At 61.2% G+C, this 113,602-nt stretch carries 103 protein-coding genes and 1 pseudogene (2 of these 104 only partly in view); 78 read left to right on the plus strand and 26 right to left on the minus strand.

The features are described from left to right. The 19 genes from tssL to ACS5Q8_RS12560 form a co-directional block, all read left to right on the plus strand. A protein-coding gene (gene tssL, locus ACS5Q8_RS12470; protein ID WP_276197748.1) for a type VI secretion system protein TssL, short form crosses the window boundary here: on the plus strand, window positions 1-332 show its end. It extends 352 nt beyond the left edge of the window; the window shows 332 of its 684 coding nt (coding positions 353-684); its start codon lies off the left edge, out of view; it ends in the stop codon at window positions 330-332. A gap of 7 nt (window positions 333-339) precedes the next feature. Next, window positions 340-2,058, plus strand: coding sequence for an OmpA family protein (locus tag ACS5Q8_RS12475; RefSeq protein ID WP_465160249.1), 1,719 nt, complete (start codon window positions 340-342; stop codon window positions 2,056-2,058). 24 nt (window positions 2,059-2,082) lie between these two features. Next, window positions 2,083-2,574 (plus strand): Hcp family type VI secretion system effector, encoded by a 492-nt coding sequence (locus ACS5Q8_RS12480; RefSeq protein ID WP_276197750.1) that lies wholly within the window; start codon window positions 2,083-2,085, stop codon window positions 2,572-2,574. Between the two features lie 155 nt (window positions 2,575-2,729). Continuing rightward, a complete protein-coding gene (gene tssH, locus ACS5Q8_RS12485; RefSeq protein WP_465160250.1) occupies window positions 2,730-5,378 on the plus strand; it encodes a type VI secretion system ATPase TssH in 2,649 nt (882 codons plus the stop codon). Between the two features lie 2 nt (window positions 5,379-5,380). Beyond that, window positions 5,381-7,777 (plus strand): type VI secretion system Vgr family protein, encoded by a 2,397-nt coding sequence (locus ACS5Q8_RS12490; protein WP_465160251.1) that lies wholly within the window; start codon window positions 5,381-5,383, stop codon window positions 7,775-7,777. Further along, window positions 7,774-8,574 (plus strand): toxin Tle1 chaperone Tla1, encoded by an 801-nt coding sequence (tla1, locus tag ACS5Q8_RS12495; protein ID WP_465160252.1) that lies wholly within the window; start codon window positions 7,774-7,776, stop codon window positions 8,572-8,574. The genes ACS5Q8_RS12490 and tla1 overlap by 4 nt, the downstream gene beginning before the upstream one ends. Then, window positions 8,571-9,101, plus strand: coding sequence for a Tli1a family immunity protein (gene tli1a, locus ACS5Q8_RS12500; RefSeq protein ID WP_426103222.1), 531 nt, complete (start codon window positions 8,571-8,573; stop codon window positions 9,099-9,101). Before tla1 ends, tli1a (ACS5Q8_RS12500) begins: the two co-directional genes overlap by 4 nt. A gap of 170 nt (window positions 9,102-9,271) precedes the next feature. Beyond that, window positions 9,272-11,395 carry a T6SS phospholipase effector Tle1-like catalytic domain-containing protein gene (locus ACS5Q8_RS12505; RefSeq protein ID WP_465160253.1) on the plus strand — a complete coding sequence of 708 codons (2,124 nt, stop codon included), beginning with the start codon at window positions 9,272-9,274 and terminating at the stop codon, window positions 11,393-11,395. A gap of 37 nt (window positions 11,396-11,432) precedes the next feature. Continuing rightward, window positions 11,433-11,954, plus strand: coding sequence for a Tli1a family immunity protein (tli1a, locus tag ACS5Q8_RS12510; protein ID WP_465160254.1), 522 nt, complete (start codon window positions 11,433-11,435; stop codon window positions 11,952-11,954). A 28-nt stretch (window positions 11,955-11,982) separates the two neighbouring features. Continuing rightward, window positions 11,983-12,240: a PAAR domain-containing protein gene (locus tag ACS5Q8_RS12515; RefSeq protein ID WP_465160255.1), complete on the plus strand. Its 258-nt coding sequence runs from the start codon at window positions 11,983-11,985 to the stop codon at window positions 12,238-12,240. Next, on the plus strand, window positions 12,237-13,127 hold the full coding sequence (locus ACS5Q8_RS12520; protein WP_465160256.1) for a hypothetical protein: 891 nt from the start codon (window positions 12,237-12,239) through the stop codon (window positions 13,125-13,127). Before ACS5Q8_RS12515 ends, ACS5Q8_RS12520 begins: the two co-directional genes overlap by 4 nt. A 20-nt stretch (window positions 13,128-13,147) precedes the next feature. Continuing rightward, window positions 13,148-13,378 (plus strand): hypothetical protein, encoded by a 231-nt coding sequence (locus ACS5Q8_RS12525; protein WP_465160257.1) that lies wholly within the window; start codon window positions 13,148-13,150, stop codon window positions 13,376-13,378. A gap of 34 nt (window positions 13,379-13,412) precedes the next feature. Next, window positions 13,413-16,727, plus strand: coding sequence for an ImcF-related family protein (locus ACS5Q8_RS12530; protein ID WP_465160258.1), 3,315 nt, complete (start codon window positions 13,413-13,415; stop codon window positions 16,725-16,727). Beyond that, window positions 16,724-18,310 (plus strand): type VI secretion system protein TssA, encoded by a 1,587-nt coding sequence (gene tssA / locus ACS5Q8_RS12535; RefSeq protein ID WP_465160259.1) that lies wholly within the window; start codon window positions 16,724-16,726, stop codon window positions 18,308-18,310. Before ACS5Q8_RS12530 ends, tssA begins: the two co-directional genes overlap by 4 nt. 24 nt (window positions 18,311-18,334) lie before the next feature. Continuing rightward, entirely contained in the window at window positions 18,335-20,104 is a 1,770-nt protein-coding gene (gene tssF / locus ACS5Q8_RS12540) for a type VI secretion system baseplate subunit TssF (RefSeq protein WP_465160260.1), read from the plus strand. Then, on the plus strand, window positions 20,068-21,165 hold the full coding sequence (gene tssG, locus ACS5Q8_RS12545) for a type VI secretion system baseplate subunit TssG (RefSeq protein ID WP_465160261.1): 1,098 nt from the start codon (window positions 20,068-20,070) through the stop codon (window positions 21,163-21,165). The genes tssF and tssG overlap by 37 nt, the downstream gene beginning before the upstream one ends. Beyond that, entirely contained in the window at window positions 21,146-21,682 is a 537-nt protein-coding gene (tssJ, locus tag ACS5Q8_RS12550) for a type VI secretion system lipoprotein TssJ (RefSeq protein ID WP_465160262.1), read from the plus strand. The genes tssG and tssJ overlap by 20 nt, the downstream gene beginning before the upstream one ends. A gap of 3 nt (window positions 21,683-21,685) precedes the next feature. Continuing rightward, window positions 21,686-22,126, plus strand: coding sequence for a type VI secretion system baseplate subunit TssE (tssE, locus tag ACS5Q8_RS12555; protein WP_247403325.1), 441 nt, complete (start codon window positions 21,686-21,688; stop codon window positions 22,124-22,126). A 23-nt stretch (window positions 22,127-22,149) separates the two neighbouring features. After that, window positions 22,150-23,262, plus strand: a complete 1,113-nt coding sequence (locus tag ACS5Q8_RS12560) for an OmpA family protein (RefSeq protein WP_465160263.1) — start codon at window positions 22,150-22,152, stop codon at window positions 23,260-23,262. A gap of 3 nt (window positions 23,263-23,265) precedes the next feature. Here the strand turns inward: ACS5Q8_RS12560 and ACS5Q8_RS12565 are convergent, their stop codons facing one another. Next, window positions 23,266-24,510, minus strand: a complete 1,245-nt coding sequence (locus tag ACS5Q8_RS12565) for a methionine gamma-lyase (RefSeq protein WP_465160264.1) — start codon at window positions 24,508-24,510, stop codon at window positions 23,266-23,268. A gap of 123 nt (window positions 24,511-24,633) precedes the next feature. Here ACS5Q8_RS12565 and ACS5Q8_RS12570 point away from each other — a divergent pair, with 123 nt between their 5' ends. Beyond that, window positions 24,634-25,104, plus strand: a complete 471-nt coding sequence (locus ACS5Q8_RS12570; protein WP_247403316.1) for an Lrp/AsnC family transcriptional regulator — start codon at window positions 24,634-24,636, stop codon at window positions 25,102-25,104. Window positions 25,105-25,210: 106 nt separating this feature from the next. Then, window positions 25,211-25,648, plus strand: a complete 438-nt coding sequence (locus tag ACS5Q8_RS12575; protein WP_276197766.1) for a carboxymuconolactone decarboxylase family protein — start codon at window positions 25,211-25,213, stop codon at window positions 25,646-25,648. Window positions 25,649-25,652: 4 nt separating this feature from the next. Here ACS5Q8_RS12575 and ACS5Q8_RS12580 read toward each other — a convergent pair whose 3' ends face one another. Next, complete coding sequence (locus ACS5Q8_RS12580) at window positions 25,653-26,423, minus strand: AraC family transcriptional regulator (protein ID WP_276197767.1); 771 nt, start codon at window positions 26,421-26,423, stop codon at window positions 25,653-25,655. A gap of 99 nt (window positions 26,424-26,522) precedes the next feature. On the opposite strand from ACS5Q8_RS12580, the gene ACS5Q8_RS12585 reads away from it, so the two are divergent. Next, entirely contained in the window at window positions 26,523-27,653 is a 1,131-nt protein-coding gene (locus tag ACS5Q8_RS12585) for an MFS transporter (protein ID WP_465160265.1), read from the plus strand. Here ACS5Q8_RS12585 and ACS5Q8_RS12590 read toward each other — a convergent pair. Then, on the minus strand, window positions 27,643-29,793 hold the full coding sequence (locus tag ACS5Q8_RS12590) for a TonB-dependent siderophore receptor (RefSeq protein WP_443698791.1): 2,151 nt from the start codon (window positions 29,791-29,793) through the stop codon (window positions 27,643-27,645). The genes ACS5Q8_RS12585 and ACS5Q8_RS12590 overlap by 11 nt on opposite strands. 181 nt (window positions 29,794-29,974) lie before the next feature. On the opposite strand from ACS5Q8_RS12590, the gene ACS5Q8_RS12595 reads away from it, so the two are divergent. Beyond that, window positions 29,975-30,769, plus strand: a complete 795-nt coding sequence (locus ACS5Q8_RS12595; RefSeq protein WP_247403306.1) for an acetoin reductase — start codon at window positions 29,975-29,977, stop codon at window positions 30,767-30,769. Between the two features lie 67 nt (window positions 30,770-30,836). Here ACS5Q8_RS12595 and ACS5Q8_RS12600 read toward each other — a convergent pair whose 3' ends face one another. After that, window positions 30,837-32,705 (minus strand): sigma-54-dependent Fis family transcriptional regulator, encoded by a 1,869-nt coding sequence (locus tag ACS5Q8_RS12600; protein ID WP_276197769.1) that lies wholly within the window; start codon window positions 32,703-32,705, stop codon window positions 30,837-30,839. Between the two features lie 309 nt (window positions 32,706-33,014). Here ACS5Q8_RS12600 and ACS5Q8_RS12605 point away from each other — a divergent pair, with 309 nt between their 5' ends. The 3 genes from ACS5Q8_RS12605 to ACS5Q8_RS12615 are packed head-to-tail and all read left to right on the plus strand — an operon-like array spanning window position 33,015 to window position 36,151. Next, complete coding sequence (locus ACS5Q8_RS12605; protein ID WP_321847497.1) at window positions 33,015-33,992, plus strand: thiamine pyrophosphate-dependent dehydrogenase E1 component subunit alpha; 978 nt, start codon at window positions 33,015-33,017, stop codon at window positions 33,990-33,992. A gap of 39 nt (window positions 33,993-34,031) precedes the next feature. Then, on the plus strand, window positions 34,032-35,051 hold the full coding sequence (locus ACS5Q8_RS12610) for an alpha-ketoacid dehydrogenase subunit beta (RefSeq protein WP_276197771.1): 1,020 nt from the start codon (window positions 34,032-34,034) through the stop codon (window positions 35,049-35,051). After that, window positions 35,048-36,151: an acetoin dehydrogenase dihydrolipoyllysine-residue acetyltransferase subunit gene (locus ACS5Q8_RS12615; RefSeq protein WP_465160266.1), complete on the plus strand. Its 1,104-nt coding sequence runs from the start codon at window positions 35,048-35,050 to the stop codon at window positions 36,149-36,151. Before ACS5Q8_RS12610 ends, ACS5Q8_RS12615 begins: the two co-directional genes overlap by 4 nt. Before the next feature lie 309 nt (window positions 36,152-36,460). Here the strand turns inward: ACS5Q8_RS12615 and ACS5Q8_RS12620 are convergent, their stop codons facing one another. Then, window positions 36,461-37,357: a helix-turn-helix domain-containing protein gene (locus ACS5Q8_RS12620; RefSeq protein WP_276197773.1), complete on the minus strand. Its 897-nt coding sequence runs from the start codon at window positions 37,355-37,357 to the stop codon at window positions 36,461-36,463. Window positions 37,358-37,496: 139 nt separating this feature from the next. Here ACS5Q8_RS12620 and ACS5Q8_RS12625 point away from each other — a divergent pair, with 139 nt between their 5' ends. The 4 genes from ACS5Q8_RS12625 to ACS5Q8_RS12640 are packed head-to-tail and all read left to right on the plus strand — an operon-like array spanning window position 37,497 to window position 41,724. Further along, on the plus strand, window positions 37,497-38,855 hold the full coding sequence (locus ACS5Q8_RS12625; protein ID WP_247405172.1) for a glutamine synthetase family protein: 1,359 nt from the start codon (window positions 37,497-37,499) through the stop codon (window positions 38,853-38,855). Between the two features lie 22 nt (window positions 38,856-38,877). Continuing rightward, window positions 38,878-39,966 carry a polyamine ABC transporter substrate-binding protein gene (locus ACS5Q8_RS12630; RefSeq protein WP_276197775.1) on the plus strand — a complete coding sequence of 363 codons (1,089 nt, stop codon included), beginning with the start codon at window positions 38,878-38,880 and terminating at the stop codon, window positions 39,964-39,966. Further along, entirely contained in the window at window positions 39,963-41,258 is a 1,296-nt protein-coding gene (locus ACS5Q8_RS12635) for an NAD(P)/FAD-dependent oxidoreductase (protein WP_465160267.1), read from the plus strand. The genes ACS5Q8_RS12630 and ACS5Q8_RS12635 overlap by 4 nt, the downstream gene beginning before the upstream one ends. A gap of 55 nt (window positions 41,259-41,313) precedes the next feature. Further along, window positions 41,314-41,724, plus strand: a complete 411-nt coding sequence (locus ACS5Q8_RS12640; RefSeq protein WP_426102008.1) for an SRPBCC family protein — start codon at window positions 41,314-41,316, stop codon at window positions 41,722-41,724. A 134-nt stretch (window positions 41,725-41,858) separates the two neighbouring features. On the opposite strand, the gene ACS5Q8_RS12645 is transcribed toward ACS5Q8_RS12640, so the two are convergent. Both ACS5Q8_RS12645 and ACS5Q8_RS12650 read right to left on the minus strand, forming a co-directional pair. Further along, a complete protein-coding gene (locus ACS5Q8_RS12645; RefSeq protein WP_443695986.1) occupies window positions 41,859-43,253 on the minus strand; it encodes a sensor histidine kinase in 1,395 nt (464 codons plus the stop codon). Then, window positions 43,231-43,914 (minus strand): response regulator transcription factor, encoded by a 684-nt coding sequence (locus ACS5Q8_RS12650; RefSeq protein ID WP_010564812.1) that lies wholly within the window; start codon window positions 43,912-43,914, stop codon window positions 43,231-43,233. Before ACS5Q8_RS12650 ends, ACS5Q8_RS12645 begins: the two co-directional genes overlap by 23 nt. A 334-nt stretch (window positions 43,915-44,248) precedes the next feature. Between ACS5Q8_RS12650 and ACS5Q8_RS12655 the strand changes: the two genes are divergently transcribed. Continuing rightward, entirely contained in the window at window positions 44,249-45,154 is a 906-nt protein-coding gene (locus tag ACS5Q8_RS12655; protein ID WP_276197780.1) for a hypothetical protein, read from the plus strand. A 213-nt stretch (window positions 45,155-45,367) separates the two neighbouring features. Here the strand turns inward: ACS5Q8_RS12655 and ACS5Q8_RS12660 are convergent, their stop codons facing one another. Then, window positions 45,368-46,288, minus strand: coding sequence for a MurR/RpiR family transcriptional regulator (locus ACS5Q8_RS12660; protein ID WP_247406183.1), 921 nt, complete (start codon window positions 46,286-46,288; stop codon window positions 45,368-45,370). 283 nt (window positions 46,289-46,571) lie between these two features. Between ACS5Q8_RS12660 and ACS5Q8_RS12665 the strand changes: the two genes are divergently transcribed. The 13 genes from ACS5Q8_RS12665 (at window position 46,572) to ACS5Q8_RS12725 (ending at window position 61,732) form a co-directional block, all read left to right on the plus strand. After that, entirely contained in the window at window positions 46,572-48,509 is a 1,938-nt protein-coding gene (locus tag ACS5Q8_RS12665; protein WP_465160268.1) for a bifunctional 5-dehydro-2-deoxygluconokinase/5-dehydro-2-deoxyphosphogluconate aldolase, read from the plus strand. Between the two features lie 150 nt (window positions 48,510-48,659). Beyond that, the gene (iolE, locus tag ACS5Q8_RS12670) at window positions 48,660-49,553 is read left to right on the plus strand and encodes a myo-inosose-2 dehydratase (protein WP_276197782.1); all 894 of its coding nucleotides are present in this window, start codon (window positions 48,660-48,662) and stop codon (window positions 49,551-49,553) included. After that, a complete protein-coding gene (iolB, locus tag ACS5Q8_RS12675; protein WP_443695979.1) occupies window positions 49,550-50,338 on the plus strand; it encodes a 5-deoxy-glucuronate isomerase in 789 nt (262 codons plus the stop codon). The genes iolE and iolB overlap by 4 nt, the downstream gene beginning before the upstream one ends. Window positions 50,339-50,348: 10 nt before the next feature. After that, the gene (gene iolD, locus ACS5Q8_RS12680) at window positions 50,349-52,280 is read left to right on the plus strand and encodes a 3D-(3,5/4)-trihydroxycyclohexane-1,2-dione acylhydrolase (decyclizing) (RefSeq protein WP_426102018.1); all 1,932 of its coding nucleotides are present in this window, start codon (window positions 50,349-50,351) and stop codon (window positions 52,278-52,280) included. A gap of 19 nt (window positions 52,281-52,299) precedes the next feature. After that, window positions 52,300-53,310 carry a bifunctional inositol 2-dehydrogenase/D-chiro-inositol 1-dehydrogenase gene (gene iolG, locus ACS5Q8_RS12685; RefSeq protein WP_443695976.1) on the plus strand — a complete coding sequence of 337 codons (1,011 nt, stop codon included), beginning with the start codon at window positions 52,300-52,302 and terminating at the stop codon, window positions 53,308-53,310. Between the two features lie 553 nt (window positions 53,311-53,863). Further along, the gene (locus tag ACS5Q8_RS12690) at window positions 53,864-54,910 is read left to right on the plus strand and encodes a Gfo/Idh/MocA family protein (protein WP_276197786.1); all 1,047 of its coding nucleotides are present in this window, start codon (window positions 53,864-53,866) and stop codon (window positions 54,908-54,910) included. A 109-nt stretch (window positions 54,911-55,019) separates the two neighbouring features. Continuing rightward, complete coding sequence (locus ACS5Q8_RS12695; protein WP_076952495.1) at window positions 55,020-55,199, plus strand: hypothetical protein; 180 nt, start codon at window positions 55,020-55,022, stop codon at window positions 55,197-55,199. Window positions 55,200-55,247: 48 nt separating this feature from the next. Next, a complete protein-coding gene (locus ACS5Q8_RS12700; protein ID WP_276197787.1) occupies window positions 55,248-56,183 on the plus strand; it encodes a sugar ABC transporter substrate-binding protein in 936 nt (311 codons plus the stop codon). A gap of 65 nt (window positions 56,184-56,248) precedes the next feature. After that, window positions 56,249-57,802 carry a sugar ABC transporter ATP-binding protein gene (locus tag ACS5Q8_RS12705; protein WP_443694330.1) on the plus strand — a complete coding sequence of 518 codons (1,554 nt, stop codon included), beginning with the start codon at window positions 56,249-56,251 and terminating at the stop codon, window positions 57,800-57,802. Window positions 57,803-57,860: 58 nt separating this feature from the next. Further along, window positions 57,861-58,883 (plus strand): ABC transporter permease, encoded by a 1,023-nt coding sequence (locus ACS5Q8_RS12710; RefSeq protein ID WP_276197789.1) that lies wholly within the window; start codon window positions 57,861-57,863, stop codon window positions 58,881-58,883. 344 nt (window positions 58,884-59,227) lie between these two features. Then, a complete protein-coding gene (locus ACS5Q8_RS12715; RefSeq protein ID WP_078742055.1) occupies window positions 59,228-59,632 on the plus strand; it encodes a TraR/DksA family transcriptional regulator in 405 nt (134 codons plus the stop codon). 548 nt (window positions 59,633-60,180) lie between these two features. Continuing rightward, window positions 60,181-61,413, plus strand: coding sequence for a methyl-accepting chemotaxis protein (locus ACS5Q8_RS12720; RefSeq protein WP_426102076.1), 1,233 nt, complete (start codon window positions 60,181-60,183; stop codon window positions 61,411-61,413). Between the two features lie 115 nt (window positions 61,414-61,528). Beyond that, window positions 61,529-61,732 (plus strand): hypothetical protein, encoded by a 204-nt coding sequence (locus tag ACS5Q8_RS12725; protein WP_276197791.1) that lies wholly within the window; start codon window positions 61,529-61,531, stop codon window positions 61,730-61,732. A gap of 6 nt (window positions 61,733-61,738) precedes the next feature. On the opposite strand, the gene ACS5Q8_RS12730 is transcribed toward ACS5Q8_RS12725, so the two are convergent. From ACS5Q8_RS12730 to ACS5Q8_RS12740, 3 genes are all read right to left on the minus strand, one after another. After that, window positions 61,739-61,975 (minus strand): DUF2789 domain-containing protein, encoded by a 237-nt coding sequence (locus tag ACS5Q8_RS12730; RefSeq protein WP_443694331.1) that lies wholly within the window; start codon window positions 61,973-61,975, stop codon window positions 61,739-61,741. A 72-nt stretch (window positions 61,976-62,047) separates the two neighbouring features. Then, entirely contained in the window at window positions 62,048-62,278 is a 231-nt protein-coding gene (locus ACS5Q8_RS12735; protein WP_247402423.1) for a hypothetical protein, read from the minus strand. A 110-nt stretch (window positions 62,279-62,388) separates the two neighbouring features. Then, entirely contained in the window at window positions 62,389-62,664 is a 276-nt protein-coding gene (locus tag ACS5Q8_RS12740; RefSeq protein ID WP_276197792.1) for a hypothetical protein, read from the minus strand. Window positions 62,665-63,080: 416 nt separating this feature from the next. On the opposite strand from ACS5Q8_RS12740, the gene ACS5Q8_RS12745 reads away from it, so the two are divergent. Further along, entirely contained in the window at window positions 63,081-63,530 is a 450-nt protein-coding gene (locus ACS5Q8_RS12745) for a hypothetical protein (RefSeq protein ID WP_247402442.1), read from the plus strand. 132 nt (window positions 63,531-63,662) lie between these two features. Then, window positions 63,663-64,679, plus strand: a complete 1,017-nt coding sequence (locus ACS5Q8_RS12750; RefSeq protein ID WP_443700384.1) for an ABC transporter substrate-binding protein — start codon at window positions 63,663-63,665, stop codon at window positions 64,677-64,679. A gap of 89 nt (window positions 64,680-64,768) precedes the next feature. Here ACS5Q8_RS12750 and ACS5Q8_RS12755 read toward each other — a convergent pair whose 3' ends face one another. Together ACS5Q8_RS12755 and ACS5Q8_RS12760 are read right to left on the minus strand one after the other, a co-directional pair. Beyond that, a complete protein-coding gene (locus ACS5Q8_RS12755; RefSeq protein WP_465160269.1) occupies window positions 64,769-66,895 on the minus strand; it encodes a TonB-dependent receptor in 2,127 nt (708 codons plus the stop codon). Window positions 66,896-66,987: 92 nt separating this feature from the next. Then, window positions 66,988-67,377 (minus strand): DUF2946 domain-containing protein, encoded by a 390-nt coding sequence (locus ACS5Q8_RS12760; protein WP_443694338.1) that lies wholly within the window; start codon window positions 67,375-67,377, stop codon window positions 66,988-66,990. Between the two features lie 93 nt (window positions 67,378-67,470). Between ACS5Q8_RS12760 and ACS5Q8_RS12765 the strand changes: the two genes are divergently transcribed. Next, complete coding sequence (locus ACS5Q8_RS12765) at window positions 67,471-67,908, plus strand: DUF3995 domain-containing protein (protein ID WP_276197794.1); 438 nt, start codon at window positions 67,471-67,473, stop codon at window positions 67,906-67,908. Between the two features lie 72 nt (window positions 67,909-67,980). Here ACS5Q8_RS12765 and ACS5Q8_RS12770 read toward each other — a convergent pair. Further along, a pseudogene (locus ACS5Q8_RS12770) lies at window positions 67,981-70,909 on the minus strand (RHS repeat-associated core domain-containing protein); the annotation flags it as partial. A gap of 408 nt (window positions 70,910-71,317) precedes the next feature. Here ACS5Q8_RS12770 and ACS5Q8_RS12775 point away from each other — a divergent pair. The 3 genes from ACS5Q8_RS12775 (at window position 71,318) to ACS5Q8_RS12785 (ending at window position 72,476) form a co-directional block, all read left to right on the plus strand. Beyond that, entirely contained in the window at window positions 71,318-71,647 is a 330-nt protein-coding gene (locus ACS5Q8_RS12775) for a hypothetical protein (protein WP_465160270.1), read from the plus strand. A 96-nt stretch (window positions 71,648-71,743) separates the two neighbouring features. Beyond that, window positions 71,744-72,190, plus strand: a complete 447-nt coding sequence (locus tag ACS5Q8_RS12780) for a GNAT family N-acetyltransferase (protein WP_465160271.1) — start codon at window positions 71,744-71,746, stop codon at window positions 72,188-72,190. 1 nt (window position 72,191) lies between these two features. Beyond that, window positions 72,192-72,476: a hypothetical protein gene (locus ACS5Q8_RS12785; RefSeq protein ID WP_276197796.1), complete on the plus strand. Its 285-nt coding sequence runs from the start codon at window positions 72,192-72,194 to the stop codon at window positions 72,474-72,476. Window positions 72,477-73,031: 555 nt separating this feature from the next. Here ACS5Q8_RS12785 and ACS5Q8_RS12790 read toward each other — a convergent pair. Then, a complete protein-coding gene (locus tag ACS5Q8_RS12790) occupies window positions 73,032-73,394 on the minus strand; it encodes an NUDIX hydrolase (RefSeq protein ID WP_426102034.1) in 363 nt (120 codons plus the stop codon). A 127-nt stretch (window positions 73,395-73,521) separates the two neighbouring features. On the opposite strand from ACS5Q8_RS12790, the gene ACS5Q8_RS12795 reads away from it, so the two are divergent. The 3 genes from ACS5Q8_RS12795 to glsB all read left to right on the plus strand — a co-directional run bounded on the left by ACS5Q8_RS12795 (window position 73,522) and on the right by glsB (window position 76,294). After that, window positions 73,522-74,502, plus strand: coding sequence for a Gfo/Idh/MocA family protein (locus tag ACS5Q8_RS12795; RefSeq protein WP_465160272.1), 981 nt, complete (start codon window positions 73,522-73,524; stop codon window positions 74,500-74,502). Between the two features lie 90 nt (window positions 74,503-74,592). Further along, window positions 74,593-75,234 (plus strand): ribonuclease T2 family protein, encoded by a 642-nt coding sequence (locus ACS5Q8_RS12800; protein ID WP_276197799.1) that lies wholly within the window; start codon window positions 74,593-74,595, stop codon window positions 75,232-75,234. Window positions 75,235-75,385: 151 nt separating this feature from the next. Beyond that, window positions 75,386-76,294, plus strand: a complete 909-nt coding sequence (gene glsB / locus ACS5Q8_RS12805) for a glutaminase B (protein WP_276197800.1) — start codon at window positions 75,386-75,388, stop codon at window positions 76,292-76,294. Window positions 76,295-76,472: 178 nt separating this feature from the next. Here glsB and ACS5Q8_RS12810 read toward each other — a convergent pair whose 3' ends face one another. Further along, window positions 76,473-77,717 carry a saccharopine dehydrogenase family protein gene (locus ACS5Q8_RS12810; protein WP_247402344.1) on the minus strand — a complete coding sequence of 415 codons (1,245 nt, stop codon included), beginning with the start codon at window positions 77,715-77,717 and terminating at the stop codon, window positions 76,473-76,475. A 28-nt stretch (window positions 77,718-77,745) separates the two neighbouring features. After that, window positions 77,746-78,843, minus strand: coding sequence for a carboxynorspermidine decarboxylase (locus ACS5Q8_RS12815; protein ID WP_276197801.1), 1,098 nt, complete (start codon window positions 78,841-78,843; stop codon window positions 77,746-77,748). A 263-nt stretch (window positions 78,844-79,106) separates the two neighbouring features. On the opposite strand from ACS5Q8_RS12815, the gene ACS5Q8_RS12820 reads away from it, so the two are divergent. From ACS5Q8_RS12820 to yfcF, 10 genes are all read left to right on the plus strand, one after another. Beyond that, window positions 79,107-80,482 (plus strand): IS3 family transposase gene (locus tag ACS5Q8_RS12820; RefSeq protein WP_465159113.1). Its coding sequence is split into 2 segments (ribosomal slippage): window positions 79,107-79,607 and window positions 79,610-80,482, totalling 1,374 coding nucleotides; the frame shifts between segments, so codons are not numbered across the junction. Window positions 80,483-80,660: 178 nt separating this feature from the next. Further along, window positions 80,661-81,680, plus strand: a complete 1,020-nt coding sequence (locus ACS5Q8_RS12825; protein WP_465160273.1) for a LacI family DNA-binding transcriptional regulator — start codon at window positions 80,661-80,663, stop codon at window positions 81,678-81,680. Then, window positions 81,664-82,668, plus strand: coding sequence for an ABC transporter substrate-binding protein (locus tag ACS5Q8_RS12830; protein ID WP_276197803.1), 1,005 nt, complete (start codon window positions 81,664-81,666; stop codon window positions 82,666-82,668). The genes ACS5Q8_RS12825 and ACS5Q8_RS12830 overlap by 17 nt, the downstream gene beginning before the upstream one ends. Beyond that, window positions 82,669-83,487, plus strand: a complete 819-nt coding sequence (locus ACS5Q8_RS12835; protein WP_276197804.1) for an ABC transporter permease — start codon at window positions 82,669-82,671, stop codon at window positions 83,485-83,487. After that, on the plus strand, window positions 83,484-84,278 hold the full coding sequence (locus ACS5Q8_RS12840; protein ID WP_465160274.1) for an ABC transporter permease: 795 nt from the start codon (window positions 83,484-83,486) through the stop codon (window positions 84,276-84,278). The genes ACS5Q8_RS12835 and ACS5Q8_RS12840 overlap by 4 nt, the downstream gene beginning before the upstream one ends. Further along, the gene (locus ACS5Q8_RS12845; protein WP_276197806.1) at window positions 84,275-85,306 is read left to right on the plus strand and encodes an ABC transporter ATP-binding protein; all 1,032 of its coding nucleotides are present in this window, start codon (window positions 84,275-84,277) and stop codon (window positions 85,304-85,306) included. Before ACS5Q8_RS12840 ends, ACS5Q8_RS12845 begins: the two co-directional genes overlap by 4 nt. Before the next feature lie 10 nt (window positions 85,307-85,316). Beyond that, entirely contained in the window at window positions 85,317-86,150 is an 834-nt protein-coding gene (locus ACS5Q8_RS12850; RefSeq protein ID WP_465160275.1) for a phosphodiesterase, read from the plus strand. Window positions 86,151-86,291: 141 nt separating this feature from the next. Further along, complete coding sequence (locus ACS5Q8_RS12855) at window positions 86,292-87,611, plus strand: OprD family porin (RefSeq protein ID WP_276197808.1); 1,320 nt, start codon at window positions 86,292-86,294, stop codon at window positions 87,609-87,611. A gap of 200 nt (window positions 87,612-87,811) precedes the next feature. Beyond that, window positions 87,812-90,100, plus strand: a complete 2,289-nt coding sequence (gene metE / locus ACS5Q8_RS12860; protein ID WP_465160276.1) for a 5-methyltetrahydropteroyltriglutamate--homocysteine S-methyltransferase — start codon at window positions 87,812-87,814, stop codon at window positions 90,098-90,100. Window positions 90,101-90,231: 131 nt separating this feature from the next. Continuing rightward, window positions 90,232-90,864 carry a glutathione transferase gene (yfcF, locus tag ACS5Q8_RS12865; protein ID WP_276197810.1) on the plus strand — a complete coding sequence of 211 codons (633 nt, stop codon included), beginning with the start codon at window positions 90,232-90,234 and terminating at the stop codon, window positions 90,862-90,864. Here yfcF and ACS5Q8_RS12870 read toward each other — a convergent pair. Beyond that, window positions 90,839-91,105, minus strand: a complete 267-nt coding sequence (locus ACS5Q8_RS12870; RefSeq protein ID WP_247403901.1) for a hypothetical protein — start codon at window positions 91,103-91,105, stop codon at window positions 90,839-90,841. The genes yfcF and ACS5Q8_RS12870 overlap by 26 nt on opposite strands. A gap of 132 nt (window positions 91,106-91,237) precedes the next feature. Between ACS5Q8_RS12870 and ACS5Q8_RS12875 the strand changes: the two genes are divergently transcribed. Together ACS5Q8_RS12875 and ACS5Q8_RS12880 are read left to right on the plus strand one after the other, a co-directional pair. Then, window positions 91,238-91,882: an ATPase gene (locus tag ACS5Q8_RS12875; RefSeq protein WP_276197811.1), complete on the plus strand. Its 645-nt coding sequence runs from the start codon at window positions 91,238-91,240 to the stop codon at window positions 91,880-91,882. A gap of 34 nt (window positions 91,883-91,916) precedes the next feature. Next, window positions 91,917-92,258 carry a hypothetical protein gene (locus ACS5Q8_RS12880; RefSeq protein WP_276197812.1) on the plus strand — a complete coding sequence of 114 codons (342 nt, stop codon included), beginning with the start codon at window positions 91,917-91,919 and terminating at the stop codon, window positions 92,256-92,258. A 39-nt stretch (window positions 92,259-92,297) separates the two neighbouring features. Here ACS5Q8_RS12880 and ACS5Q8_RS12885 read toward each other — a convergent pair whose 3' ends face one another. Together ACS5Q8_RS12885 and ACS5Q8_RS12890 are read right to left on the minus strand one after the other, a co-directional pair. Then, window positions 92,298-93,044, minus strand: a complete 747-nt coding sequence (locus ACS5Q8_RS12885; RefSeq protein WP_276197813.1) for a creatininase family protein — start codon at window positions 93,042-93,044, stop codon at window positions 92,298-92,300. 30 nt (window positions 93,045-93,074) lie between these two features. Next, window positions 93,075-93,788: a murein L,D-transpeptidase catalytic domain family protein gene (locus ACS5Q8_RS12890; protein ID WP_276197814.1), complete on the minus strand. Its 714-nt coding sequence runs from the start codon at window positions 93,786-93,788 to the stop codon at window positions 93,075-93,077. Between the two features lie 39 nt (window positions 93,789-93,827). Between ACS5Q8_RS12890 and ACS5Q8_RS12895 the strand changes: the two genes are divergently transcribed. The 3 genes from ACS5Q8_RS12895 to ACS5Q8_RS12905 all read left to right on the plus strand — a co-directional run bounded on the left by ACS5Q8_RS12895 (window position 93,828) and on the right by ACS5Q8_RS12905 (window position 96,950). Next, window positions 93,828-95,414 carry a L,D-transpeptidase family protein gene (locus ACS5Q8_RS12895; protein ID WP_443694345.1) on the plus strand — a complete coding sequence of 529 codons (1,587 nt, stop codon included), beginning with the start codon at window positions 93,828-93,830 and terminating at the stop codon, window positions 95,412-95,414. A 25-nt stretch (window positions 95,415-95,439) separates the two neighbouring features. Then, the gene (gene dapF / locus ACS5Q8_RS12900) at window positions 95,440-96,243 is read left to right on the plus strand and encodes a diaminopimelate epimerase (protein ID WP_443694347.1); all 804 of its coding nucleotides are present in this window, start codon (window positions 95,440-95,442) and stop codon (window positions 96,241-96,243) included. 203 nt (window positions 96,244-96,446) lie between these two features. After that, window positions 96,447-96,950, plus strand: coding sequence for a P-loop nucleotide/nucleoside kinase family protein (locus ACS5Q8_RS12905; protein WP_276197817.1), 504 nt, complete (start codon window positions 96,447-96,449; stop codon window positions 96,948-96,950). Between the two features lie 44 nt (window positions 96,951-96,994). Here ACS5Q8_RS12905 and ACS5Q8_RS12910 read toward each other — a convergent pair whose 3' ends face one another. Then, complete coding sequence (locus tag ACS5Q8_RS12910) at window positions 96,995-97,489, minus strand: DUF1543 domain-containing protein (protein WP_276197818.1); 495 nt, start codon at window positions 97,487-97,489, stop codon at window positions 96,995-96,997. A gap of 106 nt (window positions 97,490-97,595) precedes the next feature. On the opposite strand from ACS5Q8_RS12910, the gene ACS5Q8_RS12915 reads away from it, so the two are divergent. Beyond that, a complete protein-coding gene (locus ACS5Q8_RS12915) occupies window positions 97,596-98,417 on the plus strand; it encodes an aldo/keto reductase (protein WP_426102048.1) in 822 nt (273 codons plus the stop codon). 44 nt (window positions 98,418-98,461) lie between these two features. On the opposite strand, the gene ACS5Q8_RS12920 is transcribed toward ACS5Q8_RS12915, so the two are convergent. From ACS5Q8_RS12920 to ACS5Q8_RS12940, 5 genes are all read right to left on the minus strand, one after another. Beyond that, on the minus strand, window positions 98,462-98,791 hold the full coding sequence (locus ACS5Q8_RS12920; protein WP_276197820.1) for a DUF6388 family protein: 330 nt from the start codon (window positions 98,789-98,791) through the stop codon (window positions 98,462-98,464). Window positions 98,792-98,812: 21 nt separating this feature from the next. Further along, window positions 98,813-99,079: a hypothetical protein gene (locus tag ACS5Q8_RS12925; RefSeq protein WP_276197821.1), complete on the minus strand. Its 267-nt coding sequence runs from the start codon at window positions 99,077-99,079 to the stop codon at window positions 98,813-98,815. A 333-nt stretch (window positions 99,080-99,412) separates the two neighbouring features. Further along, a complete protein-coding gene (locus ACS5Q8_RS12930) occupies window positions 99,413-100,267 on the minus strand; it encodes a metal-dependent hydrolase (RefSeq protein WP_276197822.1) in 855 nt (284 codons plus the stop codon). 14 nt (window positions 100,268-100,281) lie between these two features. Continuing rightward, window positions 100,282-101,172, minus strand: a complete 891-nt coding sequence (locus ACS5Q8_RS12935; RefSeq protein ID WP_465160277.1) for an SDR family NAD(P)-dependent oxidoreductase — start codon at window positions 101,170-101,172, stop codon at window positions 100,282-100,284. Next, complete coding sequence (locus ACS5Q8_RS12940; protein ID WP_465160278.1) at window positions 101,169-102,707, minus strand: flavin-containing monooxygenase; 1,539 nt, start codon at window positions 102,705-102,707, stop codon at window positions 101,169-101,171. The genes ACS5Q8_RS12935 and ACS5Q8_RS12940 overlap by 4 nt, the downstream gene beginning before the upstream one ends. A gap of 266 nt (window positions 102,708-102,973) precedes the next feature. Between ACS5Q8_RS12940 and ACS5Q8_RS12945 the strand changes: the two genes are divergently transcribed. From ACS5Q8_RS12945 to ACS5Q8_RS12985, 9 genes are all read left to right on the plus strand, one after another. Continuing rightward, window positions 102,974-103,972 (plus strand): alpha/beta fold hydrolase, encoded by a 999-nt coding sequence (locus ACS5Q8_RS12945; protein WP_426102054.1) that lies wholly within the window; start codon window positions 102,974-102,976, stop codon window positions 103,970-103,972. Window positions 103,973-104,266: 294 nt separating this feature from the next. Beyond that, window positions 104,267-105,547: an alkane 1-monooxygenase gene (locus ACS5Q8_RS12950; RefSeq protein WP_276197826.1), complete on the plus strand. Its 1,281-nt coding sequence runs from the start codon at window positions 104,267-104,269 to the stop codon at window positions 105,545-105,547. A 134-nt stretch (window positions 105,548-105,681) separates the two neighbouring features. Continuing rightward, on the plus strand, window positions 105,682-106,176 hold the full coding sequence (praA, locus tag ACS5Q8_RS12955) for an alkane oxidation protein activator PraA (RefSeq protein ID WP_426102056.1): 495 nt from the start codon (window positions 105,682-105,684) through the stop codon (window positions 106,174-106,176). Between the two features lie 134 nt (window positions 106,177-106,310). After that, a complete protein-coding gene (gene praB / locus ACS5Q8_RS12960) occupies window positions 106,311-106,805 on the plus strand; it encodes an alkane oxidation protein activator PraB (RefSeq protein WP_276197828.1) in 495 nt (164 codons plus the stop codon). A gap of 130 nt (window positions 106,806-106,935) precedes the next feature. Then, window positions 106,936-107,442 (plus strand): protein activator, encoded by a 507-nt coding sequence (locus ACS5Q8_RS12965; protein ID WP_276197829.1) that lies wholly within the window; start codon window positions 106,936-106,938, stop codon window positions 107,440-107,442. 69 nt (window positions 107,443-107,511) lie between these two features. Continuing rightward, the gene (locus ACS5Q8_RS12970) at window positions 107,512-108,966 is read left to right on the plus strand and encodes an outer membrane protein transport protein (protein WP_276197830.1); all 1,455 of its coding nucleotides are present in this window, start codon (window positions 107,512-107,514) and stop codon (window positions 108,964-108,966) included. Window positions 108,967-109,246: 280 nt separating this feature from the next. Beyond that, window positions 109,247-111,772: an acyl-CoA dehydrogenase gene (locus ACS5Q8_RS12975; protein WP_465160279.1), complete on the plus strand. Its 2,526-nt coding sequence runs from the start codon at window positions 109,247-109,249 to the stop codon at window positions 111,770-111,772. A gap of 71 nt (window positions 111,773-111,843) precedes the next feature. Beyond that, window positions 111,844-113,187, plus strand: coding sequence for a 3-oxoacyl-ACP reductase (locus ACS5Q8_RS12980; protein WP_276197832.1), 1,344 nt, complete (start codon window positions 111,844-111,846; stop codon window positions 113,185-113,187). A gap of 3 nt (window positions 113,188-113,190) precedes the next feature. Continuing rightward, window positions 113,191-113,602, plus strand: partial view of a MaoC/PaaZ C-terminal domain-containing protein gene (locus ACS5Q8_RS12985; protein ID WP_276197833.1) — the 5' portion only. Its footprint extends 479 nt past the window's final position; the window shows 412 of its 891 coding nt (coding positions 1-412); the start codon lies at window positions 113,191-113,193; its stop codon lies off the right edge, out of view.

Below are 113,602 nucleotides of genomic sequence, written 5' to 3' on the forward strand. Positions count from 1 at the left end.
GTGACGTGTTGAGCGAGCCTGCGCCTGACCGGCATGTGCTGACGGTATTTCAGCGCGTATTGATGTTGGGTTTTCGCGGGCGCTATCGTGATTTGAGCGACCCCGAACGCGAGCAATTACGGGTGGCTCTCGACGCACAGGTGGCGCCGTTCAAGGTCAGTCAACACGCGCCGACGCAGGTAGGCGGTGGCGAACTGAGCGCGGGTTTTGGTTGGCTGCGTTCACCTTTGATTCATCTGCTGACAGTGGCCCTGTTGCTCGTTGCGACGTGGTGGGGATTGGATCATCTGTTGAGCGATGCGATTGCCTCGCTCTTGCCGGATCAGGGGTGAGTGCCAGATGACCTTCAATCTGCATCGCATCCTATACCTGTGGGCGGGTGTCCTCGTGCTCGCGTTGCTGCTCATCATTCCGCTCGCGCTGTGGGCGCGTGTACTCGGCGTGTTGATCGCGGTGTGCTGTGTGGCGTGGGCCTGGGTATCACTGCGCCTGCGCGCCGAACGGCAGCATGGGTCGCTGAGGTTGGCCGAGGGCAGGGGGCTACCCGCCGCTGGGTTTCGTCACCCGGTGGTGCTGGTCTGCGGTGATGGCCTGGATGGGCTGTTCGGCAGGGTTGCCGCCGAGCGGTTGGCCCTGCGTGTGACTGAGCAAGGGTGCTACGTGCGCGTACCGAGCCTGGAGCAACTGCGGGTTGTCACTGATCAGGTTCTGGCCGTGCGTCCGGGCTGGGCCGGGCAACTGGGCGTGATGTTCAGCGTCAGTCCCGGCGCGCACAGTGATGGGGCCGTACTCGCCGGTCAGGTGCGCGCCTTCAGTCATCAGGTGGCCTTGGCCCGCAAGCGCGGCGTTGCGCTGCCGCTGTTGCTGGTGAGCTACCTGCAAACCTTGCAGGGCGAGGCGCCTTGGTTCTGTTGGGGCAACGGGCAGGCCGAGGTCCGTGTGTGTGATGCGGGTGCTTGCGTCAGCCTGGATGACTGGCAACAGCAACCCGCTGACTCACCCAGGCAGGCTGCCCGGATGCACGCAAGCGTTCAGTTGAACAGCACTGTGGCCTGGCTTCACGAAGCGGTATTGCCGCACCTTGTCACTCGCAATGCTTCGGGTCTGGTGGCGACCTGCGCAGTCACGTGGGTGCCGGCATTGCCGCATGCCGTGAAGGGGAACCTGTGGCAGCACTGGTTACGCAGCAAAGTGGCGCTGGCGGATCACAGAGAGGCCGTGACGAATGCGGTGTTGCCGTTCCCGGACCCTTTGCTCAACCTGCTGCCGCTCGGCCCGCTGCGTTCCCCGGTGCAACGTGCAAGCGTTATTGCGCTGTGGTTGTTCGCCGTGGCGGGTGTTGTCGCGCTCGCCAGTTCGGCGTGGCAGAACGCCCTGTTGCTACGCCAAGTCAGCGATGACTTGCGACGTTATTCGGCTATCCCGCAACCGACCCAGCGTAACCAGCGCGAGTTTCTTTGGCGTGAAAATGCCCTGACCGTGCTGCGCCAGGACGCCCAGCGTCTGGACGCGTACTACCGGCACGGTGCGCCCCTGGCATTCGGCTTGGGCCTGTATCGCGGCGAACGCATGCGCGCCGTGCTGCAGGCGGTGCTGGCCGCTCACGTTGAACCGCCACCGGCCACATCACCGGCGCGGGCTGCCCGCCCGGTGCGGTTGGACAGCCTGTCGCTGTTCGCCAGCGGCAGTGCCCTGCTTAAGCCGGATTCGGCCAAGACCCTGATCAATGCGCTGGTCGATATCAAGGCCCAGCCCGGCTGGCTGATCGTCATTTCGGGGCATACCGATGCCACTGGCGACCCCGAAAACAACCTTCGACTGTCCCGCGCCCGCGCCGCTGCCGTGCATGACTGGATGCAGCGCTTGGGCGGCATTCCCGACAGCTGCTTTGCCGTGCAGGGCTTTGGCGCCAGCCAGCCGATTGCTGGCAACGACACCGAGGCGGGGCGTGCAGCCAACCGCCGCGTTGATATCCGTCTGGTGCCTGAGGCGGGGGCCTGCGTGCTTCCCGTCGCACACCCGGACAGGCAACCCCCGGTCGCATTCCGCGACATTTAAATCTACGAGAAAAAGGAGCTTCACATGGCAATTCCCGTTTACCTCTGGCTGCAAGACGACGGCGGCGCAACTATCAAGGGTTCGGTGAACGTGCAACAACGCGAGGGCAGCATCGAGGTGGTTGCCCAGGATCACAGTCTGTACATCCCCACCGACAATAACACCGGGAAATTGACCGGTACGCGGGTTCACACACCGTTTCTGTTTTCCAAGGAAATCGATGCGTCCAGCCCCTATCTCTACAAGGCGGTCACCACCGGGCAAACGCTCAAGAGTGCTGAGTTCAAGTGGTACCGCATCGACGATGCGGGGCAGGAGGTCGAGTACTTCATCACCAAACTCGAAGACGTCAAAGTCGTGAAAGTCGCGCCGAAAATGCACGACGTCAAAGACCCGAGCAAAGAGAAGCACAACCACCTCGAGCAGGTGGAGTTGCGTTACGAGAAGGTCACCTGGACCTACAAGGACGGCAACATCATCCACTCCGATTCATGGAATGAACGCCAAAGCGCTTGATACGCGTGGAGCAGCAGGTGGGCCTTTGCCTGCTGGCTCCCGGTGTGCTGGGTTGAGCGTCCGTTCGCGGGCGTTCAGCCAAACACATCGAGTTTCAAACCCGCGGCTGGCGTTATCGATGACACACCACCATCACCGAACAAGGATGTAACCGTATGGCCCAACATTCCACGCGCTTGCTTCGCCGTCTCAACCCTTATTGCACCCAGGCGTTGAGTGCAGCGGCTACGTTGTGCCAAAGCCGTGCCCACGCGCAGGTCACCATCGAACACTGGCTGCTCAAGTTGCTGGAGCAAGGCGAGGGCGACCTGACCCTTATCGGCCGTCGCTACGAATGGGATATGGATGCACTCTGGCGCGGCCTGATCGACCACCTGGACACCCTGCCGCGCAGCGTGCAAAACAAGCCACAGCTGTGCGGCAAGCTGCAACAACTGATCAAGAATGCTTGGCTGCTGGCATCCCTGGATGGCAATAACGAGATCCTGCGCTCGGCGCATTTGCTCGGTGCGCTGCTGGAAACTCCGAGCCTGCTGGTGTGCGACGCCACTTGGCCGCTGCTTAGTATCAGCGATGCCCAGTTACAGCGGTTATTGGTGTTGCTCGACCAGCGCTCCGAAGAACGTGCGCAAGCGCAGCAAGAAGCGGCACGGGACCACTCCGAGCTGCCCGCTTTATCCGGCACCGATGAACCGGGTGCCCTGAAAGTCATCTTGGACAAATTCACCCACGACCTTACTGCCAAGGCGCGGGCGGGGCAGATCGACCCGGTGTTTGGTCGTGACGATGAGATCCGTCAGGTGATCGATATTCTCAGCCGTCGGCGCAAGAACAACCCGATCCTGGTGGGGGAGCCCGGCGTCGGCAAAACCGCTTTGGTTGAAGGTCTTGCGTTACGCATCGTAGAGGGCAATGTCCCCGACAGCCTCAAGCAGGTCGCCTTACGCACCCTTGACCTGGGTTTGTTGCAAGCGGGCGCCGGGGTCAAAGGCGAATTCGAACAACGCCTGAAAAACGTCATCGAGGCCGTGCAACTGTCGCCGCACCCGGTGCTGCTGTTTATCGATGAAGCCCATACTCTGATTGGCGCTGGTAACCAGGCGGGTGGTGCGGACGCCGCCAACTTGCTCAAGCCGGCCCTGGCGCGTGGCGAGTTGCGCACGGTCGCCGCCACGACTTGGGGTGAATACAAACAGTATTTTGAACGCGATGCCGCCTTGGAACGACGCTTCCAGATGGTCAAGGTCGACGAGCCGGACGACGCCAACGCCTGCCTGATGCTGCGCGGCCTCAAGGCGCGCTACGCCAGCCATCACGGCGTGCACATCCAGGACGCGGCGGTACAAGCAGCGGTGACGCTTTCACGGCGCTACCTGACCGGCCGCGAACTCCCCGACAAAGCCATCGACCTGCTCGACACCGCCAGTGCACGGGCACGCATGAGCTTGGACTGCGAGCCGCAAGCGCTGGTGCGCCTTAAGGCCCAGCAGACGGCCCTCGAGCTGGAACGCCAGGCCCTGGAAGAAGACCAGCAACTGAGCGGCAGCCCCGCCAGCGAGCGCCTGGCGATCATCGACGCGCAGCACGCCGAGTTGCACCGCCAGCTAGTCGGGCTTGAGGCGCAATACCGCAACGAACTCGAGCTTACCCAGCAATTGCGCGATGCCCGTCAGGCAGAACCAGCACAAAGGACCGTCTGCCTGCAATTGCAACAACAACTGAGCAACGCCCAGGGCAACCAGCCACTGCTGTCCCTCGACGTCGATGCGCGCAGTGTGGCCGAAGTCATCGCTGACTGGACCGGCGTACCGCTGGGCAGCTTACTCAAGGACGAACAAGCCAACCTGCTTGAGCTGGAATACCAACTGGGTGAGCAAGTGATCGGCCAGGACCCTGCGCTCAGCGCTTTGGCCCAACGCCTACGCGCAGCTAGGACCGGCCTGACAGATGAAAAAGCCCCGCTGGGCGTATTTTTGCTGGTCGGCACTAGCGGCGTCGGCAAAACCGAAACGGCGCTGGCGCTGGCCGACACGCTGTTCGGCGGCGAAAAATCGCTGATCACCATTAACCTCTCGGAATATCAGGAAGCCCATACCGTCAGCCAGCTCAAAGGCTCACCTCCCGGCTACGTCGGTTACGGTCAGGGCGGCGTGCTCACCGAAGCCGTGCGTCAACGCCCCTACAGCGTGGTGCTGCTCGATGAAGTCGAGAAGGCGCACCGCGACGTTCTCAATATTTTTTACCAGGTCTTTGATCGGGGCTGTATGCGCGATGGCGAAGGTCGGGAAATCGACTTTCGCAACACCGTCATCCTCATGACTTCCAACCTTGGCAGCGATGAACTTCAAACTTGCCTGCAAGAGTTCCCCGACGCATCCGACAGCACCTTGCACGCGTTGCTGCGCCCGATCCTGCGCGAACACTTCCAGCCAGCCTTATTGGCTCGTTTCCAAACCCTGATTTACCGCCCGCTTCAAGCCGACGCCCTCCAACGTATCGTCGCCATCAAACTCGCCCACGTTGCCAAGCGCTTGCAGCGTCATTACGGATTGGATTGTCAGGTCGACGCAGCCCTCAGCGCGGGGCTGGTTGCGGCCTGCCTGCTGCCCGACACAGGCGCGCGCAACATTGACAGCCTACTCAACCAGCAGATTCTGCCGGTCCTCAGTCAGCGGTTGTTGCAACGCCAAGCCGCCCGGCAGAAAACGTTTGGCGTGACCTTGGGCTACAGCATTGAGGAAGGGATTGTCCTGCATTTTATCGACGCCCAAGACGCTGTTTCGCCCGTTGCGATGGAGGCCTGAACATGCTCAACCAACTGCGCAGCTTCTACGACCACAGCCGGCACACACTCAGCGTGCGCGACGTTGATGCACTGCTTGACGTCCTGGCCTTTGAGGGCAAAGAGGGCCTGAGCCAACCCTTCACCTATCGCATAGAGTTCACCAGCACCGAACGTGACCTAGGCGCCGAAACCCTGCTCGGCCAGGCCGCCCGTTTCAGCCTGCACGCCCCACCGCAAAAACCACCGGCCTTGGGCTTCAGCGCGCCCGAGATCAAACCGCTGCGTACCCTGCATGGGGTGGTCACCGGCTTCAAACGCCTGTCCGGCTCCGCTGATGAAGCCCGCTACGAAATCACCCTGCAACCGCACCTGGCTCTACTTGGCCAAGGCCGACAATTTCGCATCTACCAGCACCAATCTGTACCGCAGATCGTCGAAAGCATCCTGCGCAGCCGCCACGATTTTGAAGGCCAGGACTTCCTTTTCAGCCTGGTGCGTGAATACCCCAAACGCGAACAGGTTATGCAGTATGGCGAGAGCGATCTGGCCTTCATCTCGCGCCTGCTGGCCGACGTCGGCATCTGGTACCGCTTCACCAGCGACGAACGCCTGAATATCGACGTGGTGGAATTTCACGATGACCAGCGTCACTACCAGTTTGACGTGGCGTTGGCCTACCGCCCGCAATCCGGGCTCAGCAGCAGTGGCCAGGACGGTGTGTGGGCCCTGCAATCGAGCCACCACGTGGTGGAACAGCACGTCAATATCCGCACCTACCATCACCGCGTGGCCAATGCTCATCTGAACGGTGACATCGACCAAACTCGCGGCGCCAGCGGCACCTATGGCGAGGCTTATCACTACGCCGAACCCTACACCGTCATGGGCGATCGCTACGCCCATGACGAAGACCTGCAAAGCGAAAGCGGCTACTTCTACGCCCGGCTGCGTCACGAGCGTTACCTCAACGGCCAAACGCGACTCAGCGGCGTCAGCAGCAGCGCAACCCTTGCTCCTGGGCAGGTACTTAAAATATCCGGCGGCGCGCCACAGGCTTTCGCGCCAGGTGCGGTGATCACCCAACTGATCAGCCGCGCCGCTCGCGACGCCAGTTACGAAGTGACGTTTGAGGCCATTCCCTACTCGGAAACGGTGTGCTTTCGCCCGGAGTTACAAGACAAACCGCAAATCGCCGGCACCGTCCCGGCCCGCGTCACCAGCCCGCAGGCGCATGACCCCTACGGGCACATCGACATCGAAGGGCGCTACAAGGTCAATTTCCTGTTCGACCGCGACGCCTGGAAACCCGGTGAAGAAAGCCTCTGGCTACGCCTGGCCCGACCCTACGCCGGGGATACCCACGGCCTGCACCTGCCGTTGATTCCCGGCACCGAAGTCGCCATCGCCTTTGAACAAGGCGACCCGGACCGGCCTTACATCGCGCACGCGTTGCACGACAGCCAACACGTTGATCATGTGACTTTGCGCAATTACAAACGCAACGTGCTGCGTACTCCGGCGAATAACAAGCTGCGCATGGATGACACGCGGGGGCAGGAGCATATCAAGGTCAGTACTGAGCACAGTGGTAAGAGCCAGCTCAACCTGGGGCATCTGGTGGATGCCAAGCGTAAAAAACGTGGCGAAGGATTTGAGCTGCGTACAGATGCTTGGGGAAGCATTCGCGCAGGCAAAGGGTTGTTCATCAGTACGGATACACAGGCCAAGGCCTCTGGTGATGTGCTCACCATGGCGCCCGCCACCGATCTGGTCGCGGGAGCCAAACAACAAATCGCGGATTGGCAGGCAATCGCCCAGTCTCACCACAGCCGCAAGCCAGCCATCGATGGGCTGCAACAGTTCCAGGACAACGCCAAAGACCTGAACGCCTCGGCCATCCTACTCAGTGCGCCCAAGGGCATTGGCGCCGTAACCCCAGAATGCTTGCTGCTCAAAAGCGGCAACGCGATGTACGTGCAAAGCAACGACGAGATCAACCTGGCCGCCGCTCAACGGCTGTCTGTCCACGCGAATCAGGCCATTTCCCTGCTTGCCCAGCAGGAAGGCATGCGCCTGGTGTCCGGCAAGGGGCCGCTGGAAATCGAATCTCACGGCGACGTGATGAAGCTGATTGCCCAGCAAGACATCACCCTGCAGACCGTACAGGGGCATCTGCAACTGACGGCGAAGAATGGCATCACCCTGGGGTGTGGAGGCGGCTATATCCGCATTACGCCCCAAGGCGAGATCCAGATTCATGGTCCGGGGTTGATCAGCATTAAGGGCAAGCATCGGCTGAATCCAGGAACCAGTGAGGAATTCCCGTTACCTCAATTGCCCAGCTCGGTGTGCAAGGAGTGCCTGAAAAAGGCGCAGGCCACGGCCCAGGGCTTCGTACCCAGGGGCGCACAAGCATGAGCGCTGTTCCTCGCAATACCTGGATAGAACTGCTGGAAGTTTCCTGCTCACAAGTCTCCGTTACGTGCCTGGATATCATCATTGATCAGGCCGGCAGCGACTCCCCATTACTGCCCAGTGTTCTCAGCGTCGAGCCCGCACTGCCTTGGTATTCACTATTCACCGGGTTGCCGGAGGCGGGTGCCGACGAATTGGCACCGTTGCTGGTCCGTGTCGATTTGGCGCAGCCCCTGCAACGCCAGTGGCTGGTTGGCCTCGTGCAAGCGCTGAATGGCCGCTCGCAATTGTTGGTGCTGGGGTCGCTCTGGCCCTTCCAGGCTTTGGCTGAACACCTCGGTCGGTGCCTGGAAGTGCGCAACGGCGGGTACCTGGGGTTGTTGCGTTATTACGACCCGCGGCTGTTCCCGTTGCTGTTTAGCCATGTGCTTGAACCCCAGCAACAGCAACCGTTGTTACGCCCCGCGGTTTTCTGGAGCTGGCTGGATCGCGACGGCTCTCCCAAACGGCTTGCGGGTGCGGCCGATACGCCCGAGTTGCCGGAGGATTTCACCCCTATCGAACTGAGCGACAGCCAACTGGAAACGCTTAGCTGCGCAAGTGATGCCACGGTGGCGATGGTGAGTCTTGCCGATGCGTTGCCATCCGCGTGGCGTGCCGAACAGCGCTTTCAGGCGTGCTACGCAGCAATGCTCGATGCCACCCAGGCCGGGTTGTTACTCAATTCCCAACGTGAAGCCCACACCCTCGACAGGTTACGTAACGCCTGCGCGACCCACACCAGCGAAGACAGGAAATGAACGTTATGCCCAGACCCACGGACGGCAGGTATCGCCTCGCCCTGCTAGGAGCCCTTGTTGGCGCATTGCTCGCGCAAAGCGCCCTGGCCAGCACCCTTGAAGCCATTAACCACACCCACTGGGCGATCAACCGCTTTAGTGTCGACGGTCGATCGGGTATCGACATCATCGGTCCGTATCAGGGGGGCGGGGGAGGTTGCTGTTACGTCGCTCCGTCGCGCTGGCAGCCGGGAATGACCGTCCGCGTTGATTGGGAAACAGGAGCTGGTAGTTCAAAGGGATATCCCGGAACTGGAGATTGGGATAAGTATTTAGCATGGATTGAAAAGATAGATGCGCAAAAACGTCGACATACGAAGTTAGTGCCGGTCCCCGACTATACCGGCCAAAAAGTTTGTGGCCTAACCGTGCATTTCCTGCCCTGCGATGCCCTCCAGGTCACCACCTCCTGTTATGCCTACGGCAGCCCTGAATACCCGATCAAGACCCCGCTGCACTTGCCGGAGCCCAAGTCATGTCCGAAGTGAAACATGCCAGTGTCTGGCTCCCACCGGCGTTTCCTGTGGAGGGGCGCTTGCCTCGACGCGTTGAACAGGTCCAACAAAATATCCTGCGCCAGTGCGAGCAGGAGCGGGGCTACCAGGATGCCCTGTGCCTGGCGGCCGGTTATCGGGTCACGCCACCGTGCTGCAAGACGTTGCACATCAGCCTGTTCTTCGATGGTACCGGTAATAATCTGAATGATGACCTGTACATAGCCAATAAGCCGCACCCGACCAATATCGCCCGGCTGTTTCGCGCCACCGTCGGGGATGGGTATGCCGGTGGCACCGGGCACAGTGACAAGGCCAAGCGTTTGACCGATGCGACGGGCACCGGCAATGGCCAGTACTTCAAGTACTACATGCCCGGCGTCGGCACGCCGTTTGCGGAGGTGGGCGACCTGGATTTCACCGCTGTCGGGCTGGCGGGCGCCTGGTTCGGCGAAGAGCGGATCAACTGGGGACTGCTGATGCTTATCGATGCCCTGCGGCGCACGCTAGGTTTGCCTCGACAGGACAACGCGGGCCTGAAGGCGGCGGTCGGCGCCATGGGCACGTTGCCAGGGCTGGAATTTATCAAGGGCCAAGCCAACCGTGCCGCAGTGTTCAGCAAGCAGCTCAAGGCGATTGAAAAGCCGCTGCGCCTGGCGCTGGCACAGCCAAACCCCGGCTCGTCGAAACTGTTGGGCATCAAGTTGTATGTTTTTGGCTTTTCCCGTGGCGCGTCGGCGGCGCGGGCCTTTGTCAGTTGGTTGAATGAGCTGATGCGTTACCGACCGTTCCTTAAACTGGACGATCTGGAAGTCCCGCTGAGTGTGGAGTACCTGGGGTTACTGGACACCGTGGCCTCGGTGGGCATTGCCGATATTATGCCAGGGGCAGATGGGCATATGGCCTGGGCCGATGGTAATCAGGAGCTTCCCGGTGGTGGGCTGGTCAAGCGTTGCCTGCATCTTGCGGCTGGTTTTGAGCAGCGCCTGTGTTTTCCGCTGGAGTCGATTCGCCGCGAGAGTGGCAGTTATCCGGTGAACAGTGTGGAAGTGATCTATCCGGGGGTGCACTCGGATTTGGGTGGAGGGTATCCGCCTGGGGATCAGGGGAAGGCCACCGGCAGGGATGACCGTCTGCTGCTGTCACAGATCGCGTTGCACGACTTATATGCTGACGCTTTCGTTCATGGTGCACCGTTAAAGGTACCTCCAGGTTCCCTGCCAATAGGGTTGCGCCATGAGTTATGGCGTGCAATGGAAACTGATGTGGAAAGGGCATTTGCTGTTGCGCCGGCTCTGGTCAACCGCTTCAACGCCTGGCGCCAGATGACCCTGGGCCTGCCCCATGTTTCCCACCCTCTGCCCATCGAACAAATTGAACGCTACCAGCCCCTCGCGACCACCACCACGCTGGAACAGGCCGCACGCACCCAGTTGGGCTGGATCACTGCCTGGCGCATCGACCGCTATGCCTTCGCCAGCCTGAAGCAGAAATCGTTCTACCTTGAGGCTAGCGATACCGAAGCCGACCCGGCAGTACGTAAAAAAGCGGAGTCGGATCGCAACGAGAAACAGGCAACGATTAAATCAAAGCGCAAGGTGCAACTCGCCCTTGAGCGCAGTGGCCAAGCGCAGCCAAAAACACCGGAGCCTGGCGTTAAGGATTTCGACGCGGACATGGGGCAAACCCAACTGCGCGAAGCCGCCGAGGAGTTTGGTGCCGCCTACCGCGACCCCGATCACCTGGCCTCCAACCTGAGTCGGGTATTACCGGCTAACGCTCCACCCGTGGCGGTGTTGCGCATCATCACCGCTGACGCACGCGTCGAGTGCCGGCAGATGAAAGCATCGGGTCGGGCCAGGGTAAGTCAGCTGTTTCCGCCGCCAGCCGGTCAGCACAATCATCCAAACGAAAATACCCGGGGTCCGGTAGACGAAACCAGCAACGCCTCGCAGCCTGCGGGGTTGTTGCGAGCGCTGCTGGATGATCAGGTCCACGATTCCCGCGCCTGGTTTCTTTATTCAATGGGGCGCGAGTGGATGGGCAGCTATTTCCGTGAGCGCATGGTGTTTTTCGGCGAAGCCAGCAGAAGAGAGCTTGCGCTTAATCCTGAAGTGAAAGCGACGATGCTCGCCGGGCTCACGCCTTTGCCAAGCTCGGGACTTTCCGTTGCCGCTCAATTCCCCGTCATGGATGCACAACGTATGGCCGAGGCTCAGCAAGCCATCGAGGCGCACTGGCACGCTTATTACGCCAAGGTTAGCGAGGTGAGCAATGCGCCGGCCTGATCTTGTCTTTCGACGCTCTGCTCCAGGAGGAAAACTCATGTCCAATCCTATTTCGTATCGAGTGCTGATGGCTGCCTTATGCGGTCTGGTTGGGGCTGTGCTTGTGCAAAGTGCTCAGGCCAGCACCCTTGAAGCTATTAATCACACTCACTGGGCCATTAACCGCTTCGGTGTCGACGGTCGCTCGGGTATCGACATTGTTGGGCCGTACCAAGGTGGCGGGGGAGGTTGCTGTTACGTCGCCCCGTCGCGCTGGCAGCCGGGAATGACTGTGCGTGTTGATTGGGAAACCGGAGTGGCTTATTCCTATGACAACCCTGGCCTTGCTGATGAGGCTAAGTACGATGCTTGGCTAGACAAAGTCGATGCCCAAAAACGCCAACACAGCAAACTAGTCCCCATCCCCGACTACACCGGCCAAAAAGTCTGCGGCCTAACCGTACATTTCCTGCCCTGTGATGAACTCCAGGTCACCACCTCCTGCTACGCCTATGGCAGCCCCGAATACCCGATCAAAACCCCGCTGCACTTGCCGGAGCCTCAGTCATGTCCGAAGTAATGTGCGGTCTTAATCGGGAGGTGCGGTGATGAAGCCGTTGATTCGTCAAGGAGACACGTTGGAAGAATTTGGCGGCGAAGTGCTGGAGGGGCATTACGAGTGTCATGGTAAGCCGATGGCCTGTCAGGGCGACGCCGTGCGCTGCAACCTGCACGGTCGCACCGAGATCGCCGAAGGCACCGACCTGCTGCACATCGACGGCCGGCCGGCGGCGCAGCATGGCCACCGCTGTAAATGCGGATGCACGCTGGTCAGCTCAATGCCGGACACGCAGGTGGCCTATTGAATGCCGCGCCTGAGTTTGCCGCTTATCCCTTGGTTCCAGCCCCGGTGTACTCACGCTGGATGGTCAGCGGAGTGACCTTGCTGGTTGTTTTGGCCGGTGTGGGCGTGGTGTTGCGATCGGTCATTGAACCGCATGTGGCGGTTACCGCTGTGGCCTTTGCATCACTGGTCTGGTTGTTGGCATTGCTGTTGCGCGTGTTGTACTTTCGCCTCAATCGGCATAACGCACAGCGTTATCACGAGGCAGCCGAACAGGTCAGCCAGGCGTGGTGGATGCACCATCGGCAGCATGTCGGGCTGGTCGAGTCCGTGCTGGTATCCGCGCCATGCACCACGCCGGAACAGGGGCTACTGCTATTCAGCTCAGACCACCAGCCACCCGCGCCGCAGGCAACGCTTGAAGGGCGAGCGATTCATCTTGTTCAGGTGTTTGGAAATGATGTCGCCGAACGTGAGCGCAATTTAGCGATTTTGCTCGCACTACAGTGGCACCGACAGCGTGATGAACACTCAGCCGCGCAGCCGCGCAGCCGCTACGTTGCTACTGGCAGGGTTCGCTGTCGGCATGGCAAGCATTTGCCGAACAAATGGCGCTGTGTTCTCCCCCGGTTCAACTGCCTGAACAGCCAGAACCTTGGGAGGGTATTCGTACCCTGGATTCGGTTATTGACCAATTGCAGGGCGCTCCCGCAACGGCCTGCGTCCTCTGCGCCGGTTGCCAATCCTCGACTATCCAGCAGGAAAATCCTTTGCCGGCAGGAGAGGCGGCGGTGCTCTGGTTATTCGGCCCTGAAGGCGCTGTGCGTTTTTCTCGCGGCGAATGGTTTTCGGCTGATACCGAGCAACTCTCTACGGTCGCTAAGCGTGCTCTGCAGCAGCGCGAACTAATCGCCCCCACTGACGTGTGCGTGTCGTTCGCTCAGCCAACTGTGCCTGAGTTGCCTGCCGCTGGCTGGAACACTAAGCAGCACGTGCAAGACGCCAACTTCGGCGCCCTGGAGCATCTACAGGCCATGGTCGTACAAACCCTGGCTGCCTGGTACGCCGAGCTACATCAGGTGCCTTGCGCCTGGTTGGCGAACGACCCTCATCACACCCTGGCCCTTGGAGTTGTGGAACCCGATGACTCAAATAGTTGAATCTCCGAAAATATCCTCTGGGAAGACGGCGTTATTGCTCGCTGTGATTCTGGCGGTACTTGTCGCTGCGGGGGCCGCGATCTGGTGGTTGTTGATGGAGCCTAGGCTTCTCAGCCGTGCCGTGATGCGGGATGTCGTGCTTAAAGGCATATTGCTGTGGGCATTGTTGTTCGGCATGGCGCTGGTGGCCTGGCAGATTGTCCAAAAGGGCATCCGCAAGTTAGTGCTCGGTTCCCGGTTGTTGCCAGTGCCCCCTCCCGCCGAACCCGATGGACAGCCGGACCTGGCAGAGATAATTCAAGGCCTGCGCAAGCACTACGGCCTCTTCTGGCGCCACAAAATCCGCCTGCTTCTCGTCATCGGCGAACCCACCGAAATCGAAGCCATCGCCCCCACACTGGCTAATCAGCAATGGCTCGAAGGCCAAGGCACAGTCCTGCTGTGGGGTGGCAGTGCCCAGGCCGCGCTGGATCAATCATTCCCTAAGCACTGGAGTGGGCTGAGCCGCAGGCGTGCGCTGGACGGGGTGGTTTGGGCGTTGAACAAAACCCAGGCCGCCGACGATGCCGCGATGGGCAAAGGTGTACGCCAGGTGCAGCGCCTTGCCCGTGACCTGCACTGGCAGTTGCCGTTATACCTCTGGCAGGTCTGCGACAGTACATGGGCGCAGGACACTCGCAAGGCGCAGCCGGTGGGTTGCCGGTTGCCCGAGCGGTTCACGGCGGCGGCATTGGAAACCGCCCTGACGCGCTTGCTGGAGCCTTTGCGCCGCGAGGGCTTGGCGCAGATGAACGGTGTGATGAAGCATGATTTTCTGCTGCGCCTGTCCCGGGATTTACAGGGCGAGGGCATCGCCCGCTGGTGTCAGACGCTGGCGCCGCTGGGTAGCGACTTTGCCCAGGGTGTGCCGCTGCGTGGGGTGTGGTTCAGCCTGCCGGTACAGCGCTCGCCGCATGATCAACAACAGGAGTGGTCGGTTGCCCCGGTGTGGCACGGCGTACTCGGCGATAACGCCAGTGGCCGCCGGCTGGGCTGGAGCGTGCCGCGCGTTGGCTATGCGCTGGTGTTGGGTTTGGCGACGTTATGGGGCGCCGGATTGTTGCTCTCGTTTGTCAGCAACCGTGCGCAAATCGCCCAGGTGCAAAGTTCGTTGGCGGCATTGCAGCAGACGGGCAGTAGCGACGAGCAACTCAGCGCACTCAACGATCTGATGCGCGAACTGGCGCGTCTGGATTACCGCGCCGAACACGGCGCTCCTTGGTACCAGCGCTTCGGCCTGAATCAAACCCCAGCGCTGCTTGAAACGGTGTGGCCACGCTACGTCGAAGCCAACAACCGCCTGATCCGTGACCCGGCGGCGGACAATTTACGACGACAGCTAAACGCGTTGATCAGCCTGCCTGTGGGCAGCGAGCAACGGGCAGCGCGAGCCCAGTCTGCCTACGAGCAACTGAAGGCTTACCTGATGATGGCGCGCCCGCAAAAAGCCGACGCCACCTTCCTGACCAAAGCCCTGCGCAACGCCGAGCCGGTGCGCGACGGTGTATCGCCGGGACTTTGGCAAAGTCTGGCGCCTAACCTGTGGCAGTTCTATGGCGAGCACTTGGCGGCGCACCCGGCCTGGGCTATCAACGCTGACCCGAGGCTGGTTGCTCAGGCCCGACAGGTTCTGCTTGGGCTGTTGGGCCAGCGCAATGCAGAAACCAGTCTTTACCAGCAGGTCCTCGACACAGCGGCCAATCAATACCCAGCGCTAAGCGTGCAAAACATGGTGGGTGAAACCGATGTTCTGGCGCTGTTCTACACCGAAGCCAGTGTACCGGGCGTGTTCACCCGCCAGGCCTGGGAGGGCCAGGTGCGCCAAGCCATCGATGCGATCGCCGACGCGCGTCGTGAAGAAATCGACTGGGTGCTCAGCGACAACCAGACCGATATCGCCGCTGAGCTGACCCCGGATGAACTCAGAGAGCGGCTTACCGAGCGTTACTTCCAGGATTACGCCAGTGCCTGGCTGGGCTTTCTCAACAGCCTGCGCTGGAACCCAGCCAATAGCTTGGGCGATGTGATCGACCAACTGACCTTGATGACTGATGTGCGCCAATCGCCGCTGATTGCCCTGATGAACACGCTGGCCTATCAAGGGCAGGCCGGCACTCGCAACCAGGCCCTGGCCGACTCGTTGTTACAGTCCGCGCAAAAGCTGATCGCCAAGGACAATGGGCCGATGATTGATCAACTGGCACAAACGCCGCGCAGTCCGCTGGATGCCACTTTCGGGCCGTTATTGAGCCTGCTCGGCAAAGACCCCGAGGGCAAGGCCGATAATGACCGGTTGAGCCTGCAGGCGTTCCTGACCCGCGTCACCAGGCTGCGCCTGAAATTACAGCAAGTCAGCAATGCGCCTGATCCGCAGGAAATGACCCAGGCCTTGGCGCAAACCGTGTTTCAAGGCAAGAGCGTCGACCTGACAGACACGCAGTCCTACGGCAGCCTGATTGCGGCCAGCCTGGGAGCAGAGTGGAATGGGGTCGGCCATACGCTTTTTGTGCAGCCTTTAGATGAAGCGTGGCAACGGGTGTTGCAACCCTCGGCTGCCGGGCTCAATAGTCAGTGGCAACGCTCAATCGTTGGTGATTGGCAGAGTGCTTTTGCTGGGCGCTATCCGTTCGCGCAAACCGCCAGCGATTCCTCGTTGCCGATGCTGGGGCAGATGATTCGCGCCGACTCTGGGCGTATCGAGCAGTTTTTACGCAGCCAACTGAGCGGTGTGCTGCGCAAGGAAGGTAGCCGCTGGGTCGCCGACCCGCGCCATAGCCAGGGGTTGCGGATTAATCCGCAGTTTCTGGCGGCGATTAACCAACTGAGCCATCTGTCCGACGTGATCTATACCGACGGCGGCGTGGGTTTGAGCTTCGAGCTTCAAGGCAAACCGGTGCGAGATGTCGTGCAAACCACCTTCATCCTCAATGGCGAACACCATCAGTATTTCAACCAGAAAGAGCGTTGGCAGCGTTTCAATTGGCCTGGGCGCGGTGACCATCCCGGCGCCAGCCTGAGCTGGACCAGCATCCATACCGGCGAGCGCCTGTTCGGTGATTACCAGGGGACTTGGGGCCTGATCCGCTTGCTGGAAAAAGCTCGAATCACCCCCTTGGACGACGGCGACAGCCGCTACCGCATGGTCCTCAAGGCCCCCGATGGTTTGAACCTGACGTGGAACCTGCGCACCGAACTGGGCGCGGGGCCTCTGGCCTTGCTCAAGCTGCGTCACTTCACGTTGCCGCCACAGATCTTCCTCACCCAAGGCACCGCGCAAGTGCCGTATGCGCAGAGCGGGGTTTTTGAATGAGCCTGTACACCTTGATCACCCATTGTCTGGGCGAGCGCGACCCCTTGGCCTTGGCCCGCAGCCAAGCCGAGCGCTGGCAGACGTGGCTTCAACCGATCAGCGCAGACTCGCCTGTAGGCGAAGACCCAGGCTATGACGATGACTTCCAACGCATGCGCGAGGAGGTCAACAAGCTCTCCGGTGCGGATGCCGAGCGGGTGGTTCAACTGGCAGAACAGCTGCTGATCCACACCTGCAAAGACCTGCGCGTCGCTACGTATTACCTGTGGGCGCGCGTGCAGAAGGACGGGGAGGCCGGGTTGGCTGATGGCCTCAGTTTGCTCGCCGCGTTGGTGGAACGTTTCGCTGCCGATGTGCTGCCGTCGCGGCCCAATAGCCGCAAGATGGCGCTGGAATGGCTGGCCAGCGGCAAGGTGCTGGACAGTCTGTCGCTGTACCCCGAAGTGGTGCGCAGCGAAGCCGAGCGCACGGCGGCGGCGCTGGCCTGGCTGGAGCGTGGGCTTGAGGCCTGGCCGCAAGATCAGCGCCCGGCACTCGGTGCGCTGTACGGCGCGTTGTCCGCTCGATTGACGCAGTCCGGAGGGGTTGATGCGCTCGTGCCGCAGCACAGCGCCAGTCACGAATCGACTGTGCAGACGGCGGCGCCGAGCGCCACGGCCATCAAGTCTGGGCGCGACTTGCTGGACAGCGGTAGGGCGTTGGCCGGCTATCTACGCGAGCAGCCCCAGGGCTGGCTGGCGGCGCATCGGCTGATGAAAAGTTTGCGCTGGGACACGGTACACCAGGTGCCGCCTGAGGAAGCCAGCGGCAATACGCGGCTGGCATCTCCCCGAGGTGATTATCGGGCGCAGCTCAAGCGCCTTTACCTGCAACAACGCTGGACTGAATTACTCGATCAGGTCGAACGAATGTATGCCGAGAGCGTGAACCACTTCTGGCTGGATTTGCAGTGGTACTTGTACCAGGCGCTGAGCAAACAACCCGCGCCACAAGACGGCTGGGCGGACATCATCAAGCGTGACTTGGGTATGTTCCTCGAACGCTTGCCCGGGCTGGAACTGTTGCACTGGAACGACGGCACGCCCTTCGCCGATGAGACTACCCGCGACTGGATCACCCAGCACGTCAGTGGCAACCGCACGCAGCAATGGCTACCGGCACCGAAGGCGGTGCTGACCACGAGCGATGCCGAGATCTTGTCGCTGGAGGACGAGGCGGTGGCCCTGGCCGACAGAGAGGGCGTGGACGTGGCGCTCGGTTGGCTGGCGGCACGGCCGGGCCTGCAGACCGGGCGCCAACGCTGGTTGCTGCGCCTGCTGATGGCGCGTGTCGCCGAGCAATACGGTCAGGGCGATTTGGCCATGCACGTATTGGCCGAACTGGACGCTACCGCGCAGCACCACGCGCTGGCGTGCTGGGAGCCGGAGCTGAATTTCGAGGTCAAGGCCCGGCTGCTCAAGCTCTTGCGTCAAAAAGCGCAGCGCACCGATGCAGACAAACCCACGCTCGCCCGGCGCACCGAAGCGCTGTTGGCGGCGTTGGTCGCCATCGACCCGGTACGCGCCGCCGTGCTCTGCGGCTAACCCTCATTCATCAGGAATCTATCTGTGAGCATGGACAATTTAACCCTGCGCTACTACGACGCCGAAATGCGTTACCTGCGCGAAGCCGGCAAGGAATTCGCCGAAGCGTTCCCGGATCGGGCGGCCCAGCTCAACCTGGACAAACCGGGCGCGCAAGACCCCTATGTGGAGCGCCTGTTCGAAGGCTTTGCGTTCTTGATGGGACGCCTGCGCGAGAAGCTCGACGATGATTTACCGGAGTTGACCGAGGGGCTGGTCAGCCTGTTGTGGCCTCACTATTTGCGCACCATTCCGTCGCTGTCGGTTGTCGAGCTTGTCCCTGAGCTCGCGCAGATGAAACGTAGCGAGTTGGTCGGCAAGGGGTTCGAGGTGTTATCCCAACCCATTGGTCCGCAACGCACCCGTTGTCGTTACACCACCACTCAGGATCTGACGTTGCAGCCGCTGGCCCTGGAGTCGGTGCGACTGGCCTACGAGCCGGACGGTCGCTCGCTGTTGCGCCTGCGCTTTGCCTGCGGCGCGTTGACGGACTGGAGCCAGATCGAGCTGAGCCGCCTGCCGCTTTACCTGAGTGCCGATGCACCGCTGGCCAGCGCCTTGCACCATGCGCTGACGCTGAACACCCAGGCGTTGTACGTGCGCCTGCCGGAGCAGCACGAGCGCCAGGTATTGGACGGCCATTTTGCGCCCAAGGGGTTTGCTGACGAGGATCGGCTGTGGCCCAAGGGTGACAGCGCGTTCAGCGGTTATCAGTTGCTGCTGGAGTACTTCACCTTTCGCGAGAAATTCATGTTCGTCACCCTCTGTGGTCTGGAACATTTGAGCCTCTGCGCCGATATGCCTTGGTTCGAACTGGACGTGGTGCTGCGTGACGCATGGCCAAAGGAACTCAGTGTGAGCAGCGAACACATTCGCCTGCATGCCGTGCCGGTGATCAATCTGTTTGCGCTGGAGGCTGACCCGCTGACGCTGGCGCCGTTACAAACCGACTACCTGCTACGGCCAATGCGCTTGCAGGACGGTCATACTGAAATTTATTCGGTCGATCAGGTCACCTCGTCAAAAAACGCCGTGCGCCATGACTACGTGCCGTTCAGCAGCTTTCGCCATAAGGGCGGCATGCTGCGCGACGATGCTCCCGAGCGCTACTTTCATACGCGCCTCAAGCGCGCCGCCAATGGCTTGCATGACACCTGGCTGATCCTGGGCGGTGACGGCTTCGATAAGGACCGGCTGCGCAACAGCGAAAGCCTGTCGTTGCGCCTGACCGGCACCCACGGCCAGTTGCCGCGCAAGGCGCTGCAAAGCACGTTGCTCGATACGCTGGTGCAAACCACCCAGACCGGTTTGCGCGTGCGCAACCTGTGCGCGCCGAGCTTGCCATGCTACCCACCGAACCGCGACCGCTTTCACTGGCGGGTCCTGAGCCACCTGGGCTCGAACTTCCTGCCGATGCTCGACAACGCCGAAGTGTTGCGCGGCACATTGGCTCTGTACGACTGGACGGGCAGCGAGCTCAACCGTCGTCGTCTGGCAGCGATCGTCGAGGTCCGTCATCACGTGGTCCAGCGTTTCGAGAAAGGCTTTTTGCTACGCGGGGTGGATATCGAAATCACCCTCGATGCCAATGGTTTTTCAGGGGAAGGTGACATCAGCCTGTTCGGCGAGATGCTCAATCGCTTCTTCGCCTTGTATGCCGACATTCATTTGTACACCCAGCTCACGCTGATCCTGCAACCTACTGGAAAGTGCCTGCGATGGAACGAGAATCACAGTCAGCGTATTCCCGGCTGAAAACCAGCGGTTTGCTGGACGCCTTGCAAGGGCAGGTGGCCGAGGCCAATCTGCAGCGTTTTTGCCAGTTGCTGGAACAGGCCTTGCCCGGTCACCCACCCCTGGGCAGTACCGCGCACCCGGCGGATGACGCCGTGCGCTTTCGGCCCGATCCGGGCATGGGCTTTCCGGCCGGCGAGTTGAAGTCGATTGAAATCGATGAAGCACACCCGGAGCGTGCGGCGACGGTGCGCACCCGCTTGCTCGGGTTGTACGGCGTCGATTCGCCGATGCCGACCGTGTATCTGGACGACATCGCGCAGCGTCGGGAAGGGCATGCGGCGCTGGAAGCCTTCCTGGATATTTTCAATCACCGGATCTTCACCCAGTTCTACCGGATCTGGCGCAAATACTCCTACCCGGCGACGTTCGAAGCGGGCGGCACCGATGCCACCTCGCAGTGCCTGTTGGGCTTGATCGGCCTGGGCATTCCCGGCACCGCGCAACAGGTCGGCACGCCGGTCTCGCGCTTTCTGGCCTTGCTCAGTGTGATGCGCCTGCCCACGCGTAATGCTGAAGGCATCGCCGCATTGGTCACATTGCTCGCCCCCAACACCCGGGTGCAGGTGACCCCGCATTGGCCGCAAACCATTGCGCTGCCGGCGCCGGCCAGCCTTTCCCGGCAACGTCCGGTGAGCTTGTCCCAGGGCACGCCGCTGGGCCGTGTCGGCCACGACGCCAACAGCCAACTCGGCCTGACGCTCTATACCGAGCATGCGCAGGAAGCCCTTGGCTGGCTCCCCGACGGCCAGTTACAGCGCGACCTGCGGGTGCTGTTGCGCGTGTACCTGGGGTGGCGTTGCACGGCGAAACTGCGCTTGTCTCTGCCGCTGCACAGCCTGCCTGCGCCGGTGTTGGGGCAGGCGGCCATTCGGCTCGGCATGACCGGCGTGCTGGGCTTGGGAGGCGCCGCCTGGCGGGCGACCGAGCACGCCACCCTGACGATCAACCTGGGTCGCTACCAAGGCCTTTCGATTAACCCACGCAACAGGGAGACACAGCATGTCGCGTACCGTTTTTAATCTCATGATGCTAGCGGCATTCACGCTACCGCTGGGCGGTTGTGGGTTGGTCCAGACCATGGCGGATGGCACGGCATCCACCGCCAAGGCGATCTTCTACAAGCAGGTCAACACCCTGCACCTGGATTTCAGCGCGCGCACGGCGCTGAACACCGATGCCACGGACATGCGTGTCTTGTCGGTGCCGACCCTCGTGCGGGTTTACCAATTGCGCGACAACAAGGCCGCGGCGCTGGCGACCTACGAAGGCTTGCTGGACGATGACGAGCGCTTGCTCGCGAGTGCGTTGCTGGACCAGCGCTCGGTGGTGGTGAAACCGGAGGAGGGCGCGCAACTGAATGTGCCGATGCACAAGGACGCGCAATTTGTCACGCTGGTGGCGCTGTTTCGCGACCCCGATACCCGGCAGGACACTTGGCGCCTGACGCTGACGCGTGACGACCTCGAGCCGGATCGCGCGCGGGTGATCGAACTGGGCGATAACCGCTTGACCCTGCGCCCGCTGGCGAAGGACTGAGCCATGACCGAGTACAGCCCATCGCTCTACGAACGCCTGCTGCACAATTTCGACGGTGAGTTGGACTTGCAGCGGGTCAGCGAGGCGGATCAGCACACGCTCTCCGTGCTGGACAACCTGCAGCGCATCCTCAACAGCCGAGCGGGCTCGCTCAGCCATCTGCCGGATTATGGGTTGCCGGACATGGGCCTGATCCTGCAAGGGCTGCCTGCCACGGCCCATGACTTGATTGGCACCATGACCGACACGCTGCTCAAGTACGAACCGCGTCTGGCGGCGATCACCATCGAACTGCTGCCCCAGGCGCTGCCGGGTCATCTGGAGTATGCCTTGGACCTGCAATTGAAGGATGGGCAGCGCGTGAACTTCGGCACCCGCCTGACACCCGAGGGCAAGGTGCTGGTGCGGCACTTGAAGCGACAGCATTACCTGTCGAAGCGTTGAACCGATAACGGAAGGGAAGCCCGATGACGGCGTTGTTTGAGATGCGTATTCAAGTCGGCGGTGATCCGCGCGGTTTCAGTGAGTTCAACGCTTTGCGCGATGAGTTGGCCAAGCTCAGCCATCCCGCTTGCCCGGATGTGGACTGGGCCAAGGTCGAGCAAGGCTGCCTTGCGCTGTTCCAGCAAAACGGCGCGGAGTTGCACAGCGCGTGCTTTTACACCTTGGCCCGCGGCCAGCGTCATGGGGTGGAGGGCATCACGCAAGGTGTGGCGTTGATCGAGGCGCTGGGCGGCGAGTGGGCGCGCCTGTGGCCGCCGATGGCGTCGGCGCGCCTGGACTTGCTGGGATGGTTGTTCGACCAACTGCAACTGCTGCTGCGCAGCGTGGTGGTGAACGCCTACAGTGTGGCCGCGTTGGTTCAATTGGACATCGAACTGGCGCGCTTGCAGGTGGGTTTGCGTACTCATCTAGACAGCCCTCTGCAATCGCTGCAAGCCCTGCGTTATCAGGTCGGCGGCCTGATCCAGCGCCTGGAGCAGAGCCCCGCGTCGGGCGAAACGCGGCTCGCACCGGTCAGGTTGATGGCGCCGGCGTTGGTGACCCCCGTGGTGATTCTGCCGCCCCCCAAAATGGCGCCGCGCAGGTCTCGCATTGGCCTGTGGTGGCTGGTCGGGGCGCTGATCGTCGTTGTGCTCTCGGGGTTCGGATGGCGCATGTGGCTGTCAGGTCCGGGCAGTGAACCGCTTATGTCCGAGCCGGTTCGACTGGACAGCCTGTCGCTGTTCGATGCCGGCAGTGCCACGCTCAAGCCGGGCTCGGCCAAGGTGCTGATCAATGCCCTGGTCGAGATCAAAGCCCAGCCCGGCTGGCTGATCGTGATCGCCGGGCATACGGATGCGACCGGTTCCGTCGAACAGAACCTGGCGCTGTCCCATGCCCGCGCCGCTGCCGTGCGCGACTGGATGCAGCGCATGGGCGACATTGCCGACAGTTGCTTTGCCGTCCAAGGCTTCGCGGCCAGTCAGCCGATTGCCAGCAATGAAACCGAAGCCGGACGCGCCGCGAACCGTCGTGTGGATATTCACTTGGTGCCACAAACGGGGGCCTGCGGCGAGGCCTCCGTGGCAGTGGACTGAGGGCTATTTCATCGCATGCTCAACCACCTGCGCCGCACGCGGTGCAGCCCGCGTGCACTTGGCCAACGCCTGCTGCACGTCCGCCAGCAGGTCGACGATGTCCTCCAGCCCGACCGACAAACGTACCAACCCTTCGCTGATCCCGTGCGCTGCCCGCTCCTGCGGGGTGTAGGTGGAGTGGGTCATGCTCGCCGGGTGTTGGGCCAGGGATTCGGCATCGCCCAGGCTGACTGCGCGGCTGAACAGCTTGAGCGCGTTCATGAAGCGCCGGCCGGCCGCGATCCCGCCTTTGAGCTCGAAGGCAATCATCCCGCCGGACATGCGCATTTGCCGCGCCGCCAGTTCGTACTGGGGGAATGAGCGCAGCCCCGGGTACGTCACGCGTTCCACCGCCGGGTGCGCCTGCAAGGCTTCGGCCACCGCCTGGGCGTTGCTGCAATGGCGGTCCATGCGCAGCGCCAGGGTCTTGAGGCCGCGCATCAGCAGCGACGCGTCCTGCGGCGACATGACCGCGCCGGTGAGGTCTTTGAGCCCTTGCAGGCGAATGCGCTGCGCCAGTGCCTGGTTGCTCACCGCAATGCCGGCGGTGATGTCGCCATGCCCGCTGAGGTACTTGGTAGCCGAATGCACGACCACATCGGCGCCCAGGTCCAGCGGCCGTTGCAGGTAGGGCGTGCAGTAGGTGTTGTCGACCACCACGATGACGTTGGGCTGCTGGTGCGCAAGCGCCGCCACGGCGGCGATATCGACCAGTTGCAGGGTGGGGTTGGCCGGGGTTTCGCAGTAGATCATGCGCGTGGCCGGGGACAGCGCGGCGTGCAACGCGTCCAGGTCGGTGAGGTCGACATGGCGCACCTTGATGCCGAATTCGGCGATGCCATGGTGCAGCAGCGCGAAGGTGCAGCCGTAGAGCGTCTGGCTGACGATCACCTCATCGCCGGGGCGCAGCAGGGTCCAGAAGGTGGCGGCAATCGCGCCCATGCCGGAGCTGAAGGCGACGGCCGCCTCGCCGTTTTCCAGGCTGGCCATGCGCGCTTCCAGCAGGGCCAGGGTTGGGTTGGAAATACGCGTGTAGAAGTGCCCGCTTTGTTCACCGGCAAAACACGCGGCGCCGTATTCGGCGGTGGGGAAGGCGAACGTGGCGCAGAGGTAGATCGGCGGTACGAGGGCGCCGTGGTGGTCCTTGGGGTCATAACCGTGGTGGATGGCGCGGGTGGAAAAGCCGAATGCATTGTGTTTATTGTTCATGTCGGACACTCCTTATTTCCTACAATGCTATGCTCATAACCACAGCTGAACTTTGCAATATTTGCTGACAAAACCCGCGTTATGGGATGAAACCTCCCTAAAAATAATGATTAGAGGCACGTTATGCCCGTCAGCCTGGATCGCACCGACAAGGCCCTTTTAAACGCGCTGCAAGGCAACGCCCGCTTGACCGTGGCCGAACTCGCCGAGCGCGTATCCCTGACCACCTCACCCTGCTGGCGGCGGGTCAGGAACCTGGAAGAAAGCGGGGTGATCAGCGGTTACCAGGCGATCCTATCGCCCAAGGCACTCGGGTATGGGGTGACGGCGTTTGTCAGCATCATGATGGAGAGCCACACCCAGGAGGTCGCGCGGGCGTTCGAGCAGCGCTTGTTGGACATTCCGCAAATCGTGGCCTGCCATAACGTCTCGGGGCGCTATGACTTCCTGCTGGAGGTGGTGGCGAAGGACCTGGAGTCGTTTGGCGAATTCGCGCGCGAGGTGTTGCAGACGTTGCCGTGCGTCAAAGAGATTTACTCGAGCTTTTCCTACAAGTCGGTGCGGCCGTTGCGCGTGATTCCGTTGCCGGGCTGAGCCCATGCGCACATTGGCTACCTGATCTTTGCCGAAATTGGCTATTTCTCCTGAGCGCTCCGCTGACTAACCTGGCCACCCATTCCCAGTGTTCCGGAGCTCTACCATGCAACCCCGTATCGATTTCTACACCGCCTCTCCGGATGGCATGAACGCCATGCGCGCCCTGGAAACGGCTGTGGGCAAATTGTCCATCGAACTGCCGCTGCTGGAACTGGTGCGCCTGCGCGTGTCGCAAATCAACGGCTGCGCCTTCTGCCTCGACATGCACACCGCCGATGCGCGCAAGGGCGGTGAAACCGAGCGCCGCCTCTACACCCTGTCGGCCTGGCGTGAAACGCCGTTCTTCACCCCGCGTGAACGCGCCGCGCTGGCCTGGGCCGAAAGCCTGACCCTGGTCAGCCAGACCCACGCCGCAGATGAAGACTACAACCTACTCGCCGCCGAGTTCAGCGCCCAGGAACAGTTCGATCTGAGTGTGGCTATCGCCACCATCAACAGCTGGAACCGCCTGGCGGTGGGCTTTCGCAAGATGCCCACGTAAGCCTTCAGTCGGCCTTGAAATAACCGCGTGGCGTGGTGCCGGTCATGCCCTTGAAGAAGGCGATCAAGGCGCTGTCACTGGCAAAGCCCAGCTCGAACGCGCAATAGCCCAGGTTGCGCCCGCTGGCGAGCAATTCGATCAGCCGCATCAGCCGCCACTGTTGGCGCCATTGTTGATACCCCAGGCCGGTTTCCCGCCGGAAGATGCGGCCGATGGTCTTGGCGCTGGCGCCCAGTTGTGTTTCCAGGTTTTGCAGCGTTGGCGGCAAGCAGTCCAGATGGGCCAGCAACGGTGCCAGGCGTTTGTCCCGGGGTAAGGGCAGCAGCATCGGTTGCTCGGCGGCTGCCTGGATTTCGTCCAGACACAGCGCCAACAGATGGGCGTAACGACCGGTTTGCCAATCGCTGTCGAAGGGCGCCATCGCCATCGGTTCCAGCACCGCGCGCAGCAAGGCACTCACCTCGATCACCCGCACGTGTTGCGGCAATTGATCCGCCAGGGCCGGGCTCATGTAGACCGAACGGTAGTCGACGGTGTTATGCATCTGTGCGCGATGGGGCACGCCGCAGGGAATCCACGCGGCGCGGGTGGGCGGTAGCAGGCACAGCTGGTTGTCCAGGGTAATGCGGCTGCAGCCCTGCTGGGTAAACAGCAGTTGCCCGCGTCGGTGCCGGTGCAGGCCGGAATCGTGGTCGCCGAGCTGGGCAGCGATGCCGATGACCGGTGCCGGCAGGCGGTCGGGATCGAAAGACGTGTCGGCGGCGAGCCAGGCCATAGATTGTCCGATTTGATGGATAAGCTGTCGAAGTTTGGATAATACCCCAGCGGCCAGTCCTTACACTCCTTGCGTTGTTTTTCGGGGAAGGAGCTGTCGGTGAAAAGTACAAACCTGTTGGTGCTGGCCGTGGCTTTGCTGATGTTCCCGCAACTGGCCCAAACCCTTTACAGCCCGGCCCTGGGTGATATAGGCCAGGCCTTTGCGGTCGGGCCGGAACGGGCCGGGCAGAGCCTGTCGGTGTACTTCCTGGCGTTCGCGTTCGGCGTGGTGGTGTGGGGCCGCTTGTGTGATCGCTGGGGGCGGCGTCCCGTCATGTTGGCGGGGCTGTCGATGTATGCCGGCGCCTCGGTGCTGGCCTTGGGTGTGAGTACCTTCAATGGCCTGCTGCTGGCCCAGGCCTTGGCGGCGTTTGGCGCGGCGGTAGGTTCGGTGGCCACGCAGACGCTGTTGCGTGATCGCTTCCAGGGCGCTGAATTGGCCCAGGTGTTTTCCGTGATGGGCATCGCGCTCGCCGTCAGCCCGGCGCTGGGCCTGTTCAGCGGCGCAACCTTGGTGCAGCACTTCGGCTATCGCGGCATGCTTGCCGGGGCATTGCTGCTGGCGTTGGTGTTGTGGGGCTGGTGCCTGTGCGCCTTGCCCGAGACACGGCCGGCAGCGTTGCCCACGGCTTCGCTGCGCCAGACCCTGGGCCTGATGCTCAGGGACACTGGGCTATGGCGTGCGGTGGGGTTGGTGGGCGCCTTCAATATTGCATTGTTCAGCTATTACGCCGTGGGGCCGTTTGTCTTCGAGCGCCTGGGTCTGTCCGCCGCCGCGTTCGGTTACAGCGGGGTGCTGCTGGCGCTGGGCTCTGGGTTGGGGGCGTGGCTGAACAAGCGGTTGCTCAAGCGCGGGATGAACGGTGAGCAGTTGGTGTTCACCGCCGCCGGCATCGCGCTACTGGGTGGCCTACTGGTGTTGATGCTGCAAGGCAGTTGGCTGTTCGTCTGGCCGATGCTGCTGGTGGTGCTCGCCTTCGGCATGGCGATTCCCAATGTGCTGGGGGCAGCGCTGGCTGCCTATCACGACCGCCTGGGCACGGCTGCCGCGCTGTTCGGTTTGCTGTACTACTTGGTCATTGGCGCCGGGCTGAGCCTGGTCGCCTGGCTGCAAGACCTCGGCTGGAGCCTGTTGACCTGCGGTCTCGCGGCGCTGTGGCTGGCAGTGCCGCGTGGGCTCAGAAGTTGACCGAAGCACTCAGGCGCGCCGTCAGCGGCGCGCCCTGGAACAGGTAATCATCGCCCATGTACTCGCCTGCGTCGCGCCAGTAGCGTTTGTCGAACAGGTTGTCGACGCTCAGGCGAAACACCGTCTCATAGCCATCGATTTTGGTGGTGTAGCGGCTGCCGACGTTGACCACCGCGTAGTCCCCGACCTCGACGTTGCCGCTGCGGTTGGCGTACTTCTTGGCGCTGTATTGCACGCCACCCAGTACCGCCAGGCCGTTCACCCACGGCAGCGCGTAGTCGGCGTAGACACTGGCGCGCAGCTTGGGCACGTTGATCGCCTGGTGGCCTTCGTAGTCCGGCGTGCCGCTGCCGCTGACCCGCGCGCGAATCGCCGCGACGCTGGTGGCGATCTGCAGACGGTCGGTGGCCCAGCCGTTGGCCGACAGTTCCAGCCCGGTGTTTTTCTGTTCGCCTTGTTGCACGTAGGTGAAGTTTCCAGCGCCATCCGGCTTGGCGTACTGGTAGGCCTGGCGCGTCTGGAAGACAGCGGCGGCGAAGCTGATGCGGCGCCAGTCGTACTTCACGCCGGCTTCGAGTTGCCGTGACACGGTCGGGGCCAGGGTTTCGTTCGGGTTGCTCGCGAACCACGGCGCGGTGCCGCCCAGGGACAGGCCCTTGCTGTAGCTGGTGTACAGCGAGATGTTTTCAATCGGCTTATAGATCAGCGATGCCTGGGGCAGGAACACGTACTGCTGGGTATGGCGCGCCGGGTCGCCATTGCTGTCAAAGGCTTTTTCATCGAGGCGCACTTCGCGACCGCCGAGGATGGTTTGCCACTGCTCGTTGAAGCGGATGCGGTCGGTGACGAACACGCCGTACTGGCGACTGTCGAGGTTGCGATGGCTGTCGTTCAACGGCACGTTGGTCGGCGCAAACGTCGGCGCGTCGTCGTTGATATTGCCGCTGCCGATGTACGCGTTGACCGCCTCGCGCTTGTCGATCACCCGGCGAAATGCGCTGGTGCCGAAGGTCAGTTCATGGCCCAGGCCGACGGTGTCGAACAGCCCGGTCATGGCCGCCTGCACGTCATCGTCGCGGCGGGTGTCGTCGGGGCTGCGGTAGTCGTAGATATCGTAGTCACCCTCGGGGCTGAAGGTGTTGGCGTTGCAAGTGCCCACGTAGAAACAGCCCCAGGCGAACGAACTGTAGTCATCGATCACCACCTTGCTGCGCGCTGCGCTGACACTGCCTTTCCACTGGTCACTGAAGCGGTATTCGAACGTGCCGTTGAGGTTCAGCGAATCGATACCGACCTGCTTGGAACCGCTTTGATGGCCCAGCAGCTTTTTCGGCGATGCAGCGTGGGGCACTTCACTGCCGCCCAGCAGTTGGTAGCCCGGCACCGAGCGCTGTTGTTTGTTCTGGTATTCCGCATCCAGTTGCAGCACCGCGTCGGGGCTGATGTTCCAGTCGAACGCCAGTGACAGGAAGTCGCGCTGGCCATTGGCGTGCTCCACGTAGGAGTTGAGGTCTTCATGGGCCACGTTGGCGCGTAGGCCGAACTGCTGCTCGCTGCCGAACCAGCCGCCGACGTCGGTGGCGATATAGCCGCTGCCGCGGTCGTCGCTGGACACCGTCACCGAACGCACGTCTTGCGGGCGCTTGGTCACGTAGTTGATCACGCCGCTGGGCTCGGAAATCCCACTTTGCAGGCCGGCCAGGCCCTTGAGCACTTCCACCTGTTGTTTGTTTTCCAGGGCGACGTTCTGCTCGCCGGTGATGGTGCGGCCGTTGATCTTGTAGCTGCTCGCGGCGTTCAGCGAGAAGCCGCGCACCACGAAGTTTTCGTAGTAGCCGATCGGCGCATAGCTGTCGCCTACCGAGGCGTCGTTGCGCAGCACTTCGCTGAGCAGGCGGGCTTGCTGGTCCTTGATCAGGGCGGCGTTGATCACGCTGATCGAGGCGGGGGTGTCCAGCAACGGCGCTTCATTGAAGCCGCCGACCGAGGCGGTGTCACTGCGATAACCGGACTCATCCTGGCCCTGGACCTGCACCGCCGGCAGTTCAATTTCCGCGGCCAGACTGCTGCCGATGCCACCGCTAAGCAGCAGGCCGAGGGCGAAACGTGAAGTGACGACGGGACGGAAACGCAAAACCATGGGGCAAGGCCTTAAAGCGCAGGACGGGGGGCGCATAAACTAGGCATAAGTGCGTGCATTTACAAGGATTCGCGCGTTGAGACGGCCCGTCTCAGCGTGTACGCCGATCCACTTGCGTCTCGACAGGCCAGGTAGGCATCTGCGATAGACGAGGCTTCTCTCATTGTTGCAGGAGGTCGTCATGAGTACCGCTGGAAACGTTATCGCTGGAAAAGTAGCGCTGGTGACCGGCGCCGGGCAGGGCATCGGCCGGGCCATCGCCCTGCGCCTGGCACGGGACGGCGCTGATATCGCGCTGGTGGACATCAATGGCGCCAAGCTCGAAGCCGTTGCCGCTGAAATCGTCGCGGCAGGGCGCAAGGCGTCGGTGTTCATCGCCGACGTCTCCAAACGCGAACAGGTAGTGGCTGCCGTCGAGCACGCGTACCAGACCCTCGGTGGCTTCGACATCATCGTCAACAACGCTGGGGTGGCGCAGATCGATTCACTGCTGGAGGTCACCCCGGAGCAGGTCGAACGCACCCTCGGCATCAACGTGCAGGGCGTGTTGTGGGGCATCCAGGCCGCCGGCAAGAAGTTCAAGGCGCTCAAGCAGAAGGGCAAGATCATCAACGCCTGCTCGATTGCCGGGCATGAAGGCTTTGCGCTGCTGGGCGTGTACTCGGCGACCAAGTTCGCGGTGCGCGCCCTGACCCAGGCGGCGGCCAAGGAACTGGCGAGCGCCGGGATCACCGTCAATGCCTATTGCCCAGGCGTGGTCGGCACCGATATGTGGGTCGAGATCGACAAGCGCATGGCCGAGATTACCGGCGCCGAAGTCGGCGCGACCTACAAGAAGTACGTGGACGGGATTGCCCTGGGCCGCGCTGAAACGCCGGAGGATGTAGCGGGGCTGGTGTCTTACCTGGCGGGGCCGGATGCGGACTATATGACCGGGCAATCGCCGTTGATCGATGGTGGGATTGTGTACCGATAGCCCTGAAAGCACGCGGTTCAAAGGTGGGAGTGGGCTTGCCCGCTCCCACATGTTTGACCGTGCTGTGTCAGATATGTTTGCCCGGCATGTCGATGCCCAACTGGTTGACCCGGCGATACAAGGTCGCCCGCGAAATCCCCAGCGCCTGGGCCGTCGGCAACGGCTTCCAGCGATGCCGGATCAGCGCATCCAGCACCACCTGGCGTTCCGGGCTGACACGCTCTTGCACGTCGGCCTCGATCTGCTCGCCGCGCACCTCCACGGGCAAGTCCGCCAACTGGATGATGCCGCCGTCGCACACCGCACAGGCATACGCCAGCACATGGCGCAGTTGGCGCACGTTGCCCGGCCAGGCATACCCCAGCAGTAGCTCCAGCGCGGCAGGCCCGATACCCACGGCAATCCCGCTGTGGAGCGCCTCCTGTTCCACCAGCCGATTGATCAATGCCAGCTTGTCGCTGCGCTCGCGCAAGGGCGGCAGGCAGAACCGCGCGCAGCCCAGGCGAAAGTACAGGTCCTCGCGAAAGCGTCCCTCGCTGACCAGCGCCGCCAGGTCGCGGTGGCTGGCGCAGATCACCTGGATATCCACCGCACGGGTTTTCGCCGCGCCCAGCGGGGCCACTTCACCTTCGGCCAAGACCCGCAGCAAACGCGTCTGCAGGGCCAGCGGCATATCGCCGATTTCATCGAGAAATAGCGTGCCGCCATCGGCCTGCGACAACAGCCCGGTCATGCCCTTGCTCGACGCGCCGGTAAAGGCTCCGGCGACATAGCCGAACAGCTCGCTTTCGATCAGGTTTTCCGGGATCGCCGCACAGTTCACCGCCACGAACGGCCCACCGCGACGGGCGCTGCGTTCATGCAGTTGGCGCGCAAACACTTCCTTGCCGGCACCGGTTTCACCCTGCACCAGCACTGGCAGGTTGCGGTCCTTGACCCGCACGGCCAGGCGCAGGTGTTCTTCCACCCGTGGGTCGACCTGGTTGTTTGCCGTCTTAGCGGGACGCGCCGGTTTGCGGTGCGGCGCGCTGACCCGCACATGCAACGCGCCGGGTTCGCCGAGCCAGTGCAGTTGTTGCGCCGATTGATCGCTCACCGCACGCAACGCATCCAGGTCGAACACCTCGCTGATATGTACCGGCACCTGGCCAAAGCGCCGGCGCAGGGCCTGGCGCGCCTTGCTGTTCAAGGCATGCAGGCGACCGTCCTGGTCCCAGGCCAGCAACAGGTCGGGCTGGCTGTCGACATAGCCGGGTGTGCTGTGCGCCTGGAGCACCCAGTGCTGACGGGCGCTGTGCATGAAGAAGGCATTTTCGATGGCTTGTGCGCTCTGCGCCACCATCTGTCGCACCAGGTGCTGGCTGCGTCGGTCATCCGGGGATTTGAGCGCCGAGGCGTCCATCACCCCCAGCAGGTTGCCCTGAGGGTCGAAGATGGGGGCGGCGGAGCAGGTCAGCCCGATAAACGCCGCGCGAAAGTGATCGCGCTTATGCACCGTCACCGCAGCCTTGCTGGTGAGTACCGTGGCCACGCCGCAGGTGCCTTCTTCGGCTTCCGACCAGCAGGTGCCCAAGTACAGGCCGGCCTTGCGGCAATCGTTACGAATCGCGGTGTCCACGCGGTGGTCGATGGTCTGGCCCTGCGCGTCGGTGAGCATTACGCAGTAGTCGGCGTGGCGCACGCGGTGGTGCAGTTGACCGACTTCTTCGCTGGCGATGCGCATGAACAGCTCGGCGCGTTCACGGCATTCCTTGAGCAGTGGCTCACTGAGAATGCGTGGCCCTTGCAGCGAGCCAGGGTCGAGGTGGTGTTGCTCCATGGAGCGTCGCCACGAATCGAAAATCAGCGACGGCACCGGCGCCTGAGGCAGGCGATCGGCATTGCGTACCACACGACTGACGCAGTCGACATGGTCCTTGGAGTTCGCGGCGAGCATAAGGCCTCCGGTTCTCGATCTTTGTTGTTATGCCCGCCATTAAGCGCGCATGCGCGCACAGGGACAAGGGCGGCCTGACCAACTGCCCCGCGTGAGACGCAGCGTCTCATTCGGCCGCAGACGCCGCGGGCAGGTTGCAATGGCGCGTCTCATTCTGCGGTTGGCGGTTGCCGCTGCACAACCGCACGGCACTGCTCTGGATCAAGCCTTTGCCAGGTTTATCGAGGTGTTGGCACAGGCTGTGCTGATGGCTTTGTAACTGGCCGCAGCCAGTCTTTTGTGTGTCGAGACAACCTGGAGAACAACAAGATGTCCACTCACCTGTCCACTGATCAATTGCTTCATGCCTACACCGTGATGCGCACTATTCGCGATTTCGAAGAGCGCCTGCACGTGGAATTCGCCACCGGCGAGATCCCAGGTTTCGTCCACCTGTATGCCGGCCAGGAAGCCAGCGCCGCCGGGGTCATGGCCCACCTCAACGATGAAGACTGCATCGCCTCCAACCACCGTGGCCACGGCCATTGCATCGCCAAGGGCGTGGACGTGTTCGGCATGATGGCCGAGATCTACGGCAAGAAAACCGGGGTGTGCGGCGGTAAGGGCGGCTCCATGCACATTGCCGACCAGGAGAAAGGCATGCTCGGCGCCAACGGTATCGTCGGTGCCGGTGCGCCCTTGGCGGCCGGGGCGGCGCTGGCGTCCAAGCTCAAGGGCAGCCAGGGCGTGGCCGTGGCGTTTTTCGGCGACGGCGGCTCCAACGAGGGCGCGGTGTTCGAGGCAATGAACCTGGCCGCGATCATGAAACTGCCGTGTTTGTTCGTCGCGGAAAACAACGGCTACGCCGAAGCCACCGGCTCGGGCTGGTCGGTCGCGTGCAAGGACATCGCCGAGCGCGCCGTGGGTTTTGGCATGCCGGGGGTGATCGTCGATGGCAATGACTTCTTCGCCGTACACGCGGCCCTTGGGGTGGCCGTGGAACGTGCGCGCAGCGGCCAGGGGCCGACGCTGGTGGAGGTCAAGCTGAGCCGCTTCTACGGCCACTTCGAGGGCGATGCGCAAACCTATCGCGGCCCCGATGAAGTGAAAAACCTGCGCGAATCCCACGATTGCCTGGTGCTGTTTCGCCAACGCTGCAACGCCGAAGGCTGGCTCGATGCCGCGCAGTTCGAGCGCGTCGACGCGGAGGTCGCGCAACTGATCGAAGACGCCGTGCGCCTGGCCAAGTCCGACCCCAAGCCCCAGGCCTCCGATCTGCTCAGCGATGTCTATGTTGCTTACCGCTAATCGCCACCCACTACAAAAACAATCCGTGGAGAATTGATCATGGCTCGAAAAATCAGTTATCAGCAGGCAATCAACGAAGCCCTGGCCCAGGAAATGCGCCGGGACCAGAGTGTATTCATCATCGGCCAGGACGTGTCCGGCGGCACCGGCTCCCCGGGTGAACAGGACGCCTGGGGCGGTGTACTTGGGGTGACCAAGGGCCTGTATCCGGAGTTTCCCGACCGCGTCTTGGATGCGCCGTTGTCCGAAGTCGGTTACGTCGGCATGGCGGTCGGCGCGGCCACCCGGGGCATGCGCCCGGTGTGCGAGTTGATGTTCGTCGATTTTATCGGCTGCTGCCTCGACCAGTTGCTCAACCAGGCCGCCAAGTTCCGCTACATGTTCGGCGGCAAGACCACCACGCCGCTGGTGGTGCGCGCCATGTACGGCGCCGGCTTACGCGCTGCCGCCCAGCATTCGCAGATGCTCACCTCGATGTGGACGCACATCCCCGGCCTCAAGGTGGTGTGCCCGGCCACGCCCTATGACGCCAAGGGCATGCTGATCCAGGCGATTCGCGACAACGACCCGGTGATCTTCCTCGAGCACAAAATGCTCTACAGCTTGCAGGGCGAAGTGCCGGAGGAGATGTACACCGTGCCCTTCGGCGAAGCCAACTATGTGCGCGAAGGCAATGACGTGACCCTGGTCACCTACGGGCGCATGGTGCATATCGCCCTGGAAGCCGCCGCCAACCTGGCGCGCCAGGGCATCGACTGCGAAGTGCTGGACCTGCGCACCACCAGCCCCCTGGACGAAGACAGCATCCTCGAAAGCGTGGAGAAAACCGGGCGCCTGGTGGTGATCGACGAGTCCAACCCGCGTTGCTCCATCGCTACCGATATCAGCGCGCTGGTGGCGCAGCGTGGATTTTCGTTCTTGCGCGCGCCGATCGAAATGGTCACCGCGCCGCACACGCCGGTGCCGTTCTCCGATGCGCTGGAAGACCTGTACATCCCCAACGCCGCGAAGATCGAAGCCGCAGTGCTGAAGATCGCCGACAAGAGGACTGCCGCATGATCCATACCTTGACCATGCCCAAGTGGGGCCTGTCGATGACCGAAGGCCGGGTGGATGTCTGGCTCAAGCAGCCGGGCGACCGGGTGGAGAAGGGCGAAGAAGTGCTCGACGTGGAGACCGACAAGATCTCCAGCAGCGTCGAGGCGCCGTTCAGTGGCGTGCTGCGCCGCGTGCTGGCGCTGAGCGACGAGACCTTGCCGGTGGGCGCGCTGCTCGGAATTGTGGTGGAGGGCGAGGCCACGGAAGCCGAGATTGATGCGGTGATCGAAAGTTTCCAGGCCGGCTTCGTGTCGAGTGCGGCCGAGGCGCAAGCGTCCGGGCCCAGCGCGCAGAAAGTCGAGGTGGGCGGGCGGCTGTTGCGCTATCTCGACCTCGGTGAGGGCGGCACGCCGCTGGTGCTGGTCCACGGGTTTGGTGGCGACTTGAATAACTGGTTGTTCAACCATCCGGGGCTGGCGGTGCAGCGCCGGGTGATCGCCCTGGACCTGCCGGGTCATGGCGAGTCGGGCAAGCAGTTGCACCGCGGCGATGCCGAGGAACTGAGCCAGGCGGTGTTGGCGTTGCTCGATCATCTCACGCTCGACCGCGTCCACCTGGCCGGGCATTCCATGGGCGGGCTGGTGGCGCTGACGGCCGCGCGCGGGGCGCCCGAGCGCGTTGCCTCACTGACCCTGATCGCCAGCGCCGGCCTGGGGCCTGATATCAATGGCGATTACCTCCAAGGCTTCACCGAGGCCAACAACCGCAACGCGCTCAAGCCGCAACTGGTGCAACTGTTCAGCGACCCGGCGCTGGTCACCCGGCAGATGCTTGAAGACATGCTCAAGTTCAAGCGCCTGGAAGGGGTGGATCAGGCGTTGCGCCAACTCAATGCCCAACTCTTCGATGGCGGGCGGCAGCAGCTGGATTTGCGCAACGTCGTGGGGCACCAGCCAAGCCTGGTGATCTGGGGCAGCGACGATGCAATCATCCCGGTCAGGCATGCCGAGGGGCTCGAGGCCCAGGTGGAAATCCTGCCGGGGCAGGGGCATATGGTGCAGTTGGAGGCGGCGGAGCGGGTCAACCAGTTGATGGCAACCTTCCTCAACGCCCAGCCTTGATGCAATCCAATGTGGGAGGGGGCTTGCTCCCGATAGCGGTGGCTCAGCCAATATTCCTGGTGACTGACCCACTGCAATCGGGGGCAAGCCCCCTCCCACAATTTAAATTGCATTTCAAAAGTTGGAGGCGGCGGAGCGGGTCAACCAGTTAATGGCAACCTTCCTCAACGCCCAGCCTTGATGCCATCCAATGTGGGAGGGGCGGTGCGACGATTCGACTTGCCCCCGATAGCGGTGTGTCAGTCAATATCTCTGGTGACTGACCCACTGCAATCGGGGGCAAGCCCCCCTCACCATTTAGAGTGCATTTCAAAGGGAGCGCTTGAGGGTTGCGCTCGGCAGCTCTTTGAACAGTGCCCGGTAGCTATTGGAAAATCGCCCTAAATGCCAGAACGACCAGTTCATCGCCACTTCCGCCACCGTGGCCCCGGCTGAACTCAACAACTCCCGCCGCGCGCCGTTCAAGCGGCGCAAGCGCAACCACTGCGCCGGGCTCATCCCGGTGTAGGTCTTGAAGCCCTGTTGCAACTGGCGCAACGGCACACCGGCGATCTGCGCCAGTTCCAGTAGGTTGACGGCGTCATCCGCTGCATCTACCGCCCATTCGCCAATGCGCGTCATCAGCCGGCGCTCTTCGCTGCGCCGCTGCAATGACTGGCGGTCCAGGCATACGCAGGCGTTGTCGAGAATGAACAGGCAGTCGTCGAGCAACTGTTGGGTGAGGGCATCGCGGCAGATCGGGTCGGTGGTGGCGGACAACCGGGTCAGGGTGCCACTGAGCCAACGGCTGAACAGCGCATTCTGCTGACCGGTCAGCGGCGCCATGAACAAGCCTTCGAGTTTCGCCACATCCAGCCCATGGCGCTGCACGAACTGCGGCCCGAACACCACCGCGACTTCGCGGTAGTTCTCGGGGGTGATCCAGGTGTTGCGGCTCTCGCCGTTGAGCATGTACAGCGCGTTGTCGCTGCCGTCGAAACAGAACGCCAGCGCCCCCGGTGGCGCGTTGAAATGCTGCTCCACCCGGGTGTTCATGCACTCTTCGTAGACCTCCACACCTTGCAGGTCGAGGTAGCGAATCTGCCCGGCGAAATGCCCGGGGGACATCTGCTGGTAGTGCTGCACCCAGCCGGGTGTCGCACGGCATTGAGCGGCCACATCACCGGTGGTGAAGGCCTGTACGCGCAAAGCAGTAGCCTGTGTCATGGGGAACCTGGTCGCACTCTATTGGTGCGTTGTGCTCGGTGCAAAGTGGATAGATGCCGTGGTGCGGCGCGCCCAAGATAGACCTCAATGCGCCGGGAGTACAAGCCGACGCAGTCTCTCTCCCCATGACGAGGTCCTTATGAACGCCCCCTTCGATCAGCTGTCCGCCTGGCTGAAAGAACACAAGATTACCGAAGTCGAATGCGTGATCAGTGATTTGACTGGCATCGCACGCGGCAAAATTGCACCCACCAACAAGTTCCTGCATGAGCGAGGCATGCGCCTGCCGGAAAGTGTGTTGCTGCAAACGGTAACCGGGGACTTTGTCGACGACGATGTCTACTACGACCTGCTCGATCCAGCCGACATCGACATGGTCTGCCGCCCGGCACCCAACGCTACGTATGTGGTGCCGTGGGCCATTGAACCCACCGCCATCGTGATCCACGACACCTTCGACAAACAGGGCAACCCCATCGAACTGTCGCCGCGCAACGTGCTGAAAAAGGTGCTGCAGCTCTACACCGAGCAGGGCTGGCAGCCGATTGTCGCGCCGGAAATGGAGTTCTACCTGACTCAGCGCTGCGAAGACCCCGACCTGCCGCTGAAAACCCCGGTGGGCCGCTCCGGCCGCGCCGAGACCGGTCGCCAGTCGTTTTCCATCGACGCCGCCAACGAGTTCGACCCGCTGTTCGAAGACGTCTACGACTGGTGCGAACTTCAGGGCCTGGACCTCGATACGCTGATCCACGAAGACGGCCCGGCGCAGATGGAAATCAACTTCCGCCATGGCGACGCCCTCGACCTCGCCGACCAGATCACCGTGTTCAAACGCACCCTGCGCGAGGCCGCGCTCAAGCACAACGTGGCCGCGACCTTCATGGCCAAGCCGGTGGCCGACGAGCCGGGCAGCGCCATGCATTTGCATCAGAGCGTGGTCGACATCGCTACCGGCAAGCCGGTATTCGTCGATGCCGACGGCAAGATGAGCCAACTGTTCCTGCATCACATCGGCGGCCTGCAGAAGTACATCCCCAAGCTGCTGCCGATGTTCGCGCCGAACGTGAACTCGTTCCGCCGTTTCCTGCCGGACACCTCGGCACCCGTCAACGTCGAGTGGGGCGAAGAAAACCGTACCGTCGGCCTGCGCGTGCCGACCTCCAGCCCCGACGCCATGCGCGTGGAAAACCGCCTGCCCGGCGCCGATGCCAATCCGTACCTGGCCATTGCCGCCAGCCTGTTGTGTGGCTACCTGGGGATGATCGAAAAGATCGAGCCGAGCGCTCCGGTGGAAGGTCGCGCCTACGAGCGCCGCAACCTGCGCCTGCCGTTCACCCTCGAAGATGCGCTGGCGCGCATGGAGGATTGCGACACAGTCAAGCAGTACCTGGGCGACAAGTTCGTGCGCGGCTACGTCGCGGTCAAACGCGCCGAGCATGAAAATTTCAAGCGGGTGATCAGTTCCTGGGAGCGTGAGTTCCTGCTGTTGAGCGTCTAAACAATCATAAAGGGGTGTCGATATGCGTCTGACGAAAAAACTTCTCCCGCTGGCCCTGGTGGCGGCATTCAGCAGCGCCGCGCAGGCGGAGCCAACGGTCAGTGTCTACAACTGGACCGACTACATCGGCGAAACCACGTTGGCCGACTTCCAGGCCAAGACCGGGATCAAGGTGGTCTACGACGTGTTCGACTCCAACGAAACCCTGGAGGGCAAGCTGCTGGCGGGGCGCACCGGGTATGACGTGGTGGTGCCGTCCAACCACTTCCTGGCGCGCCAGGTCAAGGCTGGTGCGTTCCTCAAGCTGGACCGTTCGCAACTGCCCAACTTCAAGAACCTCGACCCCAAGTTGCTCGCGCTGCTGGAGAAAAACGACCCGGGTAATGCGCACTCGGTGCCGTACCTGTGGGGCACCAACGGCATCGGCTACAACGTCGACAAGGTCAAGCAGGTGCTCGGCATCGACCATATCGATTCGTGGGCGGTGCTGTTCGAACCGGAGAACCTCAAGAAGCTCAACCAGTGCGGCGTGGCCTTCCTCGACTCGGCGGATGAGCTGTTCCCGGCGATCCTCAACTACATGGGCAAAGACCCGCGCAGCGAGAACCCCGAGGACTACAAACAGGCGCAGGCCAAGCTGTTGAAATTGCGGCCGTACATCACGTACTTCCATTCCTCCAAGTACATCTCGGACTTGGCCAACGGCGACATCTGCGTGGCCTTCGGTTATTCCGGCGACGTGTTCCAGGCCGCCAACCGCGCCAAGGAAGCCAAGAATGGGGTGAACATTGCGTATTCGATTCCCAAGGAAGGCTCCAACCTGTGGTTTGACCTGCTGGCGATCCCCGCCGATGCGAGCAACCCGAAAGAAGCCCACGCCTTTATCAACTACCTGCTCGACCCTGAAGTCATCGCCAAAGTCAGCGCCTCGGTCGGCTATGCCAACGCCAACCCCGCAGCCAAGGCCTTCATGGACCCGGAGCTGGTGAACAACCCTGAGGTGTATCCTTCCCAGGCCGTGCTCGACAAACTCTATATCTCCACCACGCCGACCCCGGCGACCATGCGCCTGATGACCCGCGCCTGGAGCAAAGTGAAGACCAATAAATGATTCAATCCAGTGACCACGCCCAGTCCTATTACCGAGCTTCGGCCAATGCCATGCCCGAGCGTCCGTCGCTGGGCGCCGACCTGACGGCCGATGTGTGTGTGGTCGGCGGTGGGTTCACCGGGGTCAATACCGCCATCGAGCTGGCCCAGCGCGGGTTGTCGGTGATCCTGCTGGAGGCCCGGCGCATCGGCTGGGGTGCCAGTGGGCGCAACGGTGGGCAGTTGATTCGTGGGATCGGCCACGATGTGTCGGGGTTTGCCAAGTACGTGGGCGAGGAGGGCGTGCGTTACCTGGAGCGCGCCGGTATCGATTCGGTGGCGCTGGTCGGTGAGCGTATTCGTGAGCACGCCATCGATTGCGACTTGCGCTGGGGGTTTGCCGAGCTGGCCAACACCCCGGCGCAGTTCGCCGCATTCAAGGGCGAGCAGGGCAGCCTGGCGCGCCTGGGGTATGCCCATGAGACCCGCCTGGTGGGCCCGCAGGATATCCGCGAAGTGGTGGATTCGACGCAGTATGCCGGCGCGTTGGTGGACATGGGCTCCGGGCATTTGCACCCGCTGAACCTGGTGCTCGGCGAGGCACAGGTGGCCGAGTCCCTTGGGGTGCGGATCTTTGAACACACCGAAGTGCTGGAGCTGGTTCACGGCGACACGGTGCAGGTGCGTTGCGCGGGTGGCACGGTACGCGCCGCCAATCTGGTACTGGCCTGCAATGCCCATCTGGAAGAATTGGAACCGCGCCTGAGCGGCAAGGTGCTCGCGGCGGGCAGTTACATCATCGCCACTGAACCGTTGCCGCAGGACGTCGCCCACCCACTGATCCCGCAAAACCTGGCCCTCTGTGACCAGAAAGTCGGGCTGGATTACTACCGGTTGTCCGCCGACCGCCGCCTGTTGTTCGGCGGCGCCTGCCATTACTCGGGGCGCGATCCTAAAGACATCGCTGCCTATATGCAGCCCAAGATGCTCAAGGTATTCCCGCAACTGGCCGACACCGCCATCGAGTTCCAGTGGGGCGGCAAGATCGGCATCACCGCCAATCGCTTCCCGCAGGTCGGGCGGCTGCAGCAGTACCCGAATGTGTTCTACGCCCAGGGCTATTCCGGGCATGGGCTTAACGTGACCCACTGGTGCGCGCGGCTGTTGGCCGAAGGCATACACGCGAGCCACAGCCAGGGCCTGGATATTTTCAGCCAGGTGCCGCACATGACCTTTCCCGGTGGCAAGGCGTTGCGCTCGCCGCTGCTGGCGTTGGGGATGGCGTGGTATCGGTTGCGGGAGTTGATGCATTGAAGCTCGTGGCGTGGCAGGCTGGACGACGTTTTCCCATGACTTCTGGAGAGTTACCGTGCCAACAGCATCTGCAGCAATTGAAATCCCGGTATCGGCCGATCAGGTCTGGAAATTGGTCGGTGGCTTCAACAGCCTGCCGGACTGGCTGCCGCTGATCGTCAAGAGCGAAGCCGGCGAAGGCGGGCGTGTGCGTCACCTGGAAACCGCCGACGGTGGTGTGGTGGTGGAGCGTTTGCAGACCTTCGATAACGTCGGGCGTACTTACAGCTACACCATTGAAGAATCGCCGTTTCCGGTGAGCGCCTACCTGGCAACGTTGCAGGTTGAGGCGCTGACGGAGTCGTCGGCGAAGGTGACGTGGTCCGGTGTGTTTACCCCGGCGGCGGGTACTACGGAGGGGGCGGTGGAAGAGCTGTTTTCCGGGGTTTACAAAGGCGGGGTTGAGGCGCTGCGCGCGAATTTCTGAGCAGATCTATCAGGCAATGCAGGGCTAATGTGGGAGGGGGCTTGCTCCCGATAGCGGAGTGTCAGTCACGTGATGAATGACTGAAACACTGCTATCGGGAGCAAGCTCCCTCCCACATTTGGCCTGTGCAGGTCTCAGGCTTCGGGCATGAGCTGCTGGCGACACTCCAGCACCAACCGCGCACCGCCGCGCAGGCTGGTGCCGACGTCCAGTTTGAAACCGTGCAAGTTGATGATCGCCGCCACAATCGACAAACCCAGGCCGAACCCGCCTTGCTGGTCGCTTTCGTCCAGACGATAAAAACGCTGGAACACCGCCTTGCGTTCCGCGGCGGGGATGCCGGGGCCGGAGTCGTGGACTTCGATACGCGTGCTACCCGCATCGTTGACCCCGCGCAAAATCACTTCGCCGCCCGGTGGGGTGAACTTGATCGAGTTGCTCAGCAGGTTGGCCAGGGCCTCGAACAGCAAGGCACGATCTCCGGTGATCCAAGGCAGGGATGGCGGGGTGTCGAGCACCAGTTGCAGTTCGCCTTCCTCGGCCAGGGGCAGGTAGAAGTCGTGCAGTTCGCGCAGCAGCGGTAGCGGGTCCAGCACCAGGAAACCCGAGCGGCGCTGGTGGTCTTCCAGTTCCGAGATCCGCAACAGCCCGCGAAAGCGCGCCATCAGGGTGTCGGTCTCGGCGATGGCGTCGTCCAGTTTTACCGCGTAGCCCGAGTCCTGCTCGGCCTCCTGTCGGATGCGGTAGAGCTGTGCGCGCAGGCGGGTGAGCGGGGTGCGCAGGTCGTGGGCGATGTTGTCGCACACGCCTTTGACCTCGTTCATCAGCTTCTCGATGCGGTCGAGCATGGCGTTGACGATGGCGGCGAGCATGTCCAGTTCGTCACGCCGGTTCGACAGCGGCAGGCGATGGGTGAGGTCGCCGGCGACGATGGCCTCGGCACTGGCCTGGATCCCGCGAATCCTTCGCAACGGGCGGCGGCGCAGTAAATGCCAGCCGGCGGCGCCGGGGATGATGGTCAGGGACACCGCCCACAGCAGCGCGTGCCAGATGATCCGAGTCACCCCGAACAGCGAACCGTTGGCGCGCACCAGCACCAGCCAGCGGCCGTCCGAGGTGTGGGTGGCGACGGCGTCGCAGCTGTCTTTGGGCAGTTTCGGGTCGTCGGAGTCGATGCAGTTGGCCAGGGCGTGGATTTTTCCGTCCAGGCGCAAGTCGGGCGGTATCGCATGGATTGGCCCGCTCAATGGGCGAAATTGCTCATCGAACAGGCCGTAGGCTTCTACACCCTTCATGTCGAAGGTCATGCTGGTGGTCAGCGCTTCCACCAGTTCGTCACCGTCGAACCGCTGGAACAGGTGCTGGCGCTGCATCAGCGAATGGCGCGACAGGTCGCTTAGATAATCTGACACCTCGTAATACAGCACCCCCATGAGGATGCAACTCCAGGCCACGAACAGCGAACTGTACAGCGCCAGCAAGCGGCTGCTGGAGGAGCGCCAGCCCTTAGAGGGGTTCAGCAATGACATAACCGGAACCTCGTACCGTGCGGATCAGCGGTGTGAGGCCCGGTGGATCGATCTTCTTGCGCAGGCGCCCGATGTGGACGTCGATCAGGTTGGTGCCGGGGTCGAAGTGATAACCCCAGACTTCCTCGAAGATCATCATCCGCGACAGGATCTGCCCGGTGTTGCGCATCAGGAATTCCAGCAGTTTGTATTCGGTGGGCAGCAGGCTCAGCGGTTGGTCGGCGCGGCTGGCTTCACGGCTGATCAGGTTCAGCTCAAGGTCGGCTACGCGCAGGGCGGTTTCGAATTCCTTGACCGTGCTTTTGCGCCGCAGCAGCACTTCGACGCGGGCGGCCATTTCATCGGAGGCGAACGGCTTGGTCAGGTAGTCATCCCCACCCGCGCGCAGGCCGCGTACCCGCTCGTCGACATCGGAGAGCGCGCTGATCATCAGGATCGGCGTCGACACGCCGATGGTGCGCAGGGTGGTGACGATGGCCAGGCCGTCGAGTTCCGGCAGCATACGGTCGAGGGTGATCAGATCGTAATCACCACTCACGGCGCGGACCAGGCCTTCGCGGCCGTTGTCCACCCAGTCTACATCCAGTCCATGGCTACTCAGCTCGGCGACGATCTCGCGGGCCGTTACGGCGTCATCCTCGATGGTCAAAATGCGGGTCATAGGATTACCTGGTGAGCGATTCACACTAGAAGTGCGGGCATTTTGCCAAGAAATGGCTGAACGCTTCCTAAATAAAACTTCATGTTGGCAAAACTGACACAAGTTTCACGGCAGGCACCGGCCAGTGTGGCAGGGGGCGTGCTCCTTCCCACAGGGGAATGCATTACGCCCGCCTGCAACAGCCATTTCTTGCAAGTTGCATGGTTCTGGCAAGTTCAATTTACTTAACCTTTTGAAATATAAAGACTTTAATTTTTTACGCGACTGGCATGCTGCCTGCACTGTCCCTTTTGAGAGTTGTAACACTATTTTTCCTGCCGGGAGCACAACAACAATGATCACATCCTCATCCACACTGCAAGAGTCGAGCACGCTCTCCGGGGTTTCCTGGGGGGCTATCTTTGCCGGGGCCGCTGCGGCGGCTGCGTTGTCGCTGATTCTGGTATTGCTGGGCTTCGGCCTGGGTTTTTCGGCGGTCTCGCCGTGGGCCGACAGCGGTATCAGCGCCAAGGGGCTTGGCATTTCCACCATTATCTGGCTGGCCTTTACCCAGATTGTCGCGTCTGGGCTGGGCGGTTATATCGCCGGCCGGTTGCGGGTTAAGTGGGCCAATATGCACGGCGATGAGGTGTACTTTCGCGACACCGCCCATGGTTTCCTGGCCTGGGCGGTCGCCACGCTGATCACCGCAGTGCTGGTGGTCGGTTCGGTCAGCAGTGTCGTGAGCGGTGGTGTGAAAGCCGGTACTAGCGTGGCAGCGGGCGCGGCCAGCGGTATCACTCAAGCCGCGGGCAGTGCAGCCAAAGGCCTTAACGGCGGCGACTTCGACTACTACGTCGACAGCCTGTTTCGTGATGATCGCCCGGTCGCGGTCAGTGATGACGCTGCCCATGGCGTGGTTGCACGCATCTTCACCCGCACCCTGAGTAATGACGGCCAACTCGCCGCTGAAGACCGTGCCTACCTGGCCCAGTTGATCAGCCAGCGCACCAACCTTAGCCAGGCCGATGCCGAAGCGCGTATCGACAAAGTCTACGGTGATGCGCGTAAAGCCGTCGAAGACGCCAAGCTCAAAGCCAAGCAAGCCGCTGATACGGCCGCCAAAGTCGCTGCCTATACCTCACTGTGGACCTTTGTCGCACTGTTGATCGGCGCCTTCTTTGCCAGCTTCGCTGCGACCTTTGGTGGCCGTCGCCGCGATGCCGTGGTGTACGTCGAAACCGAAACCTACGTTCGTTAATTCAAGGAGAACAACATGCGCTCATTACTTCTGTGGTTCCTCGGCGTGCCGATTCCGGTGATCATCCTGATCGCGATCTTCATGCACTGATCCCGGTGATTTGTGGGAGGGGGCTTGCCCCCGGTAGCGGAGTGTCAGTCGACAGCACTTTCGACTGTTCCAACGCCATCGGGGGCAAGCCCCTTCCCTCATTTGGCCTGCTGTGTCAGATAGTCAGTCGTCAAACCCGACCTGCTCATGAATCTCATCCACCTTCAATTCCAAGCGATACGCCACCGCAATGAACAACGCCTGGCACAGGCACAACGTGGCGCTCAGGGAGCGGAAGGCAAACGATGAGCCTTCATTCACCAGCAACACTGCGTTCGCCCGTTTGGCCAGGGGCGACAGGTTGCTGTCGGTAATGATCAGGGTCTTGGCCTGGTGGTGCTGGGCGATACGCAGGCAGTGCTGGGTCTCTTTGCCGTAGGGCGTGAAGCTGATGGCGATCACCAGGTCATTGGCGCGCACGCTGCGCATCTGCTCGCGGTAGCTGCCGCCCAGGCCTGAGATCAGGTGGATGCGCTTGTTGGTGTGCTGCAGGTTGTAGACCAGGTAGTCGGCCACCGCAAACGAACGGCGCACGCCGACCACGTAGATGTTGTCGGCGTTGACCACCAGGTCCACGGCTTTTTCGAACGCCGTGTCATCCAGTTCCAGGCCCAGGCGCTCAATGCCCGAGAGGGTGGCGTTGACGCACTCGCGCGCCAGGTCGCCGCCGCTGGCCTTCTGCGACTTGTTGGCGATCATGCTGCGGATGCGCTGCTGATAGTTCTGCACGGGCGTGGTCTTGTGCGTGTACGCCTCGCGAAACAGCGCCTGCATCTCACTGAACCCGCTGAACCCGAAACGCTGGGAAAACCGCACGATGGCCGACGGATGCACTTCGCATTCGCGGGCGATGTCGCTGATGCGGTCGACCATGATCCGGTCGCTCTGCTGGCTCATGTAGCTGGCGATGCGTTTGAGCTGGCGTGGCAGGCTTTCGTATTCGTCGGTGATCAGCTGCAGCAGGCGTTCGGCATTGATCGCAGGGCTGGCGAGAGTGTCTTGGGAAGCGGTCTCGGGCGTGGCCGGCTGATCGGTGCGGGACATAAGCAATCCTTCTGGCGGGTTCATCTGGTGCGCTGATGGTGGGCGCAAGTCTACAGGGTAGGCGCAAAAAAATACCCCGGCATGCGGCCGCGAGTGGCCTGCTGAATCGATGCAGTGTCGCGGGTGTGCCTCTATGCTGAAGTATTGGAATAAAAATTCCACTTAAAATAATTATGGAATAAATATTGATTGAGTTCGCTGAACGTTCTAGTCTGCTCCACCAAGAGCGTTTGCCGTCGCCACGGTGGCACAACGCAGGCTGATAAAAATAACAGGAGCCAGCATGGGCCAGACTCGTTTTGCCAGTGGGCGTCAATTGGATCTGATTTGCCTCGGTCGCCTGGGCGTCGACCTCTATGCACAGCAAGTCGGTGCGCGGCTGGAGGACGTCTCCAGCTTTGCCAAGTACCTCGGCGGTTCTTCCGCCAACATCGCCTTCGGCACCGCACGCTTGGGCCTCAAGTCGGCGATGTTGAGCCGGGTCGGGGACGACCATATGGGCCGCTTCCTGACGGAGTCCCTGGCCCGTGAAGGCTGTGATGTCAGCGGCATCAAGATCGACCCGGAACGCCTCACCGCCCTGGTGTTGCTCGGCCTCAAGGACCGCGAAACCTTCCCCTTGGTGTTCTACCGCGAAAACTGCGCCGACATGGCCCTGCGCGCCGAGGACATCAGCGAAGCCTTTATCGCCTCCAGCAAGGCCCTGCTGATTACCGGCACGCATTTCTCCACCGACGGCGTGTACAAGGCCAGCCTCCAGGCGCTGGATTACGCGGCCAAACACAACGTCCAGCGCGTGCTGGACATCGACTACCGCCCGGTGCTGTGGGGCCTGGCAGGCAAGGCCGATGGGGAAACCCGGTTTGTCGCCGACCGCAGTGTCAGCCAGCACGTGCAGAGCATCCTGCCGCGCTTCGACCTGATCGTCGGCACTGAAGAAGAATTCTTGATCGCCGGCGGCAGTGAGGATTTGCTCAGCGCGCTGCGCAGGGTACGCGAGCTGACCCCGGCGACCCTGGTGGTCAAGCTCGGCCCGCAGGGTTGCACGGTGATCCACGGCGCGATCCCGGCACGCTTGGAAGACGGCGCGATCTACCCCGGCGTGCGCGTCGAAGTGCTAAACGTGCTGGGCGCCGGCGATGCGTTCATGTCGGGTTTTCTCAGCGGCTGGCTGAACGATGCCAACGACGCGCGATGCAGCCAGTTGGCCAATGCCTGCGGTGGTTTGGTGGTGTCGCGTCACGCCTGCGCGCCGGCCATGCCGACGCCCGCCGAGCTGGATTACCTGTTCAACAGCCCGCTGCCGATCACCCGTCCCGATCAAGACACGACTCTGCAACGCCTGCACCGCGTCACGGTGCCGCGCAAGGCCTGGAAGCAGTTGTTCGTATTTGCCTTCGACCACCGTTGGCAACTGGTCGACCTGGCCCAACGCGGAGGCCAGGACGCGAGCCGCATCAGCGCGATCAAGCAACTGTTTATCCAGGCCGTCGAGCGCGTGGAGAAAAAGCTGCGCGAGCAGGGCGTCGAGGCCGACGTGGGCTTGCTCGCCGACCAGCGCTTCGGCCAGGACGCGCTCAACGCCGCCAGCGGTCGCGGCTGGTGGATCGCACGCCCGGTGGAGGTGCAGAACTCGCGGCCGTTGGCGTTCGAACACGGCCGCTCGATCGGCAGCAACCTGATCGTCTGGCCCCAGGAGCAAATCATCAAGTGCCTGGTGCAATACCACCCCGATGACGAACCGCTGCTGCGCCTGGAACAGGAAGCGCAACTCAAGGCGGTGTACGAGGCTTCGCTGGTCAGCGGGCATGAACTGTTGCTGGAAGTCATCCCGCCCAAGGATCACCCATCCACCTACCCCGATGTGCTCTACCGCAGCCTCAAGCGCCTGTACAACCTGGGGATCTACCCGGCGTGGTGGAAGATCGAGGCGCAGTCGGCCGAGGACTGGAAAAAACTCGACGAGTTGATCGAGGAACGCGACCCGTACTGCCGTGGCGTGGTGTTGCTGGGCCTGAATGCGTCGGCCGAACGCCTGGCCGAGGGCTTTCGCCAGGCCAGCCAGAGCCGCACCTGCCGTGGTTTTGCCGTGGGTCGCACGATCTTCCAGGCGCCGAGCCGCGCGTGGATGGCGGGGGAGATCGATGACGAAACGCTGATTCAGCAGGTGCAGCAGACCTTCGAACAGCTCATCAACGCCTGGCGCAGCGCTCGACAGTAAACACGATCAAATGTGGGAGGGGGCTTGCGCGCGAATGCGGTGTATCAGATACAAATTTTTCAACTGACACACCGCATTCGCGAGCAAGCCCGCTCCCACATAAAGCAAACCTCACCAGGCTTAAGTCAGATAAAAACAAAAGGTGCAGCCATGCCCGCAATCCGAATTGGCATCAACCCGATCTCCTGGAGCAACGACGACCTGCCGGCCCTGGGCGGCGAAACGCCGCTGAGCACCGCCCTGAGCGAAGGCAAGCAGATTGGCTACGAAGGTTTTGAGCTCAACGGCAAATTCCCCAAGGACGCCAAGGGCGTCGCCGATGTGTTGCGCCCCTATGACCTAGCGCTGGTCTCCGGTTGGTATTCGAGCCGCCTGGCCCAGCGTTCGGTGGCGCAGGAAATCGAGGCGATTGCCGCTCACGTCGAGTTGCTCAAACACAATGGCGCTACGGTGCTGGTGTACGGCGAAGTCGCCGATTCGATTCAGGGCTCCCGCATCCGCCTGATCGAACGCCCGCGTTTCCACAGCGAGCAGGCCTGGCAGGACTATGCCGACAAACTCACCGAACTGGCGCGCTTTACCCTGTCCCAGGGCGTGCGCCTGGCCTACCACCACCATATGGGCGCCTATGTCGAATCGCCGGAGGACATCGATCAACTGATGCGCCGCACCGGCCCGGAAGTCGGCCTGCTGTTCGATTCGGGCCACTGCTACATGGGCGGTGGCGAACCCCTCGACGTGCTGCGCAAGCATATCGACCGGGTGTGCCACGTGCATTTCAAGGACGTGCGCAAAGCGGTGGTGCAACTGGCGCGCAACCAGATGTGGAGCTTCCCCGACTGCATCGTCAACGGCACCTTCACCGTGCCTGGCGACGGCGATATCGACTTTGCCGCGTTGCTCGACGTGCTGCTGGCCGCGCATTACCAAGGCTGGCTGGTGGTCGAAGCCGAACAGGACCCTGCCGTCGCGCCCAGCTATATCTATGCGAAAAAGGGCTATGACACCTTGCGTGCGCTGCTCAACGAGAGGACGGGCCAATGAGCTTGCTGGTCAAGAGCAATAAACGCGGGCAAACCATGGTCGCCCTCGAAGAAGGCCGCCTGGACTACGTCGGCTTTGCCGCCTACCGCCTGAGCCTGGGCGAAACCCTGCCGGTCACGGCCGGTGACCAGGAGCTGTGCCTGGTGCTGCTCAGCGGTCGGGTGACGATCGAAGGCGACGGTTTTAGCTGGCAGAACCTCGGCGATCGTCAGTCGGTGTTTGAAGACAAATCGCCCTTTGCCGCTTACCTGCCGCCGGGCACTGACGCCCAAGTGACGGCGTTGAGCGACGTGCAGATCGCGGTCTGCGCCGCGCCCGGTGCGGCGGGTTTCGCGCCTCGCCTGATCCGCCCCGAACAGTGCAAACGCAGCGTGCGCGGCAAAGGCGCCAACACCCGCTACGTGTGCGACATCCTGCCCGACAGCGAGCCCGCCCATTCGCTGCTGGTGGTGGAGGTGCGCACGCCGTCCGGGCACTCGTCGAGCTACCCGCCGCATAAGCACGACACCGACGACCTGCCGCACCAGAGCTTTCTCGAAGAAACCTATTACCACCAGATCAACCCGCCTCAGGGCTTCGTGTTCCAGCGGGTGTACACCGACGACCGCAGCATCGACCAGGCGATGGCGGTGGAAAACAGCGACCTGGTGGTGGTGCCCAAGGGTTACCACCCGGTCAGCGTGCCGTATGGCTACGAGTCCTATTACCTCAACGTGATGGCCGGCCCCAAGCGCGCCTGGCATTTTCATAACGACCCTCAGCACAGCTGGCTGCTGGACCTTTAAGGGGCGCGACATGACCACCACCCGATTGACCATGGCCCAGGCCCTGGTGAAGTTTCTGGATAACCAATACATCGAAGTCGATGGCGTGCAGAGCAAGTTTGTCGCCGGGGTGTTCACGATTTTCGGCCACGGCAACGTGCTCGGCTTGGGCCAGGCGCTGGCGCAGGACAGCGGCGACTTGGTGGTCCACCAGGGCCGCAACGAGCAAGGCATGGCCCACGCTGCCATCGGTTTTGCCAAGCAACACCTGCGGCGCAAGATCTACGCGTGTACTGCGTCGGTCGGCCCGGGGGCGGCGAATATGCTGACCGCTGCTGCGACTGCCACGGCCAACCGTATCCCGTTGCTGCTGTTGCCCGGCGATGTCTACGCCAGCCGCCAGCCCGACCCGGTGCTGCAACAGATCGAGCAATTCCATGACCTGAGCATCAGCACCAACGACGCCTTCCGTTCGGTGAGCAAATACTGGGACCGCATCAACCGCCCCGAGCAATTGATGAGCGCGGCGATCCACGCCATGCGCGTGCTCACCGATCCGGCCGAAACCGGCGCCGTCACCCTGGCGCTGCCGCAGGATGTGCAAGCCGAGGCCTGGGATTACCCGGATTATTTTTTGCAAAAACGCGTCCACCGCCTCGACCGTCGCCCGGCCACCGAGGCGATGATTGGCGACGCCGTGGCGGCCTTCAAGGGCAAGCGCAAGCCGTTGATCATCTGCGGCGGCGGGGTCAAGTACTCCGGGGCGAATGCCGCCTTGCAGGCGTTTGCCGAACGCTTCGAGATTCCCTTCGCCGAAACCCAGGCGGGCAAGAGCGCGGTGGTCTCCAGCCATCCGCTGAACGTCGGCGGGATCGGCGAGACCGGCTGCCTGGCCGCGAACCTGTTGGCCCCCGAGGCCGACCTGATCATCGGGATCGGCACGCGTTACACCGACTTCACCACGTCGTCGAAGTCGCTGTTCAAGCACGCCGACGTGCAGTTCCTCAACCTCAATATCAGCCCCTGCGACGCGTTGAAACTCGATGGCGTGCAAGTGCTGGCGGATGCGCAAGTCGCCCTTGAAGCATTGGCCGCAGCACTGGGGGATTATCGCGCCGGGTGGGGCGAGCAGGTACGCGACGCCAGGGCGCAATTGGACGCGGAAGTCGACCGGGTGCATCAGGTGGAATACGCGGGCGACGACTTCGTACCGGAGGTCAACGACCGCCTGGACCGCGCCGTGCTGCGCGAATTCATCCAGCTGACCGGTTCGTGCCTGACCCAAAGCCGCGTCCTCGGCGTGCTCAACCAGGCCCTGGCCGACGACGCGATCATTGTCGCCGCCGCCGGCAGCCTGCCCGGCGACTTGCAGCGCAGTTGGCGCAGCAAGGGCGTCAACACCTACCACGTCGAGTACGGTTATTCGTGCATGGGCTACGAGATCAACGCTGCGCTCGGCGTGAAGCTGGCCGAGCCGACGCGCGAGGTCTATGCGCTGGTCGGCGATGGTTCTTACATGATGCTGCATTCGGAGCTGGCCACCTCGATCCAGGAGCGGCGCAAGATCAACGTGGTGCTGCTGGACAACATGGCCTTCGGTTGCATCAACAACCTGCAGATCGGCAACGGCATGGACAGCTTCGGCACCGAGTTCCGCTACCGCAACCCCGAGAGCGGCAAGCTCGACGGCGGCCTGGTGCCGGTGGACTTCGCCATGAGCGCAGCGGCCTACGGCTGCAAGACCTACAAGGTCAGCAGCGTGGCGCAGCTCGAAGCGGCGCTGGCCGATGCGCGCACGCAAACGGTGTCGACGCTGATCGATATCAAGGTGTTGCCCAAGACCATGATCCACGGCTACCTGTCCTGGTGGCGGGTGGGCGTGGCGCAGGTCTCCACCAGCGAACGCACCAATGCTGCGGCGAAAAAACTCAATGAACAGCTGGCCAAGGCCCGGCAGTACTAATAACAAGAGGAGTGAATGTATGTCGTTGAAGCTGGGTGTTATCGGTACGGGCGCTATCGGCCGGGACCATATTCGTCGTTGCAGCCAGACCTTGCTCAACAGCCAGGTGGTGGCGGTGACCGACATCGACCTTGAGCAGGCCGCCAAGGTGGTGGCGGATCTGAAACTGGACGCCGAGGTGTATGCGCACGGCCATGCGCTGATCGATTCGCCTCAGGTTGAGGCTATTCTCGTCACCTCCTGGGGCCCGAGCCATGAGGAGTTCGTGCTCGCCGCCATCGCCGCCGGCAAACCGGTGTTCTGCGAAAAACCGCTGGCGGTCACCGCCGACGGCTGCCGCAGGATCGTCGAAGCTGAAGTCGCGCACGGCAAGCGCCTGGTGCAAGTGGGCTTCATGCGCCCCTATGACGAAGGTTATCGCGCCCTGAAAGCGGTGATCGACAGCGGCCAGATCGGCGAGCCGCTGATGCTGCACTGCGCGCACCGCAACCCGCGGGTGGGCGAGAACTACAAGACCGACATGGCGATCACCGACACCTTGATCCACGAGCTGGACGTGTTGCGTTGGCTGCTTGATGACGACTACGTCTGCGTGCAAGTGGTGTTCCCGCGCAAGACCAGCAAGGCCCTGGCCCATCTGCGCGACCCGCAGATCGTGCTGCTGGAAACCGCCAAGGGCACGCGCATCGATGTGGAAGTGTTTGTGAACTGTCAGTACGGCTACGACATTCAGTGCGAAGTGGTAGGGGAGACCGGTATCGCCAAGCTGCCGGAGCCGTCGCAGGTGCAATTGCGCAGCGAGGCCAAGCTGTCCAATGCGATCCTGATGGACTGGAAAGAGCGCTTTATCGGCGCCTATGACGTCGAGTTGCAGGCGTTCATCGACAGCGTGCGCGCCGGGCAAGTGGGCGGGCCGTCGGCGTGGGACGGGTTTGCGGCGGCGGTCGCGGCGGATGCGTGTATCGAAGCGCAAGGCAGTGGCCAAATTGTCCAAGTCAGCCTGCCTGAGCGTCCGCGCTTCTACGGCTAACACTCGGTCAATGTGGGAGGGCTTGCTCCCGATAGCAGTGGGTCAGCCAATAAAGCTGTAGCTGATCTACCGCCATCGGGGGCAAGCCCCCTCCCACAGTTGGATTGGGTTTGCACTTCAATAAAGGCGTGAATGTATGCGAATTGGACCAGTCGGCTATGGCCATGGAGGCACCCCTGCTTTCCACGGCTAACACGCGGTCAATGTGGGAGGGGGCTTGCCCCCGATAGCAGTGGGTCAGCCAATAAAACTGTATCTGATCCACCGCCATCGGGGGCAAGCCCCCTCCCACAGTTGGATTGGGTTTGCACTTCAATAAAGGCGTGAATGTATGCGAATTGGACCAGTCGGCTATGGCCATGGAGGGCGCTTTTTTCATGCGCCACTGGCTGCAACCCTGCCTTCTACGGTTAACACCCGGTCAATGTGGGAGGGGGCTTGCCCCCGATAGCAGTGGGTCAGCCAATAAGTCTGTATCTGATCCACCGCCATCGGGAGCAAGCCCCCTCCCACAGTTGGATTGTGGTTTGCACTTCAATGAAGGAGTGAATGTATGCGAATTGGACTAGTCGGCTATGGCCATGGAGGGCGCTTTTTTCATGCGCCACTGATTGCAACCCTGCCAGGTGCTACGTTTGTTGGTGTGGTGACTCGCTCACCCGAGCGCCGCGAGCAATTGAGCGCTGATCTTCCAGGGGTTAAAGCCTTTGACAGCATCGGCCAGATTGTCGAGGCCGGCGTCGACGCCCTGGTGATTTCCACCACGCTTAAAGGGCGCCCGGCACTGGTACTCGAAGCGATCGAGCACGGCGTCGCCGTCGTCAGCGACAAACCCTTTGCCGCCAACGCCGAACAGGCCCAGGTGCTGATCACTGCAGCCGAACGCCACGGCGTGTTGCTCAGCGTCTACCAGAACCGGCGCTGGGATTCGGATTTCCTGACTTTGCGCAAACTGATCGACGCCGGCGCCCTCGGCGCTGTCACCCGGTTTGAATCTTGCGTCGAGCGTTTCAGCCCGCAAGCCGTGGGCAATGCCAGCGGCGGCGGCTGGCTGCGCGACCTGGGCAGCCATCTGGTGGACCAGGCGCTGCAACTGTTCGGCCCGGTGGATCGGGTCTTCGCGCAATTGCACTACAGCGCTGAACACCCCAGCGTCGACCACGGCTTCTTTGTTGCCCTGACCCACCGCAACGGGGTGCTTTCCCACCTGTGGGGCAATGCCTTACAGAACAGCCCGGCGCCGCGCTTCAGGGTCAGCGGCACCCTGGGTTGCTACACCGTCGAAGGGCTGGACGGCCAGGAAGACGCACTGATGGCCGGCAAATCGCCCAAAACCGAGGGCGAGCACTGGGGTTTTGAGGAGCACCGCCGCTGGGGCTGGTTCGAACAAGGCTCGGAGCGCGAGCGTGTACCGTCGGAGAAAGGCTGCTGGACGCAGTTCTATCGCCAGTTGCAGTCCGCCGTGCAAGGGCAGGGGCCGTTGCCGGTGGACGCCTATGAGGCGCTGGAAACCACCCGTGTCCTGGACGCCGCACGCCTGAGCGCCGAGCGGCAGCAGGTGGTTTCAATGGAAATAGAATTAAATTCTAAAACATGTTGATATAGAAATTATTTTCCAATAAAGTCTTTTCCAGGTTGCATAAAGTACGTCCGGATTCGATTCTGGCGACTCAACAAAAACAAGATCAAAAACAACCAGGTACCGTCAGATGAAAATCTTCAACGCTGTACTGCGAGTTTTACGCCCTGCCCACACGCCACGCGGTCTGCCCCGCGCCCGGCCGTTTTACTTTTCCTTCCTTAATGTGCTGTGCGTCGAAAACCAAGGCGCCCTGGTGTGCTGCATTCCGGGGGCACCGGTCGTCCGCCTGCCGTCATCCTCGCTCTGATAAACGCTACGTCCAGAAAACCAACAAGAAAGTGGAGACAGACCGTTCATGAAGACCCCGATCCGTTTTACCGCGCTGGCGTTGTCCCTGCTGCTGGCCAGCGGTTTTGCCACAGCTGCCGATCTGAAGATCGGCGTGAGCATGTCGCAGTTCGATGACACCTACCTGACCAACGTGCGTGAGTACATGGACAAGCAAGCCAAGTCCTATCCCAAGGGCGATGGTGTGCAGTTGCAGTTCGAAGACGCACGCGCCGACGTGGTCAAGCAACTGAGCCAGGTCGAGAACTTCATCAGCCAGAAGGTCGATGCGATCATTGTCAACCCGGTGGACACGGCGTCCACGGCGCGAATCAGCAAGTCAGCGCTCGAGGCGGGTATTCCGCTGGTCTACGTCAACCGCCGACCGGACCAGAAAGATCTGCCCAAAGGCGTGGCCGCCGTGACCTCCAATGATGAAGAGGCCGGCCGCATGCAAATGCAATACATCGCCGAAAAACTCGGCGGCAAGGGCAAAGTCGTGATCCTGCTCGGTGACTTGGCGAACAACTCCACCACCAACCGTACCAAGGGCATTAAAGAAATCCTGGCCAAGTACCCGCAGATCCAGATCGAGCAGGAACAGACCGGTATCTGGCTGCGTGACCGCGGGATGACCCTGGTCAACGACTGGTTGACCCAGGGCCGCGAATTTAATGCCGTGCTGGCCAATAACGATGAAATGGCCATTGGCGCCGCCATGGCGTTGAAGTCGGCCGGCACCAAGCCGGGCAGCATCTTGATTGCGGGGGTCGACGGCACGCCGGACGGCTTGAATGCGATCACTAAAGGCGAAATGACCGTGTCGGTGTTCCAGGACGCCAACGGTCAGGCGGTCGGCTCGGTGGAGGCGGCGCGCAAGATGGCGAAGAAGGAGACGATCGAGCAGAACATTGTCATCCCGTTCAAGCTGATCACCCCGGACAACGTCAAAGACTTCAAGTAGCCCCACCATCACAACAATAAGCCGGTAGGGCGGTCGTGCCCGCCCTGCCGATGGAGTACCGTCCTATGCTTGCTCAAGCCACTGTCTCGCAGCCTCCCGGTATCCAGCCTTCACTGCTGGAAGAACCCTACCTGCTGGAAATCCTCAACATCAGCAAAGGTTTTCCCGGTGTGGTGGCCCTGGCCGATGTGCAACTGCGCGTGCGCCCAGGCTCGGTGCTGGCGCTGATGGGTGAGAACGGCGCGGGTAAGTCGACGCTGATGAAAATCATCGCTGGCATCTACCAGCCCGACGCCGGCGAAATCCGCCTGCGTGGCAAGCCGATTGTGTTTGAGACGCCGCTGGCCGCGCAAAAGGCTGGGATCGCGATGATCCACCAGGAACTCAACCTGATGCCGCACATGAGCATCGCCGAGAATATCTGGATCGGCCGCGAGCAGCTCAACAGCCTGCGCATGGTCAACCACCGCGAAATGCACCGCTGCACCGCCGACTTGCTCGCCCGCCTGCGTATCAATCTCGACCCCGAGGAGCATGTGGGCAACCTGAGTATCGCCGAACGGCAGATGGTCGAGATTGCCAAGGCGGTGTCCTACGATTCCGACATCCTGATCATGGATGAACCGACGTCCGCCATCACCGAGAAGGAAGTCGCCCACCTGTTTTCGATCATTGCCGACCTCAAGGCCCAGGGCAAAGGCATCGTCTACATCACGCACAAGATGAATGAAGTGTTCGCCATCGCCGATGAAGTGGCGGTGTTTCGTGACGGCCAGTACATCGGCCTGCAGCGCGCCGACAGCATGAACAGCGACAGCCTGATCTCGATGATGGTCGGCCGTGAACTGAGCCAGTTGTTCCCGGTACGCGAAACGCCCATCGGCGAGTTGCTGTTGTCGGTGCGCGACCTGGGCCTGGACGGCGTGTTCAACAACGTCTCGTTCGACCTGCATGCCGGCGAGATCCTCGGCATCGCCGGGTTGATGGGCTCGGGCCGCACCAACGTGGCGGAAACCATTTTCGGTATCACCCCAAGCACCCGTGGGCAGATAACCCTCGATGGCAAGGCGCTGCGTATTACCGACCCGCACATGGCCATCGACAAAGGCTTTGCGCTGTTGACCGAGGATCGCAAGCTCAGCGGGCTGTTCCCTTGCCTGTCGGTCCTGGAGAACATGGAAATGGCGGTGCTGCCGCATTATTCGGGCAACGGGTTTATTCAGCAGAAAGCCCTGCGTGCGCTGTGTGAAGACATGTGCAAGAAGCTGCGGGTGAAGACTCCGTCGCTGGAGCAATGCATCGACACTTTGTCCGGCGGTAACCAGCAAAAAGCCCTGCTGGCGCGCTGGCTGATGACCAAGCCGCGCCTGCTGATTCTCGATGAGCCGACCCGTGGCATCGACGTCGGCGCCAAGGCCGAGATCTACCGTTTGATTTCGTTCCTCGCCAGCGAGGGCATGGCGGTGATCATGATTTCCTCGGAGCTGCCCGAAGTGCTGGGCATGAGCGACCGGGTGATGGTGATGCACGAAGGCGAACTGATGGGCACCCTGGACCGCTTAGAGGCGACCCAGGAAAAAGTCATGCAGTTGGCCTCCGGTATGACCGTGGTCCACTGACGAACAGCCGCGCGGGCCTGCGGTTGGCCCGCGCCATAGAATAAAAAGGTGATCGGCTATGAACGCAATAACAGACAACAAGCCTGCCACGGCAACGGTCAAGCGCCGTCGACGCTTGCCGACGGAGCTGAGCATCTTCCTGGTGCTGATCGGCATCGGCCTGGTGTTTGAAGTGTTCGGCTGGATTGTGCGTGACCAGAGCTTCCTGATGAACTCCCAGCGCCTGGTGCTGATGATCCTGCAAGTGTCGATCATCGGCCTGTTGGCCATTGGTGTGACCCAGGTGATCATCACCACGGGCATCGACCTGTCTTCCGGGTCTGTCCTTGCGTTATCGGCGATGATCGCTGCCAGTCTTGCGCAAACATCTGATTTTTCCCGTGCGGTGTTTCCGTCGCTGACCGACCTGCCGGTGTGGATCCCGGTCGCGGTTGGCCTCGGTGTGGGGCTGCTGGCGGGGGCGATCAACGGCAGTATTATCGCGGTGACCGGTATCCCGCCGTTTATCGCAACACTTGGGATGATGGTGTCGGCCCGTGGCCTGGCGCGTTATTACACCGAAGGCCAGCCGGTGAGCATGCTCTCGGATTCCTACACGGCCATCGGTCATGGGGCGATGCCGGTGATCATCTTTCTGGTGGTGGCGGTGATCTTCCATATCGCCCTGCGCTACACCAAGTACGGTAAGTACACCTACGCCATCGGCGGCAATATGCAGGCGGCGCGCACCTCGGGGATCAACGTCAAGCGTCACCTGATCATCGTCTACAGCATCGCCGGGCTCCTGGCAGGCCTGGCCGGTGTGGTGGCCTCGGCGCGTGCCGCCACCGGCCAGGCCGGCATGGGCATGTCCTACGAATTGGATGCGATCGCTGCCGCTGTGATCGGCGGCACCAGCCTGGCGGGCGGAGTAGGGCGCATCACCGGCACGGTGATTGGCGCGCTGATCCTTGGGGTGATGGCCAGCGGGTTTACCTTTGTCGGGGTCGACGCGTATATCCAGGACATTATCAAGGGCCTGATTATCGTGGTGGCAGTGGTGATCGACCAATATCGCAACAAGCGCAAGCTAAAACGCTGACGCCGTGCAACATGTGGGAGGGGGCTTGCCCCCTCCCACATTTGGACCTGCATTCGTCAGATCTAACCGTTTGTCTTCTATATAGCTCCACAACACTGAATTTCTTGCTATAAACGCACTCCGATAACCATTCACCGAGCCCGTCCTGGTGCTTTTGGGGGTTATCTTGGAAAAATGCCTGTCTTTTCAGTTGCTGCGCCCTCAAGTCGGCCTTAGACTGCCGCCCCTCGTAAATTGAGTGCCGGGTGGCGCTTGGAATGGATGGCGCCTTTCCGAGACCTGCAGAGGTCGGCCGGAACGCTCCCTTATTCGCCTTAATGCACGTATTTTTTATAGAGAAATCAATGACAAAGGAAAAGTTGCTGGCCATGCCGGCGGATGACTACATGAATGCCGAACAGCACGCTTTTTTCGAGCAGTTGCTGCAAGACATGAAAGTGGAACACCACGAGCGCATTGAACAGAACCGCATCGCCATTGAAAGCCTGGACACCCCGGCCGACCCGGCAGATGCCGCTTCCGTGGAAGAAGAGCGCACCTGGTTGGTGAATGCCATTGATCGCGACCAGCGCATGCTGCCGCAGCTTGAGCGCGCCCTGGAGCGCATCAAGGAAGATTCCTTTGGCTGGTGCGATGACAGCGGCGAGGCTATCGGCCTCAAGCGCCTGCTGATCAGCCCGACCACCAAGTACTGCATCGAAGCGCAAGAGCGCCACGAGCAGATCGACAAGCACCAGCGCCAAGCCTGATGCGCTGAAGCCGAGGGGGGCGAGTACTGCGCTCCCCAGGGAAAATACCCGTTACGCCCGGTCTATTGATCTGCTGCAAGCTCCCCCACTAAAGGCCCATAGATAATGGCCTGATAGTGGCGTTTAATGCAGAGACAATAATGACAAGCAGTGGGGTGACGAAGATGGCTGGGGACGGACCTCTGATGGGCGCAGCAGTGCCACCGCACGCGGTGGTGAGCGGGTTGCCCGGCTGGCTGACGCCGCTCTTGCAGAGCACCGCCCTGGTGCTGGTCCTGCTGGGCATTGCGTTTGCCAGCCTGCCTATTTATCTCTGCCTGACACTGGCCTTGCTGGTGATCTGGCTGCCCCGCCTGAAAAAACGCACGCCCAGCGCGGCGCCGTCTGAAGCGGCCGATGCCATTGGCGACCTGACCCGCGACCTGTCCCATACCACCAGCCATAACGCATTGTCGGCGGCCGGCGTGGCCTATTCGGTCAAGCAACTGGCTGCTCGCTTGAAGTCGCAGTTGAGCGCCGCCCAACAGATCGTCAGCAGCGCCGAAGTGATGATCGGCACCGAACAAGTCACCTCCCAACTCAGCCGCCAGGCACTGGGTGCCGCCAGCCAGGCGCATCAGCGCAGCACCGAGGGCCGCGAAGTGCTGGCCCAGTCGATCACCCGCATGCACCAGCTCAGTCAGCGTGCGAATGACAGCCGCGAGATGATTGAGGCCCTGAGCCAGCGCAGCGAGGAAATCCAGCGCGTCACCCTGGTGATCCAATCCATCGCCAGCCAGACCAACTTGCTTGCCTTGAACGCCGCCATCGAAGCCGCGCGTGCCGGCGAGCATGGGCGCGGGTTTGCCGTGGTGGCCGATGAAGTCCGCGGGCTGGCCGGTCGTACTGCAACTGCCACCGAGGAAGTGGGGGTAATGGTCGCCGATATCCAGCAACGCACGGGCCAGGTGGTGGAACAGATTCGCCAACTGTCGACAGACCTGCAAACCGGTGTGGAGCAGGTGGAGCACGCGGGTGAGCAGTTGCAGAACATCGCCAGCCTGGCGGCGGATGTCGAAGGGCAGGTCAACGAAATCGCCCAGGGCACCGATACCAACCGGGCCCAACTCGACAGCTTGTTCCATGCCGTGGAGCAAATGCGCAGCGACCTGACGGTGAGCGACGAGCAAACCCGTCAATTGGCCGATGCCGCCGTGCAAATGGAAGGGCAGGCCGAAACCATCAGCGAACGCCTGGCTGAAGTCGGGCTGGATGACTATCACCAACGCATCTACGACCTCGCCCGGGAAGGCGCGAGCCGCATTGCCGAACAGTTCGAGGCGGATGTACTGCAAAACCGTATCAGCCTGGAGGATCTGTTTGACCGCAGCTACACGTCGATCCCCAACACCCGCCCCAGCAAGTTCCACACGCGCTTTGATGGCTACACCGACCAGGTATTGCCAGCGATTCAAGAGACGCTGCTGCCGCGCCATGAGGGCCTGGTATTTGCCATCGCCTGTACGCAGCAGGGGTATGTTCCGACACACAACAAGGCGTTTTCCCAGCCGTTGACTGGCGACGCACAGGTGGACGCCTTACAGAATCGCACCAAACGCAAGTTCGACGACCGTACCGGGATTCGCTGTGGCAGCCATCAGCAAGCGGTGCTGCTGCAGACTTACACCCGCGATACAGGCGAGCTGATGCACGACTTGTCGGTGCCGATCATGGTCAAGGGCCGGCATTGGGGTGGATTGCGCCTGGGCTATAAACCCGAAAACACCAAGGCCAAGCGCTGAGTATTGTTGCGGTTTATGCAATGAAGCTATTCAGGGGATAGCTTTTTCTGACCGGAGGAAAAACGTAGCATGGCCGACATTGTTAGTCAGCTAACTATCGCTGCGGAGAAGCCCCATGCAAAAAAAAGTCGATGTCGCTGTGATGATTGGCAGTGGCGTACCCGAAACCCTGCGTGCGCTGGGTCAAAAGGCTTGTTGGGTCGTGCTGCTCAACGGTGAACAGCGTGGCACGGCCTTCGCCAGCCGTGATGAAGCCGAGGAGTGCAGGGCCGCCTGGCAAGCGCTGTTGCGCATGGAACAGTCAGACAGCCTGCATTGAGGGGCGTTATTGCGCTTGGTGCAGACGCTGGTTCAGTTCATCCACGGCCATTGCCCATTCGGCGTCTTCACGCAGCTCTTCCTTGAGCAACTGAGCTTGTTGGGGCGACCAGAAGGGCGCGTCGATCAGCTTCACGTCGTTGGCCAAAGGATGCGCGGCGATAAACGCATCGATGGCCTTCGGGGTGGAATCCAGGCCCAGTTGATCAAACAGGGTTTCAAGGGTCGGTACTGGCGCGTCCATATCGTTCTCCGTGCGGTTTTAGGGGGGGATATGCATCGGAGGTTTTTCGCGCAGTAGAGTTCTATCGGATTCTTAGGTGGTCAGTGCCCCTGAGTCCACCGCAGTCTTGAGTGCCTTGGCGGCTTCTTTTGCCGCGATGTCGGCGGTGTCTGCAGTCTTGAACCAACGATCTTTTTCCACTTGGTGCATTGTGATCGTGGTCAAGGGAGGCTTGGCACGCATTACGATAACTGCTTGGAATTCACCGTCTACTTCTCTGGCTTCGCCATGGATAAAAAATTCGCCAATATCAAATTCCGTCACGTATAACCTTCCCTTCAAGGTAACTGCACTGATGAAACCTGACCCGCAGGGGGCAAACTTCAATGGACGGGCCAGTATGGCAGTTGTTGAGGGGCGGCGGCGCGGTAAAGTCATCCAGGTGACGAAACGATCCCGCCGTGAGGGGCGTGCTTTGCGGCTTCGAGGGTTTTTGCCAGTTCGCAGGCGCGGATATGGTTGCTGCGAAAGCCTTTGATCCTGCCGCTGGTTACTTCCAGAATATGAAAGAAGTTCCGGCCGGCGGGTACAACTTGATAAAGCACGGAGTTCGAGTATCCAGTATGGCTTTGCAAGCAGTAGTATTGGCGCTCGTCTTGATAGGATGAATGAGTGCCGGAAGACGTAGCGCCGTGTTGACGTCGTTGCATGGTCAGCTCCTGTCGATCGATCTGGTTGGCCCGCCAGCAGCGGAACGGGTGGTTTTGACCCGTGTTGCTGTTTTAGTATTGTCGTCAGCGGTCGGCACTCGGTTCCATACCCAGGTATTTTGTTTTGTGCAGATTGTCGGAAACTGCGTTTTTTAATTGGGTTATTCTCTGAAGCTGGTCGGCCCGTCTTCTCGGGCCGCTAAACCTGTGATTTGCTGTGAAGATCGATGGCCTGCATAGGGTCTATCGTGTATGCCTGTATTGGTCTTGCGGCACCGCAGGGGGCGTTTTTTCAGGTTTTTTAATAAATGTGTTGTGTGAGCGTGCCGTTATGGCCGTTTTTTTGTGCTGCCCGTCCCGGCGGACAGTGCTTTTTTTGATGTGGGGGCGTTTCCTTGGCAGTCAGTAATCTGGATATGCACGCGTTATTCGTGCTGGGTGATTTGCGCGCAAAGTTGGTCAAACAGTTTCAATCCCGTTTTGTTTACATCACTGAACAAACACCGGAAGGCATCTACATCGCCGAGATCGATACTGAATCGGCGTTGGTCGTGGATGACAAACAGCGCCTCGAACTCAAGGTAGGCGATCATTTTCGCGCAGCGGTATTGCCCAGTCGCGAAGGTGGCAAGTTTGAATTGAAGTTTCGCGATATCAAGTTGACGGTTTATGGCCTGGGCGACTACGCCTTTGTTTCCTCGGCGGAAGGCCAGGGCATTGTGTTCAAGGAAGGTCACAACGTGATGCTGGTGTTTGCCGCCAACGAACAATTGCAGGAAGGCTTGACCAAAACCCTCAAGGCCGTGACCGGCAAGGCCGCCAAGTGGCGCAAGGGTGAACTGGTGACCTTCAAGGCCAGCGAATAACCCCTCCGTACAGCGAACAGCCTTTATCTCCGGGAACCTCTACTACAGTTGAGTTGACTTAACTATTCAGAGGCTTCGCGCATTGGCGGCAAAGCCGTCCGTTTTTGCTGCGAACACGTGAGGTGCAAAGGCATGAAAGGATTGAGAACCCTGTTGGCGGCGTCCCTGGCGACCTTGAGTCTGTCGGTGGCTTCGTTGCCCGTTTCGGCTGCGCAGGCGCCTGTGCATTTCGCCGATTTGAACTGGGAAAGCGGCAGTCTGATCACCGAAGTGCTGCGGTATATCGTCGAGAACGGCTATGACCTGCCTACCGACACCTTGCCCGGCACCACCATCACCCTGGAAACCGCCCTGGCGAAGAATGATATCCAGGTGATCGGCGAAGAATGGGCGGGTCGTAGTCCGGTGTGGGTCAAGGCCGAGGCCGAAGGCAAAGTCGCCGGGTTGGGCGATACGGTCAAGGGCGCCACCGAAGGCTGGTGGGTGCCGGAGTACGTGGTCAAGGGCGACCCCGCAAAAGGCCTTAAGCCGCTGGCGCCAGACCTGAAAAGTGTCGCGGACCTGGCGCGCTACAAAGACGTGTTCAAGGACGCCGAATCCCCCGGCAAAGGGCGCTTTCTCAACAGCCCCATTGGCTGGACCTCGGAAGTGGTCAACAAACAGAAACTCAAGGCCTACGGTCTGGACGACAGCTATGTGAACTTCCGCAGTGGCTCGGGGGCGGCATTGGATGCCGAAATTGCCTCCTCGATTCGTCGTGGCAAGCCGGTGCTGTTCTACTACTGGTCACCGACACCCTTGATGGGGCGCTACAAGTTGATCCAACTGGAAGAGCCGCCGTTTGATGCACAGGCCTGGAAGACGCTGACGGATGCGGACAATCCCGATCCGAAGCCGACGCGGTCTCTGGCGTCCAAGTTGAGTATCGGGGTGTCCACGCCGTTCCAGAAAGAACATCCGCAGATTGCCGGGTTCTTCGAGAAGGTCGAGTTTCCGATTGAGCCGCTGAACAAAGCCTTGGCGACCATGAGCGAGAATCACACGGCGCCACGGGACGTCGCGCTGGCGTTCCTCAAGGCGCATCCCGAAGTGTGGAAGGCATGGTTGACGGAAGATGTAGCGCAGAAGGTTGAAGCCAGCCTGAAATAGCGGCCCATCCCGCGGCAGAACGCAGATCAAGCATGTGGAAGCAGGCGTGCCACAGTACGCCCGCTCTCACATTGGTTTGTATTGTAGGGTCAGAAGCGGGTTTGCACCGCCACTTCAAACGTCCGTGGCGCCCCCAGGTAATACGCCGGGGACACATGGGCGAACTCGGCATACACCTCGTTGGTCAGGTTGCGCACGCGGCCGGTCACCGAGGTGTGGGCGTCCACCCGGTAGCGCAGGAATGTTCCGAACAAGGTGTAGGCCGGCACTGTCTGGGTGTTGGCGTTATCCGCATAAACCTGCGCGACATATCGCGCGTCCACACCGCCTTGCCAATCCTCGGAAAAATCATAGGTCAGCCACAGGTTACCGACACGCTTGGGCACGTTGGTCGGCGTATTGCCCTTGCGCGAAACCACCGCGCCGCTGGCGATTTTCTCATTGAACTCGTCGTACTCGGCATCCACCCAGGCGAAGTTACCTTCGGCGAGTAGTCGCGGCGTGATGCGCAACGAACTGGCCAACTCAATGCCTTTGGACGACTGCGCGCCTACCGGGATGCTGTTGATCGGGTCCAGCGGGTCGGTGACGGCAAAGTCCTTGCGCTCGATTTTATAAGCGGCGACGGTGGCCGAACCGCGACCGTCCAGGTAGTCGAATTTGCTGCCCACTTCCCACTGCTTGCCGGTGGATACGTCGAATACCTGGGTGGTGGTGCTCGGTTGTTCGGCGGCCGTACTGTATTGCACGTACACATTGGCCGTCGGGATGAACTGGTAGGTCAGGCCTGCGCGCCCGGTCACTGGCGCCCAACTGCGCGTGAAGTACCGTGGGCTGCTGGCGGTTATCGCGCCGTGGTTGGTGACATTCAGGTCGATGGCGTCGTAGCGCAGGCCCGTCAGCAGTGTCAGTTTATCGGTCAGGCCCAGGCGATTTTCCACGAACAGCGCTTTGGTGGTGACTTCGTTGGTCTTGTCCCTGATAAAGCCTGGTCGGGTGCCAGGAATGTCGTAAAAGTGCCCTGGGTCATAGTGGTCAGGATCGACCGTGCTATTGCCAGCGGCTCTCAGCGGGCTGTTGGTCGTGCTGTTGACCTTGTATTCGAAGCCCCCGGACCAGGTGGTGGAGAGGCCGAACACGCTGTCGTCATGACGCAGTTCGAACTGGTTGCCATTCTGCGCGCCCTGATGACGTACCTGATACGCGGTCGAGCGGTTCACCGCGCTGTTGTCGGCGTTGTACTGGTAGGTCTCCAGGTTGCGGTAATCGCGCTGACTGTCGAGGTGATACAGGGTATTTTTCAGCGTGGTGCTGTCGTTGATCCGGTAGTCGATGATCGAGCGCGCCCAAAGCGTGCGCTGTTCGTAACGGCCGTCGGCGACGTTGTAATTGTTGAACCGGTTGTGTTTATCGATCTTCAGCTCGCCAGCCTTGGGATTCAGCACCGGCGTGCCCCAGTACGGACTGTCTTCATGCTCGTCTTGGTATTCCAGGGCCAGGGTATGGGACAGGTTGGGGGTGAGGTCACTGAGCAGGGAAAACGCTACGCTCCAGGCGTCGCGCTGATCGCGGTCGATGTAGCTGTGGTTGGTATTGCGGCTGACGTCCAGGCGTGCGTAATGCTGCACGTCGGCGCCGGGGTCGGTCAGCGCGTGGTTCAGGCCGAACGCCATGCCGGCGGTGTCGTAGCTGCCATAGGTCAATTGGCCTGCGGCGGCCTGTTCCTCGCGGGTCGCCAGCTTGGTCACGTAGTTCAGCGAACCGCCTACGGAGCCCGCACCATTGATCAAGGACGAGGGCCCGCCGACCAGCTCCACCCGATCATAGATCCACGCATCCACCGGCCGGGCCAGCCCGGTGGCGACGTTGATGCCGTTGAACATCTGGGTGATCTGGCTGCTGGTAAACCCGCGATATGACACAAAGCCCCCAAACCCCGGCGGCGCGCTGGTGTTGACGCCGGGCAAGGTATTGGCCGCATCCCGGAAAGTCTTGGCGCCATGGCGCTCGATGTCATTGCGGTTGGCGATAGCCACCGAGGCAGGCGTTTCGCGCACGCTCAGCCCCAGCCGCGAAGCGACGCCACTGGACTGGTCCAGGCCCAGGCCGGGTTCGCTGGTGGGGTCGCCATCGATGGTGGTCGGGGCGAGTTCGAGCGCCCAGGCACAGACAGGCAGGCAGCCGAACAGGCCCGCCAACAGAGGTAAATGTTTCATGCTTGAATCCTGAAAACCTGCTTGAAAACAACGCACAGTCGCCCGTATTTCCTTACGGAAACGGCGTCAGTGCAGATCAGAAAACGCGAGGATCAGGCGAGGGCGGGCGGTGCCCGTGGGTGGGCCGTGGGCCAGGTGACGCGAGCAGGGATATCGGCGGCCAGTACGATAGCCGGCGGCGGTGCATGGGGTTGCGGCAACACCGCGACGTTGAGGCTGGAGCTCAGCGCCGGGCCCATGCCGCCGGTGGAGCAAAGGGGGCAACCAAACGCCTTGGACAGCGTCGGCAGGTTTTCATCGGTGGAGTTGGACGGTTTGGGCGCCTGGGTGCGCGGGTCGACGGTACAGAACTGCCCACCGATGCCGTTGAGCTGCATGCCCACCATCTGCCCATGACCGATGCTGCACGCGAACACATTGAACAGGACACAGCAGTAGAGCATCCAGGCAATGAGCGAACGGTCGGCACGGGCGATTTTCATGGGGCGGGACTTTACCATCAGCCGCCGGCGAAATGCCTGCAAAAAATCTCAGGGGGACTATCCTAGATCGCACAAATTCTGGGAGAAGCCGCCATGAGCTTTATCGTCGCACGATGGATCGTCGGTATTTTCACCTTTGTCAGCATGGTGCATTTGTATTGGGCCGCCGGCGGCAAACTCGGCAGCCTCGCCGCCATCCCCCAACTCCCCGGCGAATTCGCCAGCGGACCCCGCCCGGCGTTCAAGCCCTCGGCGTTGGGCACCTTTCTGGTGGCGCTGGGCCTGGTGGCAATTGCCTTGCTCGTTTGCCTGCGAGCCGGGCTGTATTTTTCGGCGGTGTCCCATGGCGCATTGCAATGGGGCATCAGCGCGATTGCCGTGATCATGTTTGCCCGGGCGATCGGCGATTCGGAGCTGGTGGGCTTTTTCAAAAAGGTAGGTGGTTCGCGGTTTGCGCGGTGGGATACGTATTTTTATTCGCCGTTGTGCATGGTACTGGGGGCAGGGTTGTTGGTGGTGGCATGGAGTTGATCGGCTGATCACGCAGCGAGCCGTCACACCCGTTTTGTAGTTTGTTTGCGCTTTGCGCCCCTTCACTTGCGTGGCAGGCGCTCAGCCCCGACGGAGCCCTCCCTGTGGGGTTGGGCGCATAGCGATAGCCGTTGAGCCCGCTCATCCCTTTCAGCGGGTCGGGCGTCAGGTAGCGACCACTCTGCGGATTGTAGTAGCGGTGGCGATGGTAGTGCAGCCCGCTTTCCGGGTCGAAGTATTGACCTTGGAAACGCAGCGGGTTTTCGATTTTTTCGATGTCGAATCGGGTGATCTGGCCGTAGGCGCGGTAGTGCGCGGACCACACGATTTCGCCGTCGGGCGCGGTCAGCTCCTGCGCGGTGCCTAGATGATCCAGTTGGTAGTGGAAAGGCTTGGTGTGGTGTGGGCCGAAGCCTTCCAGCAGGGCCAGTGGGCGGAAACTGTCGGGTTCGTAGACGTAGCTGCGATGCAGTTGTGCGTGGTGTTCGGCGATCAGTTTGTCGCCTTGCCAGAAAAACTCGCGGGTCGTGCCGGCAACGGTTTTGCTGATGCGCCGACCAAACGGGTCGTAGCGGTAGTGGGCGGTTTGGCCGTTGGGTCGGGTGAGGCCGATCAGGCGGTGCTGACAGTCGTAGCGGTATTCGGTGATCAGTGGGTGGTCCTTGCCGTGCCGTTCGCGGACGAGGTTGCCAAAGGTGTCGTAGTCGTAGTTGTGGTCATCCTGGAGCGTCAGACGGTCGCCAGCCGGAGTGTAGGCGAAGCGTTCCTGCGCGGCCTGGGAGTGATCGGCGCGGGCCAGGCGGTTTAGCGTGTCGTAGTGGTAGCGATGTTCGCCTTTGCGCGTGTCGAGCAAACGGCTGAGGTTGCCGGCTTGGTCGTAGCCGTATTGGCGGCGGTAGCGAGTGCCTTGGACATCGCAGATGCCATGGTTGAACAGGCGTTCATGGTCATCGTACTGGTAGCTGCTGAGCAGTTTGCCTTGGGCGCGCTGGTGCTCTCGGCCGGCGTCGAACAGGTGTGAAGTCAGCAGCGCGCCATTGAGTTCGACGGTCGCCAGGTGGCCGCCCTTGTCATGGTTGAACACTAACTGGTTGTTGTCCGGTAAGCACAGGTGTTTAAGCCGGCCGCAAGCGTCGTAGCCATAGCGGAGTGTGCCCCAGCCCTGATGTTCGGCGATCAGGCGGTTTTGCTGGTCGTAGGCGAAAGTGAGGGGCCGGTGGTCGTCATTGACGCTGAGAAGGTTGCCTTGGCGGTCGTAGGTATATTCAACGATGCTGCCGTCGGGCAGGATTTTCCTTATCAACCGACCGGCGTGGTCTCGCCGGTAACGGGTGACCAGCAGACTGCCGTCGGCGCCATGTTCGGTTTTTTCCAGCAGGTGACCGTTGAGGTCGTAGGCGTAGGCGGTGCGTCGGCCGTCAAAGCCGATTTCCTGCTGGAGTAGGCCGTTGGGGTGGTAGTCGAACCGATAGACGTCGCCGATTTCGTTCTCGATTTCGGTGAGCAGCAATCGAACGTGGTCATAGCGGTAGTTGACCTGGGTGCCGTCCGCATTCAAGCGGCGGCTGATCAGGGGCAGACCGTCGATGTAGTCGTAGCGAGTGACGTGCCCCAGTTCATCGCGTTCGGCGGTGATTTTTCCGTAGGGGTTGTAGCTGTATTCCCGCGTGCCACCGTCGGGCATGATCACACACGCTAACCGTCCGACACTGTCCCACTGGTACTGGGTCAGCGCCCCATGCTTGTCCTCTTGCGCCACCCGCCGACCGAGATCGTCATAGCGATAGCGCTTCCCGCCGCCGTCCGGCCACTGCTCCTCAAGCAGTTGCCCACGCTCATTCCACGCCCGCCGCAGGCAACTGTGGTCAGGAAACCAAACCCCGATCAACTGCCCACATTTGTTGTAGCTATAGTCGGTCACGTTGCCATCGGGGTCGGTCTTACGAATGACATTGCCTTGGTCATTATGCTCGTAGTTCCAAACGGCCTGGCCACGGCGTACTACGCGTAAAAATCCATTGGTATACTCGTAGGACGTTGGCTCATCCTCCCCTGGAAAAAACGCCACCAAGCGTCCGGCGTCATCGTATTGATACGCCGTCACCGCGCCGAGTGGGTCTTGCTCGACCGTCAGCCGACCCTTGTCGTCGTAGGATTTGAAATGCTTGGCGCCATTCGGATCAACACGCTGCACCAGTTGTGCCTGTGGGGCATGAACATACATTTCCTGGCGCCCATCGGCGTTGTGAAGGGTAACGCTGCCGTCGTCGCCCCAGACATACCGCGTGTCTATCTGCAAAAAACCGGCCCAATGCCGGACACATCGCGCGGCCTTGCCAGCCCCTTCCCACGCCCAAAAGAAACGCGCGCCGCCGGCCAACTGGCATTCAAGAATGACGTGCTGCTCGTCGTATCGATAAACCTCGCTTTCCCCGGCCGCATTGGTTGCTGAAGTCAGTCGTCCAATGTCGTCATAGGTGTAGGAAACCACGGTCTGCTCGGTCACCCAGACGCCGTCCGCACGCCCCTTGGCCCGCTCAACCTGGTAATCGACCGCCACCATGCGGCCGTGCTCATAACGCCAAAACAGCGAGCGACCGACACCGGTATCCAATCGCTCAATGCGCCCCAACGCATCGCGGAAAACACGCAGCCGGTTGTCGTAGGCGTCGCTGATTGCGGTCAGCACACCGTCGTAGAAGTGGTAGAAACGTGATGCCTGGGACAGCACCAGCTCATCGGGCCAAGCCCCCAGGTAGAGCGAAGCGTCGGCCAGGCGATTGCTGATTGTCGGTCGCGCCTCAGTCGGCAAGGGCAGGACAGTCGATCGGTTCTCATGGTCAATCCATACTGCCGAATCGTCCGTCAGCGTCAGCCGATGTGCCAGCGAGTGACCCCAGCCAAACCCCAATCCACAGTCTACGTCCACCGCACGGGTGTGGTACCACCGCGTCCACTCAAACGGCAAAATCCCGTCCAGTGCAGCATCGGACAGTCTCAGGGAGTCGAGTGCGTGGGCATACCTGGCGTTAACCTGCTGGGGGGACTCGGCCGGGCGTTGATCGATGCTGTTCAGCTCAGGGTTGATAAAGGCAATGTGGGAAGCGTTAGTCATCCGTGACGTCTCGGCAAAGGGAAAGGCGTCGGAGTTTGCTGCGGAAAAAAGGCGCTGGACGAACGGCTGGAAAAATCAGAACGGGCTGACACGGCCTGGGGAAAAAAACGTATGAAACGACTTGAAAGGGCACTCCAAAAAGTCCATCCGACCGATTGTGATATCGATATAGCAACCGCCATTTCCGACGAAGGCACCCACTCATGCAGTGCGATAAGGCAATTTAGTGGCCCCTTTGTAACAAAATCCTCGCCAGAATCGCTTTTATTTTCAGGTGGTTAGGTGAGGACGCAAATGCGCACTGTTGGAATCATGCTGATCGCCTGTTCCCTGGCCGGCGGCGCAGCTGCCGCGCAGGCACGGGAGCTGCGCGAGGGTGACAAGTACATGTGCAGTTGGGGCGCGGGTACGGCTGCCAGGGCTCAGGAACTCAAGCTCTCGGGCCTCTCACTGTATGCCGCGCGGCAGAAGATCCAGACCATCAAGTTCAATAAATCATGGATGCGCATGATGGCCATGGGCATCACCGAACAGACCTATGACAGCCGTTCACGGCTCAAGCCCGAGGCAATTCGCCAGAGTTTTTATCAGGATTGCGTGCGCTACAAAGTGGCGCGTAAATAAGGAGCTTCTTGCTGTTCGGCTGCGCGCTTTACAAATCCACGACAATCTCTGTGTTTCAATTTGCATACAATTGCGCCCTGCATTTAGGAGGCAGGTATGCAAATACATATTCGCGTCGCGACGCAGGATGATGTCGATACGCTTTTCGCCATTCGCACTTTGGTGGTGCAGAACTACCTCAGCCGAGAACAGATGTCCGATCTCGGCATCACACCTCAGGTGTTGGCCGACCGCATCCAAGAAGCGGATTGCGCATGGATCGCCCAAGTGGGCGGCCAGCCCGTTGCCTTTTCCATGGTTGACCTGGCCGAGGGCGAAGTGTTTGCGATGTTCGTGTTGCAGACACACGAGAACCTCGGCCTTGGGCGAAAATTGATGGCAGTCGCTGAGGCTGCGCTCTTTGAACTGCACGACACGCTGTTCCTGATCACCGACGGGCGCGATGAAGTCCGGGCCAATGGGTTTTACCGACGGTTGGGCTGGTCGGTGGTGGCCACTGTGGAAGGTGACGACGTTCGCTACGAAAAGAGTAGGAAACGCTAAGGTGACGAACCCTTCAGAGCCCCGGTCGCCCGACAGCTTGCGCTACTTCGCGGTTGCGGTGCTGTGTATTGCGGTGTTGTTGGGGAGCTATTTCGTGCACTTCAATACCGAAGTCGACCGCCAGCGTGAAGAGGCCACCGAGCACCTGGCCCTCTGCAGGCAAGTGGAACGCGTGGCCAGTGCGGCGTCGTCAAACAGGATTGAACTTGGCGAGACGTGCAACCAGTTGAGAGGACAGTCGATGAAAAATCTTATACAGCGATCGATTGATAACCCTTCTTTATAAAGGGAGATAGTGCTCGCAAGTCACTCCGGTAGTTGCACCAAAAAGTGGCGTTTATATACCCGTCCACCTTAATAAATGTGTGGTTATTGAATGACTTACAGCGACTTCAGTCCGACGAAAGGATTAAAACCATCTTGTTCCAGGTTTAGGCAATCGGTATTATAGCGGCGCGTTCACCTCCCACGGTTTATGCATTTTTAAATCCCAAGTTTCCATCAGCTACTTGGGATTTTTTTTGCCTGGGATTTCTCGTCGGCATCAAACTTTAATCTCGGCAAACTCCGCGCGAATCCGTCTATTGTGTTTGGCCTGGTACCGGAATTGGTCGCAGCCCCTTCATGGAGTCGAATGTTTCAAAATGCCACGAAGACAGTGCTCAAAGAAGCCCAATATCCTGTTGGGTAGAGTTAAAGGTAAATGTGAGCCGTTGGCCAATCATCAACGCGCATGTTCACGGGGCGAGCGGTGGCGCACAGCCGCTGGCACGTTCGTCAAATCCTTTGTCGAACGGCAGTCAGCGAATGGTCTGGTCAAGCGAGCGGGCAGAGTGCGGAACTACAGGCGCCGCAGAAAGGATTTGACGATGTGCCGCGTGGTGTCGGTGGTGTCCAGCTCGTCCAGGGCACCGTAGGCGTGCCACCGGCAAGCGGTGATCTCGTTGCATGGCCGCGCTTGCGCGATGTTCACGACCGACGCCTCGAACACATGGTGCAGCGTGTCGCGCGCCTTCAATTCCTGCAGGTACAGCAGCCCGTCGACGTTCAACCCGGTTTCTTCTTCCAACTCCCTCTCGGCGGCGCCCACCGGGCGCTCGTCGCGTTCGACCTTGCCGCCCGGCAGCGCCCATTTCGATCTGGCCTTGCGCACGAAGAGGATGTGCCCCTCGTGTTCGCAAATCACCGTTGCGCGTATTTTCATCGTCTGTGCCCCCGCAGAGAGATATTTGTCATAAAAGTGTAATGCAAATGTCATGCTGGGTGGTGGTAGCGCACCTGCGTGATGATGTGGATACTGGTCGATTGACGACAACGCACGAGGCAAACAGATGAAAACCGTACGTTGGGGCATGATCGGTTGTGGCAGTGTCACTGAGTTAAAGAGTGGACCTGCTTTCTACAAAGCGCCAGGTTCGGCTCTGGTGGCAGTGATGGGGCGCCGCGAAGAGGTAGTGCGCGATTATGCGGCACGCCACGGCATTGCCCGTTTCTATACCGACGCTCAGGCACTGATTAACGACCCTGAAGTGGACGCGGTGTACATCGCCACACCGCCCGACAGCCACCTTGAATACAGCCTGATGGTGGCCGCTGCCGGCAAGCACTGTTGCGTCGAGAAACCCATGGCACTGAATGCCGAGCAGGGCGCATTGATGCAGCGCACCTTCGAACGTGCTGGTTTGCACTTGTTTGTGTCCTACTACCGCCGCTCGCTGCCGCGTTTCCTGCAAGTGCGCGACTGGCTGCGCGACGGGCGTATCGGCCAACTGCGGCACCTGACCTGGTCCCTGTGCAAGCCGCCGGCCGACGACGACGCCGGCGCCGCCAATTGGCGCACCGACCCGGCCATTGCCGGTGGCGGCTATTTTGCCGACCTGGCCAGCCACGGTTTTGATCTGTTCCAGTACCTGGCCGGGGACATTGTCGAGGTTGCCGGGTTTTCCGCGCGACAGGCCGGGCAGTATACGGCGGAAGACGCGGTGACCGCCTGCTGGACCTTCAGCTCCGGCGCGCTGGGCATGGGTTGCTGGAACTTTGTCGCGGACCGCCGTGAAGATCGCGTCGAGCTTATCGGCACGCAGGGTCGTATCACGTTTGCGGTGTTCGACGACCAACCCTTGCGGCTTGAAGGGAAAGTCGACGAAGTGCTGGAGGTGCCTTGCCACACGCATATCCAGTGGCACCATGTGTTGGGCATGAATGCGCATATTCGCGGCGACGCCGAGCATCCTGCGCTGGCGATCGAGGCGTTGAAGACCGATCGGATTCTGGACAAGGTGCTGCAACGCAATCCCTACCATCCTGAGTAGTTTTCTGTGGCGACGTGTTGCATTCACGACTTTCGCCGGGCGTTGGCCTGCGCTAACAATGCGGGCTTATTTTTTTCAAGGAACAGACGGATGAAATACAAGGCAGCCTGGCTGGCCGTGGGGTGGGTACTGGCAAGTGTGGCGACGCAGGCGGCGCCACGGGAGCAGCGGCCGACGGGGGACTTTGATTTTTATGTGCTGTCGCTGTCGTGGTCGCCGACGTTCTGCCTGGCGCACCCGAACAACGAGCAATGCAGCGGCAAAGGCTACGGGTTTGTATTGCATGGGCTATGGCCGCAATACGCGCAGGGTGGCTGGCCCGCGTCGTGCGATGCGCAGTCGCGGCTGTCGGCAGATGAGCTGGCCAAAGGCGCGTTGGTGTTCCCGACGCAGGCATTGCTCAAGCATGAATGGTCCAAACATGGCACCTGTAGCGGTCTGGGCGCCTCGCGCTACCTGGAAGCCACTGATGCGGCCTTGGCCACGGTGCAGATCCCGCAGCAATTGCAGCCGTTCAACGTGCCAGGCTACCTGGAGGCGCGGGAGATTGAGGCGCTGTTTCGCGAGAGTAACCCGGCCATGGGCAACCATGGCGTGGCGGTGATCTGCAAGGGCAAGGTGTTGTCCGAAGTGCGGGTGTGCCTGAGCAAGGAACTGCATTTTGCCGGCTGCCCCAAGAGTGTGAAAACCCAGTGCCGGGGCGGGGATATCCGGATTCCGGTTCAGCGCTGATCAAGCGGTTGCAGCGAGTGCAATGCAATGTCCGCAGTGGCAGCGGTTGACGCCGCCCCCCGTCATCGCCGCCAGTGGGACTACCGCGCACATTGAAGTATCCTGCGCGCCCCGCTTACCACTGATTCAAAGAACGATGACAGGACAAGACATGCAGGCGCTGTTGGAGTCGATTCTCGACGAAGTTCGTCCACTGATCGGTCTCGGCAACGTTGCCGACTACATCCCCGCGCTGGCCGACGTACCCGCTGATCAACTGGGGATCGCTGTGTACGGCAATGACGGCACGGCCTACTGCGCCGGGGATGCCGATACCCTGTTCTCGGTGCAGAGCATTTCCAAGGTATTCAGCCTGGTGCAAGCCATCGATCACGGCGGCGAAACCATCTGGGAGCGCCTGGGCCACGAGCCCTCGGGCCAGCCGTTCAACTCGCTGGTGCAGCTGGAGTTCGAACGCGGCCGCCCACGCAACCCCTTTATCAATGCCGGCGCGCTGGTGATCTGCGATATCAATCAGTCACGCTTTGCCGTGCCGATTCTGTCGATGCGCGACTTTGTGCGGCGCCTGTCGGGCAACCCGCAGATCCTGGTCAACAGCGTCGTCGCCGAGTCGGAAGCGCAACACGGCGCACGCAATGCGGCCATGGCCTACCTGATGAAGTCGTTCGGCAACTTCCATAACGACGTCGACGCGGTGCTGCACAGTTACTTCAATTACTGTGCGCTACAAATGAGTTGCCTGGATTTGTCCAAGGCGTTCAGCTTCCTGGCCAACGAGGGGGTAAGTGCCCACAGCGGCGAGCAGATACTGACCGCTCGCCAGACCAAACAGGTCAACTCGATCATGGCCACTAGCGGGCTGTATGACGAAGCGGGAAATTTCGCCTATCGCGTGGGCTTGCCGGGCAAGAGCGGGGTCGGCGGCGGCATTGTCGCGGTGGTGCCGGGGCAGTTCACGGTGTGCGTGTGGTCGCCGGAGTTGAACGCGGCGGGGAATTCGCTGGCGGGGATCAAGGCGCTGGAGTTGTTGAGTGAGCGGATTGGCTGGTCGGTGTTTTGAGATTGCTTCCGTGTGTGCAGGAGCGATTTTAAGACGCCTGGTCTCACAGCATCACGAATCCAAATGTGGGAGGGGGCTTGCCCCCGATTACAGTGTGTCAGTCAATACAGCTGTGACTGATCTACCGCTATCGGGGGCAAGCCCCCTCCCACATTTTGGTTCGGTCAGCTATCGCCTATCAGGCAATCGCATCCCAAGCCCGATCACCGTGCTCGTCTTTGATTCGAGTCGGCAAGCCCATCACGTCCAGCGCCTTGAGGAACGGCTCAGCCGGCAGCTCCTCAACGTTGGCCATGTGTTTCACATCCCACTCGCCACGTGCAACCAGCAGCGCAGCGGCGACGGGTGGCACGCCTGCGGTGTAGGAAATGCCCTGGCTTTCAGTTTCCGCAAAGGCTGCTTCATGGCACGCCACGTTGTAGATGAACATCTCGCGTGGCTGGCCATCCTTGGTGCCTTTGACCAGGTCGCCGATGCAGGTCTTGCCGGTGTAGCCAGGGGCGAGTGAAGACGGGTCGGGCAGCACGGCCTTGACCACTTTCAACGGCACCACTTGCAGGCCTTCGGCGGTGGTGACCGGCTTTTCGGAGAGCAGGCCGAGGCTGTTCAGTACGGTGAACACGTTGATGTAGTGTTCACCGAAGCTCATCCAGAAGCGCACGTTGGGCACGTCGAGGTTTTTCGACAGCGAGTGGACTTCATCGTGGCCGGTCAGGTACAGGTTCTGCGAACCGACCACCGGCAAGTCGTCGGTGCGTTTGACTTCGAACATGGTATTGCTGGTCCACTGGCTGTTCTGCCAGCTCCACACCTGTCCGGTGAATTCGCGGAAGTTGATTTCCGGGTCGAAATTGGTGGCGAAGTATTTGCCATGGGAGCCGGCATTGACGTCGAGAATGTCGATCGAATCAATGCGGTCGAAATGCTCTTGCTGCGCCAGCGCGGCATACGCGTTGACGACACCCGGGTCGAAGCCCACGCCAAGAATGGCGGTGATGTTCTTCTGTTTGCACTCTTCCAGGTGGTTCCATTCGTAGTTGCCGTACCACGGCGGGGTCTCGCAGACCTTGCCCGGCTCTTCGTGGATGGCGGTGTCGAGGTAAGCCACGCCGGTATCGATGCAGGCACGCAGCACCGACATGTTGAGGAACGCGGAGCCAACGTTGATGACGATCTGCGATTGTGTCTCGCGGATCAGGGCCTTGGTCGCTTCCACGTCCAGGGCGTTCAGCGCAAAGGCTTGGATGTCGGCGGGTACTTTGAGGCTACCCTTGGCCTTGACGCTGTCGATGATGGCCTGGCATTTGGAGATGTTGCGCGACGCGATAGCAATACGACCGAGTTCGTCGTTGTGCTGCGCGCACTTGTGGGCCACCACCTTGGCGACACCTCCTGCACCAATGATAAGAACGTTCTTTTTCAATTGCTTTATCTCTCCTTTATCCGCCAGCTTACGAAAGGCTGGACAGGTAGTCGTCGTAACCAAATTCACGAACCACTTCGACTGTACCGTCGAGTTGTTTCACTACGATGGACGGCATTTTCAGGCCGTTGAACCAGTTTTTCTTGACCATGGTGTAGCCCGCGGTGTCGATGAACGACAGCCGATCGCCGATGGCCAACGGACGATCAAATTGATACTCGCCGAAAATGTCCCCGGCCAGGCAGGATTTGCCGCATACCATGTAGGTGTGTTCACCCGCGCTCGGCGCCAGCTTGGCGTTGAGGCGGTAGATCAGCAGGTCCAGCAGGTGCGCTTCGATGGAACTGTCGACCACGGCCAGGTGTTTGCCGTTGTAGAGGGTGTCGAGCACGGTGACTTCCAGCGAGGCGCTGTTGGTGATCGCGGCTTCGCCGGGTTCCAGGTACACCTGCACGTCGTACTTCTGCGAGAAGGCTTTCAAGCGTGCGCAGAACGCGTCCAGCGCATAGCCTTCGCCGGTGAAGTGGATGCCGCCGCCGAGACTGACCCAATTGACCTTGTGCAGCAGCGCACCGAAGCGCTCTTCGATGGTACACAGCATCTCGTCGAACAGGCTGAAGTCGTCGTTTTCGCAGTTGTTGTGGAACATGAAGCCGGAGATCTGCTCGATCACGCCTTCGATTTTCACCGGGTCCCATTCGCCCAGACGGCTGAACGGGCGCGCCGGGTCGGCCAGCAGGTAGTCGGAGCTGCTCACCTGCGGGTTGACGCGCAGGCCGCGGGTCTTGCCCTCGGAACGCTCGGCAAAGCGCTGCAGTTGGCTGATGGAGTTGAAGATGATCTTGTCGCAGTTATCCAGCATCTCTTCGATTTCGTCGTCGGCCCAGGCCACGCTGTAGGCGTGCGCCTCGCCTTCGAATTTCTGGCGACCGAGCTTCAATTCATACAGCGACGACGACGTGGTGCCGTCCATGTATTGCTGCATCAAGTCAAACACCGACCAGGTGGCAAAGCACTTGAGCGCCAGCAACGCCTTGGCGCCGGACTGTTCGCGCACGTAGGCAATCTTCTGCATGTTGACCAGAAGTTTCTGTTTATCGATGAGGTAGTACGGCGTTTTGATCATTTTTGAGAGCCTACGGCGGTGCCTGCCAAAAAAGGACACGCATTGTGCCCGCACTTGGCGCAGATCGGAAGGTTAGCGGGCGGATTTTGCGCGTCGGGTTTCCAAGCATAGTCCCGGAATATGACTATTCCAACGGCATACACCGGCCCAATGTGGGAGGGGGCTTGCTCCCGATGGCGGTGGATCAGCTGGCCTATCGGGTGTCTGACACAATGAAGTGCGCCCCAGAAGTTGGACACCCATCCAACTCCTGGGGCTTTTTCATGAGCAAGTACACAACGCAGTTCAAGCTTTCCGCCATTACCGCCTTCCTGGAACGAGGCCGAGGCTTTCGCCATATTGCTGCTCGATTTCAAATGGACCCCACTTTACTTCGCCGTTGGGTGGAAGCTTACCGGCTGCACGGTGAGGCCAGTCTGAGTAGTACCGGTGGACGTTACAGTGCTTTGTTCAAGTTCTCCGTTCTGCAACGCATGTGGCGTGACTCCCTTTCTTTTCGCCGCGCAGCGGCACTCTTCAATCTGGGTGACTCTACCCAAGTGGGCAGATGGCAGCAGCAGTATTACAGTGGCGGTATTGAAGCCCTGGCCTCAGGGGAAAAAGGATCGAATACCGCTATGTCCAAGCTACCTGCTAAACCTCGAAAAACGGCCATTCCACTCACCGACCAAGAACGTGCTCACAAGGCTTTACTTGATGAACTCCAGTATTTGCGCATGGAGAACGCCTACCTAAAAAAGCTTGGGGAGTTAGGCGAGGCAGTGATGAGGCGCGAGAAAGAAGCGAAGAAAAAGCCCAATTAGTCTCTGAGTTGAGGCACAGCTTCCCCTTGGACCATTTGCTCAAGCTGGCTGGGCTCGCCCGCAGCACGTACTACTACCAACTCAAGGCGATGGACGGAGCAGACCGGTTCGTTTCGCTAAAAGCCTCTATCCAGAGCCTTCAAGACGAGCATAAGGGGCGATTCGGCTATCGCCGTATGACTTTAGCTCTGCGGAGCGACGGACAGTTGATCAACAGTAAAACTGTGCGGCGACTGATGGGGGAGTTGAGTCTGAAATGTACGGTGCGACCGAAGAAATACAGATCGTATCGAGGACCAATGGGAGAAGTATCGCCTAACATCCTGGCTCGTCAGTTCGAGGCTGAGCAACCGAATCAGAAATGGGTAACGGATGTCACCGAGTTCAAAGTGGCAGGCGAAAAGCTATATCTGTCTCCAGTTTTAGACTTGTACAACGGAGAAATTGTGGCCTATCAAACCGCCACGCGCCCCCAATATGCCCTGGTGGGCGACATGCTGGAACAAGCTCTTGAGCGCTTGCCTGAGGGCGTCAAGCCCATGTTGCACTCGGATCAAGGTTGGCACTATCGATACCCGAAGTACCGGGATCGACTAGAAAAAGCAGGGTTGGAACAGAGCATGTCACGCAGAGGAAACTGCTATGACAACGCCACAATGGAGAGCTTCTTCGGCACGTTGAAGTCAGAGTTTTACTACCGGGAAAGCTTCGAGAGTGTGGCTCAGTTGCAGGCTGGACTGGCTGAATACATCCATTACTACAACCATAAGCGAATCAAAACGAAACTTGGCGGACTGAGCCCTGTAGCGTACAGAGCCAGGTCCGCTGTAGCCTAACAATCACTGTCCAACTTTTGGGGCGCACTTCACAACGCTATCGGGGGCAAGCCCCCTCCCACATTGGGATCGCGGTGTATCCAGGGCGCTGACACCAAACCGTCATCTGCCCTCCACGTTCCTGCCACATTGCGCCGTTACTGTCGTCGCCAATGAGATCGATCTCAAGCGAGTGACAATGACTGACTTGAAAGACGTTGCACGGCTGGCCGGGGTATCCCGCGCGACCGCTGCCCGCACCTTTGCCTCTCCCGACCAGGTGCGCCCGGCGACGCGTGAACAGGTGTTCGCCGCTGCCCGCGAGCTGGGTTTTCGGCCTAACTTGCTCGGCCGCCAGTTGCGGCTGCAAACCACCAACTTGATCGGCTTGGTGGTGCCCAATTTGCTCAACCCCGTCTTCGCCGAGCAATTGCAGGCCATGGAGCGTGCGGCCCGTTTGCGCGGCTACAGCCTGTTGCTGGCAACCACCGACTACAGCAGCGAGCGCGAAAGCATTGTGGTGGAAGAGTTGCTGCGCCAGCGCGTCGACGGCCTGGTGCTGACGGTAACGGATGCCGAAAGCAACAGCGTGCTGCACAGCCTGTCCAGCGAGCAGACGCCGTTTGTGCTGGCCTACCACCAACCCAGCAACCCCGACTACAGCGCCGTGTCTGTCGACAACCGCGCCGGTATGGCCCTGGCTACGCGCTATTTGCTGGAAGCGGGGCACCGGCGCATCAGCATGGTCGCCGGCCCCGCGTTGCAGTCCGACCGCGCACGTCTGCGTTACGCCGGTTATTGCGATGGGATGAAAGAACATGGCCTCCAAGCTCGCCCGGTGATCGAAATGCCGGCCCACACGCAGGCTGAATTCGCCGCCATCGCACCGTTTCTCAAAGGCCCGGATGCGCCGACCGCGCTGGTGTGCTCCAACGACTTCCTGGCGATCAGCCTGATCGCCGAGCTGCGCCGCAACGCCTGGAACGTACCCGAGCAACTGTCAGTGATGGGCTTCGATGGCATCGCCCTCGGCACCCAGATGCACCCGACGTTGTGCAGCGTGGTGCAGCCCATCGCGTTGCTCGCCAGCACCGTGATTGACCAGTTGCTGGCGCAGATCGCCGGCAACGTCCCGATTTCCCATTGCCTGCCTTGCCATATCCGGCCGGGTGAAAGCACTCAACCCCATGAGGAGACCCTCGATGCGCGTATTCAGTAAAACCCTGGCAGCCGTGCTGCTGTGCGGTATGGCCAGCCTAGCCCAGGCCGCCGACACGGCGATTTGCTACAACTGCCCGCCGGACTGGGCCGATTGGGGCACCCAGCTCAAGGCCATCGCTTCCAGCACCGGCGTGCAGGTGCCGCTGGACAACAAGAACTCCGGCCAGTCCCTGGCGCAGTTGGTGGCGGAGAAAGCCGCTCCGGTGGCCGACGTGGTGTATTACGGCGTGACCTTCGGCCTGCAGGCGCAAAAGGCCGGCGTGGTCGATGGCTACAAACCCAAGGGTTGGGAGCAGATTCCCGTCGGTTTGAAAGACCCGTCCGGCCAATGGTTCGCCATCCACTCCGGCACCCTGGGCATTATGGTCAATGTCGATGCCCTGGGTGGCTTGCCGGTGCCGCAAAGCTGGGCCGACCTGCTCAAGCCTGAATACAAAGGCATGGTCGGCTACCTGGACCCGTCCAGCGCGTTTGTCGGCTACGTGTCGGCGGTGGCGATCAACCGCGCCCTGGGCGGCGACCTGGACAACTTTGCCCCGGCCATCAACTACTTCCAGGCACTGGCGAAAAACGCCCCGATCGTGCCCAAGCAAACCGCCTATGCACGGGTGTTGTCCGGTGAGTTGCCAATCCTGGTGGACTACGACTTCAACGCCTACCGCGCACGCTACAAAGACAACGCCAACGTCGCGTTCGTGATTCCCAAGGAAGGCAGCATCAGCGTGCCCTACGTGATGAGCCTGGTGGCCAACGCGCCGCACCGCGCCAATGGCGAAAAAGTCCTCGATTTCGTCCTGTCCGATGCAGGCCAGGCGCTATGGGCGAAGGCATACCTGCGCCCGATACGCCCGGTGCAGATGCCGGCCGAGGTCGCCGCGCAGTTCCTGCCCGACAGCGATTACGCCCGCGCCGGTGTGGTGGACTACCAGAAAATGGCCGCCGTGCAGGAAGCCTTTGCCGCTCGTTACCTGAACGAGGTCAAGTAAGTGGCCGCATCGGCAAGACACGCCGCCTGGGCCCTGGCCCCGGCCTTTGCGGTGCTGCTCGCGTTCTGGCTGTTGCCGCTGGCGCACTTGATGGTGCTCGGCGCCGAGAGCCGCGACAGCAACGGCAGCGGTTACTGGCAGGTACTCAGCAGCGCGCAGTATCTAGGCAGCCTGGCGCAAACCTGTGCGCTGGCGATGTTCGTCACGCTTGTGGCGTTACTGATCGGCGGCATCAGCGCTGTATTCCTGGCGCGCCAGCATTTCTTCGGGCGCTCGGCGCTGGTTGCGTTGCTGACGTTTCCGTTGGCATTCCCGGGTGTTGTGGTGGGCTTTCTGGTGATCCTGTTGGCCGGGCGCCAGGGCTTGCTGGCGTCCCTGGGCCTGCAGTTGGTCGGTGAGCGCTGGATCTTCGCTTACTCGCTGGCCGGGTTGTTTGTCGGCTATCTGTACTTCTCGATCCCACGGGTGATCCTCACGGTGATGGCCGCGTGCGAAAGCCTTGACCGCAGCCTGGAAGAAGCCGCGCACTCGCTGGGAGCAGGGCATTGGCGCGTGGTGTGCGATGTGATCGTGCCGGGCCTGGCACCGGCGTTGGCGTCCTGCGGGGCGATTTGCTTTGCCACGTCCATGGGCGCCTTCGGTACGGCGTTCACCTTGGGCACGCGGCTGAACGTGACCCCGGTGGCCATCTACAACGTGTTCACCAACTACGCCAACTTTGCCGTCGCCGCGGCGCTCTCTGTGGTGTTGGGCGCGCTGACCTGGGTGGTGTTGCTGCTCACCCGGCGCTGGGTGAAAAACGCGGGGACCGTCCTGTGAAGCGCTCATCGCTGTTCGTGATGCAACTGCTGTTTACCCTGTTGGTGTGCGCCTTCATGTTGGTGCCGGTGTTGATGTCGTTGCTGGCCGGGCTCACGCGCAATTTCTTTATGGGCCTGTCCAGTGGCTTGACCTTCGATTGGTTGATCCAGGTCTGGCAGGCCTATTCGCCGACGGTGTGGTTGTCGCTGCAACTGGCCCTGGCCTGCGCGGTGTGCGTCTGCGTGATCGGCGTGCCGGCGGCCTACGCGCTGGTGTGCATGAACAATCGCTTCAGTCGCGCTTTCGAGGAACTGATGGTGCTGCCGGTGGCGATGCCGGGGCTGGCCAGCGCGCTGGCCTTACTGTTGACCTACGGCCAGTTCGGCGCGTTTCGCAGCAGTTGGCTGTTCATTTTGGTCGGCCATGTGCTGTTCACCTTGCCGTTTTTGGTGCGCCCGGTGATGGCGGTGATGCAGCGCCAGCACTTGCCGGTATTGGAGGAAGCGGCGGCCAGCCTGGGCGCAGGTCCCATCAAGCGCTTTTTCAGCGTGGTGGTGCCCAATTGCCGGGCGGGCATTCTCGCGGGTGTGCTGATGGTGGTCACCTTGTCGCTGGGTGAATTCAACCTGACCTGGATGCTGCATACGCCCATGACCAAGACCCTGCCCGTGGGCCTGGCCGACAGCTACGCCTCGGCGCGCCTGGAAATCGCCAGCGCCTACACCCTTATCTTTTTGCTGATGATCGTGCCGCTGCTGATTGCGTTGCAGGCCATCAGTGCTCGTTTGTCCCGTGGAGAGCGTCGATGACCGCTATCACTATCCGCCTGCAAGGTTGCCGCAAGGCGTTCGCCGACGGCACCGTGGCCGTGCATGACTTGGACCTGACCGTCGAAGGCGGCGAAACCCTCGCCATTCTCGGCCCGTCCGGTTGCGGCAAAACCACCACGTTACGCCTGATCGCCGGCCTGGAACGCCCGGATGTGGGCCAGGTGTTCTTCGGCGACCAGGCTGTCACGCGTCTGCCCATCGAGCGCCGTGATGTGGGCATGGTGTTCCAGAACTATGCGCTGTTTCCCAACCTGGATGTGGCCGGGAATATCGTCTATGGCCTGAAGATTCGCGGCATGTCGCCAGCGGAGCGCAACAAGCGCTGTGAGGAACTGCTGGAGCTGGTGGGTTTGCAACACCATGGCAAGCGCAGCATCCACGAGCTCTCGGGTGGCCAACGCCAGCGCGTGGCCTTGGCCCGTGCGCTGGCGCCGCGCCCCAAGGTGCTGTTGCTGGACGAACCCCTGGCCGCCCTCGATGCGCAATTGCGTGAGCGCCTGCGCAGTGAGTTGAATCAACTGCTGCGGGGCCTCGGTATCACCTCGGTGTTTGTCACCCACGACCAGGGTGAAGCCATGGCCCTGGGTGATCGCATCCTGGTGATGGAGCACGGCCGCGTCGCGCAACTGGCCAGCCCACGGGACATCTACCAGAAACCCGCCAACGCCTTCGTCGCAGGCTTTGTCGGCAACCTGAATGCCTTCCACGTCATTGAGCCGTCACCCCATGGTTTGAAAGTCTGCGGCGGCGAGTTGCCGTGGCATACAGCGCAGTTGCCCGGCACCGTGTACTGCCGCCCCGAACACTTGCGGGTGATGGAGCACGAAGGGCATCTGCACGGCCATCTGCTGGCGCAGTTTTTCCAAGGTGCGCAAAGCCGCCTGCTGGTGGATGTGGGCGGCCCGCAACCGTTGTTGGTCGACAGCAACGACCACCAGCTATACGCCGTCGGCGCGCCGATTGCCTTGGCCATTGCGCCGCACATGTTGTTCACCCTGAATGCGTGAGAGTTGCCTTTTGAACCGTCCGTTTCTTGTTGCGCAGATCAGCGATCTGCACCTTAAAGCCGGTCAGCGCCTGACTTACGGCGTGGTCGACACGTTGGGTGCGCTGCGCCGCGCCGTCGACCATCTGAACGCCAGCCACCCACGCCCCGATATCGTGGTGATCAGCGGCGACCTGGTCGACTTCGGCCGTGCCGATGAATACGCCGTGCTGCACCCTGAACTGGCACGCCTGCACATGCCTTGCTACCTGGTGCCCGGCAACCATGACGCGCGCGGGCCGTTGCTGGACGCGTTCGGCGATCACACCTACTTGCCGAGTTCGCCGGCGGGCCCGTTGGATTGGGTCGTCGACGCACACCCGCTGCGCCTGATCGGCCTCGACTCCACCATCCCCGGTGGTCATGGCGGCCAACTGCTGGACAGCCAGTTGCAGTGGCTCGACGACCAGTTGGCACTGCGTCCGCAAGCGCCGACCGTGCTGATCCTGCATCACCCGCCGTTTATCAGCGGCATCGGCCATATGGACCGCGAGCGCTTTATCAATGCCGCCGCCCTCGAAACTGTCGTGGCGCGCCACCCGCAAGTGGAACGCCTGCTGTGCGGGCATTTGCACCGGTCGATGCAGCGGCGTTTCGGCGGCAGTTTGAGCTGTGTATGCCCTGGCACGTCCCATCAGATCGTGCTGGATCTGCAAGACGCCGCGCCAGCGCATTTCAACCTGGAACCGGCGGGTTACTTGTTGCATCGCTGGGATGCGCAACAGGGGTTGGTCAGCCACAACGGCGTGTTCGGGGACTACCCGGGGCCGTATCCGTTTTATGACGCTCATGGATTGATTGACTGAGGTTTTACGGAGGTTCACTTCACCCAACCAAGTAACTGAACGTTAGTTAACGCAACGGCCAACTCCAGTGTGGCCGCGTGCTTCCTGCTGTCTATTTTTTTTAGCGCCCGGAACTTGGATTCCGCGCCGGAGTTCGTCCTGATGAAAGCTACTTTGAATGTATTAAGCCTATTGACCGGCAGCCTGGGCATCGCCCTGAGCCCCCTGGCTTCGGCCGATTTTTTGAGCGACAGCAAAGCCAACTTGAGTATGCGCAACTTCTACTTCAACAACGACAACCGCGACGGCACCGCCGCGCCGTCGAAGACTGAAGAGTGGGGCCAGGCGTTCATGCTCAATTACCAGTCGGGCTTTACCGACGGCACCGTCGGCTTTGGCCTAGACGCAGTCGGCATGCTCGGCATGACCCTCGATAGCGGTGCCGGCCGCCATGTCGGCAGTTCGATGATCCCCAGCGATGACGGCAAAGCCGTCGACAATTGGGCCCGCGGCGGCGCCACGGCCAAGGCGCGTTTCGCCAAGACCGAAGCGCGCTACGGCTACCTGCGCCCGAACCTGCCGATCCTGGTGAGCAACGATGGCCGCCTATTGCCGCAATCGTTCGAAGGCGGGCAGCTCACCAGTAAAGACATCGACAACCTGACCCTGATCGGCGGCCAGCTTCAACACACCACCGGGCGCGGCTCCAGCGACCGCAGTGGCCTGGCAGCGGCGGGCGGCACCCAGGAAAGCAATAAATTCACCTACGCCGGTGCCGACTACCAGCTGACCAAGGACCTGATGGTCCAGTACTACTACGCCAACCTCGAAGACTATTACCAACAACACTTTGCCGGCTTGATTCATGTATTGCCGCTGGGCGACTACGGTTCGTTGAAAACCGACCTGCGTTACTTCAAGACCACCTCCGACGGTAAAAACAGCAGCGCCGCCGGACGCGCCGAAGGCTACAAGTTCAGCGGCTATACCAAAAATAGCAGCGGTGAAATCGACAACAACACCTGGAGTGCGGCCTTCATCTACTCCCTGGGGCCCCACGCGATTACCGCCGGTTACCAGCAAGTGTCCGATGACAGCAACTTTGCCCAGCTCAACCAGGGCGGCCTGGTGAACAAAGGGGAGGGGGGCTCCAGCCTGTACCTCTACACCGACCGGACGGTGCAAACCTTTATCCAGGCCGGCGAGCGCACGGCTTTTGCGCAGTACGCCTATGACTTCGCGGCGTTGGGCGTGCCGGGCTTGAAGGCGTCGATGATGTATTTGAAAGGCGACCATATCCTCACCGCCAGCGGGAATAACGCCAGCGAGTGGGAACGGGATATCTCGTTGGATTATGTGGTACAGAGCGGCACCTTCAAGGACGTCGGGTTTGGCTGGCGTAACGGTGTGTCGCGCAGTGAGGTGGCGCGGGACCAGGACCAGAATCGGGTGTTTGTGAGTTATTCGATTCCGTTGATGTAACAAGCCGAACGGATCGAATTCCTCCTGTAGAAGCGAGCGTGCTCGCTCCTACAGGGGTCAGGTGTTCAGGCGCCGCGAGCGCGTCATGCCTCTATTAACATGAGTGAATCTTGTGATCATCAGGAATAAAATGAGTTTGTCTCACTATGCGAGTCTGCCGACAATGGCCGCCATCACTATCGGTATTGGAGTTGTAAGTCATGGCAGTCGCTCATTCCCTCGGATTTCCACGCATTGGACGCGATCGTGAACTGAAAAAAGCGCAGGAAGCGTTTTGGAAGGGCGAACTCGACGAAGCCGGCCTGCACGCCGTTGGCCGTGACTTGCGCAAGGCGCATTGGGCCTTGCAAAAACAGGCCGGCATCGACCTGTTGCCCGTCGGTGATTTTGCCTGGTACGACCAGGTACTCACCCATTCGCTGATGTTCGGTGTGATCCCTGAGCGCTTCCGCCCGGCTGATGGCAAAGCCACCTTGCAGACCTTGTTCGGCATGGCGCGGGGCATCAGTGACCCTTGCTGCGGCGGGGCGCACGCTCAGGAAATGACCAAATGGTTCGACACCAATTACCACTACCTGGTGCCTGAATTCAGCGTCGACCAGCACTTCCACCTCGGTTGGGATCAGCTCTTCGACGAGGTCAAGGAGGCGCGTGACCTGGGCCACACCGTCAAGCCCGTGGTGATCGGCCCGCTGACGTACCTGTGGCTGGGCAAGGCCAAGGGCGGCGATTTCGACAAGCTCGACCTGCTCGAACGCCTGCTGCCGCTGTACGGCCAGATCTTCCAGCGCCTGGCGGACCTGGGCGTGGAGTGGGTGCAGATCGACGAACCGATTCTCGTACTCGACCTGCCGCAGGCGTGGAAAAACGCCTTCGAACGCGCCTACAACCTGATCCAGCGCGACCCGCTGAAAAAGCTGGTCGCGACTTACTTCGGTGGCCTTGAAGAAAACCTCGGCCTGGCCGCCAACCTGCCGGTGGATGGCCTGCACATTGACCTGGTGCGCGCACCGGAGCAGTACCCAATCATTCTTGACCGCCTGCCGGCCTACAAAGTCTTGTCCCTGGGCGTGGTCAACGGCCGTAACGTCTGGCGTTGCGATCTGGAACACGCCCTCGGCACCCTGCAGCACGCCCATGAGAAGCTGGGCGATCGGCTGTGGGTGGCGCCGTCCTGCTCGTTGCTGCACAGCCCGGTCGACCTGGGCCGTGAAGACCAGCTCGATAGCGAGTTGAAAAGCTGGCTGGCGTTTGCGGTCCAGAAGTGCGCCGAAGTGGCCGTGCTGGCCCAGGCCGTCAACCAGCCCGAAGCGCCGAACGTGCTCGCCGCCCTGGCTGAAAGCCGCGCCGTACAGGCGGCCCGTGCGGCCTCGCCGCGCATTCACAAACCGGCAGTGCAAGCCCGCGTGGCGGCGATCACTGCCCAGGACAGCCAGCGCCAGTCGCGGTTTGCGCAGCGTATTGAGACACAACGTGCTGGCCTCAAGTTGCCGCCGTTCCCGACCACCACCATCGGTTCGTTCCCACAAACCGCGTCGATCCGCCTGGCGCGTCAGTCCTACAAACAAGGCAAGTTGAGCGAAGCCGAATACGTCGAGGCGATGCACAGCGAGATTCGTCACGCCGTTGAAGTGCAGGAAAACCTCGGCCTGGACGTGCTGGTGCATGGTGAAGCCGAGCGCAATGACATGGTCGAATACTTTGCCGAGCAATTGGACGGCTACGCGTTCACCCGCTTTGGCTGGGTGCAGAGCTACGGTTCACGCTGTGTGAAACCAGCGGTGATTTTCGGCGACCTGAGCCGCCCGCAGGCGATGACTGTGGATTGGATACGCTACGCCCAAGGCCTGACCCGCAAGGTGATGAAGGGCATGTTGACCGGCCCGGTGACCATGCTGATGTGGTCCTTCCCGCGTGAAGACGTGAGCCGCGAAATTCAGGCGCGTCAACTCGCCCTGGCAATCCGTGACGAAGTGGTCGACCTGGAAGCCGCCGGCATCCAGATCGTACAGATCGATGAAGCTGCGTTCCGTGAAGGCTTGCCGTTGCGCCAGGCGCAATGGCAGCACTATCTGGACTGGGCCACCGAAGCATTCCGCCTGTGCGCTTGCGGCGTGCGTGACGAAACCCAGATCCATACGCACATGTGCTACAGCGAGTTCAACGATGTGATCGAGTCCATCGCGGCGATGGATGCCGACGTGATCACCCTCGAAACCTCGCGCTCGGACATGGAGTTGCTGGACGCGTTCGAAGCCTTTGCTTACCCGAACGACATCGGCCCGGGCGTCTACGACATCCACTCGCCACGGGTGCCGGACGCGTCGGAAATGGCCAACCTGCTGCGCAAGGCCGCCAAGCGGATTCCGGCAGAGCGTTTGTGGGTGAACCCGGACTGCGGCTTGAAAACGCGTGGCTGGCCGGAGACTGAAGCGGCGTTGATCCATATGGTGACGGCAGCGCGTCAACTGCGCGCGGAGCTGGCCTAACACGGTCTGGACATGTGGAGAGGGGCTTGCTCCCTTCCACTATTCCGCCGAGGAATGCCCGTATAAAAACTGCGCATTGTCTTTATCGCCGCCGATCTCGTAGCGTGGGCTTTCACTCAAGGAGATCCGTTATGAACCAAGCCGCGCTGCGTCTTTACGTTGATTCGCTGTTCGCCAGCCCCTATGCAATGTCGGTTTTCGTCACCCTGCGCGAAAAAGGTCTGGCGTTCGATACCGTGGTCCTTGACTTGGACGCCGCGCAACACCAGACGCACGACTTTGCCCAGCTGTCCGTGACCCAGCGTGTGCCGACGTTGGTGGACGGGGACTTCGCCCTGTCAGAGTCCTCGGCGATCAGCGAATACCTGGACGAGGCCTACCCCGAAACGGCGGTGTACCCGGCCGATCCAAAGCAGCGGGCGAGGGCGCGGCAGGTCCAGGCGTGGTTGCGCAGCGATTTGCTGCCGATTCGTCAGGAGCGTTCGACGTTGGTGGTGTTTTATGGGCAGCAGATGCCGCCGTTGTCGCCGCTGGCCGAGGCCGCCGCACACCGCCTGGTCAGTGCGGCGCAGGTGCTGTTGGCGGGTAATCCGGCGTACTTGTTCGGCGAGTGGTCGATTGCCGATTTGGACCTGGCGGTGATGCTTAACCGCCTGATCCTCAACGGCGACAGCGTACCGGCCGAGTTGGTGGACTACGCGCAACGCCAATGGCAGCGGCCATCGGTGCAGGAATGGGTCAATCTGCCAAGGCCCGCGCTTTAGGCCATTCCTGCGCTACGCGCCGGTCCAGCTCTTCCCAATCGGCCATGCCCAGCACGCGAGTGGTGTTCAACCCCCGCAGGTAGCCCAGCAATTGCTGGGCGCTGGCTTGGGCATCGTCCGAGTCGGCCGTCGGGTCTTGCAAGACACGTTCATAGTCGACCAGGTAATCGGCGACCCGCTCGCGGTACTCCGGCAATACGGCTTCGCGGATGCGGTCGAAGGTTTTCTGGTGGGGTTTCATCGCGTGGTCCTTATAGATTTTATGTAAGCACTATTGGTTCAGATAATAGTCATCATCGAGAATTGCAAGTTCTGTTTTTTCAGGAAAAGCGGAAAATCGCCCTATCGAGACGCAGTTCAAGGAAATCGCGCGATGAGGACGTTTATTCAACTGGCTTTAATGACCCTGATGATGAGCACTGCGGTCATGATCAACCCGGCAATCGCCGATGAACTGCGTACAGGCCATTTGCTGTCACTCGGCGGTAGCGTAGACTCGCTGCGGCACGAGCAGTCAGTGGGGGTGCTGTACAGCGAAAACACGGTCGACAACCTCAGCTACCTTGAACGCTACCACGACACGGCCTTGAATGGCGCCAGGGATGCCCTCGATGGGCGCATCCGCGAGGCGTTCGTCAACAGCTCCGACCCGGAGTTGGCCATCGACTGGTTGATGAGTTCGTTGCAAGGCACGTTTTTGTCGGTGACCGTTTACGACACGCTGGATGCGCTTGTGCAGGCTCACCCCGATGTGGTGGTGATGCTCGACACCCATAACCAACTGTTGACCCCGCGTAACGATCAGGTCGAAGCGCATTTTATCGCGCGCTTCTATGACGCGAACCTGCAGTACATCGCCAAGGCCGAAGGCTCGGTGCATAAGCAAGTGCCATCGGTGTGGGCCCGTGACAAGGCCGCCCCGGAGATTGCCGCGCAGATCGAGCAGCAGCGTGATGTCCAGCTCGATGCCTTGAAACAATTTGATGTGTCGCTCAAGGCGTTAGTCCGAGCGGGTTGATGTGAACTTTTCCTTTTATACAGTCAGGATTTTTATGCGCTCTTTTTTCGCCCCGGCCCTGGCCTTTGCTTCCTTGTTAATGGCCGGTTGTGTGTCTTCTCCGAATGCTCCGACATTGACCCTGCAAACCGCCAAAACCCCCGAAGGTTATGTGCAATGCGTGTTGCCCAAGCTTGAAAAACACAACATCACCTCAACCGTGACGCAGAACTCGCGCCACGCCAAGGTAGTGTTGACCAGCAAGATTGCCGCCGATGATGTGCTGGAGGCCTACAAGTCCCAGGACGGCACCAAGGTGTTCCTGTATGAGCGCAAGCCGCTTGCGTCGACCATCACGCCGTCGCGCCTGGAGTTGACGGCGCAAGAGTGCAAGTAACCGCAGGCTACCGATAAACCCTGTAGGCGGGGCTATGGTTTAAGGTGTTGCTTCGTGACTGAAGCTGTCGACAACCTTGATCAGCCCTTGAGCCGCCAACGCCACCAACTCACCGCCTTTCTCCACGGTCGCCAGGGCCGGGTCCGAGCCCATGCGCCCGTCGGGGAACCGCGCGCGGAAGTCCAGCGCTTCACGGATCGGCCCGGTGTTGGCGATCTGCGGTGAATAATCGGCGGACTTGATCGACTCCGGATAAGCCCACTGTGTCACGGCGATCTCCGACGGCGTGGCATGGCTGCCGTGGCCGACCGGGAACTGTCGGTGAGCCAGCTCGTTGACGCCTTCCAGGTCCCACCAGTTCACCAGTTTCAGCGCAAACCCGGCCGGTTGGCGGGCGAAGCTGGCTTCGGCGTACAGCTCGGAAAACGCCGCTTCAATCGTAGCGATGTTGCCGCCATGGCCGTTGAGAAACAGGATCTTGTCGAAACCGTGCCCGGCCAGTGAACGGACCCAATCGCCAATTGCAGCAATAAAGGTGGATGGGCGCAGCGAAATGGTGCCGGGAAAGCCCAGGTGGTGCTGGGCCATGCCGATATTGAAGGTCGGGCCGATCAGGATGTCAGCGTGCTGTTGCGCTTCGTGGGCGATGATTTCCGGGCACATCCAGTCGGTGCCCAGCAGGCCGGTGGGGCCATGTTGTTCATTGGAACCGATGGGGATCACCACCGTGCGGCTGCGCTCCAGAAACTGGCCGATCTCGATCCAGGTGGACTTATGTAGAAGCATGCGAGGTTCTCTCTTCTCGGTGGGGTCAGGCTAACCGCCACGGATTGTACGACTACTCGCCACCTGTTGGGGTTTGCAGTTGAGGTAGGCCGAAGACTTCAACCAGCGCTGGTCCGGGTACCACGAGAACATGAACTGCCCATCCTTGAGTTTATCCACCACCTGGCGCGCCACCTGCGGACGTACCGCCGGGCAGCCCTGGCTGCGGCCGATACGGCCTTCGCGCTTGCTCCACAAGGGGCTGACATAGTCGGCGGCGTGAATCACCAGGGCCCGGTCACGCGCCTGATCATTGAAGCCTGGCTCCAGACCGTCCATGCGCAGTGAGTAGCCATGAGTGCCCAGGTAACTTTCCCGGGTACGGAACAGGCCCAGGCTGGACTGGTGGCTGCCTTCACGATTGGAGAACTGGGTGGCGAAGTTTTCCCCGGACTTGGCCCCGTGGGCCACCAGGTCGCGCAGCACCAGGGTCTTTTTGCGCAAATCGAAAATCCATAGCCGACGAGCGGTCGAAGGCTGAGAATAGTCAATCACGGCCAGGCGCTCGGATCGATCCTCGCCATTATTGACCGCGCATTGCACGGCGTTCAGCGCGCTTTTCAGTACAGCGGGATTGAGTTCTGGAGCCGAGCGCGCCAGGCTGCTATACAAAGAAACAGGGTTGCCGTCGGCGGCGAGTACAACCGTGCTCAGCGTAGCCACGGTCAAGGTCATCAGGCCGAGGCGGCACATAAAAGTCAGCATCTACAGTACATCCCCCCACTGTGGATTGGAGCAAAGCTATTGTTCAAAAAACACGCATGTTACTTGAGCATTTGCTTGCTCGTTGCACCGCTGGTCGCAACAGCCGACGAAGTGCTGATGGACGCGTTGCCAGTGATTCCGGCGAGCCCGGTGCAACAGGCCCTTGCGCAGTTGCCCAGCGTCTGCCCCGGCCTTGCCCCGCGTATCGACGCGGCGACATTGGCGCGCCTGCAGGCGTTCTATCAGCAGCAGGGCGATGTGCCGCTGTGGGCCGCCGCCGAACGCCGCCAGGCACTGCAAGCGCAGTTGCTGATGCTGGCCGACGACGGCCTGGACCCCACCCACTATAGCCTGCCCATCGCGGATGCCGCGGCCAACGTGCTGTGCAGCGATATCGGCACCAGCGAGCAGTACCTGCACGCCCTGCAGGATTTGCATTACGGGCGCCTGCAGCAATCGCGCTTCGAACCGCTGTGGCATTCCCAGCCGCCCAGCCGCGACCCGGATACCGATCTGCTCGCCTTCGCCAGCACGGGCCTGCATGACATGGCGCAAGCCTTCGACCAGGCCCGCCCCACTGCGGATTTATACCGCAGCCTGCGTAACGTCTACTCCACGCTGCGCCAGCAGCCGTTGCCCCATTGGGACGCGGTCGCCAGCGGGCCGCTGTTGCGCCCCGGCATGGAAGACCCGCGCGTGCCGGAACTGGCGCGGCGTCTCTACCGTGGCGGCTACCTCGCCAGCGAACCCAAGGGCAACGGCAAGCAGTACCGAGACGAGCTGGTGCAGGCGGTCAAGGCCTTCCAGATCAGCCACTCGCTGCAATCCGACGGCGTGATCGGCGCCGGCACCGTGGCCGAACTGAATATCAGCCCGTTGATGCGCCGCGAACAGTTGCGTATCAACCTGGAGCGCTTCCGCTGGCTGAGCCAGGACCTGGAGCCCGAGGGCGTGCTGGTCAACGTCGCCGCCGCGCAACTGAGCGTCTATCAGAGTGGCATCCCGGTGTGGCAAACCCGCCTGCAGGTCGGCCGCGCCGAACGCCAGACGCCGCTGCTCAAATCGCGCATCACGCGGTTGACCCTCAACCCGACCTGGACCATCCCGCCCACCATCATGCGCGAGGACAAGCTCCCGGCTATCCGCCTCAACCCCGAATACCTGCGCCAGCAAAACCTCCAAGTGCTCGACCCCGAGGGCCGCCCGCTGGCCCCCGAACACATCGACTGGGCCCGCCCCGGCAACATCCTGCTGCGCCAGGAAGCCGGTCCGCGCAATCCGCTGGGCAAGATCGTCATGCGGTTCCCCAACCCGTACTCGGTGTACCTGCACGACACCCCCAGCCAACCGCTGTTCACCAAAGGCCCGCGCGCGTTCAGCTCGGGTTGCGTGCGGGTTGAACAACCCTTGCTGCTGCGCGACCTGCTGGTGACCCCGGCAGAACGCACTCGCACCGATGAATTGCTGGCCACCGGCGTGACCCATGAATTCCGCCTGGCCACGCCGGTGCCGGTGTTGCTCGGCTACTGGACCGTGGAAGTGGATCGCCAGGGTGGGTTGGTGTATGCGCCGGATATTTATGGGCGCGACCTGGTGTTGATGAAGGCGATGGGGAGCGTGCTCTGATTTGTCACAGTCCACAGCACACCCCATGACGCTGTCTTTCGTGAAGATGCACGCGCATGGCGACGATTTCATCATCATCGATCGCCGTGGTCTGGATGATCCGATCACCGCGCAGGTCGCTCGCCGCCTCGGTAATCGTCACACCGGCATCGGCTTCAACCAGTTGGCGGTGGTGCTCGATTGTGCAGACGCCGCCGCGCGGATCAAATTCTGGAACCCCAATGGCACGCCGCTGCAAACCTGCGGCAGCGCCACGCGCGGTGTGGCCGACCGGCTGATGCACGAAGCCGGCACCGATTCCATCGTGCTGCGTACTGACCGAGGTTTACTGACGTGTGTGCGTGAGTCGGGGCGGCGGGTGTCGGTGAATATGGGCGCGCCATCGCTGGGCTGGGAAACAGTGCCGCTGGCCGAGTCGATGGACACCCTGTGGTTGCCACTCGAAGGCAACCCGGCGGCGTGCAGCATGGGCAACCCCCATTGCACCGTCTTTGTCGCGGACCTGGCCGCCGTCGACGTGGAAACCCTGGGTCCGGCACTGGAAGCTCACGCGCTGTTTCCCGCCAGGACCAATGTGCATTTTGTCCAGGTTGTTGATCGCGGGCATATTCGCTTGCGTATCTGGGAGCGCGGGGGCGGGGTGCCGCTGGGGTCCGGCTCGTGCTGCTGTGGTGCCGTGGTGAATGGAGTTCGACGCGGCCTGCTTGACGATAGCGTTGAGGTGCACTGTGACGGCGGCACGGTCACCGTGCAGTGGGACGGGCAGGGCGGCGTGGTGTTGACCGGGCGCGTGGAACCGATCATGCACGGCATCGCCATGCGTCTATAGGATAAAGTTGGGCCTTGCGATGAATCCTCAGGTAACCCCTATCATAGGGCGGTTGCGACACTCTGCTGTGTTTGTGCTGGCGGGCGCGGTGGGGCTGTGCCGGGCCCTGTGCATGAGGGGCACTTTATCCTATGGGCGCGCGTCAGTAGGCGTCGGCAGAATACTCTGAACCTGGCCTCTCTGACTTATCGAAGGATCGACCCATGCTTATCGTCTTCAGCGGCCTGCCTGGCTGCGGAAAAACCACGATCGCCAGCGAACTTGCGCGCCAGAGCGGTGGCGTTTACCTGCGAATAGACGTGATTGAGCAGGCACTGCGCGATGCTCGGGCATTCGCGGGCGACGTGGGCGCTAGCGGCTATGGCGTGGCGAATGCGCTGGCGTTGAGTAATGTGCGCTTGGGTCATACGGTGATTGCCGACTGCGTGAACCCGGTCAGACACAGCCGGCAGGCCTGGACGGACGTGGCCGCCCAAGCGGGAGTGGCATTGCTCAACATTCAGGTGATTTGTTCTGATCGGCACAAACACCAATCCCGCGTGGAAGCCCGCGTTGGCGATATCGGCGGGCTGGTTCCGCCTAGCTGGCAATCCGTGTTAGCGCATGAGTTCGAGCCGTGGGATGAGGCGACTGTCACGGTCGACACAGCCTTCCTGAGCCCAGCCCAGGCCGTCGAGATCATTTTGAACAACATCACTGCACTTTAGAGCATGCTCCCCATCCTATGAAATGAGCTATCCGGCCATGGCGCTTACGCCAGCACAATGTAGTCGTTTTGTTGGATCACCGGCCGGTGCTGGCCTTGAACGAGGTGAAGGTAACGGCCGTCCACCAGGTCGATGGGCAGGCAGTCGTCGATATCCAGCACGCCGTCGGTGTGGGCCTGTGACCAGTGGCTCAGCATTTGTTGCTTGCCTTTGCGCGTCGCTTCCTTCTTGTCGCGGGCAACCACTAGCAGGTAGTGGTGCGCTTCGCCAAAGCGGTTGGCTTCATAGCCGCCCAGGTTGATGAAGTACAGGTGGTGCGCGCCGGCCTGGGGCGCCAAGTGGCTGAGCTCGACTTTCCAGCCGTCGATGCCATCGACCGCCATCCACGAATCGATGTGCACGCCCTTGGGGCTGCCAAACCAGGCGTCGCGCAACTGTGGGTAGGTGGCGTCCAGCGTATCCGCCACGGCGAATACCACGTCATGGACTTCGATCCTGGCCCGTGGGTGCTTGCCCCCGAGCATTACGACAAACAGCATTGCAGGCCCTTCCCGGCGATTTGGCAAAGGGTAACCATACTTCGATTGAACCCTTTTGTCCGGTGAATGCCACACTGTTAACCCGCGAACGCATCAGGAGGTTGTCATGCGAACCATCGATCTGGCCGGTGTTCCGGTCCCTGTCATCGGCCAGGGCACCTGGCGCATGGGCGAAGACCCGGACCAGCGCCGCGCCGAAGTCGCGGCGTTGCAGTGTGGCATCGAGGAGGGCATGAGCCTGATCGATACCGCTGAAATGTACGGCGAAGGCGGCGCCGAAAGCGTGGTCGGCGAGGCCATTCGCGGCAAGCGCGAGCAGGTGTTCCTGGTGAGCAAGGTCTACCCCCACAACGCCAGTCGCACGGGCGTGCCCCGTGCGTGCGACGCCAGCCTGCAACGGCTGGGCACCGACTACATCGACCTGTACCTGCTGCACTGGCGCGGTCAGTACCCGCTGGAAGAAACCGTCGAAGCGTTCGAGCGTTTGCGCGAGGCCGGCAAGATCGGCCGCTGGGGTGTATCCAATTTCGACGTGGCAGACCTGCAGGAGCTCGCTTCACCGGCCTGCGCGACCAACCAGGTGCTCTACAACATTCAAGAACGCGGCATAGAGTTCGACTTGCTGCCGTGGTGGCAACAACATCACTTGCCGTTGATGGCTTACTGTCCGATCGCGCAAGGCGGCGAGTTGCTGTCCAGCCCCACCCTCAAGCAGATCGCCCACCGGCATCAGGCGACGGCCGCGCAGGTCGCGCTGGCCTGGGTGTTGCGCCAGGACGGGGTGATTGCCATCCCCAAGGCTGTTACGCCGGAGCATGTGCGGCTTAACGCTGCGGCCGCTCAATTGGTGCTGGACGAGCACGATCTCGACGCCATCGAGCGGGTGTTCGGGGCGCCCAAGCGCAAGCATCCGTTGGCGATGGTGTGACGTGATAAAACCCGCGTGGCACTGCGGGTTCATGGCACGCGGTGTCAGCCGCTTACGCCATGCAACTCGCAGTAGGCGTCCCAGCTCATCCCCGCCATCTGCGCCACTTCCTTATGCACTTCAAGGCGTTGCGCTTCGAATGCCTGGGCGGATTCGGCCGTCAGCTTGAGGGTCAGCTCCCAGGCAAACAGCCCCTGGCGCTCGGCTTCGGCTTCGAACGCTTCATGCAGGCGTTCGGCGCGGTATTGCGCCAGGGTTTCGCCTTTGGCCTGGGCGGCCAGTGGGTTCAGGGTGTCCAGTTGGGTGAGTACATCCGGGTGCTCAAGCAGGAATCTGTCCAGCGCGCGTTGATGGGTATCGCCGGGTTGGGACAAGGGTTTACTCCTAGAAAAATGTCAGGCACCCGTGCCGGTGTCCTGGCGAGCCTGTCTACGCCGGGCGCGTTTGTGCAGGCGGCGGTTTATCCTGGTTCGAATGGGGTCAAGGACGAAGAGCAACAGGTACGCCGTCAGCACCAGCGTCAGGTCCATCCAGGTTTCGCTGATGGGCCCTGAAAACACTTCCACGAGCGCCTTGATCAGATAGAGCAGGGCAATCCCACATAACCACAGTACGGCGTTAAACATCAGTGGGTGAATAGTATTCGACCGCTTGTGTTGCATCTCGAACCTACCTCCTTGCGGCTTGCGACTTCAGCCTGTTCCCTGGTTGGAGCATCAGGGAATTCTGAAAAGTTGCTGATTTTACATCTTGAAGCTGGCTTAGGGATTGATTCTTGTCAGAAAGTTCCATTGCTCAATAGCGAACACGTCAGTGATCGTGCTGAGTAACCCGCAAAAGCGGGTGTGCGAGCGCAAAACTGGCCAAGGCGGCCAGACGCTCGGTGAAGTGCAATTTGAACAGTGTTCGCGCCATCTTGAGCACCCTCGGTGATAGGGCGACCGTGGTGCTGCAAGTGGCGCTGCGGGGCGATCAGTTGCCAGGTTTTGTACGCACTAAGCCTCGGCTTGGGCTGACCGGTATTCGCGCTGGGTCTGCTCGATCTCTTCGACCAAGCCATCGATCCTCGCCAGGCGCGCACGGTTGTCGTGGTCCCACGGATGAAAGCCCGGTTTGAAGTAGTGCAGCCACGGCCGAAACATCCGCGGGAACACGCCCTTGGGCCCATACAAAAACTTCAGCATGCGCCAGAACCCTTGGAGGTGCCCGCCGGCCTGGCGGTCGGCAATCAACAGGCGCACGTGGAAATCAAACACCACCAGCCAGAAGAGCAGCGTCGTGGTCAGCATGGTCCCGGTGCGCAGCAGGTAGCGCAGGGGCCCCGGCTTGATCACGCGGTTCCACACATCGAACGCCACCGCCTTGTGCTCGGTTTCTTCGAGGGCGTGCCAGTACCACATCTGCTGGTAGCCCTTGAGCGAATCGCCGAAGCGCGAGGGGTCGCTCAGCAGGATTTCCGCGAGCATCGCGGTGTAATGTTCAAGGGCGATGGTCACCGCCAGGTTGAACGACGGCGGCAGGTGTTTTTTCTGCAGGTCGAGGAAGAATTTCAGGCGCCGATCCAGGCGATGTGCTGGTAGGCCTGCGGCGTGCAGCAAATCGTTGTAGGCCACGTGTTCGCGGCTGTGCATGGCCTCCTGGCCGATAAAACCCTGGATCTCTCGTGTCAGCGCCGGGTCATCGATGCGTTGGCGGTAGTGGCGCACGCTGTCCATGAAAAACAGCTCGCCCTGGGGAAACAGCAGCGACAGTGCATTGAAAAAATGCGTAATGAACGGGCCTTGTTCGTGCCAGTTCTTGATGCGTTCGGCCGGCAAGGCAAAACGGATATCGCGACGGATCGGCAGCATGGGCTTGCTCCTGTTCAGAGACGGGGTTCGTCGTTGGTTTCAAGCACCTGCTTGCGTTGCTTGGGGGCCATACGCTTGCTGGCGAACACCACCAGCGCTTGATAGGCCGCCGGCAGGCAGCGGGCGAGTAGGTCGAGGAAATACGCATCGCGGCCGATGAGTACGCGCCGTTTATTCTTGCGCACGCCCTGCAGGATCACCTTGGCGGCCTGGTCGGCGTCGGTGATGAACAGCTTTTCGAAATCGGCGCGGGCCTGCTGTTCGCTGTGGATCAGAAAGCCCGTCATGTTGGCGTCGATGCGGCTGCTGCGACAGATATCGGTACGGATACCGCCGGGGTGTACGCAGGTGGCCGAGACGCCGCAACGTTGCAGGTCCAATTCCTGGCGCAGGGCTTCGGTAAACCCGCGCACCGCAAACTTGGTGGCGTTGTAGCCGCTCATGCCGGGTTGGGCAAACAGTCCGAACACGCTGGAGGTGTTGATCACATGGCCCGCGCCGCTGGCTTTGAGATACGGCAGGAAGGCCTTGGTCCCATGCACCACGCCCCAGAAGTTGATGCCGACGATCCATTCCAGGTCGCTGTAGTCCACGCCTTCGACCGTGCTCGACAGCGCCACCCCGGCGTTGTTGAAGATCAGGTTGACCTGGCCGTGATCGGCGACGCAGCGCGCGGACCAGGCCTCCATGGCTTGGCGGTCGGACACATCCAGCACTTGGGTGGTCACGAGCACCGGTGACAGTGTCGACGTCTTGATCAACGCCAAGGTCTGTTCCAGGCCTTGGCTGTTCTTGTCCGCCAGCGCCAGGTGGCAACCTTCGCGCGCCAGGGCCAAGGCCAACGCACGGCCCATGCCGGATGCCGCGCCAGTGATCGCCGCCACGCGGCCGTTGAAGGACTTCATGACAGGCTCCCTTCTGCGGTGGAATGTGGCGCAGCCGTTGCGCGGGGAGCCGCGTCAATCGGCGCCATGCTGGCGACATAATCCTTGAGCGCAAAATGCCGGGTGATTTGTTTGAAGCGCCAGGTCGAGCCCGGCCACAGGGTGGTGTTCTTGCCGGTGCGGGGGTCGAGGTACCAGCTCCGGCAGCCGCCGGTGTTCCAGATGGTGCGCGTGAGTGTGTCCTGCAGTTGGCGGTTGTAGGCCTGTTCCACCGCGGGTTTGACGTCTACCGTGGCGATGCGGTGGCGCTGCATCTGTTGCAGCGCGTCGAGGATGTAAGTGACCTGGGCTTCGATCATCAGGATCATCGAGTTGTGCCCCAGGCCGGTGTTGGGGCCGATGATCAGGAACAGGTTCGGGTAGCCCGGCACCGTGGTGCCTTTGTAGGCGTGGGCGCCGTCGTGCCAGGCGTCCATCAGGTCGACCCCGTGATGCCCGATGATGCAGTCGCGGGGCAGCGGGTCGGTGGCCTGGAAGCCGGTGCCGAAGATCAGGCAATCGGCTGGGTGCTTGAGGCCGTCGGCGGTGATCACGCCATCGGCTTCGATGCGCAGCACGCTGTCGGTCACCACCTGCACATTGCTGCGCGACAACGCCGGGTAATAGTCGTTGGAGATCAGCACGCGCTTGCAGCCGAGTGTGTAGTCCGGCGTCAGCGTCTTGCGCAGGGAAGGGTCGGCGACGTGTTTGTGCAAGTGGCGCAGGGCGACTTTCTGCACCATTTTCATTAGCCGTGGGTGCCGGGCAAAGCCCACCACGCGGCCTTCCAACGCCCAATAAAAGGCGCCGCGCACCAGCCGTTGGGTGAAGGGCAGGTGCTTGAACGCCCAGCGCTCAACACGCGAAATCGGCCGGTCGGGCTTGGGCATGATCCACGGCGGGGTGCGCTGGAATAGGTCGAGATGCGCCACCTGCGGCGCGATCTGCGGCACGAACTGAATGGCGCTGGCGCCGGTGCCGATCACCGCCACACGCTTGCCTTTCAATGAATACTGGTGGTCCCACTGCTGGGAGTGAAAGCGCGGGCCCTTGAAGCTGTCCAGCCCCGGGATATCCGGCAGCGCCGGGCGCGACAACCCGCCCATCCCCGACACCAGCACCCGCGCACTGACCTGGCGCCCCCCGCTGAAGCTCAGTTGCCAGCGCTGTTGCTGCTCATCAAACACCGCCCGTTGCAGGCCCATGCCGAAACGCAGATACGGCGCCAGCGCGAAACGTCGGGCGCATTGCTCCAGATAGGCGCGGATCTCCGCTTGCGGGGCGAATTGGCGTGTCCAGTCCGGGTTGGGCGCAAACGAAAACGAATAGACATGGGACTGCACATCGCAGGCGCACCCAGGGTAGTGGTTGTCGCGCCAGGTGCCGCCGAGTGTCTCGGCCTGCTCGGCGATAAAGAAGTCAGTAAACCCGGCTTCCTTGAGCTTGATCGCCATGCATAGGCCGGCAAAGCCTGAACCGATGATGGCGATGTCGATGGAATCACTGTGGGCATTCATAGGCTGTCCTGCGTGGGCATCGGATGTGCTCCTGTTTTTGTTTTGTCTTTTAGATAGAACACCATTGCAAAGAAAAATTGAATTACTTATTTTAAAAAAGATTTTAAATAATCTACCTGAAAATTTCGCCTACGCTAGTCCCTGGCTCCTCATGTGCGACGTGTCCGACGGTATGCACGAAGTTTAGGTCCAGGGTGTGGACGATGGCTGAGGCCCTGATCAATCCCGGTCGGGCGGTCGGCAGCAGGGAAGCAGAGGACCGAGCTATGGCTGTTGAATGGGTTATCGCTGCGGGTGTGCTGGTCGCAGCGAGCGTTTTGTTAGGGGGCTTCAGTGCCTGGATGACACGGCGCATTGAAGCGGCCGTTCCAGGCAACGGGCGCTTCGTCGAGGTCGATGGCGAGCGCTTTCATTATTACGACGAGGGCAAAGGCCCGGCGCTGGTGATGATTCACGGGCTGATGGGCAGCAGTCGCAACCTGACCTACGCCTTGTCCGGCCAGTTACGCCAGCATTTTCGCGTCATCAGCGTCGACCGACCGGGGTCGGGCTATTCCACCCGGCATCCGGGTACGGCGGCAGACCTGCCGGCCCAGGCCCGGCAAATCGCTGCCTTTATTCAGACGCTGGGCCTTGAAAAACCGCTGGTGCTGGGGCATTCCCTCGGCGGTGCGATTGCCCTGGCACTGGCCCTTGACCATCCCCACGCGGTCTCGGGGTTGATTTTGGTGGCACCGTTGACCCATCCCCAGCGCCTATTGCCGCTGGTGTTCCTGTCATTGGCGGTGCGCCCGGCGGGGTTGCGTCGCTGGCTGTCCCATACCCTGACCCTGCCTATCGGCCTGTTGACCAAAGGCTCGGTGGTCAAAGGCGTGTTCGCCCCCGATCCCGCTCCAGCGGACTTCGCCACCCGCGGCGGTGGGCTGCTCGGCATGCGCCCGGCCAACTTCTACGCGGCCTCCACCGAGATCAACCAGGTCAACGATCACCTGCCGGGCATGGTCAAGCGCTACCCGCAACTGACCCTGCCCATTGGCCTGATATACGGCGCAAAGGACAAGGTGCTGGACTTTCAAAAGCACGGCCAGGCCCTGGCGAGCCTGGTGCCCGGCGTCAAGCTGCAGTTGGTGGAGGGGCGCGGCCATATGCTGCCGATCACCGCCACGGAGCGCGTGGTGGCGGTGGTGGAACAGGTGGCTAAACGTGCCCGGCCGGTGCAAAACGCCACGGTGTTGCATCCTCCGTTCGCCCTGGCGAGCAAATAGTTGTGCCCTCCGACCTGCGGTTGAACGGCGTCAATGCCTGTCCTAGACACTTGACCCTGCGGCTGAAAAAGAGACTGCTCGGTCACGTCAATAAGGCCTTGAAAAACTAGTTGACGACCTAACGATTCCGCGTTATTTATTTAAAAAAATATTTCAATGTTTGTTTTGAAATGATTTTTGAAATGCCTAAGAGCGAATAACAATGAAAAAAACGTCTTTTATCGCATGGTTGATTTCCCGGAGCCTTGAGCGCTCCTCGAACCTGTTTTGCACCTGCCTTGTCTGGAGGTTGCCATGAGTCGCACCCTGGCAACCCCGCAGGTCTGGGCCGACGGCAAGCGCCACCTGTGGTGGCTCGGCATCCTGCCCCTGGCAACGCCTTTGCTCTCCGGCACGCTGGCGATCACCACCGGTATGCAACACCTGTGGTGGGTCGGCGTATTGGTCATCTTCGGCCTCATCCCACTGATCGATGGCCTGCTGGGCGAAGACGTCAGTAACCCGCCCGAGTCCGCCGTCAGCCACCTCGAATCCCAACGCTACTACCGCTGGATCGTCTACACCGGCGTGCTGTTCGTCATCGCTTCGGTGGTGATCACCGGCTGGCTGGCTGCCGGCGGCATCGACTGGATCATCAACGGCGGTTTGCTCCAGGCCACCGCCGCACTGGAACCTTCGAACTGGCTGGCAAAAACGGCCGCCTACATCACCTCGCGCACCCAGTTGCACGGTCAGATCGGCGCGTTCACGTACCTGGGCATGGCCATGTCGACGGGCGCCGCGACCGGCATCGCGATCAACACCGCCCACGAGCTGGGGCACAAACCCAAGCCGCTGGAAGTGTTCCTGGCCAAAGTCACCCTGGCGCCGACGTTCTATGGGCACTTCTACACCGAACATAACCGCGGCCATCATGTCCGTGTCGCCACCCCGGAAGATCCGGCCAGCTCGCGTCTTGGCGAGAGTTTCTGGGCTTTCCTGCCGCGCTCGGTGTGGTGCAGCGCACGCTCGGCGTGGAACCTGGAGCGCGAACGCCTGAGCAAACTCGGCCTGCCGGCCTGGCATTGGAAAAACGCCGTGCTCAGCGCCTGGATGTACAGCGTGGTGTTGTGGGGCGCGATGATTGCCTGGTTGGGTGCGGCGGTGATTCCGTTCCTGATCATCCAGGGCATCTACGGCTTTTCGTTGCTGGAAGTGGTGAACTACGTCGAACACTACGGCCTTAAACGCCAAAAGTTGCCCAATGGTCGTTATGAGCGTTGCTCACCGCGGCACTCGTGGAACAGTAATCGAATTGTCACCAATATCTTTCTGTTCCAGTTGCAACGGCATTCCGATCACCACGCCAACCCGACACGCAGTTATCAATCGTTGCGTCACTTTGATGAATCGCCGCAACTTCCCTACGGTTACGCAAGCATGATTGTCTGGGCTTATGTGCCGTACTTGTGGCGACGACGCATGGACCATCGAGTCCTCAGGCATTATGCCGGGGATATAACCCTGACTAATCTTCAACCCGCAAAACGTTTGCAGTATCTGGCGCAGTACGGCGGTAAAAGCAAAACGTTCTGATATGAATTGAAACGTTAAATAGCACGCTCGGGATCTTCGTGTGGCGCCGTTTTCTATCACCTGGAATTTTTCGATTTCATTGCAAGAAAGTTGTTTGACCCAACAAAAATAAAAGCAAGGGAAGGACGTACACCATGCAAACACCTGCCAAGTTCACCACCCATATCGTATTGGCCGCGTTGAGCCTGATTGTCTATCACCAGGCCCAGGCCGCGCGCATCGAACCTGCCGGCAGTGCGTTTACTGCCCAAGGCCCCATCAGCTTTTCCAAAGGCAAGCTGATCAGTGCGGACTGCACCATCAAAGTGGCCGGCAAGGTGGCGGCCGATGGCTCGTCCGTCAATGTCGACAAGGTCGAATTCGACGGTGGCCTCAAGTGCAGCCGGGTCGAAGCGATCAACCTGCCGTGGATATTAGTGGCCAAAGACACCCAAAGCGGCTCGATGTCGAAGATCAGCGTGGACGTCCACGCCTTCGGCCTGGGCGGCAAGTGTGGCCCGTCCACGGCCGATGGCACCTGGGATAACGCCACCGGCAAGTTGGAAGCCGCCAATGTGCCGATTGGCGAAGACTGCAAGATCAAGGCGGTGTCGATCAAGATGCCGGCCAACTTCAAAGTTGTCGAATAAACACATCCAACTGTTGTAGCGGGAATTGAATTGAGATTTGGCTGGAAAGGGAAGTTCTGCAGTTTCTCCGTGACCTCTCGATCATGGCCATTACCCCTGGCGAAATGATTCGCCATAACATGTGAGGAAAAATAATGAAAAGTTTGAAAACTCTCGTGTCGTTGACTGCGCTGACTGTGTGTATGGGGGCTGCCTCCATGGCAAATGCTTATAGCATCAGCCCAGTGAGTACCAGCTTTACCGCGCCCGGCACGATTTCCGTGAAGTCGCCATCTTCCTACCAGGCCACTGTTAACTGTGGGGCAACTTTCACTGGCAATGTCGACGCCACTGGCGTTGCGAAAATCACAGGTGTTGCGATCACCGGCGGCGGCCTTTGCGGTCTGCCAAAAATCACCGGCCTGCCTTGGACTCTGACGGCCACCGCTCCGGCGGCGGGCTCTGTCGCCAACGTGGGTTACACCATCGCCGGTTCGATTCTGTACCCCGCCTCCAACTGCGGCCCTTCCACCATTGCGGTGGGTTACAGCGGCGGTGTGCTGACCGCTAGCAACCAAGCACTGGCCGGCAGTTGCACCGTGGTAAGCCTGAGTGTTACCCCATCGCCAGCATTGACCATTGTTCCTTGATGGCGGCTTGAGAACGAAGGGCTGATCACCCGTTGAAAGACAGGCGCCTCAGGTGAGGCGTCTGTTTACTCAAGGCAGGCTGAGCTGCATGGGAATTTTGGATAGTCTTCCAACTGCTGGGACTTAGACAATGCACAACTTCACCACTCGAGTTTCTTTGACTGCGTTGCTGATTGGCCTGGCGTGTACATCCAGCATGGCCAGCGCGGCAACTTTTGCCCCGGCGGGTGCATCATTTACCGCTACCGGCTCAATTGCGACGGCGGTCAAGTTGTTGGTATTTACACCCGTCCCCTGCAACCTCGCACTGACGGGCCAAGTTGCCGCTGACGGCTCCAGCGCCAGTATTACCGGTGCCACTTTTACGCCCGCCAATGGCACTAACGTCCTCTGCACCCTGTCCGGGCCACTGAACTTGCCCTGGACGCTTGTACCGACAAATGCCAACACCGCCACGCTTTCCGGTTTCAGTGAAAAGGCGGCTTACGACAATTGCGACACCCCCAGTGTGCTGACGACACAGTGGAGCGCTGCCAACAACACCTTCAGCATCGCCAGCCCTTTTATGGTGAATGCCAATTGCAGGATCACCACTTTCAGCTTCAAGCCGTCGCCGGCGCTGACGATCAATCCTTGACCGGGCGACCCAACTGGCAAGACGAACCGGCCGGCGCCGGTTCAGTGAAATAACAATAAGGAGTGCCGTATGAATAATAAAAAACAACAGATGCGGGTTTTGCTGGGGTTGGCGTTAATCGGAGGGGTGATAGTTGCCGCCCCGGTGCAGGCCGGGGGCTTCTCCACACCGACGTATGGCGCGCCAGGCTGGGGCAGGGCGTTTGCCGGTGGCTCGCTATTTAAGAACGATCCAAGTTCTGCCTATAACAACCCGGCGGCCATGGCGTTTGTTGACCAGAATGTCGCGCAGATGACGGTTGATTACGCGCGCATCAAGATCAAATACAAAGGCACTGCTTCCGACTATGCGGGTAATCCGATTTCCAGTACCCCGTTGGACGCAAATGGTTTCCCCGATTCCACGGCCACCACCGTCAATAACAACGACGGCGGCGAAGGTGGGTTTACGGCCTGGTTGCCGACCGGTTTCATGGTAATGCCCCTGGGTGATCGGTTTGCTTTCGGCTTGAGCCAAGTCGTGCCGCAAGGCATGCGTTCCACTTGGGATGAAGACTCCAAGCTGCGTGACTTCGCTGTTGATACCAAGATTGAAACCATAGGCCTGACGGGCTCCCTGTCGTTCAAAGTCAACGACCAGTTCGCTATCGGTGGCGGCCTGATCGTGCAACACAGCAAGGGCTTTGTCAGCCAGAACATCGACTTGTTGTCCGCCGCGGCCGTTTCCAACTCGGTGCTTGGCGGCATCAATTTCCCATCGGATGTCGGTACTGCGTTGATGCGCGTCAAGGTCGATAACGTTTCGGTCGGCTGGTTTACCGGTGTCGTATGGAAGCCGACGGATCAAGATACGCTGGGCTTGAACTACCACGCCAAAATCAAGAACAAGATGACCGGCAAATACAACATTTATGCCGATAAGTTCTCCTACAACCTGATGACCCAACCGAGCCCGTTTGGCGGCAGCGGCACGCTGGTCAATACGGCATACCCTGGGTTGGAACTGCAACCTGACGGTGCCCATGCCAGTACTCAGTTGGACATCCCAGCCACTGCTGGCTTGGACTGGGTGCACCAGTTCAACGATCGCTTCACGATGGGGGCGAGCGTGACCTGGACCGAATGGTCGTCGTTCAAGGACCTGACGCTGAAGTCCGGTGACATGACCATTGTGTCGATTCCCTATAACTACAAAAACAGTTGGATGTACTCCCTCGGGGGTGACTACCGTGTCACTGACGAGCTGACATTGCGTGCGGGGGTGGCGCTTGACCAGACGCCGACTCGCAACTCAACCCGTGACCCACGGATCCCGGACGGTGATCGTACATTCCTGTCGCTGGGGGCCGGGTACGAGGTCAAGCAGGTTAAAGGTTTGAGTGTTGATGTTGCCTATTCCCACCAGTTCGTGCAGGAGGTCAATCTGAAAACCAAGAATGTCGATCGCCTGGGGGGCGCAAGCCTTGATGGCAAGGCGGAGTCGTCCGGTGATGTGGTCAGCCTGTCCGCGACGTACAAGTTCTGACGCAGTTGAGGGACTAAGGAGAGGGCACCTGGCGCATCCGGGTGCCCGCATCCTGAGTTTCTGTTCATCACTGGGCGCACGCAAGCGGGGCCGATTTTTTCACCTGCCGACCGTGGCGGCTGAGTCATTCAGCCGCTGATTGTTTCGTCTAAGCATTAAATAAAAATTTCAAAACTAAATTTTAATTTAGCTTTCCAAGTTTCTAGTGTGGCCCTACGCCGCAGTTCATATCGATCTGCACAAGCGTTTGCCACACCCTGAATCGAGTAGAGGTATCCCCATGATGATCTGGTTATTGGTGGGTTTCGCAGCCGCGATTGCCCTGGCGTATCGACAAGCCGCCGCTATCCACTGGCTGGGCGCCGGCCTGGCCTGGCTGGCGGCCGGCTACCTGTTCAACGTGGTCGCCGTTTTCGGCACCACCGTCGTGGCGCTGTTGGTGGTGTTGCCCGCGTTGTTGATGACAGTCAAACCGCTGCGTCGCAGCCTGTTGACCAACAAGGCTCTGAGCCTGTTTCGTACAATTATGCCGGCGATGTCCGACACTGAGCGCGCGGCCATTGAGTCTGGCACCGTGTGGTGGGACGCCGAGCTGTTCAGCGGCAAACCCGACTGGCAACGCTTGCTGCAAGCCGCGCCGGCCAGCCTCAGCGTCGAGGAACAAGCGTTCCTCGACAATGAAGTCGAAACCCTGTGCGACATCGCCAACGACTGGGAAACCACCCAGGTCTGGCAAGACATGTCCCCCGCAGGCTGGCAGTACACCAAGGACGCCGGTTTCCTCGGCATGATCATTCCCAAGCAGTACGGCGGCAAAGGCTTCTCTCACTACGCGCATTCGCAAGTGGTGATGAAGCTGTCGACACGCTGCTCGGCGGCAGCGATTTCGGTGATGGTGCCCAACTCCCTGGGCCCGGCGGAACTGCTGCTGCATTACGGCACCGATGCCCAGCGCAATTACTACCTGCCGCGCCTGGCGCGTGGCGAAGACATCCCGTGTTTCGCGCTGACCAGCCCGTATGCCGGTTCCGACGCCGGGGCGATTCCAGACCTGGGCATCGTCTGCAAAGGTCTGCACGAAGGCGAGGAAGTGCTGGGTTTCAAGGTGACCTGGGACAAGCGCTACATCACCCTTGGGCCGATTGCCACGGTGCTCGGCCTGGCGTTTCGCGCCGAAGACCCGGATGGCTTGCTCGGGCAGCCCGGCTCGCTGGGGATCACCTGTGCGCTGATCCCGACGTCCCATCCCGGCGTCAACAGCGGTCGCCGTCACTGGCCGCTCAACGCGGTGTTTCAGAACGGTCCCACCACCGGCAAGGATGTGTTCATTCCCCTGGAGTGGGTGATCGGTGGCCGCGAACAAGTCGGCAACGGCTGGCGCATGTTGATGGAATGCCTGGCGGCCGGCCGGGCGATTTCCCTGCCATCGGCCAACGTCGGCCTGGGCAAGGTCGCGGTACGCGGCACCAGTGCCTATGCGGCGATGCGCAAACAGTTCGGCCTGCCCATCGGCAAGTTCGAGGGCGTGCAGGCGCCGTTGGCGCGCATGGCCGGGCATTTGTATGCCTGCGATGCGGTGCGCAAGGTGTCGGTGGCGTCCCTGGATGCGGGGGAAAAACCCTCGGTGATTTCCGCCATCGCCAAGTACCACGTCACCGAACGTGCGCGGATGATCGTCAACGACGGCATGGATATCGTCGCGGGCAAGGGCATCTGTATGGGCCCGAATAACTTCCTGGCCCGTGCTTATCAACAAAGCCCGATTGCGATCACGGTGGAAGGCGCGAACATCATGACGCGCTGCCTGATCATCTTTGGCCAGGGCCTGATTCGTTGTCATCCCTATGTGTTCCGCGAGATGGAGGCCGCGCGCAACCCCGACCGGCGCAAGGCGCTGGAGGCGTTCGACCGTGCGATGTTCGGCCATGTGAGCTTTGTCCTGGCCAACACCATACGCGCAGCGGTGCATGCGTTGACCGGCGGGCGCTTGATTGGCGCCCCGGTCAAGACCGACCCTGCGTTGGCGTCCTACTATCGCCAGGCCAATCGGCTGTCGGTGGTGCTGGCGTTGATCTCGGATGTTTCCATGGGCGTGCTCGGCGGTGCGCTCAAGCGCAAGGAAAGTATCACCGGGCGTCTGGGCGATATTCTGTCGCAGTTGTACATCCTGTCCTGCGTGCTCAAGCGCTTTGAAGATGACGGCCGGCCGCAGGCGGATTTGCCGCTGGTGCATTGGTCGGCCCAGGATGCGTTGCTGCGCGCCCATGAAGCCCTCGCCGAAACACTCGATAACTATCCGTCGAAAGCCGCGGCAGCGCTGGTGCGCGGCTTGAGTTTTCCGTTTGGCATCCCGTTGCGCAAACCCTCGGATCGGCTGCTGGCTCAGGTGGCGGATGTGGTGCAGACCCCCGGCGAAACCCGTGAGCGCTTGCTGGCCAATTCCTACATCCCACGTCCGGAAATCGACAAGCTGGCCTACGGCGAATTGGCTTTCCGCCTGGTGCCGCAGGTGGAGCTGATCGATGCGCGGCTCAAGCCTGCGGTCAAGCAGGGCTTGCTTGAACCGATGCCGATCGCCGCCACGGCCTTTGCCGCCTGGCGCGTCAAGGCGCGGGCGCTGGACTTGATCAGCAGCGATGAAGACGCCTTGCTCGCGCGCTATGTGGAATATGCCGACCATGCCATCCAGGTCGACGACTTCCCGCAGGACTTCGGCCTGCTGGAGGCGTTGCAGCAACGTAAGCACGTGTTGGAACCGTCCACCAAGCGTCGTACCAGCCAGGGCGAGAATGCTTCGGTCAATTGAGTGGCACTGAATGAACGCGCCCAGATGGCTCGGGCGCTCATGCCGATACCGTATTGAGAGTGGATGTTTATATGAGTGACAGCTACCTTTCGTTCGTCAATTCCCCCTGGGGCCGACGCCTGGCCCAGGCCATCGGCCTGCCGCAACCGTTGCCGCTGCAACGCCATCGCAGTGGCCAGCAAGGCCTGGCCAACCCGGTGATCGTCGCTGGGGCAGGGCGCCTGACTGCGCAAGTGCAACAGATTTTCAGCGCCACCGACACGGTCGCCGCCACGGCGGCGACCCTCAAGGCGCCGTCCACGGTCAAGGTGCAGGGGGCGGTGTTCGATGCCACCGGCGTAGTCGACCTGCAGCAGCTCGATGAGCTCTACGTATTTTTCCACGCCAACGCTAAGCGCCTCGCCCAGCATGGCCGCGTGGTGGTGCTCGGCACCGCCCCGGAACACTGCAAGGATTTGCCCCAGGCCATCGCCCAGCGCGCCCTTGAAGGCTTGGTGCGTTCGTTGGCCAAGGAACTGCGCCGGGCGATCACCGTGCAATTGATCTACGTCGCGCCGGGGGCCGAAGACGCCTTGGACAGCAGTCTGCGCTTCTTTCTGTCGCGCCGTTCGGCCTATGTGTCGGGGCAGGTGGTGCGCCTGGAAAAGCCGGTGGACGGCCCGGTGGCGGTCAACTGGGACAAGCCCTTCGCCGGTCGACGCGCCCTGGTCACCGGCGCTTCCCGTGGTATCGGCTTGGCGATTGCCCAGGTGTTGGCGCGGGACGGCGCGCATGTCGTGTGCGTGGACGTGCCTCAGGCGCAGAACGCGCTGCAGCAGGCCGCCGCCAGTGTTGCTGGCTCCGCGCTGGCGCTGGACATCACCGCAGCGGAGGCGGTGTCGCTGTTGCAGGCGCATGTCAGCCAATATGGCGCCTTCGACGTGGTGGTACATAACGCCGGGATCACCCGCGACAAGACCATCGCCAAGATGACCGAAGTGGCCTGGCGCAGTGTGTTGGCGGTCAACCTGGAAGCGCCGTTGCAACTGAGTAACGCGCTGCTGGAAGGCCAGGGCTTGAACCCCGGTGGGCGGATCGTGTGTGTGTCGTCGATTTCCGGCATCGCCGGCAACCTTGGGCAAAGCAACTACGCCACGTCCAAGGCCGGGGTTATCGGCCTGGTCCATGGCCTGGCACCGCTAGCGGCGGCGCAACAGGTCACGGTGAATGCGGTGGCGCCCGGGTTTATCGAAACCCAGATGACCGCAAAGATCCCGCTGTTGATCCGCGAAGCGGGGCGGCGCATGAATTCGCTGTCCCAGGGCGGCCAGCCGACCGACGTGGCCGAAACCATCGCCTGGCTGGCTCACCCGGCGTCCGGCGGCGTCAACGGCCAAGTCGTGCGCGTGTGCGGCCAAAGCCTGCTGGGAGCTTGAATCATGGACTACTTGACGCAGATCATCGACCCGCCGCCGTCGCGCATCGAGTTGCTGCTGGACAGCGTGCGCGCCTTGCGCAAACCCAAGCTCGACGGCGCGCCTGAGTTGCCCAAGGCGCGCCTGGTACGTTCGGCGGTGGCGTTGTCGGCCGCCGACATCGCCACCTATGGCCGCGCCTGTGGTTTCCGGCGTGAGCAGGGCGTGCCGCTGTCCTATCCCCATGTGCTGGCGTTCCCGTTGCACCTGATGTTGCTGACCCGGCCGAGCTTCCCATACCCGGCCAGCGGCATGGTCCACCTGGCCAACCGTATTCGTCAGCAGCAGCGCTTGCACGAAGGCCAGGCCCTGCGCCTGGAAGTGTTTTGCGAGCGCTGGGTCGCCCACCCCAAAGGGCAGGCCTTGAGCATCGCGA

The organism is Pseudomonas sp. PAMC25584, from assembly GCF_058135675.1.

Excerpts from the sequence above, each read along its gene's own strand:
- ACS5Q8_RS12705 (WP_443694330.1), top strand. The coding sequence starts at position 56,249 with ATGCTTGCTCAAGCCACTGTCTCGCAGCCTCCCGGTATCCAGCCTTCA.
- ACS5Q8_RS12970 (WP_276197830.1), top strand. The coding sequence starts at position 107,512 with ATGAATAATAAAAAACAACAGATGCGGGTTTTGCTGGGGTTGGCGTTA.
- tssJ (WP_465160262.1), top strand. The coding sequence starts at position 21,146 with ATGTCGCGTACCGTTTTTAATCTCATGATGCTAGCGGCATTCACGCTA.
- ACS5Q8_RS12880 (WP_276197812.1), top strand. The coding sequence starts at position 91,917 with ATGCGCTCTTTTTTCGCCCCGGCCCTGGCCTTTGCTTCCTTGTTAATG.
- ACS5Q8_RS12645 (WP_443695986.1), bottom strand. The coding sequence starts at position 43,253 with ATGTCATTGCTGAACCCCTCTAAGGGCTGGCGCTCCTCCAGCAGCCGC.
- ACS5Q8_RS12480 (WP_276197750.1), top strand. The coding sequence starts at position 2,083 with ATGGCAATTCCCGTTTACCTCTGGCTGCAAGACGACGGCGGCGCAACT.
- ACS5Q8_RS12490 (WP_465160251.1), top strand. The coding sequence starts at position 5,381 with ATGCTCAACCAACTGCGCAGCTTCTACGACCACAGCCGGCACACACTC.
- ACS5Q8_RS12635 (WP_465160267.1), top strand. The coding sequence starts at position 39,963 with ATGATTCAATCCAGTGACCACGCCCAGTCCTATTACCGAGCTTCGGCC.
- ACS5Q8_RS12795 (WP_465160272.1), top strand. The coding sequence starts at position 73,522 with ATGAAAACCGTACGTTGGGGCATGATCGGTTGTGGCAGTGTCACTGAG.
- ACS5Q8_RS12935 (WP_465160277.1), bottom strand. The coding sequence starts at position 101,172 with ATGAAGTCCTTCAACGGCCGCGTGGCGGCGATCACTGGCGCGGCATCC.
- ACS5Q8_RS12700 (WP_276197787.1), top strand. The coding sequence starts at position 55,248 with ATGAAGACCCCGATCCGTTTTACCGCGCTGGCGTTGTCCCTGCTGCTG.
- ACS5Q8_RS12815 (WP_276197801.1), bottom strand. The coding sequence starts at position 78,843 with ATGATCAAAACGCCGTACTACCTCATCGATAAACAGAAACTTCTGGTC.
- ACS5Q8_RS12875 (WP_276197811.1), top strand. The coding sequence starts at position 91,238 with ATGAGGACGTTTATTCAACTGGCTTTAATGACCCTGATGATGAGCACT.
- ACS5Q8_RS12560 (WP_465160263.1), top strand. The coding sequence starts at position 22,150 with ATGACGGCGTTGTTTGAGATGCGTATTCAAGTCGGCGGTGATCCGCGC.
- ACS5Q8_RS12570 (WP_247403316.1), top strand. The coding sequence starts at position 24,634 with ATGCCCGTCAGCCTGGATCGCACCGACAAGGCCCTTTTAAACGCGCTG.
- ACS5Q8_RS12925 (WP_276197821.1), bottom strand. The coding sequence starts at position 99,079 with ATGCAACACAAGCGGTCGAATACTATTCACCCACTGATGTTTAACGCC.
- tssG (WP_465160261.1), top strand. The coding sequence starts at position 20,068 with ATGGAACGAGAATCACAGTCAGCGTATTCCCGGCTGAAAACCAGCGGT.
- iolD (WP_426102018.1), top strand. The coding sequence starts at position 50,349 with ATGACCACCACCCGATTGACCATGGCCCAGGCCCTGGTGAAGTTTCTG.
- ACS5Q8_RS12595 (WP_247403306.1), top strand. The coding sequence starts at position 29,975 with ATGAGTACCGCTGGAAACGTTATCGCTGGAAAAGTAGCGCTGGTGACC.
- ACS5Q8_RS12950 (WP_276197826.1), top strand. The coding sequence starts at position 104,267 with ATGAGTCGCACCCTGGCAACCCCGCAGGTCTGGGCCGACGGCAAGCGC.
- ACS5Q8_RS12915 (WP_426102048.1), top strand. The coding sequence starts at position 97,596 with ATGCGAACCATCGATCTGGCCGGTGTTCCGGTCCCTGTCATCGGCCAG.
- ACS5Q8_RS12890 (WP_276197814.1), bottom strand. The coding sequence starts at position 93,788 with ATGCTGACTTTTATGTGCCGCCTCGGCCTGATGACCTTGACCGTGGCT.
- dapF (WP_443694347.1), top strand. The coding sequence starts at position 95,440 with ATGACGCTGTCTTTCGTGAAGATGCACGCGCATGGCGACGATTTCATC.
- ACS5Q8_RS12625 (WP_247405172.1), top strand. The coding sequence starts at position 37,497 with ATGAACGCCCCCTTCGATCAGCTGTCCGCCTGGCTGAAAGAACACAAG.
- ACS5Q8_RS12580 (WP_276197767.1), bottom strand. The coding sequence starts at position 26,423 with ATGGCCTGGCTCGCCGCCGACACGTCTTTCGATCCCGACCGCCTGCCG.
- ACS5Q8_RS12600 (WP_276197769.1), bottom strand. The coding sequence starts at position 32,705 with ATGCTCGCCGCGAACTCCAAGGACCATGTCGACTGCGTCAGTCGTGTG.
- ACS5Q8_RS12715 (WP_078742055.1), top strand. The coding sequence starts at position 59,228 with ATGACAAAGGAAAAGTTGCTGGCCATGCCGGCGGATGACTACATGAAT.
- ACS5Q8_RS12790 (WP_426102034.1), bottom strand. The coding sequence starts at position 73,394 with ATGAAAATACGCGCAACGGTGATTTGCGAACACGAGGGGCACATCCTC.
- iolB (WP_443695979.1), top strand. The coding sequence starts at position 49,550 with ATGAGCTTGCTGGTCAAGAGCAATAAACGCGGGCAAACCATGGTCGCC.
- ACS5Q8_RS12930 (WP_276197822.1), bottom strand. The coding sequence starts at position 100,267 with ATGCTGCCGATCCGTCGCGATATCCGTTTTGCCTTGCCGGCCGAACGC.
- ACS5Q8_RS12730 (WP_443694331.1), bottom strand. The coding sequence starts at position 61,975 with ATGGACGCGCCAGTACCGACCCTTGAAACCCTGTTTGATCAACTGGGC.
- ACS5Q8_RS12755 (WP_465160269.1), bottom strand. The coding sequence starts at position 66,895 with ATGAAACATTTACCTCTGTTGGCGGGCCTGTTCGGCTGCCTGCCTGTC.
- ACS5Q8_RS12775 (WP_465160270.1), top strand. The coding sequence starts at position 71,318 with ATGCGCACTGTTGGAATCATGCTGATCGCCTGTTCCCTGGCCGGCGGC.
- iolE (WP_276197782.1), top strand. The coding sequence starts at position 48,660 with ATGCCCGCAATCCGAATTGGCATCAACCCGATCTCCTGGAGCAACGAC.
- ACS5Q8_RS12710 (WP_276197789.1), top strand. The coding sequence starts at position 57,861 with ATGAACGCAATAACAGACAACAAGCCTGCCACGGCAACGGTCAAGCGC.
- ACS5Q8_RS12590 (WP_443698791.1), bottom strand. The coding sequence starts at position 29,793 with ATGGTTTTGCGTTTCCGTCCCGTCGTCACTTCACGTTTCGCCCTCGGC.
- ACS5Q8_RS12650 (WP_010564812.1), bottom strand. The coding sequence starts at position 43,914 with ATGACCCGCATTTTGACCATCGAGGATGACGCCGTAACGGCCCGCGAG.
- ACS5Q8_RS12695 (WP_076952495.1), top strand. The coding sequence starts at position 55,020 with ATGAAAATCTTCAACGCTGTACTGCGAGTTTTACGCCCTGCCCACACG.
- ACS5Q8_RS12475 (WP_465160249.1), top strand. The coding sequence starts at position 340 with ATGACCTTCAATCTGCATCGCATCCTATACCTGTGGGCGGGTGTCCTC.
- ACS5Q8_RS12745 (WP_247402442.1), top strand. The coding sequence starts at position 63,081 with ATGCACGCGTTATTCGTGCTGGGTGATTTGCGCGCAAAGTTGGTCAAA.
- ACS5Q8_RS12610 (WP_276197771.1), top strand. The coding sequence starts at position 34,032 with ATGGCTCGAAAAATCAGTTATCAGCAGGCAATCAACGAAGCCCTGGCC.
- ACS5Q8_RS12885 (WP_276197813.1), bottom strand. The coding sequence starts at position 93,044 with ATGCTTCTACATAAGTCCACCTGGATCGAGATCGGCCAGTTTCTGGAG.
- tla1 (WP_465160252.1), top strand. The coding sequence starts at position 7,774 with ATGAGCGCTGTTCCTCGCAATACCTGGATAGAACTGCTGGAAGTTTCC.
- ACS5Q8_RS12665 (WP_465160268.1), top strand. The coding sequence starts at position 46,572 with ATGGGCCAGACTCGTTTTGCCAGTGGGCGTCAATTGGATCTGATTTGC.
- ACS5Q8_RS12660 (WP_247406183.1), bottom strand. The coding sequence starts at position 46,288 with ATGTCCCGCACCGATCAGCCGGCCACGCCCGAGACCGCTTCCCAAGAC.
- ACS5Q8_RS12690 (WP_276197786.1), top strand. The coding sequence starts at position 53,864 with ATGCGAATTGGACTAGTCGGCTATGGCCATGGAGGGCGCTTTTTTCAT.
- ACS5Q8_RS12945 (WP_426102054.1), top strand. The coding sequence starts at position 102,974 with ATGGCTGTTGAATGGGTTATCGCTGCGGGTGTGCTGGTCGCAGCGAGC.
- ACS5Q8_RS12605 (WP_321847497.1), top strand. The coding sequence starts at position 33,015 with ATGTCCACTCACCTGTCCACTGATCAATTGCTTCATGCCTACACCGTG.
- tli1a (WP_426103222.1), top strand. The coding sequence starts at position 8,571 with ATGAACGTTATGCCCAGACCCACGGACGGCAGGTATCGCCTCGCCCTG.
- ACS5Q8_RS12905 (WP_276197817.1), top strand. The coding sequence starts at position 96,447 with ATGCTTATCGTCTTCAGCGGCCTGCCTGGCTGCGGAAAAACCACGATC.
- praB (WP_276197828.1), top strand. The coding sequence starts at position 106,311 with ATGAAAAGTTTGAAAACTCTCGTGTCGTTGACTGCGCTGACTGTGTGT.
- ACS5Q8_RS12720 (WP_426102076.1), top strand. The coding sequence starts at position 60,181 with ATGATCGGCACCGAACAAGTCACCTCCCAACTCAGCCGCCAGGCACTG.
- glsB (WP_276197800.1), top strand. The coding sequence starts at position 75,386 with ATGCAGGCGCTGTTGGAGTCGATTCTCGACGAAGTTCGTCCACTGATC.
- tssA (WP_465160259.1), top strand. The coding sequence starts at position 16,724 with ATGAGCCTGTACACCTTGATCACCCATTGTCTGGGCGAGCGCGACCCC.
- ACS5Q8_RS12980 (WP_276197832.1), top strand. The coding sequence starts at position 111,844 with ATGAGTGACAGCTACCTTTCGTTCGTCAATTCCCCCTGGGGCCGACGC.
- ACS5Q8_RS12740 (WP_276197792.1), bottom strand. The coding sequence starts at position 62,664 with ATGCAACGACGTCAACACGGCGCTACGTCTTCCGGCACTCATTCATCC.
- ACS5Q8_RS12845 (WP_276197806.1), top strand. The coding sequence starts at position 84,275 with ATGACCGCTATCACTATCCGCCTGCAAGGTTGCCGCAAGGCGTTCGCC.
- ACS5Q8_RS12760 (WP_443694338.1), bottom strand. The coding sequence starts at position 67,377 with ATGAAAATCGCCCGTGCCGACCGTTCGCTCATTGCCTGGATGCTCTAC.
- ACS5Q8_RS12575 (WP_276197766.1), top strand. The coding sequence starts at position 25,211 with ATGCAACCCCGTATCGATTTCTACACCGCCTCTCCGGATGGCATGAAC.
- ACS5Q8_RS12765 (WP_276197794.1), top strand. The coding sequence starts at position 67,471 with ATGAGCTTTATCGTCGCACGATGGATCGTCGGTATTTTCACCTTTGTC.
- yfcF (WP_276197810.1), top strand. The coding sequence starts at position 90,232 with ATGAACCAAGCCGCGCTGCGTCTTTACGTTGATTCGCTGTTCGCCAGC.
- tli1a (WP_465160254.1), top strand. The coding sequence starts at position 11,433 with ATGTCCAATCCTATTTCGTATCGAGTGCTGATGGCTGCCTTATGCGGT.
- metE (WP_465160276.1), top strand. The coding sequence starts at position 87,812 with ATGGCAGTCGCTCATTCCCTCGGATTTCCACGCATTGGACGCGATCGT.
- ACS5Q8_RS12830 (WP_276197803.1), top strand. The coding sequence starts at position 81,664 with ATGCGCGTATTCAGTAAAACCCTGGCAGCCGTGCTGCTGTGCGGTATG.
- ACS5Q8_RS12940 (WP_465160278.1), bottom strand. The coding sequence starts at position 102,707 with ATGAATGCCCACAGTGATTCCATCGACATCGCCATCATCGGTTCAGGC.
- ACS5Q8_RS12825 (WP_465160273.1), top strand. The coding sequence starts at position 80,661 with ATGACTGACTTGAAAGACGTTGCACGGCTGGCCGGGGTATCCCGCGCG.
- iolG (WP_443695976.1), top strand. The coding sequence starts at position 52,300 with ATGTCGTTGAAGCTGGGTGTTATCGGTACGGGCGCTATCGGCCGGGAC.
- ACS5Q8_RS12800 (WP_276197799.1), top strand. The coding sequence starts at position 74,593 with ATGAAATACAAGGCAGCCTGGCTGGCCGTGGGGTGGGTACTGGCAAGT.
- ACS5Q8_RS12965 (WP_276197829.1), top strand. The coding sequence starts at position 106,936 with ATGCACAACTTCACCACTCGAGTTTCTTTGACTGCGTTGCTGATTGGC.
- ACS5Q8_RS12910 (WP_276197818.1), bottom strand. The coding sequence starts at position 97,489 with ATGCTGTTTGTCGTAATGCTCGGGGGCAAGCACCCACGGGCCAGGATC.
- ACS5Q8_RS12620 (WP_276197773.1), bottom strand. The coding sequence starts at position 37,357 with ATGACACAGGCTACTGCTTTGCGCGTACAGGCCTTCACCACCGGTGAT.
- ACS5Q8_RS12780 (WP_465160271.1), top strand. The coding sequence starts at position 71,744 with ATGCAAATACATATTCGCGTCGCGACGCAGGATGATGTCGATACGCTT.
- ACS5Q8_RS12975 (WP_465160279.1), top strand. The coding sequence starts at position 109,247 with ATGATGATCTGGTTATTGGTGGGTTTCGCAGCCGCGATTGCCCTGGCG.
- ACS5Q8_RS12725 (WP_276197791.1), top strand. The coding sequence starts at position 61,529 with ATGCAAAAAAAAGTCGATGTCGCTGTGATGATTGGCAGTGGCGTACCC.
- ACS5Q8_RS12750 (WP_443700384.1), top strand. The coding sequence starts at position 63,663 with ATGAAAGGATTGAGAACCCTGTTGGCGGCGTCCCTGGCGACCTTGAGT.
- ACS5Q8_RS12615 (WP_465160266.1), top strand. The coding sequence starts at position 35,048 with ATGATCCATACCTTGACCATGCCCAAGTGGGGCCTGTCGATGACCGAA.
- ACS5Q8_RS12855 (WP_276197808.1), top strand. The coding sequence starts at position 86,292 with ATGAAAGCTACTTTGAATGTATTAAGCCTATTGACCGGCAGCCTGGGC.
- ACS5Q8_RS12565 (WP_465160264.1), bottom strand. The coding sequence starts at position 24,510 with ATGAACAATAAACACAATGCATTCGGCTTTTCCACCCGCGCCATCCAC.
- ACS5Q8_RS12630 (WP_276197775.1), top strand. The coding sequence starts at position 38,878 with ATGCGTCTGACGAAAAAACTTCTCCCGCTGGCCCTGGTGGCGGCATTC.
- tssH (WP_465160250.1), top strand. The coding sequence starts at position 2,730 with ATGGCCCAACATTCCACGCGCTTGCTTCGCCGTCTCAACCCTTATTGC.
- tssE (WP_247403325.1), top strand. The coding sequence starts at position 21,686 with ATGACCGAGTACAGCCCATCGCTCTACGAACGCCTGCTGCACAATTTC.
- ACS5Q8_RS12515 (WP_465160255.1), top strand. The coding sequence starts at position 11,983 with ATGAAGCCGTTGATTCGTCAAGGAGACACGTTGGAAGAATTTGGCGGC.
- ACS5Q8_RS12655 (WP_276197780.1), top strand. The coding sequence starts at position 44,249 with ATGATCACATCCTCATCCACACTGCAAGAGTCGAGCACGCTCTCCGGG.
- ACS5Q8_RS12870 (WP_247403901.1), bottom strand. The coding sequence starts at position 91,105 with ATGAAACCCCACCAGAAAACCTTCGACCGCATCCGCGAAGCCGTATTG.
- praA (WP_426102056.1), top strand. The coding sequence starts at position 105,682 with ATGCAAACACCTGCCAAGTTCACCACCCATATCGTATTGGCCGCGTTG.